The organism is Aliamphritea ceti (genome assembly GCF_024347215.1).
Lineage (GTDB): Bacteria > Pseudomonadota > Gammaproteobacteria > Pseudomonadales > Balneatricaceae > Amphritea > Amphritea ceti.
Map to the genome: position 1 here is coordinate 1900502 of NZ_AP025282.1, position 114696 is coordinate 2015197.

Sequence of the window (114696 nt, forward strand, 5' to 3'; positions counted from 1 at the left end):
GGGTTCCCGGAAGCATAGCGTATTTTATATTCGGGCCCGGTAAGTCGTAATTAAAAGCATATTGGTGGGCGATACCTATACAGGTTTTTCCCTGCAGCCAGGCGGCCCAGGCACTTATCGGTTCAAAGTCACTGATTATCAGATCATACTGGCTGAGATCCAGCTGTCGGATGTCACGAAAAAGCTCAGTCAGGCTGTTGTTAAAGCAGGTTTTGAGCTTGTTTACCTGCCCCTGTTCGACGATGAAGGTCAGTCCACGTCTTACCTGATAATTACCGAAGGGCTCCATATCGAATAGCTTATTGGCAGGCCTGCCAGTGAACAGATAATCCACTACTATGCCTTGTTGCGCCAGTTTGGGTGCCAGTACCCGGGCACGGGTTATATGGCCATTACCGGTTGCCTGAACGCCATAGAGTATTTTCATACTTTTTATCCTGTCTCCGCATATTCTTTATAGAACAAAGTAGAGGTTGTAGCCCAGAGCAGCACTGCCTGTGCCTAATACTGCGCCGGCGAGAATGTCGGTTGGATAATGTACACCGAGCAATACCCGGGACAGGCCGATCAGTCCTGCGATTATTAAGGCTGTTTCAGACAAGCTTGGATAATAAAGGCTCAGCATGCTGGCAAATGCGAAAGCTGCAGCGGCGTGCCCTGAAGGAAAGCTAAACTGGTCTGCCGGTTTAATAGCTGGCGTCACGCCGTTGAGGTGATCACAGGGACGGTTGCGTTTGATCAGCTGTTTAAGGAGCAGATAAAGCGGAACTTCAATACTGAAGGTGAGCAGGCTGGCCTGAAAAAACTCGCTGCCGTCGACAGGTTCTAACCAGAAGAGTATTAAGCCGAATAACAGGTAAGCTATGCCGTCACCCAGCCGGGATATCCAGCGGCTGAATACTGCCATATGTGGTAGTTCATAGCAGTTATAGATGCGGAGGTAGAGTTGGGTATCTAATAGCTGCAGGCGCTGAAACATATAATCGTCTCACTCTGAGATTCAATATATGCATTGTTAAAGTGGTGAGTGACAGAGAAATGAACAGTAAATGACAGTTAAGTTAAGCCGGGTGTGACAGGTACTTTATTGGTGAGGGCAGATGCTGCAGATCCGCAAGCGGATCTGCACGAAGAGCAAATTCTATGGACGTACGGCTTCGCCACCAAATGCTTCCAGTAACATTGGAATCAGGCGGGTCAGTTCCAGTGACATAGAAACGAATTCTGCATCAAAACGTTCCATAGCTTCGTCCGGGCTGTCCTGGTCAAGCTTCTCTTTCAGGGAGTCAGAAAGCTTCAGGCGCTTCAGGCACAGGTCGTCCTGAATGATGAAGTTAAGACTTTCCTGCCAGTCGACAGCCAGCTTGGAGATGCGCTTGCCGGCTTCCAGGTGCTGGCGAATTTCATCGCTCTCAAGGTCCTGACCTTTACAACGGATTACGCCGTTTTCAACACTGGTATCCCGTAGTTCACATTCATCCATAATAACAAAGTCATGTGGACGGGTATCTGCGCTTTCCAGCCACTGAGACATAATAGCGGATGGTGAATGGTTAACGTCGGGCAGTACGACTGGCAGTGATCCCAGTTCGGTACGCAGGTGACTAAGCAGTTCTTCTGCGCGTTTATGGCTGCTGGCGTCAACAATGAGTAAGCCATGCTGAGGCGCTATCAGCGCATGAGTTGTCTGGTACTTGCTGAAAGCACGGGGTAGAAGATCAATGACGATTTCATCTTTAAGCTGGTCACGTTCTTTGCGGTAAACTTTACGTGCCTGTTCGTGCTCGATGATTTTAACTTTAGCTTCCAGCTTCTGCTTGATTACTGATGATGGCAGCATTTTTTCTTCTTTCTGTGCCGCAATCAACATAAAGCCCTGGCCGGAATGCACCAGCATGTCTGACATGCCGTTGCTTGGGCTAACCCAGCCAAAACGGCTCAGTTCCTGGCTGCCACATGGAGTGAAGGCTTTGTCTTCCAGCTTAGCTTCCAGTGCTTCTGCAGTGTGATCGAAAGATTGAGAGAACCGATAGAAAATTGCGTTTTTAAACCACATAGCGTGCCTTGATCCCTGAAACTGTAAATCGATAAAAAGCCCCCTTTGCCTGAGATGAGACAAAGGAGGCTGATGAAGTCTGACAATACCGGCAGATGGCTTGCCGGATTTATTTGGATGCTAGCAGCTTATAGCGTAATGCTTTGCGTGCTTTATTAACGGCACGGTCTACATAGAATCCATACAGGTCGATGGTGTTGATACCAACCATTTTGTCGGTCAGCACCTTACCGTCATTAGGGTCAACAAACAACAGGGTGGGGGTAAATGCTGAGTTGTATCGGTTAGCAAATACAGTGGCGTCTACCCGGTTGCCGTTGAAGTCGATAATGGTGTTGCTGTCATCAAAAATGGTCAGCTTTCGGAACAGTAGCTTCTTATCATATTTGCCGCTGAGCTGCATCGGCATCAGAATTTCGCGAGTGATTAATTCACAGTACTGACAGTTTGGCTGGCTGACCAGAATGAGGGCAAAGCGGTTGCCGGCAATCTGCGCGTCTTGCTGCAAATTGATCAGTTCAGGCAGCGCATCTTCTGATGATCGTGCATCATCAGGTTGGCTGATAGGCGATAGTGCCAGTTTCTGGGCAGGTTGAGCCCAGCTTAAATGGCTGATAAATACACTCACCAATAAGGTGATAAACGGTAGCAGTCTCAGTTTCATTTTTATTATTAACTCAAGGCTGTTTTGTCCATGCAGTAGTCTCTCGCATGGCTGATTCAGGCGCTCTGAATTGCTAAATATAAGCAGTAATTCTTCATAGGTGCGCCAACGACGTTGATCGATTGTAAGCGATTTTTGTGACAGTTTGCTACGTTTCTCAGCAGAATGGTGAGTATACTGGGATGGGCTTATCTAACTTATTGTTTTTTAAGAGTTGTTTAGTATTTTGGTGCAGAAATAAAACAGCCCTGTTAGTACAGGGCTGTAGTAGGTAGGCAAATGTAGCCAGGTAAACTGGGTTTATAAACCTTCGTAAGACATAAGGCTGAAAACCGGAATGCCGGCTTCCTGAATTTTACGTGAGCCTTGTAAGTCAGGCAGATTGATCAGGGTTGCAACTTCAGCAACGCTGGCGCCCAGCTCTTTAATAATAGTGCTGGCGGCCAGTACTGTTCCGCCGGTGGCAATCAGATCATCAAAGATAAGTACATTATCGCCTTTAGTGACGGCGTCGGCCTGCATTTCGACGGTGGCACTGCCGTATTCCAGTTTGTATTCCTGAGAAATAGTTGCACCCGGCAATTTGCCTTTCTTACGGACCAGCACCAGTGGGATATTCAACTGATAGGCCATGATTGATCCGATCAGAAAGCCGCGGGCGTCGATGCTGGCGATGTGGGTAATATCTGAATCAATATAACGCTGGATGAAAGCGTCGCTGATCATGCGTAACGCTTTAGGGTCTTTAAATAGTGGCGTGATATCGCGAAACATAATGCCTTCTTCCGGCCAGTCCGGAATCGTACGCATTACCGACTTTATATAACATTCATCAAAAGACATGAAGAATCCTTACAACAGGGTGTAATTCTGAAAATTTACAGTATGTAGGTATATTCTGGCGCTTTCCTGTCCGGAAGGCTAGTCCATCTGATTAGTATTGATGCGAGCGTCACTGTCTTCTTCAGCCACACAGTCGCCTGACAGCAGCTGGATTTCTTCCAGTTGAATCAGTTCAATTTCCTTACCTTCAACGGTAATCAGGCCATTTTTCTGGAAACGGGTGAAGATACGGCTGACGGTTTCTACTGCCAGACCCAGGAAGTTACCGATTTCATTCCGTGACATGGATAAACGGAACTGAGTGGCAGAGTAACCACGTGCTTTATAGCGGGAAGAAAGTTTGAACAGGAAGGTAGCAATACGCTGCTCAGCATTTTTCTTACTGAGTAGCAGCATCATTTGCTGATCTTCACGTACTTCTTTACTCAGTGTACGCAATACCTGACGGCGCAGCTCAGGAAGCTGTCCTGACAGTTCGTCCAGCCGTGGGAAAGGAATCTCACATACGGTAGTGGTTTCCAGTACTTTGGCTGAAATTGGATATTCGTTTTCGTCAAAACCACTGAAGCCAACCAGTTCACCCGGGAAGTAAAAGCCAGTGATTTGTTCTTCGCCCTGGTTCGTAAGGCTATAGCTTTTGATACTGCCTGCGCGAATGGCATAGATAGATGAAAATGAATCTCCCTGATGGAACAGATGTTCACCTTTCTTCAACGGACGGCTCTTCTCGATAATATTATCGAGGCGATCCATTTCAGTCAGGTTCAGGGAAACAGGAAGACACAGTGAGCTCAGGCTACAGGTGCTGCAATGTACCTGTGAAATGCTGTGTACTTTGCGATCGGTTGCCTTTGTGTCACTCATTATCAAGTCCTGTGATTAGTTCATATATCTTTATTGAATCAGATTATGAAGTAATTTTAGTACGGGTTGAAGTAGTTTAGACCTCAGCACGTTACTTTTGTCGTACAAAGCACAAAAAAAGTAAGGGAATTGCTCAAACCCGTTTGATGTACGGCCCTGAGAGATTAATTTACAGGGCCGTAACGCTATCAATCAAATGATTCGGGAGTATCCCTGAGTAGCCGTTCGCTTTGGAATGTAAGCATCAAATGTCATGCAGATCCGGCGGATTAATAACCTGCCGCTACCTGTTGCCAGCAGTTCACGGTTATCTTTTTCCAGACTGATCAGGCCGTCTTCAGCAAACTGTTCAATTTCTGTGAGTTCTTCTGCAAAGTAGTCATCAAAGCGGATATCAAAGTCTGCTTCGATGCGATCTTTATCCAGCTCAAAGTGACAGATCAGCTGGGTGATAACTGCTCTGCGAATGCGATCATCCAGGCTGAGAGTGACACCACGGTTAATGGCATGAATATCTGCTTCTACGGCGTCTGTATAAAGGCGCATGTCATGCTGGTTCTGGTAATAGACATCACCAATCTGACTGATGGACGAAACCCCCATCGCGACCAGGTCGCATTCTTTATGGGTGGTGTAGCCCTGAAAATTACGGTGAAGCTGATTATTGCGCTGTGCAATGGCCAGTTCATCATCAGGCTTGGCGAAGTGGTCCATACCGATATAGACATAACCTGCATCAGTCAGCATAGCTATAGTCGTTTCCAGAATCGCCAGTTTCGTTTCAGGGCTTGGTAAATCTTCAGCCTGAATGTGTTTCTGAGAACGGAAGCGATCTGGCATATGCGCATAGTTAAATACTGACAAGCGGTCTGGGCTTAGCTCGATAATAGTGGCCAGCGTCTGCTTAAAGCTTTCCAGTGTCTGATGTGGCAAACCGTATATCAGATCCATATTGATAGAACGGAAGCCGAGTCTGCGGGCTTCGTGCAATACTGCAGCAACTTCTTCTACAGGTTGTACACGGTTTACAGCTTGCTGCACTTTGAGTTCGACATCCTGTACACCAAGGCTGATACGGTTAAAGCCAATGTTACGCAGTACCTGAAGTGTTTCGTTATCAACTTCCCGCGGATCAATCTCGATTGAATAATCGCCGCTGTCATCATCTAACAGATTAAAGTTGTCACGCATTGCCTGCATCAGTTCGGTCATTTGTTCGTTACTGATGAAGGTTGGTGTGCCGCCGCCCCAGTGAAGTTGTTCAACAATGCGGTCTTTTGAATACCACTTCGATAGCTGAGCCATTTCCTGATAAAGGGTGTCCAGATAGGGCTGAGCTTTTTTGCGGTTACGGGTGATGACTTTGTTACAGGCGCAGTAGTAACAAACGTGGGCACAGAAGGGGATATGCACATATAAAGATAAGGGAGTGCTAATATCGGCTGTGTTTTGTCCGCAGTCGACCAGATCGCTGGCTTCCAGAGAAGGGTCAAACTGAATTGCGGTAGGGTAGGAGGTGTAACGGGGGCCGGAAAGATCATAACGACGGATCAGATCCAGATCCCATTCTATAAGATTTGGTTGAGTCACTGCATAAGTCTCTTGCTAAAACTGTATAGGGGTCGGTCTGTGCCGACTTATTAATATGAGACTATTGTAGTGATCTGAAAGATGCCCGCATTGACCCTGATCAAGCGCTGAAGGATTGTAGTAAACCTGAAAGCGGTAAGGTGTAGATACCAAAGCTGATAATGCATAGGCCAGCCACAGCTTGAGTAATGCGATGTTGTAAGAAGCCCTGTAGTTGACGGGCCAATAAACCGGTGACCAGCATGGCGGGAATTGTTCCCAGACCGAAGCCGCCCATGAGCAGTGCGGAAGTTTGCCAGTCTGCGGCACTGGCGCTCCAGATAAGTGTAGAGTATACCAACCCACAGGGGAGCCAGCCCCAGATGCTTCCGAGTAACAGTGCTTTAGGTACTGAGCTGACCGGGAGCAATTGCTTGCTAAAAGGCTGCAGATGCTTCCAGAGATGTTTACCCAGTCGCTCAATATAAGTGACAGCCTGCCACCATCTGGCAATATACAGACCCAATAAAATCAACATAAGTCCGGCAATGCTACGCATAATCAGGCCGGTAGTGGGGGATTCTATAAGCCAGCCAAGCCCACCGAGAATTCCGCCTGCAATAGCATAGCTAAGCACCCGGCCAGTATTGAAGCTGAGTAATAAAACGAGCGGATGACGGTTTGGCTGGTTGATGCCCATAGCGATTGCACTGGAAATACCGCCGCACATTCCAAGACAGTGGGCGCTACCGAGTAAACCGAGAAGTACGGCATAAAAGATACTGAGTTCAGTCATTCTGCTTATCAGCAGCCTTTTGTTTGGCGTCGTTAGGGATCAGGTGTTCGTCGTCATCATAGAGAATGCTATGGGCCGGTGACTCCATATCATCGTATTGACCGCTGTTTACAGACCAGAAAAATCCCCAGATACCAAGGCCTGCCAGAATGATAGCGATAGGAATCAGCAGATAGAGAATGTTCATATAGAGATCCGTAGCCCGATAAGCTTAGTTGTTTGACTGTTGCATCACTGGTTGTGACACAGTTTGTTTGGTTGTTCTGTCAGCTTGCCTGAGGCGGGAAAGACGCAGTGCGTTACCCACAACAACAAGCGAGCTGGCAGACATGCCAATAGCAGCCATATAAGGTGCTATCAGTCCGCTGGCAGCAAGCGGCAGCGCGATAATATTATACACCAGCGCCCAGGCCAAATTCTGACGAATTATTTTCTGAGTTTTTTGCGCATGGGTTAAGGCTTGGGGTAAGCGTTGCAGGTCACTGGAGATCAGTACAGCATCGGCGTTTGTTTTAGCCAGATCGGTTGCAGCCCCCATTGCGATAGATATCTGCGCGCCGGCAAGTACCGGAATGTCATTAATACCATCGCCAACCATTATTACCCGGGCACCGTCTGCCTGTAACTGCTGTACGTGTTGCAGTTTTTCTTCCGGCGAAACACCTGAAATAACCTGATTGATATTCAGTTGCTGTGAAACGGCACTAACAGCAGCAGAGTTGTCACCGGTTAGCATAGTGACATTCAGTCCTTGTTGCTGGAGCTTCTGCACGGATTGCGCAGCATGTTTGCGAATCGGATCGTTTAGGCAGAACCAGGCAAGTGGCGTTTTGTCGGAAACCAGTAATAGCCACTGGCCATTGTTGTCAGGTGCATCCTGGTAGCTGAGTATTTCATCGCAGTTGGCGCTGGCAAATTCGGGCTTCCCGATACGGTAAATAACGCTTTCTACATTGCCTTCAAGACCTTCGCCGATATGATTATTCAGATCACTAGCCGGAGGGATTTGAAATTGCTCATAGTGCTGGTGAAAGGCTTTGGCAATAGGGTGTTCAGAATGCGCTTCCAGTGCTGCAGCAATATCGAGGCATTGAGTCTTAGTCAGGCTATTCAGGCTGATTGTTTGCTGTAAAGACAGGTTGCCTTCTGTCAGCGTGCCGGTTTTATCAAATACGATGTGAGTCGCTTTTGCCAAGCTCTCGAGAACATGGCCGCGGGTAATTAAAATGCCATTTTCCCGCAGTGCTCCGGTGGCTGCTGTCAGCGCGGTCGGTGTAGCCAGTGAAAGCGCGCACGGACAGGTAACAACCAGTACTGAGAGGGTTATCCAAAGTGCGTGTTCGGGGGCTATGTTCCACCAGATAACGGCTACGCTTATAGCGGTGATCAATACTGCTGCAACAAAGTAACCGGCAATTTTATCAGCGGTTTTGGCGGCCAGAGGTTTTTCCTGGTGGGCGCGATCAAGTAAGCGAACCACTGACGAAAGTTTAGATTCGGCGCCGACATCAGTAACTTCTATCTCCAGCGGATTTTCGACATTAATAGTGCCGCCGACAACTGTATCTCCTGGTTGTTTGTTGAGTGGCAGGTATTCACCGGTTAGCGCAGATTCATCAATGCTGCTGTTTCCGCTGATAATGATGCCGTCGGCTGAAACAGTATGGCCTGGTTTGACGATTACCCTGTCACCGGTTTGCAGGTCAGTTGCGGGTATCAGTACTTCCTGGCCGTCGCGAATAACAGTTGCGCTTGCTGGTAGTAGATTGAGAAGTGAATTACCAGCTCTGCCAGTACGGTGGCGGGCTTTCATTTCTAAATAGCGACCGATGAGCAGGAAGAAAGTAAACATGCTGACTGAGTCGAAATAGACTTCGCCGGTTGCTGTCGCTGTGGCCCAGATGCTGGCGAGATAGGCACCGCCAATAGCGATCGAAACTGGTACATCCATTGTGAGATGTCGGGTTTTCAGATCACGCCACGCGGCGTCAAAGAAAGGTCTGGCTGCATAGATTACAACTGGCGTAGCAAGTACAAAGCTGGCCCAGCGCATAAAGGTGATCAGGTGTTGCTCAAGCTGATTGTTACTGTCGGCATAAAGGGCAATAGAGATCATCATGATCTGCATGGTAAATACACCGGCAATGCCTAGTCGGCGAGTGGCCCGGCGGGTTTCCGCTGCCAACAGTTGTTCTTCTTTATTGGGGTGGTAAGGATGTCCCTGATAACCAATCGAGTAAATCGCAGCAAGAATCGTACTGAGTTCGATCTGGTCAGGCTGCCAGCTGATTTGCGCACGGTGATTAGTCATATTCACCGATGCCTGAGTGACGCCGTCCAGTGCTGAAATATGATGCTCTAAAAGCCATACGCAGGCAGCGCAGGTAATGCCTTCGATCACCAAGGCAGCCTGTTTGCTGCCATCGCTCAGGGTATTCACAAAACTTTGCTGTACCGAAGCTTCATCGTAGAGTTTTAATTCAGCGAGGCGCTGCTGGTTACGGTCTGCAGTGTCTGGTGACTGAGCATCGTTGGTGCGGTGCTTGTAATAGTTTTCCAGACCGCCAGCGGCGATTGCTTCAGCTACGGCCTGACAACCCGGGCAGCACATTGGCTGAAGTTTGCCGTTAATCTCGGCTGCGTATTCAGAATTGGCAGGCACATCCAGGCCGCAGTGGAAACATAACTGCGGCTGGTTTGTTGCTGTAGGTGCTTCAGGCATTAATTGGTCTTATGTGGAATGAGGTCGAACTGGGTCTGATCGTACGGAGGAAAGATGGTCTGACGAATCTGCCAGCTGGCATCTTCCGATTGCAGAATAACGTATTGTTTACCCAGTGGTTTACTGTCAATGTTGCCCAGGTAGAATCCGTCACGAACACGGCGCAGATTGATGGAAAAGTCACGGTCTGCAAGGGTCGCATGAACTAATTCCAGTGACAGATTTTCTGGTTTTACATAATCGTTGTTACTGGTTAATTCAATACTGACATCTCCGGTAACGTCATCTATTTTCAGTGCTGCCATTATGCCTAGGTCAGCAGCTGCCCGGATTTGTGAGTTATCCTGATTATATGCTTTTGCATGTCGGTAATAGTTATCCCGCACCAATGTGTCACGGGTAAATATAGCCGCAGATATATAAACAGAAGCGTACATAAAGGAGGCAATAAGCGGCGCAAGAATAAACCATAGCCATGGCTGTTTGTACCATGGTGCAATTGGGTCAGGTTGGGACATGATCTTCCTTCAAAAAGATAATAGCCGTCTCGGGCGAAACGGCTATTTTAACGCAGTCAGTGCTGTTAAGCATCGTTTTAGCGGCGATTGGTTGGCCCGATAAAGCGATTCTCTTCATCAATGCTGATATCAGCATCATCCAGTGCCTTCACATGAAACATAATGTCGTAGTTTGGACGTTCCAGGTAAGCCGGTTTGATCTGTAGACGTATAGGGTGATCAAGAAGTTCCCCTGAACGAATATCAACAACAGACTCGCTTATCAGTTGAAGTCCGTCTATGCCCGTTACTTCAATACTATAGCGGTGGTCCTGTTGAGACTTGTTGGCCAGTTTCAGCATGTAAGCGTTTTCGATAGTACCGTTAGACGCTTCGATGTATAGCTGGCCACGGTCGCGGATTATATCAACTTCCAGCGGAATACGGGCATAAAGCGTATAGCCAAACGCAATGAACATGACGCACATAGCGGCAAAGTAACCGATCAGGCGAGGGCGCATGATGTGGGTTGTGCCGCCTTCGAGTGCATGTTCAGTGGTGTAGCGAATCAAGCCGCGTTCGTAACCCATTCTGTCCATTATATCGTCACAGGCATCAACGCAGGCTCCACATGCAACACATTCGTATTGCAGGCCGTCACGAATGTCGATGCCAACCGGGCAGACGTGCACACAGTTCCCGCAATCAATGCAGTCGCCCATGCCTGCGGCTTTATAATCCATATTCTTTTTACGCTTGCCGCGATTTTCGCCACGTGCTTCGTCGTAAGATATGACTAAAGTATCCTGATCAAACATAACGCTCTGGAAGCGGGCGTATGGGCACATGTAAATACAGACTTGTTCGCGTAACCAGCCCGCATTTGCATATGTAGCAACGATAAAGAAGCCGATCCACCAAGTTTCCCATGGGCCAAGGTTCCAGGCCAGTAAGTCTGGAATTAATTCCCGAATAGGTGAAAAGTAGCCAACGAATGCAATGCCGGTTGCAGCAGCAATCACCAGCCATAGGCTGTGTTTGGCTGTTTTACGAAGAAATTTTTCAGCACTCATTGGTTGTTTATCGCGACGCATACGTACGTTGCGATCACCTTCTGTAACGCGTTCGGCCCAAATAAAGAACCAGGTCCAGACGAATTGTGGGCACGCATAACCACACCAGAGACGTCCGGCAAAAACAGTCACAAAGAACAAGACAAAGGCGAGAATAATTAATAGCCAGGATAACAATATGAAATCCTGTGGCCAGAAGGTGAAATTGAATACATGGAACTGGCGGTTAGGCAGATCAAACAATACTGCCTGCTGTCCGTTCCATTGCAGCCATGAGAAGCAGTAGAACATGGCGAGCATGATAAAACCGGATATGGTTCTGAAGTTCTTGAAGAAGCCTTTGTAGTATTTTACATAGATATGTTCGCGCTTAGCATACAGGTCGTAGCTTTCAGTAGCGCCATTGTTTTTGCTCTTGGGGGTAACATCTTTTACTGGTATCTGATTCATACCAATCCTCACCATTAGTCATCGAATACAGGCTAACACATTGGGCTATAAAGATTTTTGGCGTTTCAGTGAGCGAGGTGATGCAGGTGTGGCTGTGCTCACAGTCCGTGTATTAGCAAACGCGAATATTATACGCCCATTCCTATTGCTGAAAACCTCAGGCATAAAAAAAGGCGATATGTAGTTTAACATATCGCCTTTTTATTGATTTAAGCCAGTTTTATTTGTTTGACAGGCTATACACGTAAGATGTGATCAAGTGGATCTTGTCGTCACTCAGCAGGTCTTTATGAGCTGGCATTACACCGCTACGACCAACACGGATAGTGTGGCTGATTTGTTCGAAAGAGCCGCCGTACAACCAAACGTTATCAGTCAGGTTTGGTGCGCCCAGAGCCTGGACACCTTTAGCGTCCTGACCGTGACAAGCAGTACACAGCGCCTGGAACTGCTGTTCGCCGCGTGCAGCTGCATCAGCGTCAACAGTTTTGCCGCTCAGTGACATTACGTAGTTAGTCATGTCACGTACACCTTCTTCACCCAGTACTGCGCCCCATGGAGGCATAGCGCCGGTACGACCGCCAGTAATGGTGGTCTTGATGGTGTCAGCGTTACCGCCATATAACCAGTCAGTATCCGTCAGGTTAGGGAAGCCGTGTGCGCCTGAGCCTGTTGTGCCGTGGCATACTGCACAGTTGTTGGCGAACATACGCTGACCCATTTTCAGGCCTTCTGGCTGAGATTGCAGGTCTTCAACAGACATATCTGCAAACTTAGCAAAAACCGGACGATAAGTTTCATCAGCGTAAGCAACTTCTTCTTCATACTGGCTGATCTGAGTCCAGTTCAGGAAACCTTTAAAGTTACCCAGACCAGGATACAGAGCCAGATAAACCAGGCCGAAGATGATAGTTGCAACAAACATCTGCAACCACCAGCCTGGCATTGGGTTGTCATATTCTTCGATACCATCGAAAGTATGACCAGTCGTTTCTTCAGTCGCGTCTTTGTAGACTTCACTCTTACGAGTGGACCAAAGCAGGGCAGCGCAACCGCCAATTACGCCAAGCGTAATAACACTTACCCAGATGCTCCAAAAATCACTCATTATTTGTTTCTCCCGTTACTGGTCCCACCAGACGCATCATTATCGGCTTGCTCTTCATCGGCAAACGGCAGGTTAGAGGCTTCTCTGAACCCTTTGGTATTACCTGGCAGTAGTACCCAGATAAATAAGCCTAAGAAAGTGATCATCATGATGACCGGGATATAGGGACCGTAAACTTCGTAGCTCACTGTTGATTACCGCTTATTGTTGTAGACGGAGTGAAGCTTGCCTAAAGACTGCAGGTAAGCAACAACGGCTTCGATTTCAGTTTTGCCTTTTACATCTGCACCAGCGCTTGCAATTTCTTCAGCGGTGTATGGCACACCAAACTTCTTGAAGACTTCTAGCTTGGCAGAAGTGTCTTTACCATCCAGTTTGTTTTCAAACAACCATGGGTAAGACGGCATTTTTGATTCAGGAACAACGTCACGCGGGTTGTACAGGTGAGCACGGTGCCAGTCATCACTGTAACGGCCGCCAACACGGGCCAGATCTGGACCTGTACGCTTGGAACCCCACAGGAATGGGTGCTCCCAAACGCCTTCGTTAGCGGTTGAGTAGTGACCGTAGCGCTCAGTTTCTGCACGGAATGGACGAATCATCTGAGAGTGACAAACGTTACAGCCTTCACGGATGTAAATGTCACGACCTTCCATTTCCAGCGCGGTATAAGGGCGTAAGCCCTCAATTGGCTTAGTAGTCGAGTTACTAAAGAACAGAGGTACGATTTCCGCAAGACCACCGCCACTGATCACAAGGATGATCAGCAGGATCATCAGGCCAATGTTCTTTTCAATCGTTTCGTGTTTGATCATTTCAATCTGCTCCTGAACTTACGCTGCTTGTGCTGACGCATCGGCAACAGGTGCCTTGCTGTCTTTACGCACTGTCTGCCAAACGTTGTATGCCATCAGCAGCATACCGGTCAGGAAGAAAGCACCGCCAAGTGCACGTACGAAGTAGCCTGGGTGGCTCGCTTCCAGTGCTTCAACGAAGCTGTATGTCAGGGTGCCGTCTTCGTTAACCGCACGCCACATCAGACCCTGCAGGATACCGTTAACCCACATCGCACAGATGTACAGAACAGTACCGATAGTTGCCAGCCAGAAGTGGGTGTTGATCAGAGCAACACTGTACATCTGAGCTTTGCCCCACAGGCGTGGAATCATGTGGTAAGTCGCACCGATAGAAATCATTGCAACCCAGCCAAGTGCACCAGCGTGTACGTGACCAACAGTCCAGTCAGTGTAATGAGACAGGGCGTTTACAGTCTTTATTGCCATCATTGGGCCTTCGAAGGTAGACATACCGTAGAAGGACAGTGAAACAACCAGGAAGCGCAGAACCGGATCTGTACGCAGCTTATGCCATGCACCGGAAAGGGTCATCATACCGTTGATCATGCCACCCCATGAAGGTGCCAGCAGGATCAGAGACATAACCATCGCAACTGACTGAGTCCAGTCTGGAAGCGCTGTGTAGTGCAGGTGATGACCACCAGCCCACATGTAAGTCGCAATCAGAGCCCAGAAGTGAACGATAGACAGACGGTAAGAGTAAATTGGACGTTCAGCCTGCTTAGGAACGAAGTAGTACATCATGCCCAGGAAGCCTGCAGTCAGGAAGAAGCCTACTGCGTTATGGCCATACCACCACTGAACCATTGCATCTACAGCACCAGGGTAAACCGAGTAAGACTTGAAGCTGAACAGAGAAATAGGCATTGCTGCACTGTTTACAATGTGAAGTACCGCAACAGTGATAATGAAGGCCATGTAGAACCAGTTACCCACATAAATGTGAGAGGTCTTACGAATCTTAATTGTGCCCATGAATACGATTGCGTAAGCAACCCATACAATGGTCAGCAGGATATCAAGTGGCCATTCAAGTTCAGCGTATTCTTTGGATGAAGTAATACCCATAGGCAGAGTAATAACAGCGCCTATGATAACTAACTGCCAGCCCCAAAATGTAAAAGCGGCGAGTTTGTCTGAAATCAGACGAACCTGGCAGGTACGCTGTACCACGTAGTAAGAGGTAGCGAATAGTGCACTGCCTCCGAATGCAAAGATAACTGCGTTGGTGTGTAACGGACGCAAGCGACCGAAAGATAACCAGGCGGTATCAAAGTTTAATGCAGGCCATACTAACTGGGAGGCAATTAAGACGCCCACGGCCATTCCAACAATGCCCCATACCACTGTCATGATGGCGAATTGACGCACCACCTTGTAATTGTAGGTTGGGTGTTCAGCTGCAGTGCTCATATCAGGCTCTCATCAACAAGCTATTAATAAGGTTTAGAAAGTAAAATTTCCGGGAGCTATTATCATGAAATAGCCCTAATATTTCAATGCGTTTACAGGATTAGTTGCGACACATTGTCACACCCGATATGCCGTATTCTCGACAATTTTACTTCGCGACCACAAAATGTAAATAATCTTATCTATTTGAATAATAAGAAGTAATTTGGGTTTTTCTTGGTGTTGTTCATGATCGTAATCAGAAGATGTCCTGCACCTGTTGCCTGTTACCGGCGGTGTTTTAAGCGGCTAACGAGTGATTTCTTGATGCAGATCAACAACGCTATTGGACATTATGTATTAGCCAAAAGTCTACTGATTTCCACTAATTGGTGATTATTTGAACAAATGCGCTTTTGTTTGATACGGCTGATTTGTTGTTACTTTCTTGCTACATAGCGTGTCAATTCAGGCTATAATCGCGCCTTTTTGCAGCGGGCAGTCAAATGTTAATTGATGGGAAGCCGGGCCGGGCACGAATTTTGTTTGCTCATGGTGCCGGAGCGCCGATGGACAGCGACTTTATGACGGATGTAGCAAAGCGTCTGGCGAGCGACAGAATTGAAGTTGTTCGTTTTGAGTTTCCTTATATGCAGAAGCGTCGTGAAGATGGTAAGCGCAGGCCACCTGACAGACAGCCAAAACTGTTAGAATACTTTCAGCAGCTGATAGAGCAGTATGCTGATGAAAATACTCAACTGTTTCTGGCAGGTAAATCTATGGGAGGGCGTATGGCAACTATGCTTGCTGACCGACCGGACGTAGCCGGATGTTTTGTTTTTGGTTATCCGTTTTATGCAGCGGGTAAGCAAGATAGGCCGCGGATCGAGCACTTACAGACGACTACTGCCAATATAAATGTTTTCCAGGGTACCCGTGATCCTATGGGTAAGCAGATCATTGTTAATGACTACAGTCTTGCTGCGGGCATAAAACTTCACTGGCTGGAAGATGGAGATCATGATTTGAAGCCACGTAAAGCCAGTGGATTGACTCAACAACAACACCTTGAATATGCAGTTGCTCAGTGTCAGCAACTCTGCACTCAGAAGCTCGCTGAAATCAGTTAGGATTTATATGAATCATTTATTACTTTATTGCCGTCCGGGTTTCGAGAAAGAGTGCGCTGCTGAGATACGCGATATTGCAGAAGCAGAAGGTATTTACGGTTACTGCAAACTGGAGAATAACAGCGGTTATGTTCTCTATGTAACGCACGAGTCCGATGCAGCGTTACGCCTGATTGATGAAGTGGATTTCAGTAAGCTTATCTTCGCCCGTCAGTGGGTGGCTTGTTTGCCTGTTATTGACGGTATTTCCGCTGATGACCGTATTACTCCATTATTGGATAAAGTGACTGAGTTACCGCCGTGTCAGTCGGTCATGGTTGAGCCGGCTGATACGACCGATGGGCGTGAAATGCAGCGTTTTTGTAACAGCTTCAGTTCTGCATTTAGTCAAAAGTTGCGACGTAGTAAATTACTGGCAGATGCGAATACGTACCGGTTACATATTTTTGCGATAACCGGCACCTGTTTTTATCTGGGTGTTGCGCCGGTGGAAAACTCAGCACCCTGGCCAATGGGGATTATGCGTCTTAAATTCCCAAATGCTGCACCTAGCCGTTCTACGTTGAAGCTGGAAGAAGCCTGGCACTGGTTTGTACCACCTCATGAATGGCAGCATTACATTAGTGGTGGTCTGAAGGCCGCAGACTTAGGAGCTGCTCCCGGAGGCTGGACCTGGCAGCTGGTTAAACAGAATATGTTTGTTACAGCGGTAGATAATGGTCCAATGGCTGAATCACTGATGGAAAGTGGTCAGGTAACTCATAAGCCTGAGGATGCATTTACGTTTGAACCGAGCAAAAATCTCGATTGGATGGTTTGTGATATTGTTGATAAGCCTGCCCGTGTGACGGATCTGATGATTCGCTGGCTGGTGAATGGTTGGTGCCGTGAAACTGTATTTAATCTTAAACTGCCAATGAAGCAGCGTTATACAGAAGTTCAGACGTGTCTGAAGATGGTAGAAGCCGCGCTTGAAGAGGCGGGGCTTAAGTATCGTATGGCGGCAAAACACCTGTACCATGATCGGGAAGAAATTACCTGTCATATCAGGATTCTTTAATTCTTCCCGGGAAGGCTGGCTGTTTTACTGTTCCATAACGGTAATTTTTTCTTCCCGCTGTAGCATTGGGGAAATTGTTGCCATCATGGACTGGCGTTCTGAAGAAGAATACCAGCGTTGCCAGTCCTGAACTGAACGGTAGTTTGCCAGGACGATGCGGTGATTGTGGTCAAATGCATCACGCAGAGATTCGCCAGATATAAAGCCGTGAGCTTGCATGGCTTGTGCCAGAGTGCTGCGGGCTGCTAGTTCATAATGTTGTTCTAGGTCATCGGCAATGTGACGTTCGATGATAACGCGGATCATGTTAGGCTCCTTATTTATTGTCCTGATTATAAGCGTAACATTTTCCGTGGCATGTATGGGTTTTGCTGGGGCAAATTATTTGCGACAATAGCGGCCTGTTAATATGAGGTTGTACATATGATGGTTGAAGTAAAAGCAGATCACATCATGGACGCCTGCGGTTTATACTGCCCGGAGCCTGTGATGCTGTTGCACAACAAAGTGCGTGAAATGACGTCTGGTCAGGTATTACAGGTACTGGCAACAGATCCTTCGACGCAGCGGGATATTCCGAAGTTCTGTACCTTTTTAGGTCATGAGCTTATTGCGCAGGATGCGGATGAAGAAAGATTTTTTTATTATATTCGCAAAGGCGAGTAACGAATTTATTTAGAATTTTCCTGTATAGACGCAGTGATGTTAGAAATATCGGCGTCTGTATAGCAATACCCAGTTTTTTGTCCGGCAACGACCGGTAAGTAACGAGAGAACTCATTGTGACAGCTACTGATACAGCAGCAACATCTGCAGCACCGTCAAAGTCTAAAAACAAAAACCGTGCCGCTAACCAGGCCGCTCTGCAATTAATTTGCGAGTTGTACCCACAGGTTTTTAACCGTAAAAATGTTCGGCCATTAAAAATTGGTATTCAGGAAGACCTGATTGCTGATGAGAAGTTGGCTAAAAATAAGATTAAGCGTGCGCTGGCGTCTTACGTACGTTCACCGCATTACTTCCGTAGCTTACAGGAAGGTGCAGACCGTATCGGTCTGACCGGTGAGTCTGACGGTGCTGTTACTGCTTCCGAAGCAGAGCATGCTAAAGGTCAGCTGAAAGAGGCGAATAAGCGTCGTCAGCAGACTCAGCAAGTTCAGCGTGCCCAGGCGCGTGAAGACCGAATCAGTACTAAGCTGGACCAATTGGTGACTAAGCACCGTTAAGGGTTTAGGTATCAAAAAAACGCCGCTTATTTGCGGCGTTTTTTTTTGCTCAATAAATATCTAAAGATTTAATCCAGAACAACCGGACGTCCGTGCACCCAGCCCTGGCTGCCATTGATTTCCAGTTCGGTTAGTACACTGAGCTGCTCATTACGTTCAACGTGTTCTGCATACGCCTGAATCTCCAGGCTGTGAGCAACGGTTGATAAACTACGCACAAAGAAGCGGTCTTCCGCGTTGCTGTCGATTTCACGGATTAGCGAGCCATCAATCTTAATATAGTCAGGATGCAGGCTATACAGGTACGCAAAACCAGCTGGGTGAACGCCGAAGTTATCAACACCGAAGCCGATACGGGAATCTTTTAGCTGCTGGCGGAAGCGAACAACTCTTTCCATATTGTTTAGCACCGAAGACTCATTGATCTCGATTTGTAACTGATGGGGTGTGTTCAGGTCACGTACGGTGTCCGCAAACCAGCTATAAAAACTGTCTTCCCGCAATGAGTCGTTGCTCAGATTGATGCAGAAAGTGTTCTGATCGCCTTGCTGTAAGCGTTCAATCGCTTTTTTAATAACGGTTTTATCAAGCTCTGTCATCAGATCAAGTTGTTTAATAACGCTGATAAATTCACCAGCCATGCAGGGTTCGTTATCCTGGTTGAGGATACGCGCGAATAATTCCTGTTGGAGGTGTTTATTAGCGCTGCCTACTTCATAGACGGGCTGGCTTTGTAGGAATATGTCACCGCGGCTAACTTTGTCAGAGACGTGCTTGTGCCAGTTGTTTTGCTGCTGTTGTTCCTGTTCTTCAGCGATGACGCAATTCACGTGGTTGTTATCAGCAATGGCCTGTTCGCTGGCTATGCGGGCATTAGCAACCAGTTGGCTGGCATTACTGTCTTCACGGAAAGGTGTTGTGCCGATAAATATAGGTGCCTGGACGTCTTTTGCATCATGGTGTAACTGACGGTAATAGTCATGCAAGCTGCTGATAAGTGCATTCAGTTCGCGTTGCAAGTGATCTGGGTTAGTCAGGTCTGCAAGTAATACAAAGTCAGAGCCGGTGAGTCGTCCGATAACGGATTGCTCGCAGCAAGCGGCTACTTTTTCCATTTGATCAGCGGTTGCTTTAATGAAGTTGTTGGATTTCTCAACCCCTAAGTGCTGGTTCAGGCCCTGCAAATCAGCAATATGCAGATAGATCATAGTGCCGTTACCAAAGTCTTTCCGGTAATCAATCCGTTCGACTAGCTGAGACTGGGTAGAGCGGTAGTTTGCCAGTCCGGTCAGTTCGTCCTGATAAGCTGTGCGACGGATTTCTTCGATCTGTTTAGCCTGAGCATCGAACATGGCTCTAACCCGTTGCACCATCATGTTCATGGCAATTACAACCCGGCGTAATTCACGGCTTTTGGGGATATTTCCTTGTTCGACATAGCGGCGTTCAGACAGTGCAACAGCCTGGTCTTCAACACCTTTGAGTGGGTTTAGAATGTAACGCAGCAGAAAATGAATAAAAACAATGCTGACCAGAGATAGTACAACAAACCACAGAAAAGTCTGTTTAGTACCGCGCCAAAGCTGCTCATAGGCATAGCCGGCACGGCTCTGTACGAAGATAGAGCCCGCTTTGTTCCAGGCAGAGGTTACTTCACGTGTCATTTCAGGTGGGTCGATTTTGACAATGTCAACGAACCACTGTGGTACCTGCTCACTGATTTGTGGTGGTGTGCTTTTCGCAAAGAGTTCTTCACCCTGATTATTAACGACCTTTATTTGCTGATAGAAACCGCTATCAAAAATAGCGTTCACTGTGGTTTCAATAGTTGCCTCGTCATTCTGCAGCATATATGGCGCAAGGTAGAGGCCAAGGTGAGTAGCGGTGTCCTGACCATGGGATTCCAGCTGATTAAGCAACATTGCTTTTGAGCTGTCCGACATCAGATACACAGATCCGGAGACCAGGCCTAGCAATACGGCTAAAACTGCAGCCATTAATTGATTTACGATAGACATGACTTTTCCTTTATCTATATCCGCTTATTGTACGTTAATGTCTTTATCCAGATTCTGAATTCTGGATTTCAGTTTTACCCAGGGTTTCAGCTGATCTGATGTTCCAACCAGTGTGCTGCGACGACCTTTTTTAGTTAGCCATAAATTATCAGCATTGAAGCTGTATACGTGTAATAAATCTGGTCGACGGTTAGCGGGTTTTATCCGTGAAATCAGATTATCAAGAATCAGAGGGGTTGATGAAGGTTTTTCGTAGTAGGTTAATACCATGTGGGCCTGGTTCAGTTCCAGTGCCTTTACATACGCAAGACTGAGTTTTTCAACCGGCACGCCTACCTGACGCAAGGTGTAATATTTAGCGATGGTAAAGTCTTCGCAATCGCCGCCGTTAGAGATCAGAAATTCAACCGGGGTAGCCCAGTAGTCTTTTTTACCCCAGTGCTTAATGTCGCTGATGAAGCGCACCTGGTTAAAAAACTTGTTGATTTTTCTCAGCTTAATATCTTCGGGATCGGTGCCGACTTCATCGATCAGTCTTTGCCAGGCTAGCAGGCGTTTTTTGGCTTGCTGGCCATATTGTCGGCCAAGCTTTTCAATTTGCGCCTGGCTCATACGCACATCCATTTCTACAGCAGCCATAGAGGTTAGGGCCAATGTAAGGGTTAGCAGCAAAGCATAGACGGCAACGATCGGGCTGGTCATTCTGCCTGACTGTGATTTGCCTGCTGTAACTGGTCGTGCGGTCATCCCTGCTCCTGACGATTCCCGGTTTTTACCGAAAGGCGGTGCGGATTATTACAAGTCGTATAAAGAATTACTGATTTTAGAGGAATCGTTCCTGCTTATCATCAGATGGGAAGGTTAAGCTGTCCATAATGGGTAATAGTATTTTAACTATCTGTTTTTTATGGAAGTTATGCTTGCAGGTTTTTGCGCAGATTTAATGCAAACTGGTTGGCTTTTCGGGTTCTTAAAGAGGATTGCCGTCGGGCATCATGTTGCATTGGCGAAGGATTTTCTGCCAGGCTGACGTGTGTCGCTGCAATGCCTGAAGGTATTGCTGCCACTGACCATCAGGATACTGGCGATCAAGATAATGCTTTTCGTATTGCTGCATAGCTTCAGGTAGCGTGCTTTGGAGCGGCTGTAAAATTGCTTCGTGAGCGGCTAGCCATACATCGCCTTGTTGGTGAACTTTTGCTACATAGGGCTGCAAGCGCCCAGCATAAAACTTACTGAATACATTCATCAGAATGTCAGCCTTTTGATTACGGTGTCCGCTGTAACAGAAGGGCTTAATTTTCAGGCGTTTCTCAATTATGTCGGCACCTTTGTTAAGGGTTGTTGTAGTTAATAGCAGAGAGCGTTGCCAGCGGCTGCCAAACCTATTGCTGTAAAGCGTAAGGTAGTCGTCTTCAATATCGTTGATGAATTCAGGTAGAGGCCAGTTTTTTGGCTGTTCCGCCAGTAGTGTCAGTTGTTTGAAATGTTGCAGGCTAAGTTTGACGCTGGCAAAGCGGGCTGTTTCCTGTTGTCTTTCTCTAGGGTCATCAGAAGGTAAGCTAAGAGGTGGTTCTGAAGCGGAGAAATTCGCCTCCATTTCGTCGGAATTATATAGGCTGTTCCATAATACGATTGGCAGGTTCGCCTGTTTAGTGCGCCATATAGTGTCAATTTGTTCGCGTACTTCCGGTTCTATATTTGCAGTTTTCATTTGGGCAACGCATTGTCGCATCAATACTAAGAATTTAAGTTCGTAGATCAGCTTTTGGGAGGGTTGCATGACTCGTCCGAGCGAACTGTTACGTTGTGCAATAAGTGGCAGCAGGTCGCAATGGCGTAGCTCCAATACTTCAATCAGTCCCTGACGAACGGGTGTTTCTTCAATTAAGCGTAAGCGGCGGCGGGGCAGAGCGGTAGGATGAATATTGCTGAGGTCGAGAGTAACGTCCTGTTCGAGCACATTGTTGAGGCGGCTTATGTAGTCTTCCAGCATGGCTTCAGGTGTGTCTGGCTGGCAGCCGGATACAAGCAGGCATACGCACAGGCTACAGAGCACCTGTAGCCTGTGTTTAAAAGCAATCACTGAGCTAAACGGAACAGACGCCATGGTAAAAGTATAGCGGCCACTGTGAGGCCTATCACTAAACCATACCAGAATCCTGCTGCTCCCATTGCTGGTACTAGGAGGTCGGTTAGCCCCAGCAGGTAGCCTGAGGGCAAGCCAATTAACCAGTAGGCTACGAATACAACGAGCAAGGGAATACTGGTGTCTTTGTAGCCTCGCAATGCGCCGGCAGCAACAACTTGTAGAGCATCTGAAAACTGAAAGATTGCAGCTATGACAATCAGACTGCTGGCAAGCGCTACAATATCAGCTTGAGGCGTATACATTTGGGCAATTGGTTGTGCCATCAGATACATGAAACTACAGGAAACGATAGAAAAACTGCCTGTTAGCAAAAGGCCTGTTGTGGCGGTAAAGCGTGCCGCTTCTCTGTTTGCTGCGCCTAGCTGTTGACCAACCCTGATAGTAATTGCCATAGCAATGCTCAGCGGTAGCATAAAAATCATACCTGTGAAGCTGATGGTAATCTGATGCGCTGCAACGACCACTTCTCCCAGACGGGCAACCAGTAGCGCTATAACACTGAACATACTGACTTCTATTAGCAGGGTGAAGCCTATAGGTAAGCCGAGGCGCAAAATTGAATTCAGTGCCTGTCGTTGTGGGTTTTGCCACTGATTGAATAGCTTTATAGGCTTGAAAATTTCACTTTTACTAATGTACAGGCTGCTGGCAAGGGCCATAATCCACATAACAATTGCGCTGGCCCAGCCGCAACCAACGCCACCCATTGCGGGTAGCCCCAGTTTTCCATAAATAAAAATATAATTAAGCGGGATGTTACATAACAGAGCAAGAATGCCTATCTTCATGATTGGGCGGGTTTTGCCAAAGCCTTCGCAATAGCTGCGGACTACCTGATAAAAGAGTATTGCGGGAACGCCCCATGACAATGCTGATAAGTAGGCCTGAGTTTTGACCAGTAAACTGCCGTGAATGTCCATGTACTCAAGCAACGCAGTATTGTTATTTAACAGAACAATGGCCAAAACGGACAGGCATACAGCGATCCATTGGCCTTGCTGAAACTGCGTCCGGGTGTCTTTGATCTGGCTAGCGCCAACCTGGTGGGCAACCAATGGCGTGGTAGCCATCAGTATACCGCCCATGCTGAGCAAAATTGGCAGCCAGAAACTTGAACCCAGAGCGACGGCCGCGAGGTCTTCTGCACTGACACGTGCCGCCATAAGGGTGTCGACGAAGCCTATTGCTGTTTGGGATAGCTGGGCAATAATTATAGGCAGGCCGAGAACCATGATGGCTTTGATTTCGGCGAAGCGCAGTGATGCGGGTGTCTGATTCACAGGATGTCTTAGCTGGAGTTAAAGGCGCATGATACCGTTTAGCAGCAGGGTTAGAAACCGGATAGATGTAATTACAACAGCTAAATATTCAGGTGATAACAGGTATAAAAAAACCGGGAAGATCCCGGTTTTATATTCATTGCTGGAAAGCTTTATATAGCTTAGTCCACACGAATGCTTACATAACGGCCCGGTGCAGGCTCAATTGCCTGGTGAGTTGAATTGCCAGGAGTTGCAGGAGCATCAATCTTTTTACCGGCTTTTGGTTTGATCCATTTATTCCAGTGACTCCACCAACTGCCTTCTTCGCGGTTTGCGCTTTCCAGCCAGTGATCTGCGCCATTGCCTAATTCACCGTTGCACCAGTAGTGGCGGCGATTTTTCGAAACCGGATTGATGACACCTGCGACATGGCCGCTGGCGCCAAGTACAAATTCAATATTTCCCTGCATGAGTTCAGTGCCTGCAAAAGTGCCTTTCCACGGCGCGATGTGGTCATCAATCGTCGATAGGAAGTACACCGGAATTTTGATGTCCCGCAGGTCGATTTTTTCTCCGCAGATTGTCAGGCCATCAGGTTCAACCAGCTTGTTTCCTATGTACATGTTGTTGATGTAGAAGTTGTACATGCTGGCAGGCAGGTTAGTTGAATCACTGTTCCAGTAAAGGATATCAAAAGGCGCTGGATTCTGGCCTTTGAGGTAGTTATTAACCACATACGACCAGACCAGATCATTCGAGCGAAGCATGTTAAAGGCTGTTGCCAGACTGCGGCCTTTAAGAAGGCCATCTTCGTCGACTTTCTGCGTAATTTGCTGGACTTGTTGTTCATCGATAAATACTCGCAAATCACCCGGATCGGTAAAGTCTGTCAGTGTGGTCAGGAAAGTAGCTGAGGCGATAGATTCATCTTTACGCTTGGCCATGACGGCCAGTGTTGATGCCAGAATAGTACCGCCAATACACCAGGATACGCAGTTGATTTTGCTGCTGTCTGCGATTTCTTTTACGGTGCTTACGGCTTTAAGTACGCCATCTTCAACGTAGTTATCCCAGTTCAGGTCGCGCTGATCAATTGTTGGATTCAGCCAGGAAATAAGGAAAACGGTCTGTCCCTGGTCGACACAGTATTTAACGTAAGAATTGTGCTCCTGCAGATCCATGATGTAAAACTTGTTAATGCAGGGAGGTACGATCAGCGTCGGGCGGGTGAAGACTTTATCGGTTGTTGGCGTGTATTGAATGAGCTGCAGCATTTCATTTTCAAATACTACTGTGCCTTTGGTTGTGGCAATGTTTTCACCTAAGGTGAAAGCGGATTCATCAGTCATGCTGATGCGACCTTTTTCAAAGTCACTCAGCAGGTTTTTCAAGCCGTCAACAAGGCTTTGGCCATTGGTTTCAAGTGCCTGTTGCATAACTTCTGGATTAGTCATGGCAAAGTTAGTTGGTGACATCGCATCAATGTATTGCTGAGTATAGAACTCCAGTTTGCGCTGCTCGTTATCACCTAAGTTGGCATTAGACGCCATATCGTTTAGCAACTTTGAGCTCAGGAAGTATGATTCTTTAATGTAAGAAAATACTGGGTTTTGGCTCCATTCTTCAGCAGCAAAGCGGCGGTCTGCTTTAACTTCTTCCTGTTCGCTGCTTTTGCCTGTTAACAGGTTCTGCCAAAGATTAAATTGGGCTTGCTGGTAATCAGCCATAGCTTTTACCCAGGCGGTAGGGTCTTCGAAGGATTTTGCAGCTAGTTCAGTCCAGGACTGGCTGAACTGTTTGAAGATGTCTTCACTCCCCGCAGAAGAGTACATTGCCAATACCTTTTGGCTCTCCTGATTCAGATAGTTAATAAATTCCTGAGGATTGGTGGGGATGTTGCTGTTGTTTTCCATAAAGCCGCCTTCTAGGTGGTTGTCCCGGACCGGTTACCCGGTACCGGACTGAATTACGTCCCTGACAGGGTGCATCAATGCATCATGCGAACAATCAGAATAGACAATTTGATGCAGTGCAGCAAGAGGTGTTTAGTGGAACTTTAGTGACTTTTTTGTGAAATATATCTGTTATATCGCAGACTTTATATCTGGCTGAAGACTCTGATGGTTTCAGGTCCCACTGAGTTGCCGGCTGTACTTGCTGCATGGCAGCGCCTAAAATGCCGGTTTTTGGCCGATTGGAAGTAGCGGATATGCGTAAGTTTTTGTTAATGGGTACTGAGGGATGTCACTTATGTGATGATGCAGCTGCTATTGTTGTTGCGACGCTTGATCCTGAAGTGCATGAAGCAGAGCTGGTTGATATCGCCTTTGATGATGTATTTATGACCCGTTATGCGGTGCGGATTCCGGTACTATTAGATGAGAAGAGTGGTAAAGAACTGGATTGGCCATTTGATCAGGTAGGTTTGCAGGGCTTTTTAAATGCACTGGCAGCTGAAGTTTAATGCTATAGGAATAGCCAGTTCTAAAACCGGCTGATCAGGCGTGTTTTATAGCAATGTTTTATTAAAAAATGCTTGAGTCGAAAGTGTTGTCTATTTCAATCGGCGTTACTTAAACCCGGTTCTGCAGATTAAAGAATTCTATTGTTGTTGTGCGGCTCTCTTTTGCGACCTGTTCTGCGGGCTTATTCATTAGTTCAGCGACTACTTGCAGAATATGTTGCAAATAAAGTGGCTTATTACGACGACTTTTCGGTTTAGGCCGCATATCTCTTGGCAGCAGGTAAGGGGCGTCCGTTTCCAGCATTAAACGATTTTCAGGAATGTCTTTCAGTAACGGGTGTAAATGGCTGCCGCGACGCTCATCACAAATCCAGCCGGTAATGCCGATGTGTAAATCCAGATCCAGATAGTTGTACAGTTCCTGTTGAGTACCAGTAAAGCAATGTGCAACAGCAGCAGTTATATTGCTCCGGTACGCTTTTAGCATTTCAAGTTGTTTTTGGTGCGCATCACGCTCATGTAAAAATAGCGGTAAGCCAGTTTCTGCTGCCAGTTCCAGTTGTTGTTCGAAAGCGTAAACCTGTTCATCAGGTGTTGAGAAATTGCGGTTGAAGTCTAATCCGGCTTCTCCAACTGCAACGACAGAGTCTTCAGCCAGTAACGTCCGAAGTTGCTGGCTGGTTTCTGCGCTGTATTCACTGGCTGAATGAGGGTGAACACCAGCGGTTGTAAAAAGCGGAACTGTGCTCTGTTGGCTCATTTGCAGGCATTGCTGGTTTTCCTGCATGTTAGTGCCTGTGAGAATCAGAGGTGAAATACCTGCCTGAAATGCCTCCTCAGCGACTTCCTGCCAGTCTTTATTAAAGCTGGAGTCGCTGAGGTTCACGCCTATATCGATCAATGTCTGTTCCGCGTTATGCGGGTCGAATGTATGCATCAGTGAATATACTTAATTAGTGCTGAGCTGTTGTTGAATTTGTTTCCGTAAGGTAGTGCTTTGTTTTGCACCAACAGCATCTTGTAAGGCCAGTTGGAAAGCAGGTTGTTTCATTGTGTGCTTCGACTCACCGGCAATGGCTGCATAAATTGCATGATAAGCAATGACGTTGCGAACGTACTTGTTGGTTTCACGAAATGGAATTGTTTCAACCCAGATATCCATTGGCAGATGTCCGCGAGCTTTTAGCCACTGATCCACTCGATGAGGGCCTGCGTTATAAGCTGCGGTAGCCAGTATCTGATTACCTTTAAAGCGTTTTTGCATTTGCGCCAGATATGCGCTGCCAAGATTAATGTTAATGACAGGTCTGTTAAGGTCAGCGACGCCTTTATATTTTACTTCAAACTTTTTGGCAGTCTGTTTTGCTGTTTTTGGCATTAGCTGCATCAGGCCGCGGGCACCAGCGCTGGAGCGCACGGTAGCCTGATAAGCGCTTTCCTGGCGGGCAACGGCACGGGCCCAGTTGGTATCGATTTTGAGCTCAGCGGCCATTTTGTCGAAAATTTTGGTGTAAGGTGCAGGGAAGCGAATGTCTATTGCATCCCATACTCTTGCTTTTGCTGCTCCACGGATCGCTTGGTCATGCCAGCCCCACTGATGTGCCAAAGTGGCGGCAGTGTAGTAAGTGTTGGAATCCGCATCCTGGGTAATTCGGTTCCATTCACGGCGTGCTAAGTAATGCTCGTTTTGCTTATACAGCTCGAACATGCGCTTAAATGCCGGACTTTCCGCCAGCTGGTTGAGAGCTTTGCCATCTGGCTTTTGGTTAATGGGGTTAAGGCTGAATGACTGATTGAGGATGTCAGCAGCCAAAAGCCCGTAATAGCTGCGTTCTTTGCTGAGGGATACGAATGCCTGTGATGCTGCGGGAGTCAGTCCCTGAGTGTGGCTGGCGGCAAGTGTGCGCCAATATACCCAGCGTTCATCCTTCTGGATATCAGCAGGCATATTGCTTATTAAGCGGAAAACTTCCTGCCAGTCTTCTTTGATTAGCGCCGCACGAAACAACCGGCTCTGAATCGCTTCGTCCTGATTGTTACCCAGTTGCTCTATCAGCTTGAGTGCGTCTTTAGGCTTTTTGCTAGCCAGTCGGGAAGCGAGTTTGCGATCCAGTGTTTGTTTTCGTTTTGCGTTGAAGCTGAAGTTATCCCGGACTCTGAGCCAGGTTTTGGCGGCTGCGTCAGGTTGTTTAAGGCTGAGTCGGGTCAGGCCATAAAGATAGGTTTCACGTGTTGCTACAGTGTCTTCTTTAAGAAAATCTTTTTTGGTAAGTAGCTCAGGGTTAGCCTGTACTTTGTAAAAACGATCAGTCACTGCTTTATCCTGCTTGGCAGAAATATAGCGGCGCAGATACTTTGCCAATGACATTTGCTTGGCAGCAACACTTTTCCAGAAACGGGATGTGGCCAGCGCAGAAGAAGGGCCACCACTTTTTTTCTGCCAGTATTCAAAGCTGCTGTCACAGGCATCCGGCCGTGAGTGACCTATATTCCAGAAAGCGCTGATACCGGCAATGGCTTTATCTTTATGGCCTTCTTTCATCAGTGCGTGGCGTCGATAGCATTCGTATTTTTCGCTACCATTGATACCTGATTTGGCTAAGGCTGGTAGGTAATCATCCCAGCGTTTCTGACGAATAAGCTGATTTAACCAGCGTTGCTGCAATTGTGTTGTGACAGGAACATCTGGGTACTGTTTGGCAAATGCGCTGATTTGTTTCTGATTAACTTTGCTGAGCTGTTTGCTCAGTTGGCTTGCCTCAATGTAAGGCAGCAAAGGATAGTCAGATAGCTGCGCCTTGAGCTTATCCAGCTTATTAAACTCTGAGGCTTTGATATGTTGTTTGGCGTCTTTATATAGCTGACGCTGTTGGTCGAGGCTTGCAGCATTAAGCTGGCTGCAAAACAGACTGAAACTCAGACCAATAACACTGAAAAATTTGTTGCGATAAAACTTTTGCCTGGCCAGCATGGTTAATAATCCCTACCGATAACGTAACGATGTATCGAGTGTCTATGAAGCCATTGTAAGTTGCAAGTGACGTGTCATAGCTCACTGGATGTCCTTTTCTCTCAAGCCGCTAATATAGCAGTTTATGATCCTTCAGCAGGGATGTTTAATTTATTTTTTTCAGTAGAATAGGCGCCTGATTTTATATAGGTGAACGATTAATGGCGCTGATCAGACTAGAAAAGGTTTCCGTTGCCTTTGGTGATAAACATTTACTCGACCAGGTGGATTTCCAGCTGGATAAAGGCGAGCGGGTTGCATTAGTCGGCCTTAATGGCGCCGGTAAGTCAACTTTGCTGAAAGTTATTGCCCGACATCAGGCAACAGATGATGGTGAATTATGGCAGGACGGGGGAGCCGTAATTGCTGAATTACCGCAGGCATTGCCCTCGGCTGATGAACGTAAAGTACGGGATGTCGTTGCAGAAGGTTTAGGCAATGCGTATCAGTTGGTGCTGCGGTATCACGAACTGGCTGAAAAGTTCGATGAAGCAGCGATGAACGAGATGACACGGCTGCAACATCAAATTGAAGAAGTAGATGGCTGGCAGCTGGAATTGCGCATCGAGCAGATTCTTGAACGCCTTGGTCTGGATGGTGATGTTTTGATGTCTTCGCTGTCTGGTGGCTGGCGTCGCCGAGCAGCACTTGGTGCTGCGCTGGTTCAGTCTCCTGATCTATTACTGTTGGATGAGCCTACCAACCATCTTGATATTGAAACGATTGAGTGGCTTGAAAAGCAGTTGCTCGAGTTTAAGGGGGGGGTGCTGTTTATTTCTCACGACCGTTCTTTGGTGGAGCGACTGGCAACCCGGATTATCGAGTTAGACCGTGGCACGCTTACGTCTTTCCCCGGCAGTTATCTAGCGTATCTTGAGCAGAAAGAAAAACTGCTTGAAGAAGAAGCGCGACATAATGCGCTGTTTGATAAGCGACTGGCTGAGGAAGAGAAGTGGATTCGTCAGGGGATTAAAGCGCGACGTACCCGTAATGAAGGTCGTGTGCGGGCATTGAAAGCACTACGTGTTGAGCGATCAGAGCGACGCAACCGTCAGGGTAAGGCTAAATTTAACCTTGAGCAGGCAGACCGTTCTGGCAAGCTGGTAGTTGAATTGACTGATGTATGTCAGAGCTTTAAAGGCGCGCCTGTAGTCAAAGATTTCTCTGTACGCATGCAACGTGGTGACCGTATAGGTTTGATTGGTCCTAACGGTATAGGCAAAAGTACACTGCTTAAAATTTTATTGGGTGAGCTGACGCCGGATAGCGGTGATGTTCGTCAGGGATCAAACACTGAAGTTGCATATTTCGATCAGCTGCGCGGTCAGTTAAAGCCGGAACAAACCATTATTGATAATATTTCGGAAGGCCGGGAAAGTATTTCCATTAATGGTAAATCTCGTCACATTATCAGCTATTTAGGTGACTTCCTGTTTACGCCTGAGCGGGCACGAACCCCGGTTAAAGCATTGTCGGGCGGTGAGTGTAACCGGGTAATGCTGGCTAAGCTGTTTTCACAACCGGCTAACTTGCTGGTGCTCGATGAGCCAACCAATGACCTGGATATAGAGACTCTTGAGCTACTGGAAGAAATTCTGATGGATTTCAGTGGTACCTTGTTGCTGGTGAGCCATGACCGTGCTTTTCTCGATAACGTGGTGACTTCTACACTGGTATTTGAAGGCAATGGACGCATTCAGGAGTATGTTGGCGGTTATCAGGACTGGTTACGTCAGAGACCAGATCCTTCAAAGCAGCAATCTCTGCTGACGAAGAGTACCGCAGCTGAGGCAGCGCCTGCTCCGGTGGCTAAACCAGCAGCAGAGAAAGTGAAAAAGCTTAGTTATAAATTACAGCGCGAACTGGATTTGTTGCCGGCAGAGCTGGAAACCGCTGAAAACGAACTGGCCCGTCTTAACGACATTACAAGTGCGGCTGATTTTTATAGCGGTGATCGTGATGAAGTGGCTAAAACGCTGGATAAGCTGGAGCAGCAGGAAGCCGAAGTGGAACGGTTGATGGAGCGTTGGGTCGAGCTTGAAGCAATGCAGGGCTAAAACAAGCCCTGCAAAGTGTAGCTTTATTCCTCTTCAGCAAGCCGGATGGCAAGCACGTCACAGTTAGCGCCGTGAAGTACGCCGTTAGCAGTGGAGCCTAACAGTAAAGCCAGGCCTTGTCGGCCATGACTGCCGACGACGATCAGGTCACAGTTAGTCTCTTCCGCTATACGGTGAATCTCGCTTTCTGTATGGCCACTGACAATGTGCTGATGTTTGATTGGATAATCCAGCGCGGCGCTGAATTTACGAATTTTTTCCTGTGCATGTTCATCCAGCTGTTCCTGGATTGCGGTGAGGTCCATCGGAACGTCACCTCCATACGCAAAGCTCAGTGGCTCTATCACATGGATAAGTGACAGGTCGGATTGGCAACTTTGCGCAATAATGCGCACTTTTTCCACCAACTGGTGGGATGCTTCAGACAGGTCTACAGCAAGCAGAATATGGTTATAAATGCTCATATGTTTTGGTTCCCTGTTGTTTCCTGTATCTCAGAATAGCATAAGAGAAATATTGCAAAACATGATAGATGTCAAATATCTAGGTGAATTTTTCCAAAGGATTGAAGTAGGAGATAAGTAATGAAGTGGGCGATAATTATTCTCGTCATGATGTCGCTGGTGGGCTCTATGATGTGGGTCATGCCGAGTAAGCGTCAGCGTTTTCAGGCACAGTTACGTCAGTTGGCGATGCAAAAGGGTTTTAACGTCCAGGTCGCGCAAATTAAACCACCCCGGGCGACTGGTCAGGTTGAGCAGGAAAGTTTTAATTCGCCGGTGTATCGCTTACCGCGGACGAATATTTCCCGTCAGGAACGGGACAGCTTTATCCATTGGCAGATATATAAGCAAACCACTTTAGCGATGGATGGTTTACCTGAAGGCTGGTGTTGGGGGGAAGGTGAACGTAAATTATCTCACTCTCAGTTAGAGAAGTTACATGCTTTGATTGCCAGTATGCCTGAAGGAGTTGTTGCGATAGAGTCCGATCCGGTGCATTTGGGTGTGTTTTGGGATGAACGTGGTGTGCTAGAGGATCTTGATCAGATTCAAGATGCAATGAAGTTAATAATCGTGGAAAAGTTTTAATGTCTGAATCAGTAGAGTTGCAGTCTGGTAAATACCGTCATTACAAAGGGGCAGAGTATGAAGTGTTAGAGGTTGCCCGCCATTCAGAAACAGAAGAATATCTGGTGGTATATCGTCAGTGCTATGGCGACAAGTCTTTGTGGGTTCGTCCATATGAGATGTTCGTGGAAACTGTCACTATTGATGGTGAAACTGTACCGCGTTTTGCACTGATTGTTTAGCCTGCTTTTTAAGCCGGATTCTTCGTCGTTTCCGGTGGATTGCGGGCGATAGTAATAAGTTTATCTATGGTTTCCAGGCGTTCCTTTTTCTTTTTCTGTGGCACGCTGGTTTTAGTAATAATAGCTTTGGCGTGTTTGAAGTGGGAAAGCGCAATCAGGTGGTCTTCCTGTTCAAGGAAGTCGTTGCCTTGCTGAATATGCGCATCAGCAAATACGCATACATGCAGCCAGTATAAGTCGTGCTGGTAATGGCGTACTTGAGTTGGTGTTAACATGCGCAATTTTGCCATTTCGACAAAAACTTTCTCAGCGTGATTTATAAACAGCTGCGCTCGCTTGAGCGCCTTATCACTGCTGAAATTACCGGGCATAACCTGAGTGTTATCGTTGGTGTCTTTTAGATTGCTGATTTCATTCAGCAGATCTGAATCAGGCGCTAAGCGGGAAATTTCTTCAATCATATGCGTGACGTATACGCTTAGTTTGTCGATAATTTCTTTACGACAGCTAGCTTCACGCAGTACGGTGATAGTGTTTAACGCTAGCTCAGATTTTCGGCGCAGCTCTCTGAGGCGCTTGACGCGCGCTTCTTCGCGTTGCTCACGTGAGGCGATAAAATGGTTGATACAAATGGCAATTACGCCAATTGATGCAACAGTAAGTAGAATTATCAGGTTGTCTTGCAGCATATTCTCAGGTAGTTGTAATTATATGCGAGTTGATAGTGTCGCTATTGTACCTGCCAAATCATGATCTGGCATATACCCTGTTGAAATAGATTTTAATAATTGAACTTGTAATTTTAATCAGAAACTTGACCCTTTAGGTTTGAGCCATTATATATGCACGCTGATTTGAGTTGCTGATTATATCCTCTAAGGATTTTTGTATATGGGTAAGTCCCTCGTTATTGTGGAGTCTCCGGCGAAAGCTAAGACGATTAACAAATATTTAGGTAACGATTTTGTCGTTAAGTCCAGCGTCGGACATATACGTGATTTGCCTACCAGTGGTTCAGCCAGTGCGTCTAAGTCTGATCCAAAAGAGCGTGCCCGTCAGGCAGCGCTTACCCGAAAGTTATCGCCTGAAGAAAAGGTGATACATAAAGCAAAGAAAGCCAAAACGCAGTTGATTGCCCGTATGGGGGTAGATCCTGAGAAAGATTGGCTGGCGCAGTATGAAATATTGCCAGGCAAAGAAAAAGTTGTTGATGAATTAAAGCGACTGGCAAAAAATGCTGACACTATCTATCTCGCGACCGATTTGGATAGAGAGGGTGAGGCTATCGCATGGCATTTGCGGGAAGCTATTGGTGGTGAAAACGACCGGTATCGCCGCGTTGTATTTAACGAGATTACTAAAAAATCTATCCAGGAAGCATTTAAGCAGCCAAGCGAACTGGATATGAGTCGGGTTAATGCTCAGCAAGCACGGCGCTTCCTCGATCGTGTAGTGGGTTATATGGTGTCACCTCTGCTTTGGGAAAAAGTAGCGCGTGGACTGTCTGCAGGACGAGTGCAATCGGTAGTAGTGCGTCTTGTTGTTGAACGTGAGCGTGAGATTCGCAGCTTTATTCCTGAAGAGTTTTGGGAAATGCATCTTGATGCCAGCTCCGGGGCAAAAGAATTGCTTCGGTTACAGGTAAATAAATATCAGGATAAGGCCTACAGGCCTGCCAGTGAGGCTGAGAGCGACAAGTATACAGCGCTGATTGATCAGTCTCCGCTAGAAGTCACGCAGCGTCAGGATCGTCCTACCAGCAGTAAACCTTCAGCCCCTTTTATTACGTCTACTTTGCAGCAAGCTGCCAGTACGCGTCTTAATTTTGGTGTTAAGAAAACCATGATGATGGCTCAGCGTCTGTATGAGGCGGGTTACATCACTTATATGCGTACCGATTCGACCAACCTGAGTGCTGAAGCGGTTGCAAATTGCCGTGATTACATTCAGGACAGTTACGGTGAAAAATATTTACCTGAGCAGCCTAACCGTTATAGCAGTAAGGAAGGTGCTCAGGAGGCTCACGAAGCGATTCGCCCTTCAGATGTAACTGTGGAAGCAACTTCTCTGAAAAGCATGGAGCGGGACGCTGAACGCTTGTATGAGTTGATTCGTCGCCAGTTTATTGCCTGTCAGATGATGCCTGCACTGTATACCAGTACCCGTATTACAGTGACTGCCGGTGAGTTTGAATTATCCACCAAAGGCCGGATTCTGCGGTTTGACGGTTATACCCGTGTTCTGACTAAGGCCAAGGCTGATGAAGATGTGATTCTGCCGGATGTTCAGAAAGGGGATACGCTGAAGCTGGAGAAGATTGATCCTAAACAGCATTTTACCAAGCCTTCACCGCGTTATACGGAAGCTTCGTTAGTTAAGGAGCTTGAGAAGCGTGGTATCGGTCGTCCTTCTACTTATGTACCGATTATTTCGACTATCCAGGATCGCGGCTACGTAGAGTCTCAGAACCGTCGTTTTTACGCGCAAAAAATGGGTGACATTGTTACCGAGCGTTTGGTTGAAAACTTTACTGACCTGATGGACTACGGTTTTACTGCCCGAATGGAAGAAGCGCTGGATGATATTGCCAGTGGCGGTGCCGATTGGAAAGTACTGCTGAATCAGTTCTATAACGGTTTTGTTAACCGCTTGGAGATTGCTCAGAACCCTGAAGGGGGCATGCGCCCTAATGCGCCAACTGCGACGGATATTCCATGTCAGACCTGTGGTCGTGAGATGATGATCCGTACCGGTACAACGGGTGTGTTCCTGGGTTGTTCAGGCTATGCGTTACCGCCTAAAGAGCGCTGTAAGTCGACGATGAACCTTATCCATGGCGATGAAGTGGTCAGTGTTGATGGCGATGATGAAGAAGAATCCCGCATTCTGATTAATAAACATCGCTGTAAAATATGTGATACCGCAATGGACAGCTACCTGATTGATGAGCAGCGAAAACTGCATATCTGTGGTAACAATCCGGATTGCAGCGGCTTTGAAGTTGAGCAGGGCAGTTACAAAATTAAAGGTTATGACGGTCCTGTTATTGACTGCGATAAATGTGGCTCAGAGATGCAGCTTAAGACTGGCCGGTTCGGTAAGTTCTTTGGCTGTACCAGTGAAGGCTGTAAGAATACTCGCAAGTTGCTGAAGAGTGGTGAAGCTGCGCCGCCTAAAATGGATCCTGTACCAATGCCAGAATTGGCTTGTGAAAAGGTTGAAGATACTTATGTACTGCGTGATGGTGCATCAGGTTTATTCCTGGCTGCCAGTCAGTTCCCGCGCAAACGGGAGACGCGTGCACCTAAGGTCAGTGAGCTGTTGCCGCATCAAAAAGAAATTGATCCGAAATACAGTTTCTTATTCAGTGCGCCTGTACAGGATGATGAAGGTAATCCAAGTATTGTTCGTTACAGTCGTAAAACTAAAGAGCAATATGTAATGACTGAGGTTGAAGGTAAGGCTACAGGTTGGCGTGCTTTCTATCAGGGTAATAGCTGGGTTGTTGAGGCCGCAAAAGCGAAAGCTAAGCCAAAAGCGAAAGCTAAGAAGTAAGCGTCTACACTTATGATGGATGGTCGTCGAGTCTTTGGCGGCCATTTTGTAGCTTGTTTATATCCCTTCTTAAGTAGGTGTCAGTATGTCTTTGTCTGGATTAAGTCTGACTAATCAGCGTATCTTTTTTAGTAAGTTGCAGTTGCAGCAGTACGCTTCGCTTATTGACGGAGATTCTGAGCCTGCAATGCAAGCGCAGTATGAGTCAGTTGTGTTTCACTTAAACTTTGCATATCAGGCATTTTTGTCTGAGCTAATAGAAACCGATAATCGGGGCTTAGTTTTGGCAGAGGCTCAGAGTGCTTCCGTGTTGGTTGGTGATTGTGAAACCGGCTCAGTATCGCCTGAGCTTAAGGAGTTAGCTTTGCTTGAAGGGACGGGTGAGAGTGAAAGTGTTTCCTGGTTAGCAGGCCTGCAAGCTGCATATAAACAGCTTGGAGTAGCAGGAGCTGATGTTGGCTCATCTGGCGCTGTTCAGCATTCCGAGATTAGCGTGACTATGCTTTCCGAAAATGATGATAAGCTATCTGAGTTAAGGTTTTGGCATCAGTCTTTGGCTTCGACAGTACAGCGATTACGTACGATGTCTCAGGAATGGTAGTTTCTTTTTTAAATTTACAGAGTTATTTAGATGGCTGAGTTGTTTCTTGAAATTGTTGAGCTTGAAAGCGGCGAGATAGTGCTGCGAGAGATGGAATCTGATGATGTGCCTGTAATGAAGGTGAGTTTTTCTGATGACATGAAGAAGCGTTTACAGGATCAGCATCTGGATGTGGCTAAAGTTATGTTAAGTGCTGGCATTCATATGGCTGCTGAGATGCAAAATAAAACTGCGGAAGCAGAGGCGCTACAAAAGGTGGAAGATGAAAAGCCACCGGTTTTGCATTAATGAAAATATAGAATTAAAAAAAGCGCCATCAGGCGCTTTTTTATAATCAGAGGGCGCTTTATGCAGCCATTCGGTCACGAATAACAATGCCGTGGCTAGCGCCGCGCTCAGCTGCGTTTTCCAGGCCGGACAGTTGTTCGTTACTCAACATACCAGGCCAGGTGATAACAGCGTGGCATGTACCGGCTTTTAAAGCCTGGTGAGCAAGGTCATAGGTGCTGTGACTCGCGTCAGGTTGCAGTAGCATTATCTTATTCAGGTCGATACCTGCTGCTGTCAACAGCGCTTTAGGCAGGCTGCTTGGCGGTGCAATCCATGCAAACCAGCGGTCATCACGACTAAGTTGAGCAAGCAGGGGTAGTAACATGGTTAACTGATCAAAATCGTTGTTATGCATAACAATTTCAGTAATTTTACCAGCCAGCGCCGGCATAGGTTGTTCTGCCTTTGCCGTTAACACGTTTTCAGAAGGGCGAATAAGGGGAATATTCGCGTTCTGATGAGATTGGGTTACCAGTTCTGCCTGCATCATGTCGTTATCCTCTTCTAATCACGCCTACACCTAGGCCTTCAATAGATAATTCCTGTTCTTCCAGGTTGATCACAATAGGTTCGAACTCTTCGTTCTCTGCAATCAGATAAACTAAGTTGCCGTCTTTTTTAAAACGTTTAACAGTGACGTCATCTTCAATACGCGCTACAACTATTTCGCCATTTTTGGCTTGTTTGCACTGATGAACGGCCAGTAAGTCTCCGTCCATGATGCCAACATTTTTCATGCTTGTGCCACGTACCCGTAACAGGTAATCAGCCGGAGGGTGAAAGAAGTCGGCAGCAATCGTGCAGCGCTCTTCTACATGCTGCTGAGCCAGGATTGGGTTACCAGCAGCAACCTGACCAACAACAGGTAAACCTGATTCTTCTTTTTCCAACTCAGGTATGCGAATACCACGTGAGGTGCCGGGTATCATTTCAATTGCGCCTTTACGTGCCAGCGCTTTAAGGTGCTCCTCTGCTGCATTGGCTGACTTAAAGCCCAGCTCGCGAGCGATGTCAGCACGGGTAGGCGGGTAGCCTGTGGTTGCAATGCAGTGCTTTATACAATCAAGAACATCGGTTTGTCGTTGTGTAAGTTTCATGATGATCTCTGTGTTTTTATCCAGTAGCTGTAACTATATACAGTATTTTGCTTTTGTAAACATTTTTTATGTTTATATATCCAGTGTTATTGATAGAATGGCCGCCACTACTACAGACGGGTTTCTTTAAGTGCTGACCGACGACCTAAAAAAACAAATTCAGACTGCTTACAGCAAGTTTTTGACTAGCCGTGGTTTAAAAGCGCGTTCCAGCCAGAAACGAATGATTGCTGAAGTTGCCAAAGTAATTGGCAATATTCCCGTGGATGATAAAGCACAGCGTCTGGGTGAAAACCATGTATGTGTTGTTGAGGCAGGAACCGGTACAGGCAAAACAATTGGTTATTTGCTAGCTGCGATCCCGGTTGCTAAAGCTCTTAAAAAGAAAATTATTCTTTCTACGGCAACGGTTGCCTTGCAGGAACAGCTGTTACATAAAGATTTGCCAGATGTGCTTGAGCATACTGAATTGCCAATGAGCTTTACGCTTGCTAAAGGCCGCGGGCGGTATCTTTGTATCAATAAGGTCGAACAGCATCTTGATTCAAGCAGCTCTACTGGTCAGATTGCATTATATGAAGACGAGCAGGCCATGCGGCTTGATGCCGAAACCGAAACCTTTTATAAGCATTTGTTGAATGAATATGCGTCAGGACGCTGGGACGGTGACCGTGACAATCTGACGGAAGAGGTTGAAGATTCTCGCTGGGGGCCTCTGACCAGCGATCATTTGCAATGTACGAACCGGCGTTGCAGTAATTTTAGTGCGTGTAGCTTTTTTAAGGCCCGCCGGGATCTTGATCAGGTTGAATGTGTTATTGCCAATCATGATATTGTTTTGGCTGATTTGTCACTGGGCGGTGGTGCTATTTTGCCTGAGCCTGGTGAGGCTATTTATATTTTTGATGAAGGCCACCATCTGGCACCGAAGGCCAGTAATCACTTTGCTTACAGTTTGCGTATAAAGTCGTCGTCCCGATGGCTTAATACATTGCCTAAGCAACATGCTCAGATGCTCGATCAGTTGGGGCATCCCGGATTGATGTCACAGTATGTAGAGCAGACACTGCGACCCGGTGAAGATTTAAAGATTCTTCTTGAGCAGATTAATGAGCTGGTTAAACCGTTAATGGTTAATACGGATAATGGCCGTATATTGGATCGATACCGGTTTGCAGGCGGCCATGTACCTGAAGAGTTCCGTCAGATATTTAAAGATGCCGAGCATTTAGCTGCTCGCTTATTAACCAGGCATGAAATGTTACTGGATTTGTTCAGAGAAGCTCTGGATGGTGAAGTAGGCGATATTGACAAGCAAATGGCAGAGCAGTGGTATCCGCGGCTTGGTCTTATGGTTTCGAGGTTTCAGTCCATTGCAGGGCTGTCAAAAAGCTTTTTCCGTGCGGAAGATTTAAAAGAAAGCCCGACAGCACGCTGGGTTAATTTAGTTGAATCCGGGATAGGTCAGGACTACGAGTTTCACAGCGCACCTGTTTCTGCTGCAAATATGCTCCAGCAGCATTTATGGCAAAATTGCTTTGCCGCGGTGGTTACCTCTGCGACGTTAACTGCACTGGGACGCTTTGACAGAGTGCTTGATGATCTTGGGTTGCCTGCGGATACGCCAAGTCACAGTTTGTTAAGTCCTTTTGATCATTATAATGCTGCTGAACTATATATTCCGCCTATGTCAGCGGATGCGAGTAACCCTGATGCGCATACTGAGGCTGTCATTGAGTTCCTCAATGCTGAGCTTGACAGTAAAGCCGCGACATTAGTGTTGTGTACTTCCTGGCGTCAAATGCGTGCAGTGCTTGCCTCACTTGATGAAAAGCTCAACAATAGTGTGCTATCACAAGGTGATTACAGCAAAAATGAGATACTCAAGCGTCACCGTAGCCGGATCGATGAAGGAGAAGGTAGCATAATCTTCGGATTAGCCTCTTTTACTGAAGGTGTTGATTTGCCGGGCAAGTATTTAACAGAAGTTATTATTACTAAATTACCATTTAGTGTGCCAGATGACCCGGTAGATGCGACAATGGCTGAGTGGATTGAAAATAAAGGTGGTAATCCCTTTATGGAATGGTCAGTACCGATGGCTTCAGTACGCCTGACACAGGCGGCCGGGCGTTTATTACGGACTGAGCAGGATACTGGCAGAATTGTTTTACTGGACCGACGAGTAGTAAGTCGGCGTTATGGGCGGCAATTATTAGATGCATTGCCGCCTTTTCGACGCAATATTGGCTGATGCTGGATTCCTAGGACCAGCATAGCTATTTGAAAGAGCTCCGGTCTTTGTAAGGTGTGCGCTTCTTAAGTGGAAATGAGCCAGTGAAGAGTATGCAGCAAAGGATTAACCGTGAGTCATAGCAGTTTTAATGCATAGGTAATAACTTGATTAAAAATTTGTTTCGACGGGCGAATCAGTCGCCTAAGTCAGCCGAGCCTCAAAGTTCGTCTGCTGAAGCTAAAGTAGCGAAGAAAGATAATACGAATGACAATGTAAAGCCAAAGGCTAATAAACCGTCAAAATCGCGTAAATCTGCTGCGCCTAAGGCTAAGCCTGAAGTTTTATGGTCTATTGATCAGTTTCAGGTTGAACCTGAAGAAGGGAAACAGCGTTTTCATGACTTTAATCTACCTGATGATGTAATGCATGCCATTGCCGATCTCGAGTTTAAATATTGCTCTGCAATTCAGGCGGCAACTCTAAAACAATCGCTTGCCGGTAAAGATATGATTGGTAAAGCGCAGACAGGAACGGGCAAAACTGCGGCTTTTCTTATCAGTATGATTACTGATTTGATCGATTTCCCAATTGAGCATAAACGTGCCCTTGGTGTGCCCCGGGCGTTAATTATTGCACCTACCCGTGAGCTAACTCTGCAGATTGCATCTGACGCTGAAGAACTGTCAAAGTATTGTGGTTTAAGCGTAGTATCGCTGGTTGGTGGTATGGATTATGACAAGCAACGTAAGCAGCTTGCAGCACGTCCAGTCGATATATTAGTGGCTACGCCGGGTCGTCTGATTGATTTTGTTCGCAGGTCTGATGTTGACTTGGGGGATGTTGAAGTCATGGTGCTGGATGAAGCCGATCGTATGCTGAGTATGGGTTTTATCCCGGATGTACGTACCATTATTCGTCATACGCCGCGTAAGGGAGATCGTCAGACGTTATTGTACAGTGCGACTTTTACTGACGATATTATGAATCTTGCTAAGCAGTGGACGGTTGATGCGGAAGTTATCGAGATTGAGCCGGAAAAGAAAAGTACTGATTCTGTTAATCAGCAGGTATATCTGGTTTCTCGTCAGGAAAAGTACACTTTGTTGCGTAATTTTATGCGTGCAAATCAACTCGAACGGGTAATCGTATTCGGTAACCGCCGTGATGAAACCCGTCGTTTAGCTGAGCGCTTACAAAAAGATGGCTTGTCTGCCGCGCTACTCTCCGGTGAGATTCCTCAGCATAAACGCTTGAAGACGTTGGAAGCCTTCCGTAATGGTGCAATTAATATTCTGGTCGCTACTGATGTCGCGGGTCGGGGTATTCATGTAGACGGTGTGAGTCACGTTATAAATTATGCTTTGCCAGAAGATCCGGACGATTATGTTCACCGTATAGGCAGAACCGGGCGGGCGGGCTCTACAGGCACGTCTATCAGTTTTGCAAGTGAGGATGATGCTTTCCTTATTCCTGATATTGAAGCTGAAGCAGGTGTTAAGATGGAATGTATTTATCCTGACCCTCATTTGCTTAAATCTTTGTAGGTTCAGAATGACTGAAGACAGGCATAACACTGCCAGACTTGCTAATTGGCTGAGTTATCTGGTGGGAATTTTTTTTGTCGCAATTGCTTTGTTTGGTTATCAGCGTACGGGCGATGCCTTGCAATTGCTTGCTTTTCTGGTGTTAGCGCTGGTTGGTTTTTGTGTGGTTAAGTTGTTGTTTTCAGGAATTAATCGATTATTGGATTCGCTGGATAAACCTTCAGATCATTAGGCTGAAGAAGCTTGTTTAGCGACCGATTAGTGTTTTATTAGCCCCCAGTATGGGGGCTTTTTTTTTATCAGATCAAATTTAGCGGTTATTCTAACGTTGAGGGAATAGTAATAAATCACATCAATTCATGAGTTATAAGGAAATGACCATGTTTAATAAACTTAGGTGTATTAGGGATTATCTACTAACTGTCATATTTGTTTTTGCTTTATCGGGTTGTCTTTATGATGATGACAATAATACTGTCAACAGTAGTGGCAGTAGTGGCAGTAGTGGCAGTAGTGGCAGTAGTGGCAGTAGTGGCAGTAGTGGCAGTAGTGGCAGTAGTGGCAGTAGTGGCAGTAGTGGCAGTAGTGGCAGTAGTGGCAGTAGTGGCAGTAGCGGTAATAACAATAGTTATTCTATATCTGCCAGTGCCGGTAGTAATGGCAGCATAAGTCCTAACTCTGTTTTGGTACAACAAAATGAAATATTCAATTTCATAATCAGCTCTGATATCGGTTACATCATCGATACTGTTTCCGGTTGCAGTGGCAACCTTTCAGGTAATGTTTTTACAACAGCAGCAGTAACAGAAAGTTGTAATCTCAATGTTACTTTTACTGAATTAACACCTTCAGTTCCCGCAGTACCAAGTCTGGCATTTGTTCCTGTTAAAGGCTTTATGTTTGACTGGAATGATGTTTCTGATGCATCTTTTTATCGGTTACTGGAAAATCCGGATGGTCTATCAGGGTTTACTCAGGTGGGCAGTGATATTACACAGGGTATCAATACAGTCACACTCACAGTTCCGCTTTACCTGCGTTTAAATGCTCAGTACATACTGCAGAGTTGCAACATAGGTGGTTGTGTTGACTCGTCTCCGATCAGCGTCTCAGATAACTTAGTGAGCAGTGTTGGTTATTTTAAAGCGAGCAATACTGGGATTAACGATCAGTATGGTTCTGCTGTTGTATTAAGTGGAAATGGCAATATTCTGGCTGTAAGCGCCACAGGTGAAAGTAGCAACAGTACTGGGATCAACTCTGCTCAGGCTGATGATGCAAGTAACCAGGCAGGTGCTGTGTATGTGTATGCGCGTATAGATGAAACCAGCAATTGGGTACAGCAGGCTTATGTTAAGTCCAGCAATACTGATGCCGGAGATTTGTTTGGTTATTCATTATCTTTAAATTACGAGGGAAATACTCTGGCTGTTGGTGCAATTGCTGAAGATAGTAATGCAACCGGAGTAGGAGGCGATGGCTCAGATAATTCTGCAGACAGTGCCGGAGCCGTTTATGTTTTCAGTCGTACAGGTTCCGACTGGTCTCAGGAAGCTTACCTAAAGCCTAGTAATACTACAGACGATGACAGGTTTAGTTCTGCTTTAGCTTTGAGCGGGAGTGGGGATTTGTTAGCCGTAGGTGCTATGGGTGAAGACAGTAACGCTACCGGTATTGATGGCAATCAGAATGATGATTCTTACTTTTATGATGCCGGAGCCGTCTATATCTTTGAGCGGACGGGATCTAATTGGGCTCAAGAGACATATATAAAGGCCAGTAACACACAGTTTGGTGATAAGTTTGGCTATTCTCTGGATTTAAGTGAGGAAGGAACTACTTTGGCTGTAGGTGCGATTGATGAAGATAGTAGTGCTACAGGTATCCAGGGCAATCAGGCTGATAATAGTGCTGTTGAATCAGGTGCGGTGTATGTATTTATCAATAGTGCTGGTGTCTGGTCACAGCAGGCTTACCTCAAAGCAGGCAATAGCGGTATTAACGACCAGTTTGGTTATTCTGTAGCGTTAAGCGGTGATGGCGCTGTTTTAGCCGTGGGTGCTAAATTCGAAGATACTAATGCCGGTGCGGTGTATGTATTCAGTCGTACGGGAATAAACTGGTCTCAGGATGCTTATGTTAAGCCTAATAATGTGAGTACAGATGAGTTTGGTTCTTCCGTTGCATTAAATAGTGCTGGTGATATTTTGGCTGTCGGGGCGGTTGGAGAAGACAGTAATGCCATAGGCATAGATGGAGATTCCAACGATAATCGTGCAGGTGATGCTGGTGCAGTATATGTTTTTAGCCGTATAGGAGCTGGTTGGTCGCAGAGGGCGTATGTTAAAGCGAGTAATACCGGTGCTGGTGATGCATTTGGTTATGCGGTCGCCATGAGTGAAGATGGTGATGTCATGGCTGTAGGTGCTACAAGCGAAGAAAGTTCCAGTACTGGAGTTAATGGTAATCAAACTGATGGCAGTGCTGCTGCCGCAGGCGCTGTTTATATTTACTAGAGAGCAGCCTTCCACTCAATATAAAGGTTTGGAGGGATGCGAGGGCGAATAATTCAGAGGAAATTATGCTTAGCCGGAACAGATACGAGCAGTTTCCTCTGATATTATTTTTATTGGTTTCAGCATTATTAGTTTTCAGTGCGTAAATGGTATTCTTCAGTAATTACTTTTGTTGTGGTTTTGTTAGCGGGTATCTGACGTTAGTGATTTTATTTTTCGGGAAGATGTCTGTTCATGTTGGGAAAGTTGTATATGCAAAATAAAAAGGCTGTTGCAGTATTGGGCGGCGGAAGTTTCGGTACTGTTATAGCTGATCTGGTTGCCAGTAAGGGCGTTCCTGTAAAACAATGGATGCGTAATGAAGAGCGTGTTTCTGAGTTAAATCAGTCACGGACTAATCAGCGCTACTTACCAGGCTATACGTTGGCTGATGGTATTACGGCCAGTACTGATATTGAGTATGTACTGGCTGATGTCGAATTGGTATTTGTATCAATACCCAGCCAGTCATTTCGTAGTGTCGTTCGACAGGCAAAGCCTTTTATTACGTCCAGTCATCAGTTGGTGAGTACAACTAAAGGTATTGAAGCGGATCATTTTAGTCTGATGAGTCAGATTTTGGCTGAAGAGCTACCTGCTCAGGCTATCGGTGTATTAAGCGGACCAAATCTTGCCAAAGAAGTGGTTCAGAAGCATCTGACGGCGACGGTTATAGCGAGTGAAAATGACGTCTTGCGACAACATGTTCAGGAAATTCTGCACTGTGCGCATTTTCGTGTTTATGCAAGTTCAGATACATATGGTGTTGAGTTAGGAGGTACGCTTAAGAATATTTATGCTATTGCTTCCGGACTAAGTGCTGCAATGGGCATGGGTGAAAATACCAAGAGTATGTTGATGACCAGAAGCCTGGCTGAAATGAGTCGCTTTGCTGTTCAGATGGGAGCTAATCCGATGACTTTTCTTGGACTAGCTGGCGTGGGCGATTTAATTGTTACCTGTTCATCTTCACTTAGTCGTAATTATCGGGTTGGTTATGCGTTAGGTGAAGGCAAGACTCTTGCTGAGGCTGTGGCAGCCTTAGGTGAGGTTGCTGAAGGTGTTAATACGCTGCGGTATGTTAAAGAGAAGAGTGATGAACTGAGTGTATATATGCCTCTGGTTCAGGGGCTTTATGAGGTGGTTTTTAACGGAGCTCCAATTGCTGAGGTTGCCCGTAACATGATGCTTAATACTCAAAGCAGTGATGTTGAGTTTGTGCTTCCCAGGATGCCGTAATGCGTATCTTTCTTTTGCGTCATGGTGAAGCAGGTTATAACGCTGTTTCAGATCGTCTCAGGCCTTTAACCGAAAAAGGTAAGCGTGAGTTAGACGAAATGTTACTGGCATTTACTCATGCTCAGCAGGTGAGTCAGGTGTACCATAGTCCGTATTTACGTACTTGCCAGACAGCAGAAAGGCTCAATGCTGTTCAACCTGACCTGAATTTTACTGCCAGTGATTTGCTGGTGCCTGAGTCTTCTCCGCAGAGTGTGGTCGACTGGCTTGCTAAGCTTTCTGTTGAGAGCGATATTGACAGGATTATGTTGGTTACGCATCAGCCTTTAATCGGTTATCTGAGCTGTTTATTAACAGAAGGTAATGTAAAAAGCCCTGAGCCTTTATTACCAGGGTATTTAGCTGAGCTTGAAATGGATGTGCCAGCAGCAGGTTTAGCGCGCCTGATCAAAGTTTGGCACGCTAACTAAGTTATCAGATTATTCTTGAGCTGTTGTATTTGGTGTTTCTGTGGTTAATGCCTGGGATGATGCTTGTTGCTTGAAAAAACTGATAGCTGATACAACAGCTGCGTTACCTGGGTACATTTTCTTTACAAGTGTAAAAGCTTGATCTGCTTTATGATCATTTCCTAATGCTATATACGCCTGGCTCAGATCAATATAAAGCTGTGGAACAGGCCTTTTTTGTAAGAATGCTTCTGCCCAGCTGATAAATTCGGGCAGAAAATCATAATTTTGGCTTTTAAGGCTACGTAGCATAAGTGTTCGCATCAAATACAGCTCAGCCGTTTCATTAAAATATGTATTTTCAAGTGCTGGCTGTAGCAGGGCTGGTTGTGACATTCTGCTGTTAAGGAAGTTTACGATAGCTGTATTTGCTTTGTTTGCCTGAAGCATGAAGCTGGCTGTACCGAGCAGAATAATTAGACTTACTGTTTGTAGGCTGATCGTTGCCGCATGGCTTAACTGGATGTTTACCTGTTTGCGAGAGTGCTGCAGGATCAGAAAAAACAATGTCAGAAAGAGTATCCAGTGCAAGCTGGATATATAGAAAGGTAACTCTACCTGGCAGTGTAAGCCTATAGGAAACAGTAAAGCGAGGTAAGTAAGGCCTCGTCGCCAGCCGCAATTAAAAGCTGCGGCTAAAATGGTTAGAGTGGCGATTAATATGCCTGTTAAAGCTACCAAGCCACCTTCTGCTGCCCAGAATAAAATTTCATTATGCGGGTGACTTAGTCTGTCAGATGGAAATATTGCATCAGGGTTTTGTTGTAGAAAATCAATTTTTTCGGTCTGCCAGGTATTTTGGAAGCTGCCGATGCCGTGGCCGACCCAAGGGCTTTGTTTGGTTAGTTCATAGGTAGTTGCGTAGATGTTTTTTCTGCTTGCCGAGCCTTGTATCGCTACGACATCTCCAGTCAGATCAGAGAGTTTACTATAAGAAGTAAGCAGCCCGGTTTTGCCCTGATATGCAGCTATTACTATGACTATAGCGGCGAATATAAAGGTTAGTTTACGTTGCTTTATATGATTACAACGCCCAATTGTAATGAGTACTATGCCAATTAAAGCACTCAAAACTCCAACTCTTGATCCAGCAGTAGCAATCATATAACTGCTGCTAAACAGGCTAATAAATAGCAGGGATTTCTGAAGATTGGATAAAAAATTAAAACTGGGACGTGACATCAGATACAGACAAATAAGCAGCATAGTTGCCTGGAAACTTGCCTGAAGGTTTATTTGTTGGAATATACCATAGCCTTGATTAGATATGCTGGGGGCAAGAAAGCTGGTTATCGTTCCCTGCCAAAGTAGCTGTGCAGCTCCGTAAATTGCCTGGATAAAGCCAGCTATCAGTAATGTGTACAGAAGTTTATCTAGGTCTTTATTTTTCCAGCGAAACTGGAATAAAGCGAAAAGAAATGCAATACCAGCAATGATATATAGTTGGCGAAACAGCCATTCAATAGGTGTTAGTGTTTCTGCGATATAGCCGCTGACAATTACGCATAACGGGAAAGCAAGCAGGCCTGGCCAGTAACGGCTGAAAGCAAATTTTCCATGTTTCAGTGCAGTTATAATTCCCAGGGTGATAGTTAAGGCCGTGCCCGTCCATATAGCGGTGTTATATGGAAGAAACAGGCCTTCACCACCAATGTTTTGTTGGAAATACAAGCTGCATATCAGGAAAATGAAAGCGATTGATGCTAAGCCAATGTTGGCTGTGCTGGCGTATGAAGTGAAGTTCATGCGTAATTGCATTATATGTTTTGGCCTGTTGATTAGATTGGCTTTTCAAATTTATGAGAGTGCAGCTGTTTTTTATGTTAACTGAGCTGATAATCTTAAGATATTAATTTTACAGAAAAATATGGCTGTTATGGCGATTAAAGATTATTCCTGTTCTGAGCGTAAATTTATTGTTGATGGTCGAAGTTTTGCTGCTCGGCAGTGGGGGGCAGATGATGCACCGTTAATGTTAGCTTTGCATGGGTGGTTAGATAACAGTGCAAGTTTTAATGCGCTGGCGCCCTTATTAGACCAATATCGTATCGTTGCTATCGATTTTGCTGGTCATGGGTTATCAGATCCCCGTCCTGAAGGCATGCCTTATTATGTTTGGGATAATGTATCTGATGTGCTCGCTATTGCTGAATTGCTAAATGTTGAGCGGTTTGGATTGTTAGGTCACTCAATGGGGGCGGGTGTTGCCGTTCTGCTAGCTGCATGTTACCCGCAAAAAGTAGAGAACTTGTTTCTGATTGAAGGTGTTGGGCCCGTCGTTACTGAGGCTGAGGCAGCACCAGATCAGTTATATAAAGCGTTACAAAAACGTCAGCGTATCCGTAACCGTGATGTGAATACCTATGAGTCTTATGATGAAGCCGTAAACGCTCGCTGTGGAGGCCGCTGGCCAGTTTCCCGTCAGGCAGCAGGCTGGTTGGCTGATCGGGGTGTTAGTTCCAGGCTTTCAACAGAAGGAGCAAAGGAGTATTTCTGGCATCATGATCCCTGGCTGGTTTTGCCGTCACCAGTTCGGCTGACGGAAGAGCAGGTTGAGTATTTCTTACGTAAAATAACGAGTCCTGTTACTTTAGTGCTAGGTAGTGATGGGATTGAGCAACCTGTTTCCCGTATTGCCTGTTTTAATGAGTATCAGGTGTTTCAGTTTGAGGGCGGTCATCACCTGCATCTGGAAGCTGATACAGCACAGTTAATTGCTGAATGTTTAGCAGAATGAAAGAATAGTCTTTTGTAAACCTGAAAATGATTCATACTGTAGTAGATGATAACAGCAGGAGGCGAGTATTCAGATATGGCCCGAATAAGTGAGTACCTTATAAAACCAGCATTGCTTGGGTTGATGATACTTGTAGGCGGTCAGGCATTTGCTGACAGTGATTTACGAGGCAGTAGTGATTACTCTGATTTAGAGCGTTATCCACTGTCCTGGATTGTTGAGTATCAGTCAGATGTTTTACCTGATTATCTGTTAGCACTCGGCAAGATGAAGAAAAAGTCAGGTGTAATAGCGCCGGAGGCATCACAGCGATTATCTGGTTTGTTACGACAGATTACATATCGTATACCGGAAGGGCATTCGGCTGACGAAGCGTTTAACTTTATGACAGCTCAGTTGAGTGTTCTGGGTGCTGATGAGTTGTTTCGATGTAAAAGCAGGCAGTGTGGTAACAGTCATCAGTGGGCCAATCAGGTGTTTGGTGTGTCACGTTTATATGGGGTTGACCGTACGCAAAGCTATGTAGCAGCGAAGCTGGGTGAAGACTACATTGCTTTGTATACAGTTAAACGTGGTAACAAGAGGGTGTATCTGCAGCTGGATGTTTTAAGTGATGAGCCAGAAGTTAAAGCAGATACATTTTTAGAGGTGGGTCGTTCTGAAGAAATTTCGCAAGAGTGGAGTAACGCTTTTGCCGCTGAAGGTAGTTGGTTGCCATTAGACTTTTTAACGTCTCAACCTACAGATGAAGATGTAGATGTATTAATACGGCAGATACTCCCTGTTATTCAGGCAGGAGAGGAGTCTCTGGTTGTTCTGGGCTACAGCGCAGTAGCAGAAGGTGCCATGTTGCGTTCGTCGGTATATGCAGACCGGGTTGGTAAAATACTCATTGATAATGGTGTGTCAGCTGATCGACTAGAGGTGATTGCTGTGGGCAGTGTTAATGCAGTTACTCCGCCGGTGCAGCAAGGAGCTGTATGGTTACAATTGATTAAATGAAAGCAGACAAAACGAAAAAAGGCAGCCTTGGCTGCCTTTTCTTTTGTCTGACATCAGCTTTAGCGGATCAGAGATAGGAATTCGCCACGAGTTGCCTGGTTCGAACGGAACAGACCCAGCATCATAGACGTCTTCATGCTGCTGTTTTGTTTTTCAACCCCGCGCATCATCATGCACATGTGCTTGGCTTCGATAACGACAGCGACACCTTCAGCGCCAGTTGCTTCCATAATTGCGTCAGCAATTTGCTTAGTCATGTTTTCCTGGATCTGCAGGCGACGTGCAAACATATCAACAATACGTGCAACTTTTGACAGGCCAATAACCTTGCCATTAGGGATATATGCAACGTGACATTTGCCAATAAATGGCAGCATGTGGTGCTCGCACATCGAATAGAGTTCGATATCCTGTACGATAACCATTTCGCTGTTATCCGTAGGAAAGAGTGCGCCATTGATAACTTCATCAAGGTTTTGCTGGTAACCACGGGTTAAAAAGCGCATCGCTTTCGCGGCACGTTTAGGCGTATCAACAAGACCTTCACGGGTGATGTCTTCACCCAGGCTCTCGATGATGCTTGCAAATTCTTTTTCCATTACAGTCTGGATCCTGCTTGTCTGGCTAGGTTTACGAACCAAGTGGCCCATAAAAGATCTTAAAAGGCCGCTAAGGTACGTGATCTGAGGATTAAGGTAAAGTGAAATTCATGCTTTTGTCTGACGGGTGTCGCGCAGGCAGCAATAGAGGTCCGGCGACAGACACTTTATTAATAATCAGTTCTTAGTAATCAGCGTTTATTTGCATTACGCAGTAATACATAAAGCGCCCCTGTACCGCCATCTTTTGGCTGAGCTGAGCTGAAGGCTGTTACTTGTTGCATCTGCTTAAGCCAATCATTGACATAGGACTTTACTAAAGGCTGCTGGCCCTCGCCACTGTACGCTTTACCGTGAACAACGATAACACAGCGAAAATGATTATTGCTGGCGTCGCGGATGAAGCGGCTGAGCTCATCCCGTGCTTCATCAAGGCTAAAACCGTGTAAATCAAGGCCTGCTTCCCAGGGGATGTGGCCTTGCTTGAGGCGTTTCATCATTTTCAGTTGAATGCCGGGGGTGGCAAATATTAGTTCTTCTTCGCTTTCAACAAGTTGAACAATTTCACTGGACAACCCATCCACCAGACTTTCTGAGTCCTGGGAAGCCATCCGGCGTTTATATTGTGCAGTGGCGTCGCTGGCGGCACGCAGTTTTTTAGGTGTAGGTTTCAGGTCGGCTTTGTCATGGCTGTGTCGGGATACTCCCTCCATGGCACTGGCAAAATCGAAGTCGTCATTATCGTTGTCGGACATAGCGTTCAGATGAGTTTTTCTTTAACATACGGGGCCGTTTCACGTGCTGTGCAACCGGATTGCTGTATCGGCAAATATGCTGGTATGCAGTGCAGGTATATGGCGCTTATTATTAACAGAGGCCTGACAGATATGATTTTTTATTCTGTCAGGGCAATATGCAGCATAGCGTAAATCATTTTCTATGCGGCTATAAGCCTTGCTTCCTTATTTTATGCAGATTATCTACCCGCTTATGTCGATCAATCAAGAACAACTGGTAACTGATTTAACCACCATCCGTGATTTTATCCGCTATAGCATGAGCCGGTTTTATGCCTGCGAATTGTTTTATGGTCATGGCACTGATAACGCCTGGGATGAAGCCGTACAGTTAGTGCTTGGGGCTGTTAATTTACCCTGGGATACTGATCCTCAGGTGTTAGATGCTAAATTAACCCGTGATGAAAAGCTGCGTGTACTGGATTTTTTGCAGCAACGGGCTGAGCAGCGCCGACCGTTGCCTTATATTATTGGCGAGGCATGGTATGCCGGATTACCATTCACGGTTGATGAACGGGTGCTGATACCACGTTCTCCTGTGCAGCAATTGATTGCAGAAGCGTTTAGCCCCTGGTTACCAGAGAAGCCTGTAGATCGTATTTTGGATTTATGTACCGGTAGTGGCTGTATCGGTATTGTCTGTGCTTATACTTTTGAAGAAGCTGAAGTGGATCTGGCAGATATCTCTGCAGATGCTCTTGAAGTGGCTGATAAAAATATTCAGCGCCATGAGATGCAGGATCGGGTAACAGCAATTGAAAGTGATCTATTTAGCCAGCTGAAAGGTAAGCGTTACGATATAATTGTCTCTAATCCGCCATATGTAGATCAGGCTGATTTAAGCAGTATGCCGGCTGAGTATCAGCATGAGCCTGATCTGGCGCTTGGGTCCGGAGATGACGGGCTGGACATTACCCGTCGAATATTGGCTGAGGCTGCGGATTATCTTACTGAGGATGGTTTGCTGGTTGTTGAGGTGGGCAACAGTGAAGTGCATTTACAGCAGGCGTTTCCTCAGGTGCCTTTTACCTGGGTTGAACTAGCTGAAGGTGGTAATGGGGTCTTTTTGCTAACGGCAACGGACTTACAATACTACCGGGATGTTTTTACCAGCTAATATAAGAATATATTTAGATAGCAGGGGGCTGGTTGAGTAACAACGCCAGGTCTGATGTTAATTATAGTTTTGGTTTGCAGCATTTAGGCTTGCGAACGCTAGCATTCAGGAAGTCAGGATGTCAGGAAATACATACGGTAAATTGTTTACAGTTACGACTTTTGGTGAAAGTCATGGTCCTGCACTGGGGTGTATCATCGATGGTTGTCCTCCGGGAATTGAGCTAAGCGAAGCTGATCTGCAGAAAGATCTTGATCGTCGTAAGCCAGGTACTTCACGCCATACGACCCAGCGTCGAGAAGCGGATGAAGTTAAAATCCTCTCCGGTGTGTTTGAAGGAAAGACCACAGGGACAGCGATCGGTTTACTGATTGAGAATACCGACCAGCGCTCTAAAGACTACTCGAATATAGCCGAAACTTTCCGTCCGGCACATGCGGATTATGTATACAGCCATAAGTATGGATTCCGTGATTATCGCGGTGGCGGGCGTTCTTCTGCCCGTGAAACTGCAATGCGTGTTGCAGCAGGTGCTGTAGCAAAAAAATATCTCGAAACTAAAGGTATTGAGGTACGGGGGTATCTGTCACAGTTGGGACCAATCAAGATTGATGCCTTTGACTGGGATCAGGTATCGCAGAACCCGTTTTTCTGTCCGGATGCTGGAAAAGTGTCTGAGATGGAAGACTATATGGATGCATTACGTAAAGAGGGCAACTCCATAGGGGCTAAGATAAGTGTTGTTGCCAGTGGTGCGCCAGTTGGTTTGGGTGAGCCAATTTTTGATCGGTTAGATGCAGATTTGGCCCATGCACTGATGAGCATCAATGCTGTTAAGGGTGTTGAAATTGGTGATGGTTTTGCCTGTGTTGAACAGAAAGGTACAGAGCATCGTGATGAGATGACCCCTGAAGGTTTTTGTTCAAATCATGCGGGTGGCATTCTGGGTGGTATTTCTACCGGTCAGGATATTGTCGCACATATCGCGCTTAAGCCTACTTCCAGTTTGCGTTTGCCGGGGCAGAGTATTAATGCTTCAGGAGAAAGTATCGAAGTTGTCACAAAGGGACGCCATGATCCTTGTGTTGGCATCCGTGCGACACCTATTGCTGAAGCGATGATGGCGATAGTGCTGATGGATCAGTTCTTACGCAATCGTGGTCAGAATGCTGATGTAGCCTGCTCTACGCCGGTACTGCGCGACCAGTAAGTGTGAGTGGCCGCAGCAGCAATTGCTGCGGCTCAGCTATTTGAAAATTTGAGGTGTTATGACACCAGCTACCTATACCCGCTTGTCGGGTTTTTATTTTTTTTACTTTTCTCTTCTTGGTGCTTTGGTTCCCTATTGGAGCCTGTATTTACAGTCGTTTGATTTAGATGCCAAATCAATAGGTATGCTGATGTCAATTCTGATGGCATCACGGATTATTGCGCCGAATATCTGGGGATGGCTAGCCGATAAAACCGGCAAGCGGTTGACTATCGTCAGAGCCGGTTCTCTGGCGACCTGTATTATATTCATTGCTATGTTCTGGCAGGACGATGTACTGGGTATTGCATTAGTGATGGCGGGGTTTAGTTTTTTCTGGAATGCGGTGCTGCCTCAGTTTGAGGTGCTTACGTTGGCGCATTTAGGTAGTCAGTCTGAGCTGTACAGCCGTATACGCTTATGGGGATCTATTGGGTTTGTCGTGGCTGTTGTTGCTATAGGTTGGTTGCTGGACTGGTTTTCAATCCGTTGGTTACCACATCTTATGCTCGGGTTGATGGTTCTTATCTGGTTGTCTTCATTATGCGTAAGTGATGCTAAAGCTGAGCAGGATAAAAGCTCAGATGGGTTTATGGTTCAGCTGTGGCGTCCTCAGGTGATTGCATTTTTTGTGATTTGTTTACTTATTCAGTTGAGTCACGGACCTTATTACACCTTCTACTCTGTATTAATGGATAGCCTTGGTTACAGTCGTGCCCAAATTGGATTGCTATGGGCGGTAGGTGTAGTTGCGGAAGTAATTATCTTTATATATATGCACCGGCTGATCAGTCGTTATGGATTGCGGACGATTATGATCGTCAGTTTGCTGTTGTGCGTATTGCGCTGGTTACTTATTGGATTTCTGCCTGAACATTTGCCAACTATGTTATTTGCACAATGTTTACATGCAGTAAGCTTTGGTGCTTTGCACGCAGTAGGTATTGCATTAGTACATCAGTATTTTACGCCCGCAAGCCATGGCCAGGGGCAGGCGCTTTTCAGTAGTCTGGGCTTTGGTGTTGGTGGTGCGCTGGGTGCTTTTGTGAGTGGTTTGCTGTGGGACAGTGTGGGGGCTGGGGTTACTTTTGCATTGGCTGCAGGAGCGGTTGCGCTTGCAGTGATTCTGGCCTGGATCTGGATACGTCCGACAGTTAAAAATGCCTGATCTCACCGTCTCTGAATGAGTTTTTGTTCAGATGCACAATAATAATGGACATGTATTCTCAGGGTTGTTAGTTTGAGAGTGAAGGATAATATGTTGGGGAGAGGCGATGAATTTCAAAATTGATGTAGAGATGACGCCGGATGAGCTGCGGAAGGTGCTGGGTTTGCCTGATGTTGCTGCCTTTCAGCAACAGATGATGGATAAAATTCAGGAGAATATGGCTGCCGGTGCGGAAGGCTATGATCCACTGACATTGTTCAAGCCTTATATGACGAATAGTCTGGGATCTATGGATGCACTGCAAAAAATGATGCTCAATATGATGTCTGGCTACACTAATAATACGAATAAAACTGATTAACAGCTGTGTGTGAGTGACCCGTGTCGAAGAAGCAGCTGTTTAAGAGAGAACTGTTTTGCGAATTCTAAGAAAGTACACTAACCGTCGTTTGTATGATACTTCGCGTAGTTGTTATATCACCCTCGAAGATGTGAAGCAGCTGGTATTGAATCAGGAGCCTTTTCAGGTGCAGGATTCTAAAACCGGTAATGACCTCACTCGGAATATTCTGCTACAGATCATCAGTGAGCAGGAAGCGATGGGGCATGGTACTTTGCTGACAAATCAGGTGCTTCAGCAGCTGATTCGTTTTTATGGCGATAGCATGCAAGGCATGATGAGCCAGTATCTGGAACAAAGCATCAGTAGCTTTATTGAGCACCAGGAACGTATTCGTGAACAGATGAATAATATGATGGGTGCAGCAAACCCTTTGAATATGATGAATCGGTTTGCCGATCAAAATATGGCAATGTGGAATATGTTCACTCCACCGGATGAGAAGCCAGCTAATCCTGACGATGATAAAGACGGGCAGGATAAGACATAAAAAAACGGCGCTTATAAGCGCCGTTTTTTATGTCTCAGTCGGAACTGTTTTGTTGATTATACGTTTCAGCCAGCTTTGTGAGTCTTGTCGGATATTCTTTGCGTTTGATTTTACTTAGCCGCATCTGATCAAGCTCTTGTTGCAGAAAGTTGTGCTTGGCTGTATCGCCTTCCGCCAGGCCTCTTGCCAGATCGTTGTCCATCCAGCGACAGATTTTTTTATACAGCACGTATTTAAATGCTATAGCAGCAACGGTGGCTACGACAATGATTGCAATGTTGGTACTGTCCATAGTGTTGTCCTGAGTTAACGTGACTTGCTGATGTCGATATACAGGGTTAACTGCTGGCCCGGCTTAATGTATTTTTGATTTTCCAGGTTATTCCAACGTTTTATGTCATTGATCGTAACACTGAACTTATTTGCTATGCCGTACAAAGAGTCACCGTTTCGTACCTGATAGCCTATACGTCGGGTTAATTGCTGGTCACGTTTGCTCAGTGTTGTCGCGCTTTTAGGTTGCTTCCAGATAACCAGTTGCTGACCTATTTGCAGTGGTGTTTTAGTGCTCATCTGATTCCAGCCGGCAATTTGCTTAGGGCTGACGCTATAAGAGCGGGCGATTGACCACAGGCTGTCACCGCTACTCACTTTGTAGTGGCGTTTTTCGCGATTACTTTGTGCTAACTGATTTTCTTTACGGTTAAGTCGCTGCGATGCGCTCAGAGCATACTGGCCAGAATCCTGCTGAGCGGTTGGAATCAGTAATGTTCTGCCAGCGCGGATATTGTTGCTTGCTAATTTATTGGTGCTGCGCAGAACTGATGTGGTGATATTGTGGTTGGCTGCAATGGTGCTCAGAGAGTCGCCTGACTTGATGGTATAGCGGCTCCAGTTCACTCTGCTTTCAGGAGGAATCTGTGCCAGCTGCTGACGAAACTGTTCTGCATTTTTAACCGGAATCAACAGGCGGTGCGGGCCTGAAGGGTCTGTGGCCCAACGGTTGAATCCCGGGTTTAGCTGATACAGCTCCTGGGTGCTGATATTGGCCATTTTAGCGGCTTGTGCAAGGTCAATTTGGCTGCCTATATCAACGATTTCAAAGTATGGCTGATTATTCAGAGGTGGTAATTTTAGCTGATGTTGCTCTGCGTCCCGGACCAGTTTAGCGACGGCCAGTAACTTTGGCACATAGGCCATTGTTTCCCGCGGTAGTTTGAGTGACCAGTAATCAGTTGGCAGCCCTGCATTTCTGTTTTTACGCATGGCTTTAGAAACAGTGCCCCCACCTGCATTGTATGCCGCGAGAGCCAGTAGCCAGTCACCGTCAAAGCGTTTATTCAACTGTTCCAGATAATTAAGCGCTGTTTCGGTAGACGTAATGATGTCCCGACGACCGTCATACCACCAGTTAGATTTGATACCAAAATACTTTGCTGTGCTGGGAATAAACTGCCACGGACCAGAAGCGCGTCCTGATGAGTAAGCGAAGGGGTCATAGGCGCTTTCGACCACTGGCAGTAAAGCAAGCTCTGTCGGTAAACCGCGTTCTTTAATCCGATTAAGAATGTAATGGTAGTAACGACTGGAGCGCTGACCTACACGCTGCATGTACTGAGGATGACCTGCATACCATTTTAGCTGTGCTGCAATGCGCGCCTGATCAGTATCCAGATCAAGTTGCATACCTTCACGGGTCAGGCTCCAAAGGTCTGTGTTACGTGGGGAGTTCAGTAGCGGTGTTACAGCTGCCGGAGATGCGGAGTTTTGAACTAGCACCTGTTCAGATTTACTGTTGGTTTGAGCATCAGGGTCATTGCTTTGAGACTTCAGGTTGCCACTGTTTTGACAGCCAGTAAGCAGGATAGCAGTTGAGGTGACTGCGAGTAGATAACGACCCATGCAGAGATGCCTTAAATTCAGTTAAAAGGCAGCATTTTATGGAGCCCCGGCGGGTGGGTCAAGAGCCCACTCGCCGGGGATTGCAGCTTTTAGCAAATTCGACTTTTGAATGAATATGTCAATAGGAATTAAGTGGTTAGCTTAATTGCTTTAAAAATTATTTTTCCATTCCCGTAAAGCTGCGAATACTTGCGTTTCTGACGTGTTTGCCTGAGCATCGTATTGAATAGCTGCAGCAATTACAGTTGGTTGATCAGTGCGCATATAAGGATTAACACGCTTTTCCTGGGCAATATTACTTGGCAGCGTTTCTTTGTTTTCCTGTCGTAGTGCATGACAGTTTTCAGTGCACTTTTGAATGTCTGTATTGTCAGGCTCGACAGCTGCGGCAAATGCCAGATTTGCCATCGAATATTCATGGGTACAATACACCAGGGTGCTGTCAGATAAGTCGCGGAAGTAGTGCATGGCAGCCAGCATTTGTTCAGGTGAACCTTCAAACAGACGTCCACATCCTGCAAGGAAGAGAGTATCGCCGCAGAATAATTGCGGAGTGACGCCATCAATCAGGTAGCTGATGTGATCAAGAGTATGTCCTGGGACGGCATGAATAATGACCGGTAAACCAAAAATTTCTAAAACGGAGTCGTTATTCAGAGGTTCAGTCACACCTTTAAAAGGAGATTCTTCAGGGCCATATACCGGAATATCACGGTCAGCGGTTAGTGCCGCTACGCCATCTGTATGGTCATAGTGATGGTGAGTAATAAGAATACCGGCTAAATTCAGGTCGTGCTCATCGAGAAAGGCTTCAACAGGTTCAGCCTGGCCAGGGTCAACAACAAAGATGTTGGCGGTTTCAGGCGCATGGATTGCCCATATGTAGTTATCATCAAATGCTGATATTGGAGTGACGTTAAGCATTGTAAACCTCTTGGGCGGATCGTAAGTATATTTGGATTGTAATAATAAACATCGGCTTAGGCCAGATCTCAGAAGGCTATGTCGCTTAAAGTTAAACTATGCCTTAAAACGCATGTTTTGCCATATCTGTTGGACCTCATAAAATCACCTATTTATGCTACACAGAGTGAGACTTATCATCTTGATTTAAAATATTTTTACGCATGTTTTCCTCTTTTTCAGAAAAAGATTGAAGCCCGGGTTCTGTGGGCTAGTCTGTAGATAGCACATAGCGTGAGGGAATATTTGATGTGTAGAGATAATGCGCTCAGTATTATTTTTTCTTTGGTATTTATGCCGGGAATTGCTGCTGTAGCAATAGCAGAAGATCTGCCTGATTATGCTGATCCGGTTATCTGGCGTTCCTCTGTGATGGCGGCTGAACCATCCCCCCGTGAAACCGCAATTGCCCAGCTGGGTAAACAACTCTTTTTTGATCCGCGACTGAGTGCTGATAACACTATGTCCTGTGCCAGTTGTCACAAGCCGGATAAGGGCTGGTCTGATGGTGAGAAAAGTCCACTCGACCGTCATGGCGTGCGGATCGGGCGGGCGACACCGGGTTTGCTGAACCTTTCTGAACATACGGTTTTTATGTGGGATGGCCGGTCAGATAATCTTGTTGATCAGGCGGCATTGCCGATTACTTCACCCCGTGAAATGAATATGGATCTTGATGCACTAGTGTTGAGATTACGCAATATTCCTGTCTATAAAACTGGTTTTACAGCGCTTTATGATGATGGTGTAACCGCGCGTAATTTACAGCATGCTATTGCCGGATTCGAGAAAACGCTGGTCAGCGGCGACAGCGTTTTTTCCGACTGGGTGGCTGGGGATAAGCAAGCCATGAATGCGCAGCAGCAGCTTGGTTTTGAGCTGTTTATTGATCCGCAAAAAGGTAATTGCGTTGTCTGTCATCATCCTCCGGGGTTTACTGATAATGGATTCCATAACCTGGGGCTGGTGAATTTGCAGCAGGAAAATGCTGATCTGGGTCGTTTTAACATTCGTCCGGTAGCTGTACTTAAAGGCGCTTTCAGAACGCCGGGTCTGAAAGATATTGAACTGACAGCACCTTATTTTCATGATGGTTCTGCAGACAGTCTCGACTCAGTAATGGACTATTACATTAAGGGCGGCAGACATCAGTCTGACGTGTCGCCTAACTTTAAACCTTTAGATATTAATCAACAGGAAAAGCAGGCGCTGGTGGCGTTTTTAAAAGCGTTGACGTCCAGGGATGCAGGGAGATAAGCATGAAAATGAGTTTGATGCTTGTGGTCATAATGGGGCTTGCCGGAATGGAAAGCGTTGCACAGGAGTATGAAATTGGCCAAAAGAATAAAGAGTTCACCGTAAAGGAGTTGACGGTCAGGGTAGGCGATAAGATGGTCTTCACTAATCAGGATCCTTTTTTTCATAACATATACAGCTTGTCTGAAAAGCAATCTTTTGATTTGGGGTCGTATCCTAAGGGTAATCAGCGTTCTGTGGTGGCGGAAAAGCCTGGCACGCTGAAAGTGGAGTGCGCGATACATCCCAATATGCAAATGATCATTCATGTAGAAGAGTGAACCGCGGGTGACAAGGATGCTGAAAATAAACATGCATGGTTTATCTAAAGGTCTGATGGTAGTACTAGTTTCATGGGCGTTACTGATCTGTACATCACTGCTGGCCAAAGATGATGCGGGCCTTGCAGCCGGTGCCAGCCTTTTTGCAGAACGCTGCGTGCTTTGTCACGGTGATAAAGGTATGGGGGACGGAGTACTAACCTTGCTGGTTGAAAACTACCCTTCCACAAACCTGATGAGCCAACGTTATGGTCGCAAGCATCAGGATATCATTGAAAATATACGTTTTGGTGGTGCACTGGGAAAGATGAGTTTGTATTCCCCTCCCTGGGAGAATGAACTTAGCAGTGATGAAATTAAAACTGTTGCTAGCTTTGTCAGTCATTTGTATGAGCATCCGGAAGCTGGCGCTGAATTATTGGCTGAAGCTGCAGATAATGGCGTGAATGATGTACTTCGGGGGAAGTTTATTTTTCTGACCCGTTGTGCGGTGTGCCATGGTGAAACCGGCCACGGTGATGGCAAGCTGGCTGGAAGAGTGATTAAAAATCCTCCGCCCTATGACCTTACCAAGAGTGCAAGATCGGAGGCATATTTAGAGAAAATAATACGTCTTGGCGGTGCTGAAATGGAGCGTTCTGGCAATATGCCACCCTGGGGGGAAGAGTTCACCCGTCAGGATATTGCTGCAGTGGTCGCGTATCTGATGACTTTGCGTACGGCTGAAAATCAGCAGGCAGGTGATGTATGACGATGAATAAAGCCAGGATTGATAAAGCAGTTATTCTTGGGGTCTTGCTTGTTGGTGTTTTAGTTTCTTATGGATTACAAAGTTTTATCTGGCAGTCCAGCAGTAAAGAGGCTCGCTATGAGTTTGAATCTCAAACTTCAAATCTGACATTGTTTATTATTGATGATTTTCAGAATCTTATAGATGAGTTTGTGGTGTTTTCCGGTGCCGCCAGGGAGCTTGCCGCGACTGTAAAGCCTGTGAAACTGGTCTATACGTTGGAAAAGCTACTGCTGGAGCATCATAAACCACTGTTCTTTACCATTTATTCCCGCTCTTCTGCAGAAGCCTCTTATCGAGCTGATAGTGCCTGGCAGCACCGCTACTATTTTGGCGACAAAATTGAGCCTGAATTACGCCAGGCTGTTGAGCAAATGGAAGATAGTGGAAAACATCAGTTGAAGAGTTTCTTCTTTAGTTTGCCATCTATTGGTCATACCGTCTGTATGGTTGATGATTTGGGTATTGGTACCGCGACGGTAGAGCATAGCTTTATCACCGCTTGCTTTGAACTGGCGACTTTTCTTGATCCGGTGCTACAGCGTTCTTCCTACGACTGGCTGGATATCTATCTTTACTCAGGTGGAATAGTTGAAGGTTATCAGCAGATATATCAGTTTTCTGAGTCTGGTCGCTCAGATATTAAGGATCCGTTGGCAGAACAATCAGGTCGTTCAATTTTCTTACCCCGGGTTGTTGAGGCGGGTGGGCAGCAGTTGTCGGTTCTATTTACAGCCAGGCCTCAACCAGGGCAGGGAATTTGGGTGGATTATTTGCCGCTCATCTTTGGCGTGTTTCTGACGTTATTGATTGCCCTGTATCTGGTAAGTGTATCGCGGCGTAATGCCGAAGTTAGTCGTAAAGTTGAGCTTAAAACGCGTGAATTGACCAAGGCTAAAGTGAAGTTAGAAATAGAGGTTGAAAACAAAGGATATCTCTATCAGAAGATTAAAGCTTCGGTTGATAATTTGGAGTCGGTCACAAATTCGGTTAACGGCGTGATCTGGGAAGCTAATCCGGAAACAATGGAGTACACCTATATCAGTAGTCAGGTTACTAATATTCTTGGTTACGAGCCGGAAGAATACTTAAGTGGGCGTTTTAAGCTGGGCGGGCAGAAGGTGCCGGAAGGCCAGTTATCGATTAGGGAAATGTTACTTGAGAAAATGCCTGGCGAGGAAAATTTCACACTTGAATATCAGGGATATCGTAGAGATGGAAAGTTAATATGGGTGCGAAACATAATCACTAAGGTTTTTGAGAGTGACAAGCTAGTGCGAATTCGCGGTGTGTTTCTGGACATTACGGAAGAGAAAAGTCACGAAACTGAACGGCTGGAGATGGAGAGCCAGTTGAAGCACGCACAGAAAATGGAGGCTATTGGTCAGTTAGCTGCCGGAATTGCCCATGAGATTAACACTCCGTCGCAGTTTGTGGGCGATAACCTCAATTTTATTCAGGATGCGATGAATGACAGCTTTGCGTATATCGGAACCCTTGAAAAATTGTTGAAGCAGGCAGGCAATGATTCAGCGATGACTGCTATGCAGAATGCACATCAGGAGCAGGATATTGAGTTTCTAAGTGAGGAGGTGCCGCCGGCACTTGAGCAATCCATTGATGGTATTTCCCGGATTTCTAAGATTGTGTCTGCTATGAAAGAGTTTTCGCATCCTGGCCTGGAAAATAAACAGAAGGTCGATCTGAATCATGCTATTGAAAGTACCGTCGTAGTGGCGCGGAATGAATGGAAATACCTTGCCGACGTTCATTTGGAAATGGCTGATGATTTACCGATGGTGAATTGTTTTCCCGGTGAAATTAATCAGACAATCCTTAATATGATTGTTAATTCAGCCCATGCCATCGAGGCAAAAACAGCTGGAGAGGATAAAGGCAACATCACCATAACAACCTCTGCGGATGATGGTCAGGTAGTTATCGAAATTGCTGACGATGGCATTGGTATGGAGGAGCATGTACGAAACCGTGTTTTTGAGCATTTCTTTACCACCAAGGAAGTCGGTAAAGGTACCGGTCAGGGATTATCGATTGCTTATTCAGTCATAGTTGAAAAGCACAGCGGCTCGTTGGTAGTGGACAGTCATCCGGGAGATGGCAGTCGTTTTACGATCACATTGCCACTTGATTGATGACGGGGCGTAGCGAAGCACTCTGCCAGGAGGCGGAAATATGAAAAACATCCTGTTTGTTGATGATGAAGTCAATGTGCTGAATGGCTTACGCCGGATGCTGCGTAACCGTAAAACTGAATGGAATATGGTATTTGTCGACTCAGGTAATAAAGCACTTGAGTTACTGGAAGAGACTGCATTTGATGTGGTTGTAAGTGATATGCGGATGCCGGGTATGAGTGGTGCGCGGTTGCTGGCGAATATCCGTGGTAAATATCCACGGATGACCAGGATTGCTTTATCGGGGTATAGCGATACTGAAATGATTCTGGAAAGTATCAAAGCGACACATTTATTTATTGCCAAGCCAGCGGATGCGACAACCTTATCTTCATTAATTGAACGTAGTTTGTCGATTCAGTCGATTATTCAGGATCCTGAATTATGTGACTTTATCTCAGGAATTAGCTCTCTGCCATCTGTTCCGGTTATTTACGAAAAGCTTGTCAGAATTCTGGCTTCCAAAGATGCTTCAATCGATCAAGTTGCTCAGCTGATTGCCAGCGATATCAGCATGTCTGTCAAATTACTGCAGATTGTTAATTCAGCGTATTTTGGATTAGCACGGGAAATTGTTTCACCTGCAGAGGCGACCGCGCATCTTGGTCTGGATGTCATTAAGAGCTTAGTATTGTCTATAAAAGTATTTGAAAAATTTGAAGAAGAGATAGATACACGTTGCCTGAATAACATTTGGCATAGAAGTCAGCTGGTGGGGAATATTGCTAAGAAAATTGCCCGTAAAGAAGGCTTTTCGCAAAAGGAAGCTGATCAGTTATTGATTGCAGGTATGTTGCAGGATCTCGGTGAGTTGGTAATGCTGCAGTACTTTCCTGACAGTCTGGCAGAAAATGCACAGTGGAATGATATCAATGATGGAGATGCCATTCTGCAGGAAAAACAGGCGATAGGTGTTTCTCACGACCAGATAAGTGTCTACCTGCTGAGGTTATGGGGTATTCCTCAACAGGTTGTTGAATGCGTGGCATACCATCATTCTTCAGCGCATTTTGATAGTAATGAGCTTTCCATGCCGCATATATTGTTTTGTGCCAACGTTTTAGCGGAAGACATTATTAATGGCACTAATTTATCTGAAGGGCTTACTGAGCAAGGGCTGGTTGCTGAAGAGCGGCTTGCCAGTTGGTTGTTGTTATAAGCGTTTAAGCGGTGAGTTGAATGGCTGAGTAATTTTTCAGCATTACTGAATCATGGAGTGTTTATGAAATATGCCGTGTTGTTTGTCGATGATGAAGTCAATGTGTTGAATGCTTACAAGCGTAATTTACGGAAATATTTTGATATTCATACTGCGCTGAGTGGTAAAGATGCTTTAGAGGTGCTGGCTAAGCATAAAGAAATTGCTGTAATCGTGACGGATATGCAAATGCCGTCAATGAATGGCGTTGAGTTTTTGCAGCAGGCCAGAGGGGCATCAAAAAACAGTGTCAGGCTGATGCTGACCGGTAATGCAGATCAGAAAACTGCGATTGATGCGATTAATCAGGGCGATATTTTCCGTTTTATTAATAAGCCTTGCTCGCCGGCAGAAATGCTGCAAATACTTAAGCTTTCGATTAAACAGTATCAATTGATAGTTGCCGAACAGGAGATGCTCCGTACGACTTTGAAAAAGAGCATCGAAGCTTTGATCGAAACTCTCTCTCTGGCGTGCCCTGAATCTTTTGGCTCGGTCAGCCGGGTTAAGCGTTATGTGATTGATTGCGTTAAAGCAATGGGCAGTCATAGTCTCTGGATGTATGAGGCAATGGCAATGTTGGCGCAGCTAGGTTATATCACTTTACCTAAAACGATTATTGATAAACTGATGATGGGTCAGCCGCTGGATGAAGATCAGCAACTTGAGTTTTATAAACACAGTGAAGTAGGTTTTAAACTGGTAAGTAAAATTCCAAGGCTAGAGGATGTTGCGCAGGCAATTCGTTATCAAAATAAGGGCTATGATGGCAGTGGTTTTCCGGAAGATAATCTGTGTGGTAATGACTTGCCGGTAGGTGCACGTATTTTGAAAATTGCACTGGATTATGAGCGTTTTGAAAAGCTTGGAGGTTCTGCTGAATCTGCTTTGGCGCATATTCACGAGAATCAGGAACGCTATGACCCCCGTATCTTTAAATTCTTTGTTCAGTCTTTGGGTGAAGCGCGGCAATTGACGTTAGAGCATGTTGGCCTGATGGGGCTGACACCCGGAATGGTGTTTGCTGAAGATGTTATGACGGATCAGGAGTTGTTGCTGGTAAGTAAAGGTCAGGAAGTTACTGAGTGTGTTATTGATCGTTTCTATAACTTTAGCCGGCATCATAAGTTACCTGAACAATTCGGCGTCTACGTCAGTCATTGATCAGTTCAGCTGTTATACCGAGAGTCATGTTCTGTGTTAACAGAAATGCTTGGATTCTTTAGCCTTTGTGGCTGCATCCCTGCGGGAGTCTTTGTATACTGCAGGGAGTTATTCTGTCGAGCGGAACCTTCCTGTTATTATGCTGCTGAAACAACAACCTCCACTGGAACAATGCCTGCCAGCTTTGCGGGAATGGTTTGATTCGGATCTGGGTAAGCAGTTACTGGATGCGGAACAGGCATTACTTGATCGTTTGTTACCGACTCTGTTTGGATACCACCTGGTACAAATCAGTGTTGATAGTCGGCTCGATTTGGGCCGTGAAAGCCCGATTAAGCATCGGGTACGAGTCAGTCCTGTGATTGAATTAGGCATGAGCACGCATGCACTGATTGCCACAAATGAAGAATTACCACTTGAACATAACAGTTGTGATGTAGTGGTATTACATCATGCGCTGGACTTTGCTCAAAGTCCGCATCAGGTATTGCGTGAAGCTGCCCGTATCCTGCGTCCGGGCGGACATTTAATTCTGTTAGGTTTTAACCCCATCAGTTCCTGGGGACTATACCGAGCGCTAAGATGGCACAAGAATGAGTTGCCATGGAGTGGTCATTTCATTAGTCAGCATCGTTTACGTGATTGGTTAGCGTTGTTGGAATTGTCAGAAGTACGCGCGTTATCCGGGTATTTTGCATTGCCGTTTCAACGGGCAAAATGGCGTGAAAACAGTTTCTTTTGTGAACGTATATTACGACGTTACGGTAAGCGTAACGGCGCATTTTCTATTCAGGTTGCACGTAAAGATGTTGCTGGAATTACAGCAATAAAGCCCCGGTGGCAGCGGCGACGATTAATTAATTTACCAATTGCTGAACCTACGGCACGGGCAAATAAAATTGGTCGATAATTATTTATTAAGAGGTGAGTGTGCAGAAAACTGTACAGATTTATACCGATGGTGCCTGTAAAGGGAACCCTGGTATTGGTGGTTGGGGAGCTGTGCTGCGCTACGGCGAAAATGAAAAGCAGTTATGTGGCGGTGAGCGTAATACCACGAATAACCGGATGGAGCTGATGGCAGCAATTGCGGCGCTTGAGGCGCTGAAGCAGCCTTGTGAGATAATCCTTACGACTGATTCACAGTATGTGAGAAAGGGTATTACCGAGTGGTTGAAGGGCTGGAAACGCAATGGTTGGAAAACTGCCTCGAAACAGCCTGTCAAAAATGCTGATTTATGGCAGCGGCTAGATGCCCTTAATGCCAGTCATAAGATTGACTGGCGTTGGGTAAAAGGCCATAGCGGACATCCGGGCAATGAACTGGCGGATGAGTTAGCCAATAAAGGTGTTGAGCAGGCGCGCGCGGCTTCCTGATCTTAACTGAACTGATAAAGAAAGTGAGATAGCTCAATGCGGCAGATAGTACTGGATACCGAAACAACAGGTATAGATCCTAAAGAGGGTCACCGGATCATTGAAATTGGTTGTGTTGAAATGGTGGGCCGTCGTTTGACCGGCAGGACCTACCATCAATATATAAATCCGGACCGAGTCGTGGAAGATGAAGCGATTGGTGTTCACGGTATAACCAATGAGTTTTTGGCAGATAAGCCTCGCTTTGCTGAAATCCAACAAGAGTTTCTGGATTTTATTCGTGGTGGTGAGCTGGTTATTCATAATGCGCCGTTTGATGTTGGCTTCATGGATCACGAGTTCAGACTGAATAATCACCCTGAGCGGGTAAATGATTTCTGTGGTGTGGTTGATACGCTTGCACTGGCGCGTAAGAAGCATCCGGGACAAAAAAATAACCTTGATGCGCTATGTCGTCGCTATGGTATTGATAATTCACATCGTGAGCTGCATGGCGCTTTGCTTGACTCCGAGATACTGGCAGATGTTTATCTTCTTCTGACTGGCGGGCAGAAAGCGCTGTTGTTAGGAGGGGATGGTGATTCTGGTGAAGGTGGTAGTAAAGTTAAGCGTTTAGATCCAAATGAATTTCAGCTGACTGTATTAAGTGCCAGCAATGATGAGCTCGCAGAGCACCAGGCTTTTCTTGACAAGCTTGAGTCTAAAGGTGGTTGCATTTGGAAAGATGTCGAGCAGGGTGAAGCAGCTTCCTGAACGAATTTCAGGCAATAAAAAAGCAGGCATTAAGCCTGCTTTTTTGTGCCTGTTTCATCATTAGATGAAAGCAGTCACGCTAAGGTAGCCAACAATACTCATGACAATGGTGTATGGCAGAGCCATCCAAACCATTTTACCGTATGACAATCTGATTAATGGTGCCAATGCAGAAGTCAGCAGGAACAGGAAGGCAGCCTGGCCGTTAGGTGTTGCAACGCTTGGTATATTCGTACCGGTATTGATTGCAATGGCCAGCTTGTCGAAGTGCTCACGGGTAATTGTGCCAGCATCCAGTGCTGCAGCTACTTCGTTAATATAAACAGTTGCTACAAAAACGTTATCACTGATAGCAGAGAGTACACCGTTAGCAATGAAGAACAGGCCCGGTTGAATCGCTTCATCCATTGCCAGAACCGCAGTGATAATCGGCGTAAACAGGTGCTGCTCATGAATCACTGAAACAATGGCAAAGAATACAACCAGCAGTGCGGTGAAAGGTAATGCTTCTTCAAATGCTTTACCAATCTGATGTTCTTCAACAACGCCATTGAAAGCCGTCAGCAGAATGATGATAGCCAGGCCGATAAGACCTACAGCAGCAATGTGTAATGCCAGAGCAAGTACCAGGAATAGTGCTACACAAGCCTGAACAACCAATACCATTTTGTCACGTTTAGTTTGCTTACGGTCTTGTTCAATCGCATATTCTTCCAGAATGTGTCGAACAGCTTCTGGTAACTGTGCGCCGTAATCAAACCATTTAACTTTTTCAAGAAGAACACAAGTAATCAAGCCAGCTACCAGTACAGGCATTGTTACTGGCGTCATCAGAACGAAGAATTCAATAAAATTCCATCCCGCTTTTTCAGCAATCAGAAGGTTCTGAGGCTCACCAACCAGCGTACAAACGCCGCCCAGAGCAGTACCTACAGCACCGTGCATCAGCAGACTGCGCAAGAAAGCACGGAACTGAGCCAGTACTTCATGCTTGTCCATGTGAACTTCTTCGTCGTTCGCATGGTCGTGATCTTCCAGATGGAAGCTCTTGCCGGAGGCAACTTTATGGTAAACCGCGTAGAAGCCGACACCGACACTGATCAGTACAGCAGTTACTGTCAGGGCATCCAGGAATGCAGACAGCACAGCTGCGAAGAAAGAGAACAACAGGGATAGAAATGTCTTGGAGCGCACTTTCAGCAGTATTTTGGTGAAGGCCCATAACAGCATGTCCTTCATGAAATAAATACCGGCAACCATGAACATTAGCAGTAAGATAACCTGCAGGTTAGCTTCTACTTCATGGTAAACGCTTTCAGGGCTTGCCAGGCCTATGATTATGGCTTCCATTGCCAATAAGCCACCGGGCTGTAATGGATAGCATTTAAGTGCCAAAGCCAGTGTGAAGATAAATTCGAAGATCAGTATCCAGCCAGTAATAGCCGGACCGACGGTCACAAACAGAATAGGGTTAATAATTAAGAAAAGAACGATCGCTTGTTTATACCAAATTGGTGAATTACCAAGGAAGTTCTTAGTGAGAGCCTGCATTGTTGTCATTGACATATCATCCTGTGCCGATAAGTGGCTGTAAGTGATACAGTTTATTATTCGATGATCGTAGGGTATCAGGTGTTTTTATAAAGCAAAAGTCTAACAGCACCAAGAAATGGACTGAATCCGACCTTAGAGGGGCTTAAGGTATACCACATCCGAGCCCTTTGCTTTCCTATTTGGAAATGTGTCACTGCCAGATGTTGGTGCTTCCTGTTCAGAAATTACATAAAACTGCACTTGTCATTCAAAAGCATTTCTCACCTAAGCATTGTTAATAAAGCAGTGCTGTTGGTGGGCGGATTAGACATCGTATGCCGTTTCCGTTTTATTATATGGTTTAACATTTTGTTTCTTTTCAGGGATTAGTCAAGATGCAGACTACCGAATATGTGTATGTTCTGAATAATATTGTGCTGACAGATGCCGGTGGCAGGTGGTTGTTTACAGAGCAAAGTATAGAGCAGAGCAATATTCAGGCTTGCTATGAGTTAAGTCTGGAGCCTGAATGCTCAGTGCAAATGCTGGTGTTGAATGTCTTAAGTAATGAGTTGACACAGGATGTGCTGACTCTGCGGCAATTATTAGCTGGGGCTGATAACAGAGTCTTTCAGATATTGGCCAGAGCTTCTCAAGTGGCTACCTGGCAGCATGATCACCGTTATTGTCCCCGCTGTGGATCGTCATTGCTACATCACGAAAAAGATCTTGCTAAGCAGTGTGTTAGCTGCAACTTGTTACAGTATCCACGTTTATCTCCATGCGTCATTATGCTGGTGAGTGATGGTGATTATTGCTTATTAGGTCATGGCCATAATTTTATCCCGGGCGTATACAGTACGCTGGCCGGTTTTATTGAAGTAGGCGAGACCGCTGAGGCTGCAGTTGCGAGAGAAGTGCGCGAAGAGACCGGGGTGAACGTTAAGAATGTCCGGTATTTTTCAAGCCAGCCCTGGCCATTTCCTCATTCTCTTATGTTGGGCTTCACTGCTGAGTATGCAGGGGGGGAGATTAACTTGCAGGAGGAAGAACTGGCAGATGCGCAATGGTTTCATGTTGATAACCTGCCTGACCTGCCAACGTCTTTTTCTATATCACGCTTTTTGATTAATGACTTTATTCGCTCAAGAGGCAGGGTTCCGCCGGCTGAATAATGTAGCCCGTCAATATCCTGTCTATACTGACTCTGTGTGTTTGTATTAAATCAGCGTTTAAAAAGCTTGCTGAGTTTAGTGGCAAGCATGATGTTACCTTCGGCGCGTAAGCTGCCTTTTAGGTAAGCGCTCATGCCGTCAGTTTCACCATTGACGATGCGAATAAATGTTTCGCTGTCAGTGATGAGAGTGATATCCGGGTCATCATGTTCGCCGCGCACTGCGTGACATTGCTGGTTGGCTATATCCAGATAAAAGTCTTCAGCGTCATCAAGTATGAACTGATAGCAAGTGTTAACGCCTACGGCATTTTCCGGGCAAAAACGGCTGGCGAATTTATCAATAACCTGGCTGACGCTGATAGTATCGGACATCGGAAAGCTTCACTGTAATTATAATCGAATAGCAGAAAGGGCTATGGTACATTAGCGGCGCTTATTTTTCTTTGTTTCGATGCTGCGGGAGATGACGGTGGTCGATTTTTTTGCCAATTACGGTTTGTTTTTAGCTAAGTCAGTGACGGTTGTTGCTGCAATTATTATTGTGATTGCCGGTATAGCGGCTTTAAGTAGTCGTAATAAGAGCAGTGGTGAAGGGGTGCTGAATATAGACAGCCTGAATGACACCCTCGAAGATATGGAAGATGCGTTAAAAGAAGCTGTCCTGGACAGTGATCTTTATAAAGCGCAGTTAAAGGCAGAAAAGAAGAAATTGAAGCGGGAAGCAAAAGCCCGCAAGAAAGCATTTAAAAATGCCGAACAACCGGAAGAGGAAGATCGCCGTCGGGTGTTCGTGATTGATTTTGATGGTGACATCAAAGCATCTGAGCTGGAGCCAATGCGCGAAGAAATTACCGCTATCCTGACGTTGGCAACAGAAAAAGATGAAGTGGTTGTTCGTTTGGAAAGTCCGGGCGGCATGGTGCATACCTATGGTCTGGCCGCGTCGCAGCTTGAGCGTATTAAACGTAAGGGCGTCCCGTTGACGGTATGCGTGGATAAAGTAGCGGCCAGCGGCGGTTATATGATGGCTTGTCTGGCAGATAAAATTATTGCAGCTCCTTTTGCCATTTTGGGCTCTATAGGTGTAGTTGCACAGATACCGAACTTCCACCGCTTACTGAAAAAGTTCGATGTCGATTACGAAATACTGACGGCAGGTGAGTACAAGCGCACGATGACTGTGCTGGGTGAAAACACTGAGAAGGGTCGTGAGAAGTTTGTTGAAGATCTGGAAGATACTCACACTTTGTTTAAAGAATTTGTCGGTGAGTTCCGTCCACAGGTGGATCTGGACAAGGTCGCAACGGGTGAGGTTTGGTTTGGACGTCGTTCACTGGATGTCAATTTAGTAGATGAGTTGCAAACCAGTGATGAATACCTGATTGCTGCTTGTCAGGATGCAGATGTGTTTACAGTACGCTATGAATATAAGAAGAACCTGCAGGAACGTTTGTCAGATATGTCGATTAAAACAGCAGATTCTTTATTAGTACGGTGGCTGGGCAGGCTTACCAATGTTAGGCTTTTAGCTAAGTAACCATTTTGGTTAAGAAAAACAGGGAATAGTCGCAACGGGATTATACATTTGTCCCGTTTGTTTGAAACAATGCAAAGGAACTGTAACAGGAAACGATTAGTCATAGGGGTTGTTGATGCGCCAATCTGCAACAGCACGAAAAATTTTAGTAGCAGCAGAAGCTTTATTCGCTGAGCAGGGTTTTACCGAAACAACCATGCGTCAGATAACTAGTGCGGCAAATGTGAATCTTGCAGCTGTCAATTACCACTTCGGATCCAAGAAAGGCCTGATCACTGCCGTTGCGGATAAGTATCTTACTCCACTGGCTGCCAGCCTCAGTGAGAATATTGAGCAGCAGTTGGCAGATAATCCCGATAACACCATTATGTTGGAAGACTTGCTGGAAATGCTGATGCGTACATTGCTGAAGCTGGGTAAGTCGCAGCAATATGCGCTGCCAGTATTCATGCGTTTACTTGAGCTTCTTTATATGAAGAATCAGGAAGAGTTACGTGATGATGTGGTTAATCGTTACGGACAGCATTTTGTTGCTTTTATTAATTTGTTAAAACGTGACGCGGCCATTATGGATGACAGTGAGTTTTTCTGGCGGCTTCACTTCCTGTTAGGTTCGGTTGTATTTACCTTATCTAACTTTCAAACTCTGGTGGCTATTGAGATGCGCGAGTATGAGCGTTCAGCTGAGATCGAGAAAACCTTGCATAGGATGATTCCGGTGCTGGTTGCCGGTTTCAGTGCAAGAGCTGACAACGCACCTTTTACACGTATCTGATATGCGGTTAAGTATTTCTGTCGCTATGCAAACCATGAGTTTGTATAGCGATACTGATCAGCTATTGGCTGAGTATCCGGTTTCCACGGCTCTTAATGGAACGGGTAGCGCAAAAAATAGCGGAAAAACCCCGCTGGGTGCTCATTATATACGGGCAAAGGTGGGAGTTGGTTTACCTTCCAATGCAGTGTTTGTCGGTAGGCGTTTTACGACTGAGTTGTATACGCCAGAGTTAGCTGTGGCGCATCCGGGACGGGACTGGATACTTGGCCGGATTTTATGGCTAAGCGGGCTGGAGCCTGGGGAAAACCGACTCGGCAACGTCGATACAATGCAGCGCTATATTTATATCCACGGCACACCTGATATTGAGCCAATGGGCATTCCTTTGTCACACGGCTGTATCCGGATGCGCTGCTCTGATGTGACAGAGCTCTTCGCTAAGGTGCCGGTCGGCACGTCTGTAAATATCCTTGAATAACAGCTGTGAAGCCGTTCTGGCTTTGCTAATATCCTGTTTTGAATCTGTTTATATGCTGGTTTTGGCTCTGTGCGTCAGACTGGTGTGGCTGAGTTGATAAGAGAGAAATATATGTCTGGTTGTTTAATGCTTGATGTGGAAGGCCTGAGTCTGACCGATGAAGATCGTCAGTTGCTTAAAGATCCTCAGGTGGGCGGCCTGATTCTATTTGCCCGTAATTTTGCATCATGTGAACAGCTGGATGCGCTGGTAAAAGATATTCGTAGCTGTAACCCTAAGATGCTGATTGCAGTTGATCAGGAAGGTGGTCGGGTGCAGCGTTTCAGGGATGGATTTGTACGTATTCCGCCTATGGGTAAGTTAGGTGAGGTGTATACCACGGAGCCTGAGCGTGCCTGTGAGATGGCGCAGCAGCTTGGCTGGTTGATGGCTAGTGAGTTGCTTGCTTATGGTGTGGATATTAGTTTTGCGCCAGTGCTGGATCTGGATTTTGGCCGCAGTGAGGTTATTGGTGACCGGGCTTTTGCTGAGTCGAAGCAGGATGTAATTGCTTTGGGTACAGCATTTATTTCAGGTATGCATGCGGCCGGTATGGCGACCACGGGTAAGCATTATCCGGGTCATGGCTGGGTAGCGGCTGATTCTCACCATGAGATTCCCTGTGATGAGCGTGTAATGGGAGAGATAGATGCGCAGGATATGGATGTGTTCAGAGAGCTGATTAAGAGTGGTCTTGATGCGGTAATGCCAGCGCATGTGATTTATTCACAGATTGATCAGCATCCGGCAGGTTTCTCTGAGCACTGGTTGCAGCAAGTGTTGCGCAGTGAGCTGAGCTTTGATGGTGTGATTTTTAGTGATGACCTGACTATGGAAGGTGCAAGTGTTGCAGGTGATTACCGGCAGCGTGCTGAGCGTGCATTGACTGCTGGTTGTGACATGTTGCTGGTCTGTAATGATCGTTCGGCGGCATTGCAGGTGCGGGATTATCTGAACGAAATTCAACATCAGGGATCAGAGCGTATCACTAGAATGCTAGCTCGCCAGCAGCCGAAGTTAGATGTCCTGCGTGCTGATGATCGCTGGCAGGCTGCTGCAGATGTGGCGGCTAAGCTGATCAACTCTTAAAAGCAGATTAAGCGTTACAGATGTTGGAGGCTAAAATGATTGCTTTTGAGCAATGGTGGCAAGATCTGATTACTGGCCATGTCGATAATAACTGGGTTGTACTGGTTTTTAGTATTGTTTTTTTAACAATGCTGGCGAACTTTATTTCTAATCGTTTTTTTAATCGATTAGCAGAGCAGCTCACGAAAACCCGGAACATTTGGGATGACCTTCTTCTGTTGGCTGCGCGTAAACCGGTCGCCCTGATTATATGGGTGATTGGCGGTAGTTGGGTGTTTACTGTCATAGACTCCCGCACAGGGTCTAGTTTCATGAGCGCTATCGATCCTGTCCGGCGAGTATTGGTCATTGTTGCGATTGCCTGGTTTATGACACGGTTTATTCGTCGTGCTGAGATAGTTCTGGTGAGTCCGGATAAAACTCGTAAGCCTATGGATCAGACGACTGTTGGAGCGATGGGGAAGCTGCTGCGAGCATCTATTTTTATAACTTCCTTGTTGGTTGTGTTACAGAGTTTTGGTTACAGTATTTCAGGTGTCCTGGCCTTCGGTGGTATTGGTGGTTTAGCAATCGGCTTTGCTGCTAAGGACATGCTAGCCAATTTTTTTGGTGGGTTGATGGTCTATCTGGACGGCCCTTTTAAGGTTGGTGATTGGATTCGTTCTCCAGACCAGGATATTGAAGGGACGGTTGAAGATATTGGCTGGCGTCAGACACGTATTCGTACATTTGATTTACGTCCGTTGTATGTGCCTAACGCAACCTTTAGTAGTATCTCTGTTGAGAATCCATCCCGTATGACGAATCGACGGATTTATGAAACGATCGGTTTACGTTATGACGATGCGTTCAGAATTAAATCTGTAGTAGCGGATGTAAAATCAATGCTTCTGCAGCATCCGGATATAGATACCAATAAAACACTCATGGTGAACCTGAATAGTTTTGGTGAGTCCTCGCTGGAGTTCTTTATTTATACTTTTACATTGACGACAGACTGGGCTGAGTTTCATGAAGTTAAGCAGGATGTAATGAGTAAAATTATTGATATTGTGCAATCGCATGGGGCCGACTTTGCTTTCCCTACTCGAACGCTACATTTATCAGAAGCAATAAATATAGCTGAGGCAAACCATTCTTAATTGCCATAACTTTACTCAAATTGGTCAATTTGTTTTAAGTGTTAATTAAAAATAGGTAGTTTATTCGGTCGAGTGTGCGCTCTTTTTTTGACTGATGCCTGCAATCAGAGAGCCGCTCACGATTGTCAGGCTGGCTGCTGCTAATGTCCAGCTGGCGTCCGCCAATCCTGTTGCTACCAATAACAGTGTCGATATCAGTGGTGCTGCATAGGCTAATACGCCCAATAGTTGTAAGTTGCCGCGCTTGATGCCGTAATCCCAGGTAAAAAAAGCAATGCCCACCGGGCCTGTTCCCAGGCCGATAATACCTGCCCACTGAGTTGCCTGTTCAGGCCATGCGGTTGTTTCCCAGCTAAGGTGGCATATTAAAGCCAATAAGGATGTGCCTGCGCAAAACCAGGCGACTGTGTCGGTTGATACTTTACTGATGAGTCTGCTTAGTACGGAGTATCCAGACCAGATTACCGCGCAGCATAAAGCAAGCAGATAACCATTGAGATAGCTGCTGTCAAAATTGCTGTCTGGCTTGCTGATGAGTAGCCAGCAACCGAATAGTGCCAGCAGGGCACCGCTGATATGTTTCAGTGTCAGTGTCTCCCCTGGTAGCAGGCTGGCGAGTAATACGATCAGTAATGGCCAGAGATAGGCGAGTAAGCTGACTTCCACGGCAGGTGCTAGTTGCATGGCGCTGAAAAAGCAAAAGTGATAACCAAAGTAGCCGCCGATGCCAAGAAGCCAGACTCGCTTTGGTTGCTTCAAATGGCGTAGCCCAAGATGGCCCTGAATTATAAAGCGGCTAAGCATCAGTAAAAACGCAATTCCGAAACTCATGGCCATTAGCTGAAAGGGGGGTATCAGGCCGTCAGTAAGGCTGGTAAAAAACGCGAGGGTACCCCAGAGCAAGATTGCGCTGAAACCGATAACGGTGGCTTTCTTTTGTGTCATATTCTTTGTCTGATAAAGCTGTTGAGTGTCGCCAGTTTAACTTTGGTAACAGGGTTGCACTTTGCCAGAGTGGTGGAAGATTTTGCCGGAACGGAGTTTATTTAGTGTGTTGACGGAAATGGCGGGGAGATTGACCGAAATGTTTACGGAAGCGATCACTGAATGCTGCCAGGTTTTGATAGCCGACCTTGTCTGCAATGATTTGTACTGGCTGATCGGTGTTGTGAAGCAGGAACCAGGCGGTTTGCATACGTTTTTCTAATAAGTACTGCTGAGGTGTCATGCCTGTTTGGGACTTGAATAGCTGGCCCAGTTGGCGGGGGCTCAGGTTGGCAATCAGTGCTAGTTGATTGGCGCTCAGGCGTTCTGCGTAGTGACTGTCAATATATTGCTTAGCGGTATCAATGCGTGTGTCAGCAGGTGTACTCCGGGTGTTAAAGCGCTCGTTAAGAAGTTGTATTAACAATAGCAGCATTTGCTGTTGGCTTGTGTGCTGCTTAGCGGTTATCTGGCTGTGCAGAAACTGCACGTAGTGCGACAGGCTGGCATCAAGTTCAATAAAGGCGGGTAGCTGTTCAAGTTGTCTGGCAAGTTGTTGAGGTATATCTGCAACCAGAAAGCGATTACTGCCTTCTGCAGAAAACTCGTGCACAGCACCCGCAGCAATAATTGCGCCCTGATAAGTATCAACCTGGCCGCCAGTGTTATCTATTTGCATGTCCAGATGGCCGGAAACAGGCAGTACCAGCTGGTGATAATCGTGGCTATGTGACTTAGTGTCTGAGGCGTAGCTGCGAAGGTTTATCTGTAATCCGGTAAGTGCTGAAGTAGCTAAAGCCGTCGCTTGGTGTGATTTACTCATAGGGGCGTTATACCTCAACGCCCCGTTGACAGGCAAATGCTGGAAGCTGTTTAGGTGATAATTTAAAGGCTCTCTTCAATACTTTCTTCAGATCCGTCCGGGGAAATAGTGTGCATGTCTGGTGTTAAATTATTTCGGGATTGAGCTTTGCGTTGTTGGTCTTCTGTAACAAGTTGTTGCCAGATGGCGTCAGCTTCATCAATGCTCATGGTGCCATACAGTGCCATGTAGCGCTGACACATAATGATAAAGGTGGGTTTTTCATCGCGTTGCCAGCAAGTGAGGTTCCATTCAGGGGTATTTACTTCCAGAGGCTCAGAGCGGTTAAAGGTTGCAGTGATTAAAGAGCCGTCTGCCAGTTCTACTTCCAGTTCGCCAAATCCATATTCGTCGCCTTCATAGAAATTAATACGATCGAAATCGGTTTGGCTCATACCGTATATCACTTCACCCCGGGCAAAGTTTCCAGGGCTGGGCTTAAGGAGTGGAAAGCTTTCGTTTGGGTAGGTGTGGGTGGCGAAGTCTGCCAGGCGGGCCGGGCATACCATATCAGGATCTACTGTGCGGCCAAGTACAGCGCTAAGGATGTCTTTGTCCAGCAAGCTGCCGTAAATGAAGAGAGGGTGTTGCTGCATATAAATACCTGCCTGCAAATGCTTCATTGAAGCTGATATGGATTAGCCGATAAATTGTACGTGAGGATGTGTGTAGCTGGTAGCCTGATGTCGCGAATGGGATAGTTGAAGGTAGGTGCAGAAAATATCCTGCTGGCTGGGGGCCAGCAGGTATGTAGGAATTAGCTTTCAGGTTTGTAAGCGGTGATATATACGAGAATGCCCATCAGAGGGTGGTCGATATAGTGGACTTCGTCACGGCGCATACGTCGCCCGCCTTCCATCTGTACAGTCAGGAAGTCGGCAACAATATTATTCACCGGTATATCGTTTACGACAGTGGTTTCTGGTATTTCGCCAAATACACCTGAAACAGTTTCAGGTAAGTTTGTTTCCTGAACAGGTACCGTATCGCTGATGCGGACTACTCGGTGACTTTGTGAAGCTGTCAGTTGGCGGTTAATAAACAGGTTGTTACGGAAGTGCAGATAGCGACCTTTATCGACAGAGATGTAGCCGTCCAGCTCGTACAGTCCATTATCTAAAATACTGCCACCGGTGATGCGGATAGTATGACGGCCTTCTACGCTGCCAACAGGCTGTATCCAGGCTTCGTGAAAGAGTACCTGATAGTCAGGGCTGTTTCTGAGGGCAGCCTGACGGCGTGCCATGCTGAGTGAGTTGCGGCCAAGTCTGGTGAAATAGCCGCTGCCGTTTTCTCTGTAACCAAGACTGCGGGCATTTGATACTTCAGGGATGCTGTTGATTTCAGGCCAGGATTCATCATCCAGGGTGTCATTACCCTGGTAGCTGAATACCATGACTTCAACTTTGTAGTTGGAGGTGGCGGCCCAGGTCTGAGTGACGCTGAATGATAGCGTCAGGCTCAGAATAAGAAATATGTGGCGTAAAGCGTTACTTGTCATGATTGTTTGGCCAGTTGTGTAAGCAATTGTTCTATATAGTTAAAGCGTTGTTCTATTTTATCCATGTTGGAGGTGAACTTCAGCTGACTGGCACCTTCAAGTCGGTACATATGTGGTTGTTTCTGCACCATAGTAACCAAAATGAAAGGGTCTACCTGAGTATCCGCCGCAAATTCAACGCGTCCAGTTTCGCTGCCTGCATCAATTTTTACAATACCTAAAGCATCGGCTCTAAGTTTAAGCAGGGTTTGCCGGAACAGGTTTTTAGTTTGTTCTGGCAGAATACCGAAGCGGTCGATCATTTCGATCTGGAGTTCTTTCAGTTCAGTTTCACTGCGACCGTTAGCGATCCGTTTATACATAATTAAACGTGTATGTACATCGGGGAGATAGTCATCCGGGATCAGTGCTGGCAGGCGCAGATTGATTTCCACGCCTTGCTTAAGAGGCTGTTCGAGATTAGGTGTTTTACCTTCTTTAATTGACTCTACGGCCTGTTCGAGCATTTCCATATACAGTGAGAAGCCAATGCTTTGAATCTGACCGCTCTGGCCTTCGCCAAGTAATTCACCTGCTCCCCTTATTTCCATATCATGGGTTGCGAGTGTGAAACCGGCACCAAGATCATGAGCAGACTCAATTGCTTCCAGTCGCTTATGTGCATCGCTGCTCATTGCTTTAGGGTGCGGAGTCATCATGTAAGCATATGCCTGGTGATGAGAACGACCCACGCGTCCGCGTAGTTGATGAAGTTGCGCCAGCCCGAACTTGTCAGCCCGGTCAATGATGATGGTATTGGCGTTCGGTACGTCGATGCCGGTTTCTATGATGGTTGTACAGACCAATACGTTGAAACGCTTATGGTAGAAGTCGGTCATGACCTGTTCCAGTTCACGTTCACGCATTTGGCCGTGGCCAACACCGACCCGTGCTTCGGGAATCAGTGCGCGAATTTCTTCAGCGGTTTGCTCAATAGTTTTGACTTCGTTGTGCAGATAATACACCTGCCCGCCACGCATCAGTTCCCGTAGGATGGCTTCTTTTTTCAGAGGAGTGTCAGATTGGCGTACGAATGTTTTGACAGATAAGCGCTTCGCCGGTGGAGTAGCAATAATCGACAGATCGCGGATGCCAGACATCGCCATATTCAGTGTGCGTGGAATTGGAGTGGCAGTGAGTGTAAGTATGTCTATCTCTGAGCGCAGGGACTTGAGTCGCTCTTTCTGTTGTACGCCGAAACGGTGTTCTTCGTCGATGATGACCAGGCCTAAATCGGCAAATTTAATGTCATTTTGTATCAGCTTGTGTGTACCTATGACTATGTCTATTTTGCCTTCGGCCATGTTTTCTAAAACAGCGTTAGTTTGTTTGCCGCTTCTGAAGCGTGAAATCAGTTCAACGTTGACTGGCCAGTCTGCAAAGCGGTCTTTGAAATTTTCAAAGTGTTGCTGGGCAAGGAGCGTTGTCGGTACCAGTACTGCTACCTGCTTACTGCTTTGTACGGCCATAAATGCAGCGCGCATAGCAACCTCGGTCTTGCCGAAGCCGACATCACCACATACTAAGCGGTCCATTGGTTGTTTGGCTGTCATGTCTTTTACGACAGATTGAATGGCATTGGCCTGGTCAACGGTCTCTTCAAACGGAAATGCTGCACTGAAGCTGGCGTAATGCTCATCAGGTGAGCTGAACTTAAAGCCTTTTCGGGCTGCCCGGCGGGCATATATGTCGAGCAATTCTGCAGCGGTATCACGGACCTTTTCAGCGGCTTTGCGTCGTGCTTTGCTCCATTGTTCTGTGCCTAAGCGGTGAAGAGGGGCGAGGTCATCGCCGGCGCCGCTGTAACGGCTAATCAGGTGCAGGGATGCGACCGGCACATAGAGTTTAGATTCATTGGCGTACTCCAGCATCAGGAATTCTGAAGTCTGTGCGTCAAGGTCTAGTGTAATTAATCCCTGATAGCGACCAACGCCGTGATCTATATGGACGACGGGTGAGCCAATGTTCAGCTCTGTCAGGTTTCGAATGACCTGATCAGACTGTTCCTGATCACGGCTACGGCGCCGGCGCTGAAATACCTGTTGTCCGAATAGCTGGTTTTCACTGATAAGCTGTATTTTGCCGGGCAGTACTAAACCTTGTTCCAGCGGGTAAATAGTAATGCAGACGGGCGTGTCGCTGTTTACGAACGTTTCGAGGTTGTCAGTAACGTCTGGTTTCAGCTCAATGCGGGCAAACAGTTCTAGCAGGGCTTCGCGGCGCCCGGCTGATTCGGCGCAGAAAAGTATGCGCTCTTCAGTGGTTTTCAGAAATGCTTTGAGATCAGCAAGTGGTTGGCTTAACTGAGCATTGATGGTCAGATTTGGAGGCTCAGAGCAGCTCAGGTTGTAGCGGCCAGTCTTGCTTTCAAGCACATCATCCTGCAGTTGAATTCTACGTGCTGGTTTGAGGGTGCTGAACAGGTCCTGGCTGGTTAAAAATAGCTGCTGGGGCGGCAATATTGGTTTTTCAATGTCGTGGCGACGTTCTTCGTAGCGGTTAGTGACTTCTTGCCAGAAATGTTCGGCATGCTGTTCCAGATTATGTTCAGTCAGTACTAAAGTGTTGTCTGGCAGGTAGTCAAATAACGTGGCGCTCTCGCCGAAGAATAGCGGATGATAATATTCGATACCTGGAGGGGTAATGCCTGCGCTGACATCCTGATAGGTTGGGCAGCGTTTATAGTCAACATCAAAGGTTTCACGCCAGTGCTGTTTGAAAGTACGGATTGCATCGGCATCGAACGGGAATTCTTTCGCGGGCAGTAAACGGATGCTGTCTACTTTATCCAGAGATCTCTGAGACTCGGGATCAAAGGTTCTCAGGGTGTCTATTTCGTCATCAAAAAGGTCAATACGATAGGGAAGCTGGCTGCCCATCGGAAAAATATCAATGATTGAGCCGCGAATTGTAAACTCGCCGTGTTCGTACACGTTATCGCTCTGCCGGTATCCGGCGTCGGCGAGCTGGTGGCGCATTTTGTCGACATCGAGAATCTGGCCGGTGTCGAGCATTAATGCGTTACCGGTTAAAAAACGTGCTGGTGCAATCCGGTGCATTAAAGTGCTGAGAGGTACGATCAGTACGCCGCTTGTAAGCTGTGGCAGGCTGTAAAGTGTACTTATTCGTTGGGAAATAATGTCCTGGTGAGGCGAAAAACTGTCGTAAGGCAGTGTTTCCCAGTCAGCAAACAGTAATGGAGCAGGTGTCTGTTCAGCGCTGAAGAAGCTTATTTCGCTTTCAAGGCGTGTAGCTGTGTCGGTGTCATTCGTAATGCACAGGAGCAGGCCGTCATGTTTGGCGGCAATATCAGCAATGAGTAATCCGCGGGCACTGCCGTGGAGTGAGCCTATGCGACGGATATCGCCGTCTTTTACCGGTAGCTGGTATTCTGCTGCAAACACGTGTGCTTATTTCCTGTTGAATATAATAAAAGGCTGCTTATGTTACGGTGGATTTCCTAAATGTACATATGTTGTTGTCAGTGCAGTTAAAAAGGTTTGTATATTTACTACAAAACCGGGCGAAGAAGATTCGGCTTATTTTCTCGTCAGCATAGTTAAATTATGACAAGTCTACCTTTTGACTATAAAAATTCCCGAATCATATTTGCCCGGGGAGGGAGATTAGAGGATAATCCCGGCCAGCAAACTTTACTGCTATTTTGACTACTTTCTATATTGCCTATTTTTGGAGCAAGCCGTGAGCCAAGAACAAGTGTTAGCTGACTGGAAAGGTCGCGAAGCATTAGCTGAAGAGATGATCCCACTGGTGGGTCGTCTGTATCGTGATAAAAACATCGAAGCGTCTGTTTACGGTCGCTTGATTATTAAACGTTCAGTTGTGAATGTATTGAAGGCCCACCGCTTTGTGCGTCAGGTTGAAGATCAGGAACTGTCAGTTTTTGATACCTTCCCAGTACTTCAGGCGCTGGATAAAATGGACGTGCATAGCGCTCACGTTGATGTGGGTAAGCTAGCTGTTAAATTCCGTAAGGAAGGTAACGGCGCGACTATGGAAGACTTCCTGGCTGAAGAACTTGCTCCGGTTATCGGTGGTGAAGTGGCCCAGGGTACAGATGTTGTACTGTACGGTTTTGGTCGTATCGGTCGTCTGCTGGCGCGTTTGTTGATTGAACGTACCGGTGGTGGTCAGTCTTTGCGTCTGCGTGCAATTGTTGTACGTAAAGGTAAAGCGGCGAAAGATCTTGAGAAGCGTGCCAGCCTGCTGCGTCGTGACTCTGTGCATGGTTCTTTCCGCGGTACTATTCGTGTTGACGAAGAAAACCAGGCGATCATTGCAAATGGCAATATGATCAAGGTTATCTACTCCGATGGTCCTGATCAGGTTGATTATACTGCTCACGGCATCAAGAACGCACTGGTTCTGGATAACACTGGTATCTGGCGCGATAAAGACGGCCTGTCTCTGCACCTTAAGTCTAAAGGTGTTGCTAAGGTTGCTCTGACTGCTCCGGGTAAAGGCGTGAAGAATATCGTTATGGGTGTTAACCACGGCGATATCGAAGACAGCGATACTGTTTTGTCTGCTGCGTCCTGTACGACTAACGCAATTTCTCCGGTGCTGAAGGCAATTGATGCTGAGTACGGCGTTCTTAACGGTCACGTAGAAACTGTTCACGCGTATACCAATGACCAGAACCTGATTGATAACTATCATAAAGGTGACCGTCGCGGCCGCGCTGCGGGTCTGAACATGGTTATCACTGAAACAGGTGCGGCTAAAGCGGTATCTAAAGCGTTGCCTCAGCTTGAAGGTAAGCTGACGGGTAATGCTATTCGTGTTCCTACGCCAAACGTTTCTATGGCTATTCTGAACCTGAACCTTGAAAAAGAAGCTGATAAAGAGACGATGAACGCTTACCTGCGTCATCAGGCGCTGCATTCTTCTTTGCAGAAGCAAATTGATTACAGCAACTCTCCTGAAGCGGTTTCAAGCGATTTTGTTGGTTCTCGCGCAGCAGGTGTTGTTGATTCACTGGCGACAATTGCTGAAGGTAACCGTTGCGTACTGTACGTATGGTACGACAATGAATTCGGTTATAGCTGTCAGGTAATTCGTATGGCACACCGCATGGCGCAGTGTACTTTGCCTGCATTCCCTAAGGCGACGCGTCTCGAAGAAGCGTAATTGTCTAAGAAATATACGAAAAGCCGTCCGTTTGGGCGGTTTTTTTTGGATTCTATTTTATATATCATTATGGAATAAATATATTCCATAATGATATATAAGAGTTGCTCGTTTCGTGATCTAAAACCGGCGTTTGGGAGACGGTTTTGTAGAAAAATTACCAGCTGAACCTTATACTAGACCAGTTTTAAGGTTGGGATAGCTCCACCTGAAATCAGAGCCTGGCGTACGGCTATTTTTTTGCCTGAAAAGTGAGCAAATAGTCGTGTATCAGAAAGCTGGTTTGGGCCGGAGTCCTGAAAAAATTATAATAGAAATGGGTGAGGCGGATGATCAAGATCAACAAGGGTCTGGATCTACCTATAACGGGCGCTCCTGAACAGGCTGTATCTGCAGCTGTTGAGGCAAAGTCCGTCGCCGTGATCGGCTTCGATTACATAGGTATGAAACCTACGATGCTGGTCAAGGCGGGAGACCGGGTTAAACTCGGTCAAGTGATCTTTACCGACAAAAAAACGGTAGGCGTTAATTACACTGCTCCGGCAGCAGGTGTAGTTAAAGCGATTAATCGTGGTGAGAAAAGGGCTTTGCAGTCTGTTGTTATCGAAATCGATGGCGACGATGCTGTAGAGTTTGCTAAATTTGATGCTGCTGCACTGGCATCTGTAACGGCGCAACAGGTTGAAGAAAACCTGGTCGCGTCTGGTCAGTGGACCGCTTTGCGGACACGACCATTCAGCAAAGTACCTGCTCCGGGTACTAAACCATCATCAATCTTCGTAACAGCGATGGATACAAATCCACTGGCGGCTGATCCGGCCGTTATTATCGCTGAGCAGAAAGACGCTTTCAGCAATGGTCTGACTCTGCTGGGTAAACTGGCTCAGGTTCATCTGTGCAAGTCTGCAGGTGCTGATGTCCCGACTGCTGATGGTGTTAATGTTGCTGAGTTTTCAGGTATGCATCCGGCAGGTAATGCCGGTACTCATATCCACTTCCTGGATCCTGCTTCTGAAAAGAAGACCGTCTGGACGATTGGTTATCAGGATGTAATTGCAGTTGGTCACTTGTTTACAACGGGTAAGTTGTTTACAGATCGTGTAGTTGCATTGGCTGGTCCTCAGGTGAGTGCGCCTACTTTGTTGCGCACCCGTGTTGGTGCTGATCTTGAAGAGCTGACAGCAGGTCGACTGGTTAGCGGTGATAATCGTGTTATCAGCGGCTCTATCCTGAATGGTCGTCATGCTAAAGGTGCTTATGCATATTTAGGCCGTTATTCCAATCAGGTTTCTGTATTGCTGGAAGGTCGTGAGCGTGAGTTCATGGGCTGGATTACTCCGGGTAGCGATAAATTCTCTGTATTGAATATGTTTGCGTCTGTGCTTGCTAAAGGCAAAAAATTTGCTTTTACCACGACTACAAACGGTTCTGAGCGTGCAATGTTGCCTGTTGGTCAGTTTGAGCAGCTGATGCCTCTGGATATTTTACCGACTCAGTTGCTGCGTGCGCTGGTTGTTGGTGATATGGAGAGCGCGATTGCGCTGGGTTGTCTTGAGTTGGATGAAGAAGATCTGGCGCTGATGACTTTCGCTTGCCCTGGCAAATACGAGTATGGCCCGATCTTGCGGGATAACCTGACAACGATCGAGAAAGAGGGCTGAAGATGAGCTTACGTAATATTCTCGACAAGATGGAACCGCATTTCCATAAAGGTGGTAAGTACGAAAACTGGTACGCCCTTTATGAAGCTGCAGATACCATCTTCTATACGCCGGGCCACGTAACTAAGGCTGCTGCACACATTCGTGATGCGGTTGATCTTAAGCGTATGATGATCCTGGTTTGGATGTGTACTTTCCCGGCTATTCTGTTGGGCCTTTACAATGTTGGTATGCAAGCCAACATGGGTATGGCTGAGCTGGGTATGACCGAAGTTGAAGGTTGGCGCGGGGCGATTGCCGGTGCTCTGACCGGATTCGATGCAAACAGTGTCTGGGATAATATTATCCACGGTGCTGTATACTGGCTGCCTATTTATGCCGTGACCTTTGTGGTTGGTGGTTTCTGGGAAGTCCTTTTCGCCATGAAGCGTGGGCATGAAGTAAACGAAGGTTTCTTTGTTACTTCTATTCTGTTCTCTCTGATTCTGCCAGCTACGATTCCGTTATGGCAGGTGGCTCTGGGTATTTCTTTCGGTGTTGTCATCGGTAAAGAAGTATTTGGCGGTACAGGCAAGAACTTCCTGAATCCGGCGCTGACTGGTCGTGCATTCCTGTTCTTCGCATATCCTGCGCAAATGTCCGGTGATGCAATCTGGACAGCTGTTGATGGCTTCTCTGGTGCGACTCCTCTGGGTCTGGCTGCACTGGGCGGTGTTGATGCGATCATGGCACAGGGCGTTAGCTGGATGGATGCTTTCCTTGGCTTTATCCCAGGTTCTGTTGGTGAAACCTCTACCCTTGCGATTTTGATTGGCGGTGCAGTTATTCTGTTTGCCCGTATCGCTGCCTGGCGGATTGTTGCCGGTGTTTTCCTGGGTATGGTTGCTACTTCGTCGCTGTTGAATGTGATTGGCTCCGACTCTAATCCAATGTTTGCTATGCCATTTTACTGGCATTTCGTATTGGGTGGTTTTGCTTTCGGTATGATGTTCATGGCAACTGATCCGGTATCTTCGTCAATGACAAACGTTGGCAAATGGTACTTCGGTGCGTTGGTGGGCATTATGGTTGTGTTGATCCGAGTGGTTAACCCGGCTTTCCCAGAAGGTATGATGCTGGCGATTCTGTTCGCTAACCTTTTTGCGCCGCTGATTGATAACTTCGTCATGCAGGCTAACATCAAGCGGAGGATTGCACGCAATGGCTAGTTCTAACGATACCATTGGTAAGACGCTTACCGTTGCCGTTTCGCTGTGTGTGGTCTGTTCGATCATTGTATCTGCAGCGGCTGTTATGTTGCGTCCTGCCCAGCAGGCCAACAAAGACCTTGACCGTAAATCCAATATCCTGGCAGCAGCCGGTATTACCGGTACTAACGAGAACGTCGATGAGCTGTTTCAGCAAATCACGACCCGTATCCTGGATATGGAAACTGGCAAGTTTACCGATGCAGTAGATGTGGAGGGTTACGATGCCCGCCAGGCTGCAAAAGATCCGGCTCAGTCTATTCAGCTTACCGCTGATCAGGATATCGCCAGTATTCGCCGTCAGGCCCGCTATATGCCGGTCTATATGGTTGAAAATCAGGGTGAAATCGAAAAACTGATCCTGCCTGTTCATGGCTATGGTCTGTGGTCAACGCTGTACGGTTTCATTGCCCTTGAAGGTGATTTGAATACCGTTGGTGGTTTTGGCTTTTATGAGCATGCTGAAACCCCTGGTTTGGGCGGTGAAGTGGATAATCCTGTCTGGAAGAATCTGTGGCAGGGTAAGTCTGTTTATGCAGAAGGTTCATATTCACCTAAGCTTGCCGTGATCAAAGGTAAGGTTGGTGCAGCTACCGCTGATGCTGAATATAAAGTCGACGGGCTTTCCGGTGCGACTTTGACCAGCGTAGGTGTGTCGAATCTGGTGCAGTTCTGGATGGGCGAGAATGGTTATGCACCATTCCTGGCTAATCTGAAAGCGGGAGGTGTTTAATCATGTCAAAGACTAATGAAGTCGTAGTGACACCTATATTTAAGAACAACCCAATTGCTCTGCAGATTTTGGGTGTATGTTCTGCCCTGGCGGTAACCAGCAGCATGTCGGTTACTGTGGTTATGTGTCTGGCGTTAACCAGTGTTTGTGCATTTTCAAACCTGTTTATCTCGTCAATCCGTAATCACGTACCTGGCAATATTCGTATCATCGTACAGATGACGATCATTGCTTCTCTGGTAATCGTGGTTGACCAGATTCTTAAGGCGTATGCCTATGAGATTTCCAAACAGCTGTCGGTATTCGTTGGTTTAATTATTACCAACTGTATCGTAATGGGCCGTGCAGAAGCTTTTGCTATGAAGAACCCACCGGGCATCTCGTTCCTGGACGGTATCGGTAATGGTCTGGGTTACTCTGTGGTTCTGCTGAGTGTTGGTTTTGTCCGTGAGCTGTTTGGTTCCGGTAAGCTATTCGGCTACGAAATTCTGCCACTGGTTACTGATGGCGGCTGGTACTACAGCAATGGTTTGTTGCTGTTGCCACCAAGTGCCTTCTTCCTGATTGGTATCTTTATCTGGATTTTGCGTACTGCTTACCCAGATCAGGTTGAAAAGCCTGAATTCGAAATGGCGTCTAACACTAAGAAGGAGGCAGCATAATGGAACATTATATTAGCCTGCTGGTAAAGGCGATATTCGTTGAGAACATGGCGTTGGCCTTCTTCCTGGGTATGTGTACATTCCTGGCGATTTCTAAGAAGGTACAGACAGCTATTGGTCTGGGTATTGCGGTAATCGTTGTATTGACGATTACAGTACCGGTAAACAACCTGATTTATAACTATCTGCTGAAAGATGGTGCACTGGCGTGGGCCGGTATGCCGGATGTAGATCTGAGCTTCCTGGGCCTTATCTCGTACATCGGCGTAATCGCGGCGATGGTACAGGTTCTGGAAATGTTTCTGGATAAGTATGTACCGGCGTTATACAACGCATTGGGCGTCTTCCTGCCGCTTATTACCGTAAACTGTGCAATCCTTGGTGCTGCACTGTTCATGGTAGAGCGTGACTACAACTTTGGTGAAAGTGTGGTCTACGGTGCGGGTGCTGGTATCGGCTGGGCGTTGGCGATTGCTACGCTGGCGGGTATCCGTGAGAAGCTGCGTTACAGTGATGTACCGCACGGTCTGCGTGGTCTGGGTATCACCTTCATTACTGTTGGTCTGATGTCTCTTGGTTTCATGTCTTTCTCAGGTGTTCAGCTTTAACCGGCTGCATGAACAACGAAAGGAATTAATGCGATGAATGCAGAAATTATTCTTGGTGTTGTCATGTTTACCGCAGTGGTGCTTGCACTGGTTGCGGTAATCCTGGCAGCCCGTGCCAAGCTGGTGAACAGCGGTAACGTGACCATCGAAATTAACGGTGATCCGGAAAAAACAATTCAGGTGCCTGCAGGCGATAAGCTGCTGCAAACACTGGCGGGTCAGGGTGTATTCCTGGCGTCAGCCTGTGGTGGTGGCGGTACCTGCGCACAGTGCTCATGTATTGTTGAAGAAGGTGGCGGTGGTATGCTGCCTACTGAAGAGTCTCACTTCACTAAAGGTCAGGCCCGTGAAGGCTGGCGTCTGTCATGTCAGGTTGCTGTAAAGCAGGACATGAAGATTGAAGTTGAAGATGATGTCTTCGGTGTGAAGAAGTGGGAATGTACAGTTGATTCTAACCCGAACGTTGCGACATTCATCAAAGAGCTGACTTTGCGTCTGCCAGAAGGTGAAAACGTTGATTTCCGTGCCGGTGGTTATGTTCAGCTGGAATGTCCTCCGCACGAAGTACACTACAAGGATTTTGATATCCAGGAAGAGTACCGTGAGGACTGGGATCGTTTCGATCAGTGGCGCTATGTGTCTAAGGTTGATGAGACGACAATCCGTGCTTACTCTATGGCTAACTATCCGGAAGAGAAAGGTATTGTTAAATTCAATATCCGTATCGCTTCGCCGCCTCCAGGTGGTCCGGACGGTATTCCACCAGGCAAAATGTCTTCTTACGTGTTCAGCCTGAAAGAAGGTGACAAGATCGGTGTATACGGTCCGTTTGGTGAGTTCTTCGCTAAAGATACCGATGCTGAAATGGTGTTTATCGGCGGTGGTGCTGGTATGGCGCCAATGCGTTCACATATTTTCGATCAGCTGAAGCGACTGAATTCAAGCCGTAAAATGTCTTTCTGGTATGGCGCACGTAGCTTACGTGAAGCGTTCTACAGTGAAGAATATGACATGCTTGCAAGTGAGAATGATAACTTCAAGTGGCACTTAGCCTTGTCTGATCCACAGCCTGAAGATAACTGGGAAGGATATACCGGTTTCATTCATAACGTGTTGTACGAAAACTATCTGCGGGATCATGATGCACCTGAAGACTGTGAGTACTACATGTGTGGACCACCGATGATGAACTCTGCGGTTATCAAAATGCTGGAAGACCTGGGTGTTGAGCCTGAGAATATCTTGCTTGATGACTTTGGTGGATAAGCATTAATGATGCGAGATTATCATAAGGTAATCATACGGCTGGCAGCTTCGCTGCTGGCCGTTTTGTTTTTAACGGCCTGTGAAAAAACACCGGAGCCTACAGTGGTAGGGTTTGCCGGTGGCACCATGGGGACCAGTTACAGTGTGAAGTGGCTGGCAGCTGATGTGGCTGAGTCGGAAAAGGTGAAGCAGCAGATTGCTGAGTTAAATGCAGCAGCTGATTTGTTACTGATTGAAGTGAATCAGTCGATGTCTACATATATTGCTGAGTCAGAGCTTTCCCTGCTTAACCGTGCTAAAGGCGATGTGCAGCAACAGATTTCGCAACCGTTGTTTAATGTATTGCAGTTGTCTCAGGATATAAGCAGAGCGAGCCGCGGTGCGTTTGATGTGACTGTTGGGCCCTTGGTGAATCTTTGGGGGTTTGGTCCTGATGGTCGTGTAACTAAAGCGCCAGAACAGTCAGTAATTGATGAATTAAGAAGTAAAGTTGGTTTTCAGCGAATTACGCTTGATACGGAAAATGTGAGTGTTAGCCGTTCAGAAGGGGTCTACATTGATCTTTCGGCGGTTGCAAAAGGTTACGGTGTAGATCGTCTTGCCCAGTTAATGGACGCCAATGGGGTGATGAATTATCTGGTTGAGATAGGCGGCGAGTTACGTGCTAAAGGTCTGAAGTTGAATAGCGAGCCATGGCTTATTGCAATTGAGAGTCCTGTTTCCGGTCAGCGTGCGATACAGCGAATTATCGGTGTGCGCGATATTGCAGTGGCAACTTCAGGTGATTACAGAAATTATTTCGAGGAAAACGGTGTCCGTTTTTCACACACAATAGATCCTTCCAGTGGCCGGCCGATTAACCATAAACTGGCTTCAGTGACTGTTTTACGCCCCAGTTGTGCGGAAGCAGATGCTTTAGCAACAGCTTTTACTGTAATGGGGGAGCGTAAGGCTTATGAATATGCGATAGCCAATGGTATTGATGCCATGTTTATCGTTAAAAGTGACACAGGATTTATTGAAAAACAAACACCGGGTTTTGCCACTTATTTAGTGGAGTGATCCTGGTCAGTGTCGGCTGTGTTGAAGTTAAGTACAATGCGTGACGCATGTTGTGAAGCGCGTAGATATTTCAGGTGAATTAAGATGATGGAATTAGTTTTAGCCATTGTGATTATGTTGTTACTGGTTGCTGGTATGGCAATTGGTGTCATTGTAAAAGGTAAGCCAATTACCGGTTCTTGTGGTGGTATGAGTGCTTTGGGCATGGATACTGCTTGTGATGTGTGCGGTGGTGATCAGGAGATTTGTGAAACTGAGCAGCAGAAGCAACAGTCCGTTGCTACCGAAACAGCTGATCTGGGTTATCAGGTTAAGTAATTAGTCTGTATCACGAAGCTTTTGTGTCGCAGTTAGTGTGTCAGGGTTTTGCTCTGACAGGTTTTGCCGTAGCATTAGCTAACTTGTTGTTAAGTATTAATTTACGGTGTTGAAGTAAATCAGAATAGGGGAATGTAATGGCTGTATATGACTACGATGTCATTGTAATTGGCTCAGGTCCTGCCGGTGAAGGTGCGGCGATGAACTCCGCAAAGAAAGGGCGTCGGGTAGCGGTTATAGAAGTACAGGATTCAGTGGGTGGTAACTGTACCCATAAAGGTACTATCCCTTCAAAAGCGTTGCGTCATTCTGTTAAGCAGATCATTGAATTCAACACCAACCCAATGTTCCGTGATATCGGCGAGCCACGCTGGTTCTCTTTTCCTAAAGTATTAAAGCGCGCTGAAAAGGTTATTTCTAATCAGGTGATGATGCGGACAAACTTTTATGCTCGTAACCGGGTAGATTTGTTCTTCGGTGAAGCAGAGTTTGAAGATAAAAATACGGTATTAGTCAAAGGTACGGTAAAAGGTGATGAGCGGTTACGCGCTAAGAACGTGGTTATTGCGACTGGTTCTCGCCCTTACTCTCCTGCCGATATCGATTTTGCTCATCCACGTATTTATAACAGCGATACTATTCTTAACCTGGAGCATACGCCTAAAACCATGATTATTTATGGTGCGGGTGTTATTGGCTCGGAGTACGCTTCAATTTTCAGTGGCTTAGGCGTCAAAGTCGATCTGATTGATTCTCAGAGCCGTTTGTTGTCGTTCCTTGATGCGGAAATATCAGATAGTCTGAGCTATCACTTGCGTAACAGTGCAGTAAAGATTCGTCATAACGAAACTTACGAAAGTGTTGTGGCTGATGATCGCGGTGTTACTTTGACACTTGAGTCTGGTAAAAAAGTTCGGGCAGATGCATTCCTTTGGTGTAATGGTCGTACCGGTAATACCGATATGCTGAATCTTGAAAGTGTTGGTCTGCAGGCAAATAGCCGCGGCCAGCTGACAGTTGATGAGTTTTATCGCACTGAATGTGAAGGTATTTACGCTTGTGGTGATGTGATTGGTTGGCCTGCACTGGCTTCTGCTGCGATAGATCAGGGGCGTGCAGCGTCTTCTGATATGTTAAATGCTGACGATTTCCGGTTTATTAATGATGTGCCAACTGGGATTTATACGATTCCGGAAATCAGTTCTATTGGTAAAACTGAAGAGCAGCTGACAGAAGAAAAAGTGCCTTACGATGTAGGTCAGGCGTTCTTTAAGGATACGGCCCGCGCGCAAATTTCCGGTGAGCCGGTAGGTATGCTTAAGATTCTGTTTCACCGTGAAACGTTGCAGATTCTGGGTATTCACTGCTTCGGAGATCAGTCTTCAGAAATCGTACACATCGGTCAGGCGATTATGAACCAGGAAGGTGAAGCGAATACGATTAACTATTTTGTTAATACAACCTTTAACTATCCTACTATGGCTGAGGCTTATCGTGTTGCTGCGATTGCTGGTCTTAACCGGGTTGCGAATTTGTAAGTAGTCAGTAATCCGTACATAAAAAAAACACGCTATTGCGTGTTTTTTTATGTCTGATGCTCGAGTATCTATATCCGAAGAATGCCTATTTCTTGTCTGTTTCGTCCGGTTTTTTATAAAAACTATCTTCATAGTAAATGCCTTTGATTGCCAGTCGGCGTTCTAAGAAGCGGTTGTAATATTTCCAGACAAGAAACGCCGGGGTCATGCTAACCATAATGCCAACCATTAAAGCTGAGCCTGCATATTCTTCATCGACTTGACTGGTGGCCCATTCAAGGAAGCCGGACGCATCAATTATAAGGTAGTAGATGCCGAGGCCGGTAAGGCCAAGAGCAACTCCAATATGATGCAGCATTTTTTGTCGCTGCTTACTTTTGGAAGACTTTGTCATGGTATCCAGGATCAGTTGTTATATTTGTGGACACGCAGGCTGGGTAAAAAAGGGACAGGATCTATTTTAAGGTCACTGCGCAGATTTCGGCTACGTTGCTCAGGTGGGGATGATAGCGGTTGGTTATGCTCGGGTAAAGTTTCCCCTGTCTGCAGGAGTATTAACATAGGTAAAGACACATTACGGGCTTTACGAATCATCCTGTCATCCTGTTTCCAAAGCAGGTTGGCGCGCATAACCGGCACCTGGGTCTGAAGTTGAGCCAGCATATCGCCAGGCATCAGATGACCCAGCGCGTCTATCTGCATTTGAATATGTGTTTGGCTTGTATCCATTTTTTGTAAGCGTTGCAGTGCCTGTTCAGGGGTTAATTGCTTGATGCTCCGTCCACTGGTGTACCAGCTAAAGCCAATTTTGACCGGGCGTGTTTCGATGATAGGAATTAACCGATAGCACTGTCTTAGGTGGAGTCTGGAGTAACCGTGGTGTTGCAGGGTTTCTGCCAGGAATGATTCGCGTCGGGTTAGCTGGTTCTGCAGATCACTATCCTGACTGAGCCGGTGCTGGGTTGCCAGTGTCTGGAAGCTTTGTTTGGCTGCGTTGACGCTGTGAGCAAGGTCTATAAGTTTGTCATCCGCACCAATGAGTCCGTGCTGACTGCGGGTGACCCGGCCGTCCTGACCATCTCTGTACCAGATGTCTGAGAAAAGTGCTGCGCATTGCGGCAAGTTGCTGATCTGTTCGTCAGGTAGCCAGAAAGGTAAATTGCTCTGAGGGAGTAAGGTTGAGAAGTCGTTAAGGCGCTGGAGCAGAATGTCCAGCGCTTCTATTAATTCATGAGCGGGTGTTTGACGCATCAGTCCAGGTCAATGTTGCCCTGCAGCTGCAGTTCTTTAGATTGCAGTGCAATAATGTGTCGGGCGATGATCATTCGGCTGCTTTCAGGCATGCGGCAGAATTGAATACCTACATTGCTGCTTCCCTGATCATCTTCATTGGCACTTGAATATAATACTTTTCCGTACAGCAGAAGGCCGATACAAGCTTCCTGAAATACCAGTTTCAGAGCCAGATACTCACCGCTGGTTACCTGTCGTTTAGTATCAAAACTAAGGCCGCCTTCACTGAGGTTTATTTCCTGAGTTGTAATGTCGTCAAATTCGATACCGTGACTGGCGATGGTTTTGGCTATCGCATCTATTTTGTTTGTAGTGATCTCAAGAAAAGTACCCATAGTTGGATCTTTTTGAGCAATTTTTCGCAACAAATGGGTCGTATCGGTGTCAAGTTCCTGTAGCTGACTTAACAGTGTAAAGAAAGGCGAGACCTTGAATTGCGTCGGCAAAGAGCTGGCCTGCATTTCCTGTTCGCTGATAACTTGAAAATCCAGGGATACGTTCTCGCTGATACGATAGTACTCACGGCGTTCGGGGTTCAAAGCATGCTCCTGAGCAAGTTAATACAAGTTTGAGTATAGCGAATATTATTCTGATTTTGTTAGAGAATTCTTTGAGTCTATGATTTAATCCGTGCCATGTTTAGACCATTTTCGATATATGTAGGTTTGCGATATACCGCAGCCAAACGCAGCAATCATTTTATTTCCTTTATTTCATTAGTTTCTATGCTTGGACTGACACTGGGTGTCGCGGCATTGATTCTGGTGTTGTCGGTGATGAATGGTTTTGACCGTGAACTTAAAGGCCGTATTTTAGGGATGGTGCCACATGCAACCATCACTGATTATGGGCAGCCTTTGCTGGACTGGGAGGCACTGGCGAGTCAGGTTGAACAAGAACCTGATGTGAAAGGTACAGCACCATTTATTCAGGCTCAGGGAATGCTGACTAACCGCGGCGTAGTACGTGGAGTGGTCATCAACGGTATTAATCCTGAGTTGGAACAAAAAGTTTCAATTATTGATGATCATATGAAGGCTGGTAGTCTGGATGCTTTGCAGCCTCGTAAATATGGCATTGTACTTGGGGCTTTGCTAGCGCGATCAATGGGGGCATCCATTGGCGATAAAGTAACTTTAGTACTGCCTGAGGCATCAATAAGTGTCGCTGGTGTTGTTCCCCGTCTTAAACGATTTGAAGTGGTGGGGCTGTTTGAGGTTGGTGCTGAGCTGGATGCCAGTCTTGCTTATATCCATATCGATGACGCAGCGCGTATTAAGCGCATTAGAGAAGGCGTTGATGGCCTCAGATTAGAGTTTACGGATTTGTTTGATGCGCCACGCCGCATGACTCAAATAGTGTCCGCGACGGGTAATTACTACCGGGCAAGTGACTGGACCCGCACACACGGTAATCTGTTTCAGGCAATTCAGTTAGAAAAACGTATGATTGGTTTGTTACTGTTTCTGATTGTGTTTGTTGCTGCCTTCAATATAGTTTCGACGCTTGTCATGGTTGTGACTGATAAGAAAGCTGATATTGCGATCTTACGGACGTTGGGCGCAACACCTGGTCGAATCATGCGAATTTTCATGGTGCAGGGGACTGTCATAGGTGTGATCGGTACTTTGCTGGGTACAGGCTTGGGTGTTTTGCTGGCGTTAACCGTTACGGATCTGGTTGCCTGGGTTGAGCGCACCTTTGGTATTCAGTTCTTGAGTGCTGATGTCTACTTTATTAGCTATTTGCCGTCCCAGTTGCAGGTGACAGATGTAGGTGTGATTGTAGCAACTGCATTGTCTATTAGCTTCCTGGCAACCTTGTACCCTGCATACCGGGCTTCTAAAACACAACCTGCGGAGGCGCTGCGTTATGAGTGATCAATCAGCAGACTTAGTGTTGCAGTGTGTATCGGTAAAAAAAGTATATGGTGACGGCGATACTCAGGTAGAAGTACTGAAAAATGTAAATCTGGATGTTGCCAAAGGCGAACAGCTGGCGATTATTGGTACATCAGGCTCGGGTAAAAGTACTTTACTTAACTTGCTGGGTGGTTTGGATGTGCCGACGTCCGGTGAAGTAAAAGTCGCGAATAAGCCTTTGTATCTGATCAATGAGAAACAGCGGGCCGAGCTGCGTAATAATGCGCTGGGTTTTGTGTATCAGTTTCATCATTTGCTCCCGGAGTTTAATGCGCTGGAAAATGTCGCAATGCCTTTATTGATTCGCGGTGAGCCTATCAATGCAATTAAAGCCAAGGCAAGAGAGTTGCTTGTGGCTGTTGGGCTTGAGCATCGGATTGAGCATAAGCCATCAATGCTCAGTGGTGGTGAGCGTCAAAGGGTTGCGATTGCCCGGGCACTGGTTGCGAATCCTGCTTGTGTGTTAATGGATGAACCTACAGGGAATCTGGATAGAAATACTGCTGAAGATATTCAGATGCTGATGCAGAAGCTTAACGAAGAGCTTGAAACATCATTTGTCGTAGTGACACATGATCCTCAGCTGGCTCACAAGCAGGGGCGGGTACTTGAATTAAGGGATGGCTGTTTACAGCCAGTGTGAGTAATAAAAAAGCCGCGAATATCGCGGCTTTTTTGATGGGGGTAATTCAATATGCACTTATTGGTTCTTGTTGCTATTGTTTTTGCGGCGACGCTTCCAGCTACGGTTAACCTGCCATACCCAGAATGCCTGCATTAAAAAATAGCCAAGTATGCCGGCTACAATCCCACAGATAACAGATCCCAGTAATAGTGGTTGCCAGATATGGCTTAGCCCGCTGGACAGCCAGTCAACGCTCAGCTCGAACTCCATTGCCTGTGCCGGTAAGTCCATCAGCCAGACGCCAACAAGGTATGTGAAATAGAAAATTGGCGGCATGGTAATTGGATTGGTAATCCATACCAGACCAACAGAAATCGGCAAATTACTGCGTATAAAGAGAGCAAGGATTGCGGCAAGTAGCATTTGTGCTGGTATCGGCAGAAATGCGCAAAATAATCCGACCATAAAGGCTTTGCAGACCGACTTGCGGGTCAGGTGCCACAGGTTTGGGTCATGAATGTACTCACCTAGCCAGCTGAGATGCCGGTTCTCTTTGAGCTTTGCCTCATCGGGCATGTATTTGCGAATCAGTTTGCGCGGCATTCGTGACGGACTTATATTGTCGAATGGGAGCGTCATTATGCCTACTCCCGCTGCTTAAGCCAACTGTGAGATCAAGGATGATCGGTTTTAGTATTGCAATAGTTCTGAGTTGTTACTCATCTTTACCTGCTGCCGGTTGGTTGTGGTGTTGTGCTGTATTCATTTCATATTTCTTGCCATTGTGTCGACGTTACGGTGTTTTCAGCTTTTGTCTGGGTATGGTGTACGTTTGCCTCTGGGGTCAGTGGCAAATGAGTCATCGTTTGCCAGCGCAGGAAGGTGCTTATGATCTTGTTATGACTGGAGTTGTGACTGGCTTGCCGGATGAGCTTTCTGATCGGATCAGGTTTGAATTGCAAGTCGATCAGGAAGATGTCACGCCATTGGATAAGCTCAGGCGGGTGCGTTTGACCTGGTACCGGCATACACAATCAGTTCAGCCAGGACAGCGTTGGCGATTGTCTGTACGCTTGAAGTCTCCCCGTAGCTTAGTTAATCCTGCTGGATTTGATTTTTCTGCCTGGCATCTGTCTCGGGGAATCGATGCCCGTGGCTATGTGCGGTCTGATTTTGTACCCGAATTACTGGGTGAATCGAATTTCGGTTTAGTGTGGTTTGACAGGCAGAGATATGAATTAAGTCGCTGGCTGAGCAGTTCGGATTTTGTGCCCCGTGATATAGCGACATTACAGGCTTTGTTGTTGGGTGATAAAAGGCTGCTTTCAGAGAGTCAGTGGCAGTTGTTAAAAGCGACTGGCACTGTGCACTTAGTGGTTATCAGTGGCCTACATATCGGAGTGGCCTGTTTACTGGGGTACTGGATTGCAGCACTAATACAGTTGCCTTTGGTGATCGGCAGGATTCAGGTAGCTGATCTTAGGCTTTGGAGAGTTTTCGCTGGCTTGCTGTGCGCGATTATCTACGCGGTGTTAGCAGGCTTTACCATTCCGACACAGCGGGCACTGATAATGGCTGTGGCCATATTGTTGCCACCTGTTTTTGGTATGTCGTTAACTGTTTGGCAGCGTTGGTGGTTAGCGCTGCTGTTAGTGTTGTTGGTTCAGCCACTAAGTCCGCTAGAGGCTGGTTTTTGGCTGTCTTTTGCTGCAGTAGCTATTTTGCTAATGGCAGCATCAAGATCGTCTCATGCAGGATTTTGGTCACGTATTAAAAACGTTATTGGGGCTCAGGCCGCTATTTTTATCGGACTGTTACCTTTGTTGCTGTTGTTTACCGGAACCTTTTCGCTTATTTCCCCAGTGGTGAATGTGTTTGCCATTCCTTATATCAGTTTGCTGTTATTGCCTGCGCTAGTGTTATTAATACCTTTGATGGCGGTTGATTTAGATGATGTACCGGTTGTAATCATTCATGAAATGCTGTCGATATTCTGGGAGGTGCTGGGTTGGCTTAGTGAAAATCTAACTGAGTCGTGGCTGGTTACTCTGCTTGAACAGAGGCTTTCTGAGAGTGTTAGTTTTCAAACTGATTATGTACTGCTGGCTAGCGTAGGAATTTGTTTGCTGTTTCTTCCAAAAATAGTGTCGGCACGTATCTTTGGCGTGTTCTTATGTTTGCCGATTTTGTTTGCGGGTGGCGAAAGTATCCCCGGTAAGAGCTTTAAGGCATGGGTTCTTGATGTGGGGCAGGGGTTGTCGGTCTTGGTAAAAACAACAGATCATACTTTGTTGTTTGATACAGGTGCCAGTTATCAGGGCGGCAGTGTTGCTGATGGCTTTGTGGTGCCTTCTTTGAAGCGCTTGGGAGTGCATTCTTTAGACTGGTTAATAATCAGTCATGGTGATAATGACCATGCTGGCGGTTTTGTACCTGTTTATCGGGCTCTCAGGCCTGGTGAAATTTTGACGGGGAGCGCAGAGTGGCGTGTTAAACAGTTAGATGGGAGTGCAAATTATAATATCAGTAAATGTGACCCGGGCCGGCGTTGGCAGATTGATGGGGTTGCCTTCAGGTTTATTCAGTCTGAGAGTGTCATTGCGAAGAAAGAGAATAATAAGTCCTGTGTGCTGCTGGTCGAAAATCAACAGTGTCGCCTGATTTTGCCGGGAGATGCTGAAGCTGTTGTTGAGAGGCAGGTAGCACTGAATGAAAACTATCTTGCAGCAAAATATACATGGCTGGTAGCGGGACATCATGGAAGCAATACATCGACAAGCCGTATCTGGCTGGACTGGCTGAAACCTCAGAAGATTATTTTTAGTAGTGGTTACAATAATCGTTATGGGCATCCCGCAAAGCAGGTTCTGCAGCGAGTCAGTATGCAGTCAATACCATGGCTGGATACAGGTCAGGATGGAGCTGTTATTTTAAGTGCCGGAAAGGGTGGCTGCACCACTGAGGCGCTGCGGCATGTTAAGTGGCGATATTGGTTAGTGGATTCTATTCGCCAATGAGTCGCTATGTTACAGTAGCGCAGCGTTATTTTAGCAGTCTGTTTGTATGTGTTTGGGAGGAAGTGAGTGTTTGAATTACTTCAGTCCGGTGGTTGGTTGATGATACCGATTATCGGTTGTTCCGTGATTGCTCTGGCGATTTGTTTGGAACGTTTATGGGTATTGCAAAAGGACCGGGTTGCTCCGGCAAATCTATTAGCAAGGGTCTGGGAATTAGCGCGTAAGAAAGAATTAGGTGCTGAACAACTGAATCAGATTCGTAATGAAAGTGCTCTGGGTAAGATTATTGTTGCCGGCCTGAATAGTTCACCCCATGGCCGGGAAATCATGAAAGAAAGTATTCAGGAAGCCGCCAGCCATGTGGTACATGAGCTGGAGCGTTTTTTGAGTGCTTTAGGCACCATTGCATCAATCGCGCCTCTGCTGGGATTGTTAGGAACAGTTATTGGCATGATTAAGGTGTTTTCGGAAATAATGCTGCAAGGTACGGGTAATGCCAACGTGCTTGCCGGTGGTATTTCTGAAGCACTGATAACAACTGCAGCGGGTCTGGCTGTGGCTATTCCTGCACTTATGTTTCATCGCTATTTCCAGCGCAAAGTTGACACTTTGTTGGTGGAAATGGAGCAGGAAGCTATCAAGCTGGTTGAAATTGTGCACGGTGACCGCGCCGTGGATTACGAATAAGGTTTAACAGTGAAGTTTAGACGTACCCGTCCAGCGGATGTAGATGTAAATCTGACCCCCTTAATTGATGTGGTTTTTTTACTGCTGATTTTTTTTATGGTGACGACAACTTTCACGAAAGAGACGCACTTGGCGGTTGAGTTGCCAGAAGCAGATGGCTTGGTTGCGGAAGTTCAGGCCGATTTATTGGAAGTTGTCGTTAACGAAGCGGGTAGCTATAGCGTTAATGGGTTAGCACTGATTAACAGTCAGGCAGAGACGCTTCGTCGGGCCTTAATTAAGGCTGCTGGCGATAATCGAGGCCTGCCATTTGTGGTGACAGCGGACGCTAAAACACCCCATCAGGCTGTTGTTACAGTTATGGATGTTGCTGGTAAGATGGGTTTTTCAAGTTTGAGTATTACGACTCAAAAGCCTGAAGCGGAGCAATAGTTTGTGCTTGAACAGGCATGGTATAAGCAACGGGTTTGGCTGAAAGCTTTACGTCCACTTTCAGCATTGTTTGTTGCGCTTACTAAGCATCGACGCCAGCAATATGTGAGTGGTAATAAGGTCATCTGGCAGTCGCCTGTGCCGCTGGTGATCGTTGGAAATATTTCAGTTGGAGGGACGGGAAAGTCTCCACTGGTGATTTGGCTGGTTAACTGGTTACGTGAGCAGGGGTATAAGCCTGGTGTTATCAGTCGTGGTTATGGTGCAAATCCTGCTTCTTTTCCTTTTAGTGTTACATCTGCAACCTTGCCGGCTGAAGGTGGTGATGAGCCAGTGATGATTGCCCGCCGCACTTCTGCTCCTTTAGTTATTGATCCTGATCGTCCTGCTGCTGCCAGGTATCTTCTGCAGGAATTTGATTGCGACATTATTATCAGTGATGACGGTATGCAGCATTATGCATTAGGCCGGGATATTGAAATTGCTGTTGTTGATGGGCAGCGTGGTTTTGCAAATGAACGCTGCTTGCCTGAAGGGCCGTTGAGAGAGCCGGTAGAGCGTTTAGCCTCAGTAGATTTCATTGTTATGAATGGTAAGGCTGAGCATGTACTTAATTATCCTTTTGCTGAGATGCATTTAGTTGCCGGTGACATTCAGCCGGTAGATATACACTCAGAGCAAGAAGGCCTGGCTCCTGTGCAATTTGCACGGGGGCACGCGAAAGTGCATGGGGTTGCTGCGATTGGCAATCCGGAGCGGTTTTTTATAGCGCTGGAACAGTTTGGTATGAAGGTTAAGCGGCATGCATTTTCAGATCACCATGCTTATGAAATCAGTGATTTTTCTTTTGCTGATGGTGAAAGCATTATCATGACTGAAAAAGACGCGGTAAAATGTGCCCATATTCCACTTAAAGATGCCTGGTATATGCCGGTTGATGCGCAACTCGATACAGAGTTTGCTGATAAGCTGGCGGAGCATTTGAAAGCATTAAAATTTAAAAAATAAGGTTATTACATGGATAAGAAGCTGCTTGATATTCTGGTGTGTCCTGTCTCTAAGGCGCCTGTTGAATATAATGCCGAAACAAATGAGTTGATCTGTCGTGCCAGCGGACTGGCTTATCCTGTGCGTGATGATATCCCGGTTATGCTGGAAACAGAGGCGCGTACACTGAGCTCTGAAGAGCGTCTGGATAAGTAAGGCGGATTTAAGCATGGGTTTTTCTATCGTAATTCCGGCACGTTTTGCGTCTTCCCGTTTACCGGGTAAGCCATTGGCTGATATTGCCGGTATGCCGATGATACAGCGTGTTTATCAGCAGGCTTTAAAGAGTGAAGCTCAGCGGGTAGTGATTGCAACTGATGATCAGCGTATTTACGATGCGGCTGTTGCCTTCGGGGCTGAGGTTTGTATGACCCGGGCTGATCACCCTTCTGGAACGGACCGGTTGCAGGAAGTTGTTCAGAAGCTGGGCTTTTATGCTGATGATATTGTGGTAAATGTGCAGGGTGATGAGCCCCTGATTCCTCCTCGGGTTATCAATCAGGTGGCGCATAATCTGATGGCAAATCTGGATGCCAGTATTGCAACACTTAGTGAGCCTATCAGTGATATCGATGCCGTGCTGAATCCGAATGTTGTTAAGGTTGTCAGTGATACTCAGGGCCGGGCACTCTATTTTAGTCGTGCACCGATCCCCTGGCCGCGGGATGCATTTTCTGATCTGCAAGGGCGCAAAGCAATACCTGTCGGAGTGAGTTTTCAGCGCCATATTGGTATATATGCATACCGTGTGAAGTTGCTGAATGACTTTGTCCGCTGGGAGCCTGCTCCGCTTGAGGTGGTTGAATGTCTTGAACAGCTGCGTGCGATGTATAACGGAGCGGTTATTCATGTAGATGTCGCAGACGAACTGCCACCTGCAGGTGTTGATACTGAAGCTGATTTAGAGCGTATCCGGGCACTGTTTAGTAACGAATAGACGGGTATTCTTGTTGTTGAAGAAGCGCTTTGTTACTACAGCAAAGCGCTTTTTGTATATAGTTTTACCGTTCCCATGGTTGTATCTGCTTAGCGGTTGCTGCGAATTGCCTGATTTCGTCTTCAGTGTAAGGAGTATGTACACGGGTTGAGCTTGCTGGCTGGTGAGTCAGGCTGACATCATTTCGACGAGCAGTTACAGGGCGTATTGGTCTGGGGCAGAAGTTGCCTCCACAGTTGGGGCAAACGTTTTCCAATATTAATTCCACACATTTCCTGCAGAATGTGCATTCATAAGTACAGATGAAAGCCTCTGAAGAATCAGGCGGTAAGTCTTTGTCACAGTTCTCGCAATTTGGGCGCAGGTCCAGCATATGATAGGTTCCTGTATAGAATAAATCTGTCAGAAGGTAAGCATGCAGTGTATATAATAGCGCTGTAGATTCGGTTGTACATGGCTTGTTTTTGTAGGTACGGGAGCTGTCTTTTGGTAAGTTCTTGCGCTTTTTATATTCGAGGAATACAGAGGTGTTAATGCAGAAAAATAAAACCACAGTGTTGTTCGTTTGTTTGGGTAATATCTGCCGTTCACCGACGGCGCATGGGGTCTTTCGTCAGTTGGTAGAAGATCGGGGGTTGTCAGCGTTAATTGAAACTGATTCCGCTGGAACAGGGGCGTATCATGTTGGTGAGCCGCCTGATCGACGGGCTACTGCGGAAGCCGCAAAGCGTGGATATGATTTAGCTGATTTGCGAGCGCGTCAGGCTGTTGCAGCTGACTTTGGTTATTACGATTATGTAATTGCGATGGATGAACAAAATTTGGCCGGTTTACGTGGGATATGTCCGTCTGATTATTCTGGTTGCCTGGCAATGATGACTGACTTTACCGACAGCTATAAAGGTGAAGTGCCGGATCCTTATTTTGGTGGTGCTGAAGGGTTTGCTTATGTTCTGGATATGCTGGAAAGCGCCTGTGGAGGTTTGCTTGATAGAATTGAGTCTTCTGGAGTGAAGGGTTAATGGAGTTTTTTGAAAATTATTCACTAAAGAGCAGTAACAGTTTTGGGTTCGAGGTCTCTGCAGAGTTTTGTTGTTCGGTAACCAGTCTGAATGAATTGCGTGAAGCGCTGGCGTTTGCTGAAAGCCAGAATTTAGATGTGTTGGTACTTGGCGGTGGAAGTAATCTGATTTTAGTGGGTGATATTGCAGGCTTAGTTATTTTAAACCGCCTTAGTGGTATTGAGGTGGAAGCTGATCTTAGTGATGCTGGTAAAGTTCGTGTAACTGGTGCTGCTGGAGAGAATTGGCATGAGTTTGTTCGCCACACTATTCAGTATGGTGCTTACGGGCTTGAAAATCTGTCTCTGATTCCGGGTACCGTCGGTGCTGCTCCTATGCAAAATATTGGCGCATATGGTGTTGAGATTAAAGATCGGATGGTTAGTCTCAAGGCGTTAGACAGGGTTACTGGTAAGGTTTGCGAGTTCTCTACAGAAGCCTGTGAATTTGGTTATAGAGACAGTGTTTTTAAGCAGCGGGATGCTGGCAGATACATTATTACCGAAGTCTGCTTTTTACTGAGTCGTGAAATCAATCCTGTGCTGGATTATGCGGGATTAAGAGATCGGTTTAAGGCGCAGGGAATAGCAGAGCCTACAGCACTGCAGATAAGTGACTTAATTTGTGAGATTCGCCAGTCTAAATTGCCTGATCCGCTTGAGATTGGAAATGCGGGTAGCTTCTTTAAAAACCCCGTGGTATCGATCGCTAAACGACAGTCTATTCTTGATTCTAATCCAGGTTTGGTCAGTTTTCCCGAGGGTGAAGGATATAAGCTTGCTGCGGGCTGGTTGATTGATCAGTTGGGCTGGAAAGGGCGTCGACAGGGTGATGCGGCTGTATATGATAAGCAGGCGCTGGTGTTGGTGAATCATGGTGCTGCAACCGGGGAAGATATTTTGCGGCTTGCCCGGGCTATCCAGGATGATGTGTTAAATCATTTTAATGTTGCGCTTGAAATCGAGCCCCGTACCTTTCCTGAGTAATTATTCCCGGATAGGCATTTATCGGTAAGTATAAAAAAGCCAGCTATAAGCTGGCTTTTTTGGGTTTTCTGACACCGGGTTGGCCGGTGTCGCTGATCAGATTTAAGCTTCTGTTGTTTCGCTGTCAGTCTGATTGTTGGCTGCATCCTGCTGATGGCCGCGCGGATCATTCGGTGCTCGGCGCTGACGACGCTGGCGTGGAGCATTGTCCTGATCTGCTGCTATCGGTGCCGGACGACGCGGAGTTGCCGGCTGAGGCTCGATAGTTGCTGTTGGTGCTGTCTGCGCTTTACGTGCAGGGCGTTGACGACCGCGGCGCTTTGTCGCAGAAGGATCTTCTTCAGCAGGTGTTGCAACTGGAGCTTTCGGTTGTGTTACCGCAGTTTCATCAGCTTGATTTTCTTCAGCTGTGCTTACATCAGAAGCTGTTGCCTCTGCTGTAGCTGCTTCGGATACTGGAGCTTCACTCTCAGCAGTGTCTGCCTGAGTACTGGTCTCTGCTGGTGCAGCTTCTTCAGTAGTTGCTTCTGAAGCGGTATCAGTCTTTATATCAACTGTTGTAGTTTCTTCCTGCTTGGTCTCTTCAGAAGTTTTTTCTTCGGGCTGAGCTACTTCAGCTTCAGAAGGTTTGGCTTCTTCGGTCTTTGCTTCCTCAGGCTGAGTGTCTTCAGCTTTGGCTTCTTCAGACTGAGTGATTTCAGCAGTAGGTGCTTCAGCAACAGTTTCAGTAGTCGCTGCTTCTTCAGTAACTGGGGCTGATGTATCAGCAGTAGTTTCTGTGTCAGCAGCGTTTTCACTGTTTTCTGTAGCTTCAGTAGTTTCTTCGCGCTTACGGTCTTTGCGAGGACGGCGCTGGCGACGCTTGCGCTTAGGCTGTTCCTCATCGGCCGCAGTTGTATTTTCCTGAGGAGCGTCAATCACTGCTTCAGCAGCAATATCTACCTGTGTGTCTTCAGTATTAACTGGCTGCTCTGTGTTCAGTGCTATTTCCTGCTCGCTGCCACTGCGACGCGCATTGCGTTCACCGCGACGACGGCGACCACGGCGGCGTTCACCACGGTTACGGCCATCTTCCTGAACTTCAGTTTCCTGTTGTTGCTGCAGGTTTTCTTCCTGTACTTCAGGCTTGTTGCGCTTCTGATCACGATCACGTTCATTACGGCGACGGTTGCGAGAGCGACCTTCACCGCGAGGCTTGTCATTGCGTGACTCTTGCTGTTCATCGTTAGATGCGCTTTGGGTTTTATTTTCACCGCGTTCGCGTTCATCTTTACGACGACGGTTGCGACGGTTGTTAGGTCGCTTGCGGTCGTTTTTATCTTTGTTGCGTGGTTTTTCCTGCTCTTTTTTCTCTTCTTCGGTATTTCCAAAGAAGTTTGTAATTGCAGAGAAAAGGCTGCCCAGCAGTGACTTTTCTTCACTCTTTGCCGGTTTAGCAGGGGCTGCAGGTGAAGTTGCTTCGGTGCTGACTGGCGCCGGTGTTGGCGGAGCGACAGTGCGTACAGCAGCTTTTTCACGAACAGGCGCGTTAGTTGCTGTGTCAGGTTCAGCAATATCTTCCGGTTCAGGTTGCATTGTGTAGCTTGCGTCGTTGGTGTTGATCACAGTGTGGTCATCACGCAGACGTACAACTTCATAGTGCGGCGTTTCCATGTTTGGATTTGGCACAATGACGACACGTACGCTCTGACGCTGTTCGATATCGTGCACTTCGCTACGCTTTTCGTTCAGCAGGAAGGTTGCTACAGATACCGGCAGAATTGCACGGATTTGAGCGGTGCGCTCTTTAGCTGATTCTTCTTCGATAAGGCGAAGGATTGAAAGCGCCAGTGATTCAGTGTCACGGATAGTACCCTGACCGTTACAGCGTGGGCATACAGAGCCACGGCTTTCGATCAGTGACGGACGCAGGCGTTGGCGGGACATTTCCATCAGGCCGAAGCGGGAAATGCGACCCAGTTGTACACGGGCACGATCAATTTTCATTGCGTCGCGCATGCGGTTTTCAACTTCACGCTGGTTTTTTATCGGCGTCATATCAATGAAGTCGATAACAATCAGGCCGCCGATATCACGCAAACGTAACTGACGGCCAATTTCTTCAGCGGCTTCAAGGTTTGTGTGTAGTGCTGTTTCTTCGATATCGCTACCGCGGGTTGCCCGTGCGGAGTTGATATCAATAGAAACCAGGGCTTCAGTCGGATCAATTACGATCGAACCGCCTGATGGCAATTGTACTTCACGCTGAAACGCAGTCTCGATCTGGGTTTCAATCTGGAAGCGGTTGAACAGAGGAACCTGTTCAGCATATAGCTTGATTTTTTGTTCGTAGCTAGGCATTACCTGCTTAACAAAGTTCAGCGCGTCCTGGTGAACTTCTTCACTATCGATCAGCACTTCGCCGATATCCTGACGCAGATAGTCGCGGATAGCACGAATAACTACATTGCTTTCCTGATAAATAAGGAAAGGTGCAGCGCGTTCGCTGGATGCTTTAGTAATGGATTCCCATAGAATCAGCAGGTAATCCAGATCCCATTGAAGCTCTTCAGAGCTGCGGCCAACGCCTGCAGTACGGATAATGACACCGGTTTTTTGCGGGATGTTGACGCCGTCCATCGCTTCTTTAAGCTGCTTACGGTCATCGCCTTCGATACGACGGGATATGCCGCCAGCGCGAGGGTTGTTTGGCATCAGGACAAGGTAGCGACCAGCCAGACTGATGAAAGTGGTCAGGGCTGCGCCTTTATTACCACGTTCTTCTTTGTCTACCTGAACGATAACTTCGGTGCCTTCAGCAACAACATCTTTAATGCTTGGGCGGCCGCCTTTGTCGCTGCCTTTTACGAAGTATTCGCGAGAGATTTCTTTAAGCGGCAGGAAGCCGTGGCGCTCAGCACCGTAATCAACAAAAGCAGCTTCAAGACTTGGTTCTACGCGGGTAATTTTACCTTTGTAGATGTTGGCTTTTTTCTGTTCGCGGGAGCCTGACTCAATGTCCAGGTCGTATAAGCGCTGGCCGTCAACCAGGGCTACGCGCAACTCTTCAGGTTGAGTTGCATTAATTAGCATTCTTTTCATGTTGTGTTAGCGTTCTCTTATAACACTAACGTATTTCATCTCTATCAGCGCTGTTTACGCATGGGGACAGGTCTTATCCTGTCACGTGAGTCCAATCTTCGTAACGACATTAATAGTTCAGTTTTTGCCAGTCTGGTGCGTTATGCATTGCAGACGGGTCTTATCGACGGTGGAGGAAACGGCAACCTCTATCAGTATCTGATCGTGGCTGTTACTGCGGATCTTTCAGGCCGGTTGATTCAGTCAGATTACTTATTACTGACTGTTTTTCGGGCTGATGGCACGCAGGTTCCGGGTTGGCGACATCTCCACCTCCAACTGGCCAAAACAGTACCAGAAGGATGAAATACGTAGTTAATTCTGTTGTTTTGATGTTGTTCTTTACGTGCCTGTCTCAGGCCGAATCACCAAAGCTAGCTCCAGGCAATCAGTTCACTCTGTGACTTCAGCATATCTGTTTGTGATAATGCTGTTAAGTGAAGGGTTGCGGAAGCCTTTTGGGCCTTTTCTCTGGCTGCTTTGGGATAAAAATACGTAAATATTTCATCATCTTCTGCGCAGGCTGTCGGATAAAGCCCTGATTTGGTTATTGACATCAGGTTATTTATCCATAAAAGCAAATTAGCTAAAGCCAAAGGCCTGCAGCAGCGCTAGAATATAGCAGCTATTAGCAGGTGCATCAATTCATAGATGTACCTGAATCTGTCTCATACTGGCAGATTTTGAAAATTTCTGTTCAGTATCTGTACGAGTGCCAAATTTTTACCATGTCCGAAAATAATGATGCCCCGAAAAGCCAGGTTCAGTGGTTTGATGTTGATGCTGATCTCGCTGGGCAACGCATTGACAACTTTTTACGTACCAAGTTAAAAGGTGCGCCTAAAACGCTTATTTACAGAATTTTGCGTAAAGGCGAGGTGAGAGTTAATAAGAAGCGAATAAAACCTGATTATCGCCTTCAGGAAGGCGACCTGGTACGGGTTCCTCCGTTACGGCTTGCTGAAGCGCGCGAGGCTCCTGTTGCCAGTGCTGGATTAGCTGCGAGTCTTGAGGCAGCTGTGTTATATGAAGATGCCGATGTGATGGTGATTAATAAGCCTTCCGGCCTAGCTGTTCACGGTGGGAGTGGTATTAGTCTTGGTCTGATTGAAACATTGCGTCAGATTCGGCCGCAGGCTAAATTTCTTGAGTTGGTGCATCGCCTCGACAGAGATACTTCAGGCTGTATTATGGTTGCAAAAAAACGTAGCGCTTTACGTTTTTTGCACGAAGCTTTGCGGCATAAAAAGGTCACTAAGATTTACAATGCATTAGTTGATGGCAAGTGGTCGACGAGAAAAACAAAGGTTGATGCGCCTTTGCAGAAAAATGAACTTAAATCGGGCGAGCGCGTCGTAAAGACGCACCCGATGGGCAAGGAGTCGCTGACTGAGTTTAAAGTTCTGCAGCGTTTTGCAGGATACGCTACTCTGGTCGAAGCGCGTCCTATTACAGGCAGAACTCACCAGATTCGCGTGCATTGTCAGTTTGCCGGTCATCCGATTATCGGTGATGATAAGTATGGTGTGGATTCTACCGATAAGTTCATGCGCCAGTTTGGCCTGAAGCGTTTGTTTTTGCATGCCGTTGAACTTCGGATGCCTTTGCCTTCAGGTGGCCGAAAGGTGATTAAAGCACCTTTAGGTGATGTGTTACAAAAAGGTATGAGTAATTTACAGCAACATATTGCTGAGCGTAATCAGGCTGCGGGAGCAGAGTAACTCGTTAGCCGTTATATAATTTTAAACCTGCTGGTTATGCAGGTGTGTTTTTTATCAGGATGTTTCAATGAGTGACAGGGTTGACCCGACTATCTTTAATCTAACTGCGGATAGCATGTTGCAGCGAGGGGTTATTCCAACAGCTGAGCTAATCGCAAAAGAGCTGAATACTGAACCGGATTGTCTCGCTGAAATGCTGAGTGAGTGGTGGGATAGTTTATCCGGACGTTTACAGGCTGTTAACGGTGCAATGATTTCTGTGCCGGATGTACCAAGTAGCCTTAATAAGTCGTTTCAGACGCTTTGGAATCAGGCCATTCAGGAAGCTCAGGCGCTGGTAACAAGTGATAAGGAAGATCAGATACTCGCCGGTGAAGAGTCACGTAAGCATAGTGAGCAAGAATTAAAGCGTCTCTATGAAGACCAGACTGAGCAGCAGAATAAGTATCGTAGTTTACGTACTAAGATGGAAGCTGAGACCAGTCAGATTCAGGCATTGGATGCTGAAATTTCTGTTTTAAAGATAAATCTTGGTGCAGTAACTTCTGATCTTAAGACAGCCGAACAGCGGCATCATAACGTTGAGCAGGAATTGGCGCTGCTGCAGAAGAAGTTAGATGATTCCAAGCGTACATTTGATCAGCGCGTAAAGGATGAGCAGCGTCACAGCCTTGAACAGGTCAGTAAAGCTGAGGCTGATGTGCGTTACTATCGCGGTTCGCTGGATAAAATCCGTGATGAGAGTGGTCGTAAAGAGTCGGCTCTGACTAAAGAGATTCATGATCTGCAGGCGGTTGTTGCTAAGAAAGATGTGAAGCTTGATTCGCAGAAGAATCAGGTAAAGATTCTTGAAGATGAACTGAAGCGTTATAAGACTGATGTTGATCTTGGGTCGCGCCAGTTAAATAAGGTATCCGGTTCAATTCTGTCTGAGCAGAATAAGAATAAGCGTCTGGCTGATAAGGTTAAAGAGTTAACTGAAGAAACTAAGCGCCTTAATCAAAAGCAGTTAGCTGCAGCTAATGAAGCCACCCGTCGTGAAAGTGCATTACGGGGGCAGGTTAAACTGAAAGATGATGAGCTGATTCGTGCTATCAGTCGGGTGACCGGTCTTGAGAAACGGATAACCTCTCAGGATGAAGAAATTCGTCGTTTAAAATCCCGTCTTTAATCCCTTCTGTAAAATAGCCTCTACAGTTTACTGTAGGGGCTAGCAACCACAGTAATTCTGTGTGAATATATGTCCTATATAATTATTAGTTATTAATAATGTCTTTGTTACTTCTGTTTTGCTGATTATTCGAGCGGGGTGCGTTCAGCGGGACAGTTTTTGATCCGAGTCTGGAGGTTTGCATGAAGTTGCAACAGTTGCGCTATATCTGGGAAGTTGCCCGCCATGATCTGAATGTTTCGGCTACTGCTCAGAGTTTATATACATCGCAGCCGGGTATTAGTAAGCAGATTCGCTTACTTGAAGATGAGTTAGGTGTAGAAGTGTTTGCCCGCAGCGGTAAACATTTGACCCGGGTGACACCGGCTGGCGAGAAAATTCTTGAAGTGGCCGGTGATATTCTGCGTAAAGTCGAGAGTATTAAGCAGGTTGCTCAGGAATTCAGTGATGAAAAAATGGGCAGTCTTGATGTAGCGACTACTCATACGCAGGCGCGTTACGCATTACCTGAAACAATTAACGGTTTTATGCAGTCTTATCCTGATGTGTCACTGCATATGCATCAGGGAACGCCGATGCAAATTGCAGAAATGGCTGCTGATGGTACTGTGGATTTCTGTATTGCCACAGAAGCGATGAGCCATTTTAATGATTTGATCATGATGCCGTGTTATCGCTGGAATCGTTCAGTGGTTGTGCCTAAGGATCATCCTTTAGCGCAGATTTCCCGTCTTACGTTGAAGGACATTGCTGAGTTTCCAATCGTGACCTATGTATTTGGGTTTACTGGCCGCTCTAAGTTGGATGATGCGTTCATCCGTGAAGGTCTTGATCCCCGGGTCGTCTTTACTGCGGTTGATTCTGATGTGATTAAAACCTACGTCCGCTTAGGTTTGGGGGTCGGCATTATTGCTACTATGGCATTTGATGAAGCTGCCGATCACGGTCTGGTATGTCTTGATGCCAGTCATCTGTTCGAAGCAAGTTCTACTAAGATTGGATTCCGCAAGGGAACCTTCCTTCGCGGCTATATGTACGACTTTATACAGAAGTTTGCGCCACATCTGACACCCGAAGTGGTTAGGCAGGTTCAGGCCTGTAATAACCGTGCAGAAGTAGAAGAGCTGTTCATGAATCAGGAGCTGCCCGAGCTCTGAGATGCTTTTAAAGTACAGAGGGAGTATTGATGCAGTTATTTGATCTGACCGACAAAGTAGCACTGGTGACAGGTGCTACTTCCGGTATTGGTATGCAGCAGGTAATTGCACTGCGCAGCGCCGGTGCCAGCGTTATTACGCTGGGGCGTCGACAGGAGCGACTGGATCTTTTAACCGAAAAAGATTCGCAGGTTGCTTCTATAGTGGCTGATCTTGCTGATATCAGTAAGCTGGATGCTATTGTTGCAGAATGCCTGCAGATACATGGCCGCATCGATATTCTTTGTAATACTGCAGGTGTGAATCTTCGTCAGCATGCTGATGATGTGACGCCGGATGACTGGGATCTGACTCAGGATCTTAATCTGAAAATTCCTTTTTTCCTGGCGCAAAAATTAGTACCTCAGATGGCTGAGCGAGGCTGGGGAAAGGTTATCAATGTGGCATCATTGCAGTCCCGCCGTGCTTTCGCTAACGGTATTGCTTACGGTGCATCTAAAGGTGGCGTTGAGCAACTCACCAGGGCAATGGCGGAAGCTTGGTCTTCCCGGGGCGTCGCCTGTAATGCAATAGCGCCAGGTTTTTTTCCAACCGAATTAACTCAGGCTGTATTTGATAATGATTCACTTGCTGAGCAGTTAGCACAGCAAACGGCGATTGGGCGTAACGGTGAATTAGAAGATCTGAGCGGTGTGTGTATCTTCCTGGCCAGTCATGCGTCAGATTACATTACTGGCCAGACAATCTTTATTGATGGCGGCTTTACTGCAAAGTAAGGCTTTGTTTCAGAGAGCGTCGCTTTCCAGCATATCTTTAAGTCGGGCATCGATTTCTTCACTGGACAGGTCGTCGACGTGCTCGGTCCACTTATCATGAATGTCCGCCAGTCGCTGATCATGTTCGTTGCGTAGCTGCTTGCGTAACGCAGCGGCTATATAGCGGGCTTTCTGTTGCGGAGTATTCAGCTCAAGACGCGGAACTGTCGTTGATTTGCCGTCGTCATCAACCGCTACCATAGTGAAGTAGCAGCTATTGGTGTGGCGTTCTTCGCCGCTGTGAATGTCTTCGGCAACTACCTTTACACCGATTTCCATTGTTGAGCGACCGACGTGATTAACCGCCGAATAAAAGGTTACCAGCTCGCCAACGCGCACCGGTTGTTTAAAGTGTACCTGGTCTACTGACAGGGTGACGACATAGTGTTTGCTGAAGTGGCTGGCGCAGGCATAGGCAACCTGATCTAAGATTTTGAGTAAGGCGCCGCCGTGAACATTGCCGGAAAAATTGGCCATATCTGGTGTCATCAGCATGGTCATTGAGATCGAATCTTTACTCTTACTACCTGTCAAATTGCTGCTCATAGCCTACCTCTAGGGTCAGTTTCGAGATCGATGAGCTCAAGTATAGGCAGTCGTCAGCGAAAAAGTATAGCGGGATCAGGAGCTTGCGTAGGGTATAGGAATCAAAACGAGTAGTAAGTTGCAGCCTGCGTATCAGGCAGGCTGCAGTAGGTATAGCGCTACAAAAGGTGGTGTCTTAAAAGCAGGTGCACTGAAAAGTGCTTAGTGAAGCCCTTCTTCAAGTGCCTGCAGAAGGTTGTTAACCTTATTGTAGGTTTCCTGGTATTCATCAGCGGTTTCTGAGTCCGCAACGATGCCGCCACCGGCCCAGCAGTGAATCTTGTTTTCATGGCATAAAAGGGTGCGGATAGTAATGCTACTGTCGAACCGGCCGGAGAAGCTTAAATAACCTATTGAGCCGCAATAGATTGAGCGTCGGTTGTGTTCGAGTTCTTCAATTATTTCCATGGCACGGATTTTAGGCGCACCAGTAATTGATCCGCCGGGAAAGCTGTGTTCGAGCAAATCAAGCGCCGTTTTATCGGTATCCAGCATGCCTGTAACTGTACTTACCAGATGATGTACGTTGGCATAGGATTCGATATCAAACAGCTTTGGTACTTTGACGCTGCCGTGCTGGCATACTTTGCTGATATCGTTGCGCAATAAGTCGACGATCATCAGATTCTCGGCACGGTCTTTCTCACTGTCTATTAACTCCTGAGCCAGGTGCTGATCTTCTTCAGGTGTTTTGCCCCGTGGGCGGGTGCCTTTAATTGGCTTAGTGGTAACCTTGCCGTTATCGACTTCCAGAAACTGTTCCGGTGACAGAGATAGTATGCTGCCCTGGGGAGTCTCGATGTAACCAGAGTATGGGGTCGGGGCTTTGGCTCGCAGTTTTAGATATGCCTGCCAGGTATCGCCTTCGTAGCTGGCTTTAAAGCGTTGAGCAAAGTTAACCTGATAGCAATCGCCTGCCTGAATATAGTCACTGACTTTATCCAGTGCATCGTAATAGTTTTGTTCAGTAAGATTGCTGCTGAAGCGGT

Annotated in this window: 113 protein-coding genes (2 of these 113 only partly in view); 64 read left to right on the forward strand and 49 right to left on the reverse strand. The window is 46.5% G+C overall.

The features are described 5' to 3' along the window. The 16 genes from OCU49_RS08685 to ccoN form a co-directional block, all read right to left on the reverse strand. Positions 1–427, reverse strand: the 5' portion of a protein-coding gene (locus OCU49_RS08685) for an MJ1255/VC2487 family glycosyltransferase (protein ID WP_261844585.1). Its footprint begins 608 nt before the window's first position; 427 of the gene's 1035 nt are visible here — the first part of the coding sequence; the start codon lies at positions 425–427; its stop codon lies off the left edge, out of view. Between the two features lie 27 nt (positions 428–454). Further along, on the reverse strand, positions 455–979 hold the full coding sequence (locus OCU49_RS08690) for a phosphatase PAP2 family protein (protein WP_261844586.1): 525 nt from the start codon (positions 977–979) through the stop codon (positions 455–457). A 162-nt stretch (positions 980–1141) separates the two neighbouring features. Then, entirely contained in the window at positions 1142–2056 is a 915-nt protein-coding gene (gene rdgC, locus OCU49_RS08695; RefSeq protein ID WP_261844587.1) for a recombination-associated protein RdgC, read from the reverse strand. A gap of 109 nt (positions 2057–2165) precedes the next feature. Further along, the gene (locus OCU49_RS08700; RefSeq protein ID WP_261844588.1) at positions 2166–2720 is read right to left on the reverse strand and encodes a thioredoxin family protein; all 555 of its coding nucleotides are present in this window, start codon (positions 2718–2720) and stop codon (positions 2166–2168) included. Between the two features lie 300 nt (positions 2721–3020). Next, positions 3021–3563: an adenine phosphoribosyltransferase gene (locus OCU49_RS08705; RefSeq protein WP_261844589.1), complete on the reverse strand. Its 543-nt coding sequence runs from the start codon at positions 3561–3563 to the stop codon at positions 3021–3023. A 78-nt stretch (positions 3564–3641) separates the two neighbouring features. After that, entirely contained in the window at positions 3642–4427 is a 786-nt protein-coding gene (fnr, locus tag OCU49_RS08710; protein WP_261844590.1) for a fumarate/nitrate reduction transcriptional regulator Fnr, read from the reverse strand. 192 nt (positions 4428–4619) lie between these two features. Beyond that, positions 4620–6017: an oxygen-independent coproporphyrinogen III oxidase gene (gene hemN / locus OCU49_RS08715; RefSeq protein ID WP_261844591.1), complete on the reverse strand. Its 1398-nt coding sequence runs from the start codon at positions 6015–6017 to the stop codon at positions 4620–4622. A 100-nt stretch (positions 6018–6117) separates the two neighbouring features. Beyond that, a complete protein-coding gene (locus tag OCU49_RS08720; RefSeq protein WP_261844592.1) occupies positions 6118–6792 on the reverse strand; it encodes a sulfite exporter TauE/SafE family protein in 675 nt (224 codons plus the stop codon). Beyond that, positions 6785–6979: a cbb3-type cytochrome oxidase assembly protein CcoS gene (gene ccoS, locus OCU49_RS08725; RefSeq protein WP_261844593.1), complete on the reverse strand. Its 195-nt coding sequence runs from the start codon at positions 6977–6979 to the stop codon at positions 6785–6787. The genes OCU49_RS08720 and ccoS overlap by 8 nt, the downstream gene beginning before the upstream one ends. 24 nt (positions 6980–7003) lie before the next feature. Next, positions 7004–9514: a heavy metal translocating P-type ATPase gene (locus tag OCU49_RS08730; protein ID WP_261844594.1), complete on the reverse strand. Its 2511-nt coding sequence runs from the start codon at positions 9512–9514 to the stop codon at positions 7004–7006. Beyond that, positions 9514–10032: a FixH family protein gene (locus tag OCU49_RS08735; protein WP_261844595.1), complete on the reverse strand. Its 519-nt coding sequence runs from the start codon at positions 10030–10032 to the stop codon at positions 9514–9516. The genes OCU49_RS08730 and OCU49_RS08735 overlap by 1 nt, the downstream gene beginning before the upstream one ends. Before the next feature lie 77 nt (positions 10033–10109). Continuing rightward, the gene (gene ccoG / locus OCU49_RS08740) at positions 10110–11534 is read right to left on the reverse strand and encodes a cytochrome c oxidase accessory protein CcoG (protein ID WP_261844596.1); all 1425 of its coding nucleotides are present in this window, start codon (positions 11532–11534) and stop codon (positions 10110–10112) included. 220 nt (positions 11535–11754) lie between these two features. Beyond that, positions 11755–12642, reverse strand: a complete 888-nt coding sequence (ccoP, locus tag OCU49_RS08745; RefSeq protein ID WP_261844597.1) for a cytochrome-c oxidase, cbb3-type subunit III — start codon at positions 12640–12642, stop codon at positions 11755–11757. Beyond that, positions 12642–12830: a cbb3-type cytochrome oxidase subunit 3 gene (locus OCU49_RS08750; RefSeq protein ID WP_261844598.1), complete on the reverse strand. Its 189-nt coding sequence runs from the start codon at positions 12828–12830 to the stop codon at positions 12642–12644. Before OCU49_RS08750 ends, ccoP begins: the two co-directional genes overlap by 1 nt. 6 nt (positions 12831–12836) lie before the next feature. After that, positions 12837–13457: a cytochrome-c oxidase, cbb3-type subunit II gene (gene ccoO, locus OCU49_RS08755; RefSeq protein ID WP_446680421.1), complete on the reverse strand. Its 621-nt coding sequence runs from the start codon at positions 13455–13457 to the stop codon at positions 12837–12839. Positions 13458–13475: 18 nt separating this feature from the next. After that, positions 13476–14912, reverse strand: a complete 1437-nt coding sequence (gene ccoN / locus OCU49_RS08760) for a cytochrome-c oxidase, cbb3-type subunit I (protein WP_261844599.1) — start codon at positions 14910–14912, stop codon at positions 13476–13478. A gap of 485 nt (positions 14913–15397) precedes the next feature. Between ccoN and OCU49_RS08765 the strand changes: the two genes are divergently transcribed. Beyond that, positions 15398–16021, forward strand: a complete 624-nt coding sequence (locus tag OCU49_RS08765) for an alpha/beta fold hydrolase (RefSeq protein WP_261844600.1) — start codon at positions 15398–15400, stop codon at positions 16019–16021. Between the two features lie 7 nt (positions 16022–16028). After that, positions 16029–17081 (forward strand): 23S rRNA (cytidine(2498)-2'-O)-methyltransferase RlmM, encoded by a 1053-nt coding sequence (gene rlmM / locus OCU49_RS08770; RefSeq protein WP_261844601.1) that lies wholly within the window; start codon positions 16029–16031, stop codon positions 17079–17081. Positions 17082–17105: 24 nt separating this feature from the next. On the opposite strand, the gene OCU49_RS08775 is transcribed toward rlmM, so the two are convergent. Next, positions 17106–17387 (reverse strand): antibiotic biosynthesis monooxygenase family protein, encoded by a 282-nt coding sequence (locus OCU49_RS08775; RefSeq protein WP_261844602.1) that lies wholly within the window; start codon positions 17385–17387, stop codon positions 17106–17108. A gap of 120 nt (positions 17388–17507) precedes the next feature. Between OCU49_RS08775 and tusA the strand changes: the two genes are divergently transcribed. Both tusA and OCU49_RS08785 read left to right on the forward strand, forming a co-directional pair. Next, positions 17508–17747: a sulfurtransferase TusA gene (gene tusA / locus OCU49_RS08780; RefSeq protein ID WP_261845216.1), complete on the forward strand. Its 240-nt coding sequence runs from the start codon at positions 17508–17510 to the stop codon at positions 17745–17747. A 116-nt stretch (positions 17748–17863) separates the two neighbouring features. Further along, positions 17864–18307, forward strand: a complete 444-nt coding sequence (locus tag OCU49_RS08785; RefSeq protein WP_261844603.1) for a ProQ/FINO family protein — start codon at positions 17864–17866, stop codon at positions 18305–18307. A 68-nt stretch (positions 18308–18375) separates the two neighbouring features. Here the strand turns inward: OCU49_RS08785 and OCU49_RS08790 are convergent, their stop codons facing one another. The 5 genes from OCU49_RS08790 to OCU49_RS08810 all read right to left on the reverse strand — a co-directional run bounded on the left by OCU49_RS08790 (position 18376) and on the right by OCU49_RS08810 (position 25652). After that, entirely contained in the window at positions 18376–20325 is a 1950-nt protein-coding gene (locus OCU49_RS08790; protein WP_261844604.1) for a bifunctional diguanylate cyclase/phosphodiesterase, read from the reverse strand. Positions 20326–20349: 24 nt separating this feature from the next. Further along, the gene (locus OCU49_RS08795) at positions 20350–21072 is read right to left on the reverse strand and encodes a transglutaminase-like cysteine peptidase (protein WP_336605372.1); all 723 of its coding nucleotides are present in this window, start codon (positions 21070–21072) and stop codon (positions 20350–20352) included. A 223-nt stretch (positions 21073–21295) separates the two neighbouring features. Continuing rightward, positions 21296–22411 (reverse strand): DUF3080 family protein, encoded by a 1116-nt coding sequence (locus tag OCU49_RS08800; RefSeq protein WP_261844605.1) that lies wholly within the window; start codon positions 22409–22411, stop codon positions 21296–21298. Further along, entirely contained in the window at positions 22408–23757 is a 1350-nt protein-coding gene (locus OCU49_RS08805; protein ID WP_261844606.1) for an MATE family efflux transporter, read from the reverse strand. Before OCU49_RS08805 ends, OCU49_RS08800 begins: the two co-directional genes overlap by 4 nt. 161 nt (positions 23758–23918) lie before the next feature. Then, on the reverse strand, positions 23919–25652 hold the full coding sequence (locus tag OCU49_RS08810) for a PHA/PHB synthase family protein (protein WP_261844607.1): 1734 nt from the start codon (positions 25650–25652) through the stop codon (positions 23919–23921). Positions 25653–25900: 248 nt separating this feature from the next. Here OCU49_RS08810 and OCU49_RS08815 point away from each other — a divergent pair, with 248 nt between their 5' ends. Then, on the forward strand, positions 25901–26203 hold the full coding sequence (locus tag OCU49_RS08815; RefSeq protein ID WP_261844608.1) for a glutaredoxin family protein: 303 nt from the start codon (positions 25901–25903) through the stop codon (positions 26201–26203). A gap of 109 nt (positions 26204–26312) precedes the next feature. On the opposite strand, the gene OCU49_RS08820 is transcribed toward OCU49_RS08815, so the two are convergent. Next, a complete protein-coding gene (locus OCU49_RS08820; protein ID WP_261844609.1) occupies positions 26313–27140 on the reverse strand; it encodes a TatD family hydrolase in 828 nt (275 codons plus the stop codon). A 12-nt stretch (positions 27141–27152) separates the two neighbouring features. Further along, positions 27153–29174, reverse strand: coding sequence for a transglycosylase SLT domain-containing protein (locus OCU49_RS08825; protein WP_261844610.1), 2022 nt, complete (start codon positions 29172–29174; stop codon positions 27153–27155). A gap of 200 nt (positions 29175–29374) precedes the next feature. Here OCU49_RS08825 and OCU49_RS08830 point away from each other — a divergent pair, with 200 nt between their 5' ends. Continuing rightward, positions 29375–31270: an ATP-binding cassette domain-containing protein gene (locus OCU49_RS08830; RefSeq protein WP_261844611.1), complete on the forward strand. Its 1896-nt coding sequence runs from the start codon at positions 29375–29377 to the stop codon at positions 31268–31270. A 23-nt stretch (positions 31271–31293) separates the two neighbouring features. Here the strand turns inward: OCU49_RS08830 and OCU49_RS08835 are convergent, their stop codons facing one another. Beyond that, a complete protein-coding gene (locus tag OCU49_RS08835; protein WP_261844612.1) occupies positions 31294–31734 on the reverse strand; it encodes a universal stress protein in 441 nt (146 codons plus the stop codon). Between the two features lie 120 nt (positions 31735–31854). Here OCU49_RS08835 and OCU49_RS08840 point away from each other — a divergent pair, with 120 nt between their 5' ends. Both OCU49_RS08840 and OCU49_RS08845 read left to right on the forward strand, forming a co-directional pair. Further along, positions 31855–32361: a hypothetical protein gene (locus OCU49_RS08840; protein ID WP_261844613.1), complete on the forward strand. Its 507-nt coding sequence runs from the start codon at positions 31855–31857 to the stop codon at positions 32359–32361. After that, positions 32361–32582, forward strand: a complete 222-nt coding sequence (locus OCU49_RS08845; RefSeq protein WP_261844614.1) for a DUF1653 domain-containing protein — start codon at positions 32361–32363, stop codon at positions 32580–32582. The genes OCU49_RS08840 and OCU49_RS08845 overlap by 1 nt, the downstream gene beginning before the upstream one ends. 8 nt (positions 32583–32590) lie before the next feature. Here OCU49_RS08845 and OCU49_RS08850 read toward each other — a convergent pair whose 3' ends face one another. Next, entirely contained in the window at positions 32591–33271 is a 681-nt protein-coding gene (locus tag OCU49_RS08850) for a DNA topoisomerase I (protein WP_261844615.1), read from the reverse strand. A 202-nt stretch (positions 33272–33473) separates the two neighbouring features. Between OCU49_RS08850 and topA the strand changes: the two genes are divergently transcribed. The 3 genes from topA to OCU49_RS08865 all read left to right on the forward strand — a co-directional run bounded on the left by topA (position 33474) and on the right by OCU49_RS08865 (position 37026). Further along, complete coding sequence (topA, locus tag OCU49_RS08855) at positions 33474–36137, forward strand: type I DNA topoisomerase (RefSeq protein WP_261844616.1); 2664 nt, start codon at positions 33474–33476, stop codon at positions 36135–36137. Between the two features lie 85 nt (positions 36138–36222). Then, positions 36223–36738, forward strand: a complete 516-nt coding sequence (locus tag OCU49_RS08860) for a DUF6586 family protein (protein ID WP_261844617.1) — start codon at positions 36223–36225, stop codon at positions 36736–36738. A 30-nt stretch (positions 36739–36768) separates the two neighbouring features. Beyond that, positions 36769–37026, forward strand: a complete 258-nt coding sequence (locus OCU49_RS08865; RefSeq protein WP_261844618.1) for a hypothetical protein — start codon at positions 36769–36771, stop codon at positions 37024–37026. A 58-nt stretch (positions 37027–37084) separates the two neighbouring features. Here the strand turns inward: OCU49_RS08865 and OCU49_RS08870 are convergent, their stop codons facing one another. Then, positions 37085–37558: a cell division inhibitor SulA gene (locus tag OCU49_RS08870; protein ID WP_261844619.1), complete on the reverse strand. Its 474-nt coding sequence runs from the start codon at positions 37556–37558 to the stop codon at positions 37085–37087. A 4-nt stretch (positions 37559–37562) separates the two neighbouring features. Beyond that, positions 37563–38165: a transcriptional repressor LexA gene (lexA, locus tag OCU49_RS08875; protein ID WP_261844620.1), complete on the reverse strand. Its 603-nt coding sequence runs from the start codon at positions 38163–38165 to the stop codon at positions 37563–37565. Between the two features lie 130 nt (positions 38166–38295). On the opposite strand from lexA, the gene dinG reads away from it, so the two are divergent. The 6 genes from dinG (at position 38296) to OCU49_RS08905 (ending at position 46209) form a co-directional block, all read left to right on the forward strand. Further along, complete coding sequence (gene dinG, locus OCU49_RS08880; RefSeq protein ID WP_261844621.1) at positions 38296–40419, forward strand: ATP-dependent DNA helicase DinG; 2124 nt, start codon at positions 38296–38298, stop codon at positions 40417–40419. 149 nt (positions 40420–40568) lie between these two features. After that, positions 40569–41945 (forward strand): ATP-dependent RNA helicase RhlB, encoded by a 1377-nt coding sequence (rhlB, locus tag OCU49_RS08885; RefSeq protein WP_376787894.1) that lies wholly within the window; start codon positions 40569–40571, stop codon positions 41943–41945. Positions 41946–41952: 7 nt separating this feature from the next. After that, entirely contained in the window at positions 41953–42177 is a 225-nt protein-coding gene (locus OCU49_RS08890) for a hypothetical protein (protein ID WP_261844622.1), read from the forward strand. A 148-nt stretch (positions 42178–42325) separates the two neighbouring features. Continuing rightward, entirely contained in the window at positions 42326–44461 is a 2136-nt protein-coding gene (locus OCU49_RS08895) for an FG-GAP repeat protein (RefSeq protein ID WP_261844623.1), read from the forward strand. Positions 44462–44713: 252 nt separating this feature from the next. Continuing rightward, positions 44714–45739 (forward strand): NAD(P)H-dependent glycerol-3-phosphate dehydrogenase, encoded by a 1026-nt coding sequence (locus tag OCU49_RS08900; RefSeq protein WP_261844624.1) that lies wholly within the window; start codon positions 44714–44716, stop codon positions 45737–45739. Further along, complete coding sequence (locus OCU49_RS08905; RefSeq protein ID WP_261844625.1) at positions 45739–46209, forward strand: SixA phosphatase family protein; 471 nt, start codon at positions 45739–45741, stop codon at positions 46207–46209. The genes OCU49_RS08900 and OCU49_RS08905 overlap by 1 nt, the downstream gene beginning before the upstream one ends. Positions 46210–46218: 9 nt before the next feature. Here the strand turns inward: OCU49_RS08905 and OCU49_RS08910 are convergent, their stop codons facing one another. Then, entirely contained in the window at positions 46219–48006 is a 1788-nt protein-coding gene (locus OCU49_RS08910) for a PglL family O-oligosaccharyltransferase (RefSeq protein WP_336605374.1), read from the reverse strand. Positions 48007–48124: 118 nt separating this feature from the next. Between OCU49_RS08910 and OCU49_RS08915 the strand changes: the two genes are divergently transcribed. Continuing rightward, positions 48125–48985: an alpha/beta fold hydrolase gene (locus OCU49_RS08915; RefSeq protein ID WP_261844626.1), complete on the forward strand. Its 861-nt coding sequence runs from the start codon at positions 48125–48127 to the stop codon at positions 48983–48985. A 75-nt stretch (positions 48986–49060) separates the two neighbouring features. Continuing rightward, positions 49061–49987 carry a DUF4892 domain-containing protein gene (locus OCU49_RS08920; protein ID WP_261844627.1) on the forward strand — a complete coding sequence of 309 codons (927 nt, stop codon included), beginning with the start codon at positions 49061–49063 and terminating at the stop codon, positions 49985–49987. A gap of 59 nt (positions 49988–50046) precedes the next feature. Here the strand turns inward: OCU49_RS08920 and folE are convergent, their stop codons facing one another. Both folE and OCU49_RS08930 read right to left on the reverse strand, forming a co-directional pair. Then, positions 50047–50586 carry a GTP cyclohydrolase I FolE gene (gene folE / locus OCU49_RS08925; protein WP_261844628.1) on the reverse strand — a complete coding sequence of 180 codons (540 nt, stop codon included), beginning with the start codon at positions 50584–50586 and terminating at the stop codon, positions 50047–50049. 191 nt (positions 50587–50777) lie between these two features. Further along, positions 50778–51341: a Smr/MutS family protein gene (locus OCU49_RS08930; RefSeq protein ID WP_261844629.1), complete on the reverse strand. Its 564-nt coding sequence runs from the start codon at positions 51339–51341 to the stop codon at positions 50778–50780. A gap of 235 nt (positions 51342–51576) precedes the next feature. Between OCU49_RS08930 and prmB the strand changes: the two genes are divergently transcribed. From prmB to phaR, 5 genes are all read left to right on the forward strand, one after another. Next, complete coding sequence (gene prmB / locus OCU49_RS08935) at positions 51577–52500, forward strand: 50S ribosomal protein L3 N(5)-glutamine methyltransferase (protein ID WP_261844630.1); 924 nt, start codon at positions 51577–51579, stop codon at positions 52498–52500. 118 nt (positions 52501–52618) lie between these two features. After that, entirely contained in the window at positions 52619–53710 is a 1092-nt protein-coding gene (gene aroC, locus OCU49_RS08940) for a chorismate synthase (RefSeq protein WP_261844631.1), read from the forward strand. A gap of 58 nt (positions 53711–53768) precedes the next feature. Then, on the forward strand, positions 53769–54917 hold the full coding sequence (locus tag OCU49_RS08945; protein ID WP_261844632.1) for an MFS transporter: 1149 nt from the start codon (positions 53769–53771) through the stop codon (positions 54915–54917). A gap of 106 nt (positions 54918–55023) precedes the next feature. Beyond that, positions 55024–55278: a DUF6489 family protein gene (locus OCU49_RS08950; protein ID WP_261844633.1), complete on the forward strand. Its 255-nt coding sequence runs from the start codon at positions 55024–55026 to the stop codon at positions 55276–55278. 55 nt (positions 55279–55333) lie between these two features. Beyond that, positions 55334–55807 (forward strand): polyhydroxyalkanoate synthesis repressor PhaR, encoded by a 474-nt coding sequence (phaR, locus tag OCU49_RS08955; RefSeq protein ID WP_261844634.1) that lies wholly within the window; start codon positions 55334–55336, stop codon positions 55805–55807. A 34-nt stretch (positions 55808–55841) separates the two neighbouring features. Here phaR and OCU49_RS08960 read toward each other — a convergent pair whose 3' ends face one another. The 3 genes from OCU49_RS08960 to gloB all read right to left on the reverse strand — a co-directional run bounded on the left by OCU49_RS08960 (position 55842) and on the right by gloB (position 58633). Next, entirely contained in the window at positions 55842–56099 is a 258-nt protein-coding gene (locus OCU49_RS08960; RefSeq protein ID WP_261844635.1) for a hypothetical protein, read from the reverse strand. Positions 56100–56113: 14 nt separating this feature from the next. Continuing rightward, complete coding sequence (locus OCU49_RS08965) at positions 56114–57709, reverse strand: LysM peptidoglycan-binding domain-containing protein (RefSeq protein ID WP_261844636.1); 1596 nt, start codon at positions 57707–57709, stop codon at positions 56114–56116. 150 nt (positions 57710–57859) lie between these two features. After that, a complete protein-coding gene (gene gloB / locus OCU49_RS08970; protein WP_261844637.1) occupies positions 57860–58633 on the reverse strand; it encodes a hydroxyacylglutathione hydrolase in 774 nt (257 codons plus the stop codon). A gap of 288 nt (positions 58634–58921) precedes the next feature. Between gloB and OCU49_RS08975 the strand changes: the two genes are divergently transcribed. From OCU49_RS08975 to dnaQ, 9 genes are all read left to right on the forward strand, one after another. After that, on the forward strand, positions 58922–59929 hold the full coding sequence (locus OCU49_RS08975) for a cytochrome-c peroxidase (protein ID WP_261844638.1): 1008 nt from the start codon (positions 58922–58924) through the stop codon (positions 59927–59929). A 2-nt stretch (positions 59930–59931) separates the two neighbouring features. Continuing rightward, the gene (locus tag OCU49_RS08980) at positions 59932–60249 is read left to right on the forward strand and encodes a cupredoxin domain-containing protein (protein WP_261844639.1); all 318 of its coding nucleotides are present in this window, start codon (positions 59932–59934) and stop codon (positions 60247–60249) included. Positions 60250–60265: 16 nt separating this feature from the next. Then, positions 60266–61000, forward strand: a complete 735-nt coding sequence (locus tag OCU49_RS08985) for a c-type cytochrome (RefSeq protein ID WP_261844640.1) — start codon at positions 60266–60268, stop codon at positions 60998–61000. Beyond that, positions 60997–63192, forward strand: coding sequence for a sensor histidine kinase (locus tag OCU49_RS08990; protein WP_261844641.1), 2196 nt, complete (start codon positions 60997–60999; stop codon positions 63190–63192). Before OCU49_RS08985 ends, OCU49_RS08990 begins: the two co-directional genes overlap by 4 nt. A 40-nt stretch (positions 63193–63232) precedes the next feature. Then, the gene (locus OCU49_RS08995) at positions 63233–64393 is read left to right on the forward strand and encodes a response regulator (RefSeq protein ID WP_261844642.1); all 1161 of its coding nucleotides are present in this window, start codon (positions 63233–63235) and stop codon (positions 64391–64393) included. 63 nt (positions 64394–64456) lie between these two features. Then, complete coding sequence (locus OCU49_RS09000; protein WP_261844643.1) at positions 64457–65596, forward strand: HD domain-containing phosphohydrolase; 1140 nt, start codon at positions 64457–64459, stop codon at positions 65594–65596. A 139-nt stretch (positions 65597–65735) separates the two neighbouring features. Next, positions 65736–66506 carry a class I SAM-dependent methyltransferase gene (locus tag OCU49_RS09005; RefSeq protein ID WP_261844644.1) on the forward strand — a complete coding sequence of 257 codons (771 nt, stop codon included), beginning with the start codon at positions 65736–65738 and terminating at the stop codon, positions 66504–66506. Between the two features lie 20 nt (positions 66507–66526). Beyond that, entirely contained in the window at positions 66527–66973 is a 447-nt protein-coding gene (rnhA, locus tag OCU49_RS09010; RefSeq protein WP_261844645.1) for a ribonuclease HI, read from the forward strand. 36 nt (positions 66974–67009) lie between these two features. After that, a complete protein-coding gene (gene dnaQ, locus OCU49_RS09015; RefSeq protein ID WP_261844646.1) occupies positions 67010–67726 on the forward strand; it encodes a DNA polymerase III subunit epsilon in 717 nt (238 codons plus the stop codon). A gap of 60 nt (positions 67727–67786) precedes the next feature. Here dnaQ and nhaB read toward each other — a convergent pair whose 3' ends face one another. Further along, positions 67787–69292: a sodium/proton antiporter NhaB gene (gene nhaB, locus OCU49_RS09020; protein ID WP_261844647.1), complete on the reverse strand. Its 1506-nt coding sequence runs from the start codon at positions 69290–69292 to the stop codon at positions 67787–67789. Between the two features lie 362 nt (positions 69293–69654). On the opposite strand from nhaB, the gene nudC reads away from it, so the two are divergent. Continuing rightward, entirely contained in the window at positions 69655–70434 is a 780-nt protein-coding gene (gene nudC / locus OCU49_RS09025; RefSeq protein ID WP_261844648.1) for an NAD(+) diphosphatase, read from the forward strand. Between the two features lie 50 nt (positions 70435–70484). Here the strand turns inward: nudC and OCU49_RS09030 are convergent, their stop codons facing one another. Then, entirely contained in the window at positions 70485–70808 is a 324-nt protein-coding gene (locus tag OCU49_RS09030) for an SCP2 sterol-binding domain-containing protein (RefSeq protein ID WP_261844649.1), read from the reverse strand. Positions 70809–70905: 97 nt separating this feature from the next. Here OCU49_RS09030 and sohB point away from each other — a divergent pair, with 97 nt between their 5' ends. The 5 genes from sohB to OCU49_RS09055 all read left to right on the forward strand — a co-directional run bounded on the left by sohB (position 70906) and on the right by OCU49_RS09055 (position 75499). Then, entirely contained in the window at positions 70906–71973 is a 1068-nt protein-coding gene (gene sohB / locus OCU49_RS09035) for a protease SohB (RefSeq protein WP_261844650.1), read from the forward strand. 115 nt (positions 71974–72088) lie between these two features. Further along, complete coding sequence (locus OCU49_RS09040; protein WP_261844651.1) at positions 72089–72748, forward strand: TetR/AcrR family transcriptional regulator; 660 nt, start codon at positions 72089–72091, stop codon at positions 72746–72748. A 1-nt stretch (position 72749) separates the two neighbouring features. After that, complete coding sequence (locus OCU49_RS09045; RefSeq protein WP_261844652.1) at positions 72750–73229, forward strand: L,D-transpeptidase; 480 nt, start codon at positions 72750–72752, stop codon at positions 73227–73229. Positions 73230–73340: 111 nt separating this feature from the next. Next, positions 73341–74357 (forward strand): beta-N-acetylhexosaminidase, encoded by a 1017-nt coding sequence (nagZ, locus tag OCU49_RS09050; protein WP_261844653.1) that lies wholly within the window; start codon positions 73341–73343, stop codon positions 74355–74357. A gap of 35 nt (positions 74358–74392) precedes the next feature. Beyond that, on the forward strand, positions 74393–75499 hold the full coding sequence (locus OCU49_RS09055; RefSeq protein WP_261844654.1) for a mechanosensitive ion channel family protein: 1107 nt from the start codon (positions 74393–74395) through the stop codon (positions 75497–75499). Between the two features lie 60 nt (positions 75500–75559). Here OCU49_RS09055 and yddG read toward each other — a convergent pair whose 3' ends face one another. The 5 genes from yddG to mfd form a co-directional block, all read right to left on the reverse strand. Continuing rightward, positions 75560–76444: an aromatic amino acid exporter YddG gene (yddG, locus tag OCU49_RS09060; RefSeq protein WP_261844655.1), complete on the reverse strand. Its 885-nt coding sequence runs from the start codon at positions 76442–76444 to the stop codon at positions 75560–75562. A 97-nt stretch (positions 76445–76541) separates the two neighbouring features. Next, positions 76542–77306, reverse strand: coding sequence for a helix-turn-helix domain-containing protein (locus OCU49_RS09065; protein ID WP_261844656.1), 765 nt, complete (start codon positions 77304–77306; stop codon positions 76542–76544). Between the two features lie 62 nt (positions 77307–77368). Then, positions 77369–77941: a gamma-glutamylcyclotransferase family protein gene (locus OCU49_RS09070; protein WP_261844657.1), complete on the reverse strand. Its 573-nt coding sequence runs from the start codon at positions 77939–77941 to the stop codon at positions 77369–77371. 161 nt (positions 77942–78102) lie between these two features. After that, a complete protein-coding gene (locus tag OCU49_RS09075; RefSeq protein WP_261844658.1) occupies positions 78103–78846 on the reverse strand; it encodes a CsiV family protein in 744 nt (247 codons plus the stop codon). After that, positions 78843–82289: a transcription-repair coupling factor gene (mfd, locus tag OCU49_RS09080; RefSeq protein WP_261844659.1), complete on the reverse strand. Its 3447-nt coding sequence runs from the start codon at positions 82287–82289 to the stop codon at positions 78843–78845. Before mfd ends, OCU49_RS09075 begins: the two co-directional genes overlap by 4 nt. Positions 82290–82587: 298 nt before the next feature. On the opposite strand from mfd, the gene OCU49_RS09085 reads away from it, so the two are divergent. From OCU49_RS09085 to sthA, 10 genes are all read left to right on the forward strand, one after another. After that, a complete protein-coding gene (locus OCU49_RS09085) occupies positions 82588–84036 on the forward strand; it encodes a glyceraldehyde-3-phosphate dehydrogenase (protein ID WP_261844660.1) in 1449 nt (482 codons plus the stop codon). 329 nt (positions 84037–84365) lie between these two features. Continuing rightward, a complete protein-coding gene (locus tag OCU49_RS09090; protein WP_261844661.1) occupies positions 84366–85697 on the forward strand; it encodes a Na(+)-translocating NADH-quinone reductase subunit A in 1332 nt (443 codons plus the stop codon). Positions 85698–85699: 2 nt separating this feature from the next. Then, positions 85700–86905 carry an NADH:ubiquinone reductase (Na(+)-transporting) subunit B gene (locus OCU49_RS09095; RefSeq protein ID WP_261844662.1) on the forward strand — a complete coding sequence of 402 codons (1206 nt, stop codon included), beginning with the start codon at positions 85700–85702 and terminating at the stop codon, positions 86903–86905. Then, positions 86898–87677: a Na(+)-translocating NADH-quinone reductase subunit C gene (locus OCU49_RS09100; protein WP_261844663.1), complete on the forward strand. Its 780-nt coding sequence runs from the start codon at positions 86898–86900 to the stop codon at positions 87675–87677. Before OCU49_RS09095 ends, OCU49_RS09100 begins: the two co-directional genes overlap by 8 nt. Before the next feature lie 2 nt (positions 87678–87679). After that, positions 87680–88339: an NADH:ubiquinone reductase (Na(+)-transporting) subunit D gene (locus OCU49_RS09105; protein ID WP_261844664.1), complete on the forward strand. Its 660-nt coding sequence runs from the start codon at positions 87680–87682 to the stop codon at positions 88337–88339. Continuing rightward, positions 88339–88947 carry an NADH:ubiquinone reductase (Na(+)-transporting) subunit E gene (gene nqrE / locus OCU49_RS09110; protein WP_261844665.1) on the forward strand — a complete coding sequence of 203 codons (609 nt, stop codon included), beginning with the start codon at positions 88339–88341 and terminating at the stop codon, positions 88945–88947. The genes OCU49_RS09105 and nqrE overlap by 1 nt, the downstream gene beginning before the upstream one ends. A gap of 33 nt (positions 88948–88980) precedes the next feature. Continuing rightward, a complete protein-coding gene (nqrF, locus tag OCU49_RS09115) occupies positions 88981–90213 on the forward strand; it encodes an NADH:ubiquinone reductase (Na(+)-transporting) subunit F (RefSeq protein ID WP_261844666.1) in 1233 nt (410 codons plus the stop codon). A 6-nt stretch (positions 90214–90219) separates the two neighbouring features. Beyond that, positions 90220–91275 carry an FAD:protein FMN transferase gene (locus tag OCU49_RS09120; RefSeq protein ID WP_261844667.1) on the forward strand — a complete coding sequence of 352 codons (1056 nt, stop codon included), beginning with the start codon at positions 90220–90222 and terminating at the stop codon, positions 91273–91275. 84 nt (positions 91276–91359) lie between these two features. Then, positions 91360–91593: a (Na+)-NQR maturation NqrM gene (gene nqrM, locus OCU49_RS09125; protein WP_261844668.1), complete on the forward strand. Its 234-nt coding sequence runs from the start codon at positions 91360–91362 to the stop codon at positions 91591–91593. 137 nt (positions 91594–91730) lie between these two features. Next, positions 91731–93131, forward strand: coding sequence for a Si-specific NAD(P)(+) transhydrogenase (gene sthA, locus OCU49_RS09130; protein WP_261844669.1), 1401 nt, complete (start codon positions 91731–91733; stop codon positions 93129–93131). A gap of 85 nt (positions 93132–93216) precedes the next feature. Here sthA and OCU49_RS09135 read toward each other — a convergent pair whose 3' ends face one another. From OCU49_RS09135 to OCU49_RS09145, 3 genes are read right to left on the reverse strand one after another with little or no spacing between them, the layout of a single operon-like run. Further along, positions 93217–93525 (reverse strand): hypothetical protein, encoded by a 309-nt coding sequence (locus OCU49_RS09135; protein WP_261844670.1) that lies wholly within the window; start codon positions 93523–93525, stop codon positions 93217–93219. A gap of 11 nt (positions 93526–93536) precedes the next feature. Further along, positions 93537–94382, reverse strand: a complete 846-nt coding sequence (locus OCU49_RS09140; protein ID WP_261844671.1) for a DNA replication terminus site-binding protein — start codon at positions 94380–94382, stop codon at positions 93537–93539. Next, positions 94382–94963: a PilZ domain-containing protein gene (locus tag OCU49_RS09145; RefSeq protein ID WP_261844672.1), complete on the reverse strand. Its 582-nt coding sequence runs from the start codon at positions 94961–94963 to the stop codon at positions 94382–94384. The genes OCU49_RS09140 and OCU49_RS09145 overlap by 1 nt, the downstream gene beginning before the upstream one ends. Before the next feature lie 96 nt (positions 94964–95059). On the opposite strand from OCU49_RS09145, the gene OCU49_RS09150 reads away from it, so the two are divergent. Together OCU49_RS09150 and lolD are read left to right on the forward strand one after the other, a co-directional pair. Further along, positions 95060–96304, forward strand: a complete 1245-nt coding sequence (locus tag OCU49_RS09150) for a lipoprotein-releasing ABC transporter permease subunit (RefSeq protein ID WP_261844673.1) — start codon at positions 95060–95062, stop codon at positions 96302–96304. Then, a complete protein-coding gene (gene lolD, locus OCU49_RS09155) occupies positions 96297–96989 on the forward strand; it encodes a lipoprotein-releasing ABC transporter ATP-binding protein LolD (RefSeq protein ID WP_261844674.1) in 693 nt (230 codons plus the stop codon). Before OCU49_RS09150 ends, lolD begins: the two co-directional genes overlap by 8 nt. 57 nt (positions 96990–97046) lie before the next feature. Here lolD and OCU49_RS09160 read toward each other — a convergent pair whose 3' ends face one another. Then, entirely contained in the window at positions 97047–97610 is a 564-nt protein-coding gene (locus tag OCU49_RS09160; protein WP_336605376.1) for a DUF2062 domain-containing protein, read from the reverse strand. Between the two features lie 41 nt (positions 97611–97651). On the opposite strand from OCU49_RS09160, the gene OCU49_RS09165 reads away from it, so the two are divergent. The 6 genes from OCU49_RS09165 (at position 97652) to kdsB (ending at position 103091) form a co-directional block, all read left to right on the forward strand. Beyond that, a complete protein-coding gene (locus tag OCU49_RS09165; protein WP_261844675.1) occupies positions 97652–99988 on the forward strand; it encodes a DNA internalization-related competence protein ComEC/Rec2 in 2337 nt (778 codons plus the stop codon). Between the two features lie 66 nt (positions 99989–100054). Continuing rightward, on the forward strand, positions 100055–100675 hold the full coding sequence (locus OCU49_RS09170; protein ID WP_261844676.1) for a MotA/TolQ/ExbB proton channel family protein: 621 nt from the start codon (positions 100055–100057) through the stop codon (positions 100673–100675). A 9-nt stretch (positions 100676–100684) separates the two neighbouring features. Beyond that, positions 100685–101107, forward strand: a complete 423-nt coding sequence (locus tag OCU49_RS09175; protein ID WP_261844677.1) for an ExbD/TolR family protein — start codon at positions 100685–100687, stop codon at positions 101105–101107. Between the two features lie 3 nt (positions 101108–101110). Beyond that, positions 101111–102115, forward strand: coding sequence for a tetraacyldisaccharide 4'-kinase (lpxK, locus tag OCU49_RS09180; protein WP_261844678.1), 1005 nt, complete (start codon positions 101111–101113; stop codon positions 102113–102115). 9 nt (positions 102116–102124) lie between these two features. After that, a complete protein-coding gene (locus tag OCU49_RS09185; protein ID WP_261844679.1) occupies positions 102125–102310 on the forward strand; it encodes a Trm112 family protein in 186 nt (61 codons plus the stop codon). A gap of 13 nt (positions 102311–102323) precedes the next feature. After that, on the forward strand, positions 102324–103091 hold the full coding sequence (gene kdsB / locus OCU49_RS09190; protein ID WP_261844680.1) for a 3-deoxy-manno-octulosonate cytidylyltransferase: 768 nt from the start codon (positions 102324–102326) through the stop codon (positions 103089–103091). A gap of 64 nt (positions 103092–103155) precedes the next feature. Here kdsB and OCU49_RS09195 read toward each other — a convergent pair whose 3' ends face one another. Further along, on the reverse strand, positions 103156–103464 hold the full coding sequence (locus OCU49_RS09195) for a DUF1272 domain-containing protein (protein ID WP_261844681.1): 309 nt from the start codon (positions 103462–103464) through the stop codon (positions 103156–103158). A gap of 160 nt (positions 103465–103624) precedes the next feature. Here OCU49_RS09195 and OCU49_RS09200 point away from each other — a divergent pair, with 160 nt between their 5' ends. Together OCU49_RS09200 and murB are read left to right on the forward strand one after the other, a co-directional pair. After that, positions 103625–104113, forward strand: coding sequence for a low molecular weight protein-tyrosine-phosphatase (locus OCU49_RS09200; protein ID WP_261844682.1), 489 nt, complete (start codon positions 103625–103627; stop codon positions 104111–104113). Further along, positions 104113–105138, forward strand: coding sequence for a UDP-N-acetylmuramate dehydrogenase (murB, locus tag OCU49_RS09205; protein WP_261844683.1), 1026 nt, complete (start codon positions 104113–104115; stop codon positions 105136–105138). Before OCU49_RS09200 ends, murB begins: the two co-directional genes overlap by 1 nt. A gap of 102 nt (positions 105139–105240) precedes the next feature. Here murB and rne read toward each other — a convergent pair whose 3' ends face one another. Next, positions 105241–108219 (reverse strand): ribonuclease E, encoded by a 2979-nt coding sequence (rne, locus tag OCU49_RS09210; RefSeq protein WP_261844684.1) that lies wholly within the window; start codon positions 108217–108219, stop codon positions 105241–105243. Between the two features lie 60 nt (positions 108220–108279). Between rne and OCU49_RS09215 the strand changes: the two genes are divergently transcribed. The 5 genes from OCU49_RS09215 to OCU49_RS09235 all read left to right on the forward strand — a co-directional run bounded on the left by OCU49_RS09215 (position 108280) and on the right by OCU49_RS09235 (position 113083). Beyond that, positions 108280–108564: a hypothetical protein gene (locus OCU49_RS09215; RefSeq protein ID WP_261844685.1), complete on the forward strand. Its 285-nt coding sequence runs from the start codon at positions 108280–108282 to the stop codon at positions 108562–108564. 422 nt (positions 108565–108986) lie between these two features. Further along, positions 108987–109979: a 23S rRNA pseudouridine(955/2504/2580) synthase RluC gene (gene rluC, locus OCU49_RS09220; RefSeq protein WP_261844686.1), complete on the forward strand. Its 993-nt coding sequence runs from the start codon at positions 108987–108989 to the stop codon at positions 109977–109979. A 67-nt stretch (positions 109980–110046) separates the two neighbouring features. Then, the gene (locus OCU49_RS09225) at positions 110047–111150 is read left to right on the forward strand and encodes a DNA-binding protein (protein ID WP_261844687.1); all 1104 of its coding nucleotides are present in this window, start codon (positions 110047–110049) and stop codon (positions 111148–111150) included. 182 nt (positions 111151–111332) lie between these two features. Then, on the forward strand, positions 111333–112307 hold the full coding sequence (gene cysB, locus OCU49_RS09230) for an HTH-type transcriptional regulator CysB (RefSeq protein WP_261844688.1): 975 nt from the start codon (positions 111333–111335) through the stop codon (positions 112305–112307). Between the two features lie 29 nt (positions 112308–112336). Then, a complete protein-coding gene (locus OCU49_RS09235; protein WP_261844689.1) occupies positions 112337–113083 on the forward strand; it encodes an SDR family NAD(P)-dependent oxidoreductase in 747 nt (248 codons plus the stop codon). Between the two features lie 9 nt (positions 113084–113092). Here OCU49_RS09235 and OCU49_RS09240 read toward each other — a convergent pair whose 3' ends face one another. Beyond that, a complete protein-coding gene (locus OCU49_RS09240) occupies positions 113093–113668 on the reverse strand; it encodes an acyl-CoA thioesterase (protein WP_261844690.1) in 576 nt (191 codons plus the stop codon). Between the two features lie 201 nt (positions 113669–113869). Next, positions 113870–114696 carry the 3' portion of an aminodeoxychorismate synthase component I gene (gene pabB / locus OCU49_RS09245; protein WP_261844691.1) on the reverse strand. Its footprint extends 568 nt past the window's final position, so the window shows 827 of its 1395 coding nt (coding positions 569–1395); its start codon lies off the right edge, out of view — the gene reads right to left on this strand; the stop codon is at positions 113870–113872.

Excerpts from the sequence above, each read along its gene's own strand:
- ccoS (WP_261844593.1), bottom strand. The coding sequence starts at position 6,979 with ATGAACATTCTCTATCTGCTGATTCCTATCGCTATCATTCTGGCAGGC.
- OCU49_RS09185 (WP_261844679.1), top strand. The coding sequence starts at position 102,125 with ATGGATAAGAAGCTGCTTGATATTCTGGTGTGTCCTGTCTCTAAGGCG.
- OCU49_RS09215 (WP_261844685.1), top strand. The coding sequence starts at position 108,280 with ATGGGGACAGGTCTTATCCTGTCACGTGAGTCCAATCTTCGTAACGAC.
- OCU49_RS09045 (WP_261844652.1), top strand. The coding sequence starts at position 72,750 with ATGCGGTTAAGTATTTCTGTCGCTATGCAAACCATGAGTTTGTATAGC.
- OCU49_RS09195 (WP_261844681.1), bottom strand. The coding sequence starts at position 103,464 with ATGCTGGACCTGCGCCCAAATTGCGAGAACTGTGACAAAGACTTACCG.
- OCU49_RS08975 (WP_261844638.1), top strand. The coding sequence starts at position 58,922 with ATGTGTAGAGATAATGCGCTCAGTATTATTTTTTCTTTGGTATTTATG.
- OCU49_RS08910 (WP_336605374.1), bottom strand. The coding sequence starts at position 48,006 with ATGCAATTACGCATGAACTTCACTTCATACGCCAGCACAGCCAACATT.
- OCU49_RS08860 (WP_261844617.1), top strand. The coding sequence starts at position 36,223 with ATGTCTTTGTCTGGATTAAGTCTGACTAATCAGCGTATCTTTTTTAGT.
- murB (WP_261844683.1), top strand. The coding sequence starts at position 104,113 with ATGGAGTTTTTTGAAAATTATTCACTAAAGAGCAGTAACAGTTTTGGG.
- OCU49_RS08985 (WP_261844640.1), top strand. The coding sequence starts at position 60,266 with ATGCTGAAAATAAACATGCATGGTTTATCTAAAGGTCTGATGGTAGTA.
- OCU49_RS09095 (WP_261844662.1), top strand. The coding sequence starts at position 85,700 with ATGAGCTTACGTAATATTCTCGACAAGATGGAACCGCATTTCCATAAA.
- OCU49_RS08900 (WP_261844624.1), top strand. The coding sequence starts at position 44,714 with ATGCAAAATAAAAAGGCTGTTGCAGTATTGGGCGGCGGAAGTTTCGGT.
- OCU49_RS09235 (WP_261844689.1), top strand. The coding sequence starts at position 112,337 with ATGCAGTTATTTGATCTGACCGACAAAGTAGCACTGGTGACAGGTGCT.
- OCU49_RS08990 (WP_261844641.1), top strand. The coding sequence starts at position 60,997 with ATGACGATGAATAAAGCCAGGATTGATAAAGCAGTTATTCTTGGGGTC.
- OCU49_RS09200 (WP_261844682.1), top strand. The coding sequence starts at position 103,625 with ATGCAGAAAAATAAAACCACAGTGTTGTTCGTTTGTTTGGGTAATATC.
- OCU49_RS08730 (WP_261844594.1), bottom strand. The coding sequence starts at position 9,514 with ATGCCTGAAGCACCTACAGCAACAAACCAGCCGCAGTTATGTTTCCAC.
- OCU49_RS09240 (WP_261844690.1), bottom strand. The coding sequence starts at position 113,668 with ATGAGCAGCAATTTGACAGGTAGTAAGAGTAAAGATTCGATCTCAATG.
- OCU49_RS09120 (WP_261844667.1), top strand. The coding sequence starts at position 90,220 with ATGATGCGAGATTATCATAAGGTAATCATACGGCTGGCAGCTTCGCTG.
- lolD (WP_261844674.1), top strand. The coding sequence starts at position 96,297 with ATGAGTGATCAATCAGCAGACTTAGTGTTGCAGTGTGTATCGGTAAAA.
- OCU49_RS08735 (WP_261844595.1), bottom strand. The coding sequence starts at position 10,032 with ATGTCCCAACCTGACCCAATTGCACCATGGTACAAACAGCCATGGCTA.
- OCU49_RS08815 (WP_261844608.1), top strand. The coding sequence starts at position 25,901 with ATGGCAGCGCCTAAAATGCCGGTTTTTGGCCGATTGGAAGTAGCGGAT.
- OCU49_RS08790 (WP_261844604.1), bottom strand. The coding sequence starts at position 20,325 with ATGTCTATCGTAAATCAATTAATGGCTGCAGTTTTAGCCGTATTGCTA.
- rdgC (WP_261844587.1), bottom strand. The coding sequence starts at position 2,056 with ATGTGGTTTAAAAACGCAATTTTCTATCGGTTCTCTCAATCTTTCGAT.
- OCU49_RS08905 (WP_261844625.1), top strand. The coding sequence starts at position 45,739 with ATGCGTATCTTTCTTTTGCGTCATGGTGAAGCAGGTTATAACGCTGTT.
- OCU49_RS08835 (WP_261844612.1), bottom strand. The coding sequence starts at position 31,734 with ATGAGCATTTATAACCATATTCTGCTTGCTGTAGACCTGTCTGAAGCA.
- OCU49_RS08850 (WP_261844615.1), bottom strand. The coding sequence starts at position 33,271 with ATGCTGCAAGACAACCTGATAATTCTACTTACTGTTGCATCAATTGGC.
- topA (WP_261844616.1), top strand. The coding sequence starts at position 33,474 with ATGGGTAAGTCCCTCGTTATTGTGGAGTCTCCGGCGAAAGCTAAGACG.
- fnr (WP_261844590.1), bottom strand. The coding sequence starts at position 4,427 with ATGAGTGACACAAAGGCAACCGATCGCAAAGTACACAGCATTTCACAG.
- OCU49_RS09135 (WP_261844670.1), bottom strand. The coding sequence starts at position 93,525 with ATGACAAAGTCTTCCAAAAGTAAGCAGCGACAAAAAATGCTGCATCAT.
- OCU49_RS08775 (WP_261844602.1), bottom strand. The coding sequence starts at position 17,387 with ATGATCCGCGTTATCATCGAACGTCACATTGCCGATGACCTAGAACAA.
- yddG (WP_261844655.1), bottom strand. The coding sequence starts at position 76,444 with ATGACACAAAAGAAAGCCACCGTTATCGGTTTCAGCGCAATCTTGCTC.
- OCU49_RS08705 (WP_261844589.1), bottom strand. The coding sequence starts at position 3,563 with ATGTCTTTTGATGAATGTTATATAAAGTCGGTAATGCGTACGATTCCG.
- nagZ (WP_261844653.1), top strand. The coding sequence starts at position 73,341 with ATGTCTGGTTGTTTAATGCTTGATGTGGAAGGCCTGAGTCTGACCGAT.
- OCU49_RS08920 (WP_261844627.1), top strand. The coding sequence starts at position 49,061 with ATGGCCCGAATAAGTGAGTACCTTATAAAACCAGCATTGCTTGGGTTG.
- OCU49_RS08810 (WP_261844607.1), bottom strand. The coding sequence starts at position 25,652 with ATGGAAAACAACAGCAACATCCCCACCAATCCTCAGGAATTTATTAAC.
- OCU49_RS09160 (WP_336605376.1), bottom strand. The coding sequence starts at position 97,610 with ATGACGCTCCCATTCGACAATATAAGTCCGTCACGAATGCCGCGCAAA.
- OCU49_RS08980 (WP_261844639.1), top strand. The coding sequence starts at position 59,932 with ATGAAAATGAGTTTGATGCTTGTGGTCATAATGGGGCTTGCCGGAATG.
- ccoO (WP_446680421.1), bottom strand. The coding sequence starts at position 13,457 with ATGATCAAACACGAAACGATTGAAAAGAACATTGGCCTGATGATCCTG.
- folE (WP_261844628.1), bottom strand. The coding sequence starts at position 50,586 with ATGGAAAAAGAATTTGCAAGCATCATCGAGAGCCTGGGTGAAGACATC.
- OCU49_RS08765 (WP_261844600.1), top strand. The coding sequence starts at position 15,398 with ATGTTAATTGATGGGAAGCCGGGCCGGGCACGAATTTTGTTTGCTCAT.
- gloB (WP_261844637.1), bottom strand. The coding sequence starts at position 58,633 with ATGCTTAACGTCACTCCAATATCAGCATTTGATGATAACTACATATGG.
- nqrE (WP_261844665.1), top strand. The coding sequence starts at position 88,339 with ATGGAACATTATATTAGCCTGCTGGTAAAGGCGATATTCGTTGAGAAC.
- tusA (WP_261845216.1), top strand. The coding sequence starts at position 17,508 with ATGGTTGAAGTAAAAGCAGATCACATCATGGACGCCTGCGGTTTATAC.
- aroC (WP_261844631.1), top strand. The coding sequence starts at position 52,619 with ATGTCAGGAAATACATACGGTAAATTGTTTACAGTTACGACTTTTGGT.
- OCU49_RS08830 (WP_261844611.1), top strand. The coding sequence starts at position 29,375 with ATGGCGCTGATCAGACTAGAAAAGGTTTCCGTTGCCTTTGGTGATAAA.
- ccoN (WP_261844599.1), bottom strand. The coding sequence starts at position 14,912 with ATGAGCACTGCAGCTGAACACCCAACCTACAATTACAAGGTGGTGCGT.
- OCU49_RS08965 (WP_261844636.1), bottom strand. The coding sequence starts at position 57,709 with ATGGGTCGTTATCTACTCGCAGTCACCTCAACTGCTATCCTGCTTACT.
- nhaB (WP_261844647.1), bottom strand. The coding sequence starts at position 69,292 with ATGTCAATGACAACAATGCAGGCTCTCACTAAGAACTTCCTTGGTAAT.
- OCU49_RS09150 (WP_261844673.1), top strand. The coding sequence starts at position 95,060 with ATGTTTAGACCATTTTCGATATATGTAGGTTTGCGATATACCGCAGCC.
- OCU49_RS08720 (WP_261844592.1), bottom strand. The coding sequence starts at position 6,792 with ATGACTGAACTCAGTATCTTTTATGCCGTACTTCTCGGTTTACTCGGT.
- OCU49_RS08945 (WP_261844632.1), top strand. The coding sequence starts at position 53,769 with ATGACACCAGCTACCTATACCCGCTTGTCGGGTTTTTATTTTTTTTAC.
- OCU49_RS09055 (WP_261844654.1), top strand. The coding sequence starts at position 74,393 with ATGATTGCTTTTGAGCAATGGTGGCAAGATCTGATTACTGGCCATGTC.
- OCU49_RS08995 (WP_261844642.1), top strand. The coding sequence starts at position 63,233 with ATGAAAAACATCCTGTTTGTTGATGATGAAGTCAATGTGCTGAATGGC.
- OCU49_RS09165 (WP_261844675.1), top strand. The coding sequence starts at position 97,652 with ATGATCGGTTTTAGTATTGCAATAGTTCTGAGTTGTTACTCATCTTTA.
- OCU49_RS09030 (WP_261844649.1), bottom strand. The coding sequence starts at position 70,808 with ATGTCCGATACTATCAGCGTCAGCCAGGTTATTGATAAATTCGCCAGC.
- OCU49_RS09005 (WP_261844644.1), top strand. The coding sequence starts at position 65,736 with ATGCTGCTGAAACAACAACCTCCACTGGAACAATGCCTGCCAGCTTTG.
- OCU49_RS09090 (WP_261844661.1), top strand. The coding sequence starts at position 84,366 with ATGATCAAGATCAACAAGGGTCTGGATCTACCTATAACGGGCGCTCCT.
- OCU49_RS09065 (WP_261844656.1), bottom strand. The coding sequence starts at position 77,306 with ATGAGTAAATCACACCAAGCGACGGCTTTAGCTACTTCAGCACTTACC.
- sthA (WP_261844669.1), top strand. The coding sequence starts at position 91,731 with ATGGCTGTATATGACTACGATGTCATTGTAATTGGCTCAGGTCCTGCC.
- OCU49_RS09075 (WP_261844658.1), bottom strand. The coding sequence starts at position 78,846 with ATGACAAGTAACGCTTTACGCCACATATTTCTTATTCTGAGCCTGACG.
- OCU49_RS08930 (WP_261844629.1), bottom strand. The coding sequence starts at position 51,341 with ATGTCCGACAACGATAATGACGACTTCGATTTTGCCAGTGCCATGGAG.
- OCU49_RS08950 (WP_261844633.1), top strand. The coding sequence starts at position 55,024 with ATGAATTTCAAAATTGATGTAGAGATGACGCCGGATGAGCTGCGGAAG.
- OCU49_RS09040 (WP_261844651.1), top strand. The coding sequence starts at position 72,089 with ATGCGCCAATCTGCAACAGCACGAAAAATTTTAGTAGCAGCAGAAGCT.
- OCU49_RS09140 (WP_261844671.1), bottom strand. The coding sequence starts at position 94,382 with ATGCGTCAAACACCCGCTCATGAATTAATAGAAGCGCTGGACATTCTG.
- OCU49_RS08845 (WP_261844614.1), top strand. The coding sequence starts at position 32,361 with ATGTCTGAATCAGTAGAGTTGCAGTCTGGTAAATACCGTCATTACAAA.
- dnaQ (WP_261844646.1), top strand. The coding sequence starts at position 67,010 with ATGCGGCAGATAGTACTGGATACCGAAACAACAGGTATAGATCCTAAA.
- rne (WP_261844684.1), bottom strand. The coding sequence starts at position 108,219 with ATGAAAAGAATGCTAATTAATGCAACTCAACCTGAAGAGTTGCGCGTA.
- ccoP (WP_261844597.1), bottom strand. The coding sequence starts at position 12,642 with ATGAGTGATTTTTGGAGCATCTGGGTAAGTGTTATTACGCTTGGCGTA.
- lexA (WP_261844620.1), bottom strand. The coding sequence starts at position 38,165 with ATGAAACTTACACAACGACAAACCGATGTTCTTGATTGTATAAAGCAC.
- OCU49_RS08820 (WP_261844609.1), bottom strand. The coding sequence starts at position 27,140 with ATGCATACATTCGACCCGCATAACGCGGAACAGACATTGATCGATATA.
- OCU49_RS08690 (WP_261844586.1), bottom strand. The coding sequence starts at position 979 with ATGTTTCAGCGCCTGCAGCTATTAGATACCCAACTCTACCTCCGCATC.
- OCU49_RS08840 (WP_261844613.1), top strand. The coding sequence starts at position 31,855 with ATGAAGTGGGCGATAATTATTCTCGTCATGATGTCGCTGGTGGGCTCT.
- rluC (WP_261844686.1), top strand. The coding sequence starts at position 108,987 with ATGTCCGAAAATAATGATGCCCCGAAAAGCCAGGTTCAGTGGTTTGAT.
- OCU49_RS09105 (WP_261844664.1), top strand. The coding sequence starts at position 87,680 with ATGTCAAAGACTAATGAAGTCGTAGTGACACCTATATTTAAGAACAAC.
- OCU49_RS08700 (WP_261844588.1), bottom strand. The coding sequence starts at position 2,720 with ATGAAACTGAGACTGCTACCGTTTATCACCTTATTGGTGAGTGTATTT.
- nqrM (WP_261844668.1), top strand. The coding sequence starts at position 91,360 with ATGATGGAATTAGTTTTAGCCATTGTGATTATGTTGTTACTGGTTGCT.
- OCU49_RS08895 (WP_261844623.1), top strand. The coding sequence starts at position 42,326 with ATGTTTAATAAACTTAGGTGTATTAGGGATTATCTACTAACTGTCATA.
- cysB (WP_261844688.1), top strand. The coding sequence starts at position 111,333 with ATGAAGTTGCAACAGTTGCGCTATATCTGGGAAGTTGCCCGCCATGAT.
- prmB (WP_261844630.1), top strand. The coding sequence starts at position 51,577 with ATGTCGATCAATCAAGAACAACTGGTAACTGATTTAACCACCATCCGT.
- OCU49_RS08870 (WP_261844619.1), bottom strand. The coding sequence starts at position 37,558 with ATGATGCAGGCAGAACTGGTAACCCAATCTCATCAGAACGCGAATATT.
- OCU49_RS09225 (WP_261844687.1), top strand. The coding sequence starts at position 110,047 with ATGAGTGACAGGGTTGACCCGACTATCTTTAATCTAACTGCGGATAGC.
- kdsB (WP_261844680.1), top strand. The coding sequence starts at position 102,324 with ATGGGTTTTTCTATCGTAATTCCGGCACGTTTTGCGTCTTCCCGTTTA.
- nqrF (WP_261844666.1), top strand. The coding sequence starts at position 88,981 with ATGAATGCAGAAATTATTCTTGGTGTTGTCATGTTTACCGCAGTGGTG.
- nudC (WP_261844648.1), top strand. The coding sequence starts at position 69,655 with ATGCAGACTACCGAATATGTGTATGTTCTGAATAATATTGTGCTGACA.
- OCU49_RS08795 (WP_336605372.1), bottom strand. The coding sequence starts at position 21,072 with ATGACCGCACGACCAGTTACAGCAGGCAAATCACAGTCAGGCAGAATG.
- OCU49_RS08915 (WP_261844626.1), top strand. The coding sequence starts at position 48,125 with ATGGCGATTAAAGATTATTCCTGTTCTGAGCGTAAATTTATTGTTGAT.
- OCU49_RS08825 (WP_261844610.1), bottom strand. The coding sequence starts at position 29,174 with ATGCTGGCCAGGCAAAAGTTTTATCGCAACAAATTTTTCAGTGTTATT.
- OCU49_RS09000 (WP_261844643.1), top strand. The coding sequence starts at position 64,457 with ATGAAATATGCCGTGTTGTTTGTCGATGATGAAGTCAATGTGTTGAAT.
- OCU49_RS08865 (WP_261844618.1), top strand. The coding sequence starts at position 36,769 with ATGGCTGAGTTGTTTCTTGAAATTGTTGAGCTTGAAAGCGGCGAGATA.
- rlmM (WP_261844601.1), top strand. The coding sequence starts at position 16,029 with ATGAATCATTTATTACTTTATTGCCGTCCGGGTTTCGAGAAAGAGTGC.
- OCU49_RS09070 (WP_261844657.1), bottom strand. The coding sequence starts at position 77,941 with ATGCAGCAACACCCTCTCTTCATTTACGGCAGCTTGCTGGACAAAGAC.
- OCU49_RS08960 (WP_261844635.1), bottom strand. The coding sequence starts at position 56,099 with ATGGACAGTACCAACATTGCAATCATTGTCGTAGCCACCGTTGCTGCT.
- OCU49_RS09100 (WP_261844663.1), top strand. The coding sequence starts at position 86,898 with ATGGCTAGTTCTAACGATACCATTGGTAAGACGCTTACCGTTGCCGTT.
- OCU49_RS08890 (WP_261844622.1), top strand. The coding sequence starts at position 41,953 with ATGACTGAAGACAGGCATAACACTGCCAGACTTGCTAATTGGCTGAGT.
- ccoG (WP_261844596.1), bottom strand. The coding sequence starts at position 11,534 with ATGAATCAGATACCAGTAAAAGATGTTACCCCCAAGAGCAAAAACAAT.